The sequence below is a fragment of the Planococcus glaciei genome (assembly GCF_900099655.1).
GTDB lineage: Bacteria > Bacillota > Bacilli > Bacillales_A > Planococcaceae > Planococcus > Planococcus glaciei.
Map to the genome: position 1 here is coordinate 1 of NZ_FNDC01000003.1, position 114,598 is coordinate 114,598.

The window sequence follows — 114,598 nt, forward strand, 5'->3', positions numbered from 1 at the left end:
TATGGCTTCTGCTGACTTCTGGTTGTTCAGCTGCCCATCACTGGGCAGGTTACCAAGGGTACTTGGCGTTTCAACCAGACCTCCCCGGGTAAGAACGCAATCTTTCCCTCCACCTATCTGCTTCATTTACTGCATGCGACCTTCGGCAGAAAGGGCTTTGCCTTGTTCAGCAGACTCACCCAATCGCACATAGCCTTGTATGAAGTTCGTGTTCCTCAGACCGGAGGTTTGCCGCCCGCTTCCTTCAGATTCCACGTCGCCGTGGACACCCTTGCGCTTGGCTAACGGTTACTTCTGCCTTCACCGTTCGGGACTTGCACCCTATAGATTACGCCCATGCCGGGCACACTGCAAAAACCGCGGCAAATGCGCCGCGGTTTGTTTTTTAATTCATGAAACGTTTTACCAGGCGGCCTGCTGGCAATTTGGAAACGTATTTATTGCCTGAATGTGTAATGCCGCGGACTACGGACAATAGTTCAACATCCCCTGCCCAGTGTTCTTCAATCACTTCAATTGGGAACTTGTTCAATAACGTATTGATGATGAATACGGCCACAACCACATCATCCAGGAAGCCTCCTGGCCCTACCAGGATTTCCGGCAGAAAGTCCATTGGTGCAAAGAAATACAGAATCCCTGCTCCTACGGCCCCTTTGCTTTTCGCATCAATGCGTGAATCAAGCATCAATCGAGTCAGCAAGTGGAACAGATCCGGGGCAAACAAAACGTATTTCCCGATTTTGCTGACGAATCCGGAACGTTTGTCGAGCCAACCCTCTATTTTGCTGCGCATTTTTTTATAAAAATCCTGCTGTTCTGCTTCGCTCGGAAGCGGTTTTTTCAAATAATCATTGGCATTGGCCATTGCGAATCCCCCTATTAAGTCAGTCTTAGCGTACAAGCCGATTTAGATGAATTATACCCTCATCTATAGGTCGGCTAAACAATTCCTGCACCATTCCGTAAAAAAAGAACCGCAGATGGTTTGCGGCTCTTCCGGAATTTCTTCTGTGAATTCCCTATCATTTTAATCCCACTGCAGCAAATGCGGCTTTGACGCTTGTCACTTCCTGGCTGTCCGCTCCATACAAATCGGTGGCCGCCTGAACGCTTGCTGCCTGCAGCTGCCTGAATTTTGTCGTCGGCGTCAAATATTGGGTCAAGGTCCGGTAAAAGATCTTTCCGGTTTTCTCGATGCCGATTCCTTCCACTTTAACGTTGTAGTGGGTTCCGCCATTTGCAAGCAAGTAGGCGGCTTTATTGCAGATCGACGAATTGATGTGGACGCCGCCGAAGTCTTCTAAGCCCAAGTAGCGTTTTGTATAGTGGTCCGGCAAGTCTTTCAACGTCGGATCGGCCAGTGAGCGAAGCGCGTCGCCTTCAACTTTCGGTGTATACACTTCCTCGCCGATTTGCCAGTCCGGGGTTTTGCTGTAGGCATGCTCAATCAGCACACCGAAAATATCCGACATCGATTCGTTGATTGCTCCGGCATCGTTCCAGTAAATGAGTCCAGCTGTCGATTCTGTTACGGCATGCGTCAGTTCATGTGCAATCACATCGAGAGATCCCGATAATGGCAGAAACTTCTCACCGTCTCCATCGCCGTAAACCATCTGGCTGCCGCTCCAAAATGCATTGTTGTAAGCTTTGCCGTAATGGACCGTCGACACAATCGCTGCTCCTTGGTCATCGTAGCTATTGCGGTCATGCACCGTTTTAAAATAATCGAAAGTCAGTCCGGCATAATGGTGGGCATCCACTGCGGCCCCGTCCAAAAGGCCGTCCAATTGATGGTCCGCATCCAGCCACAGCGTTCCGGGAAGTTCGGTTCCGTTCGCTGCATCATACGTGAAAATTCCCTTGCCGCGGGTCCGGTCCAGTAAATAAGATCCTGCGTCGTTCCGTACGGTATTCACTTTTTTCCGGTCACCCAACACACCCGTTCCATCAGTTAGCGAATCGGTGCCATCCGGCGCAGCTCCGTGGATTTGGTTGTAGTAGTCCAGAACTGCACCCGTTTTTGCGTCAATAAAATAATGGTAATTCCCGGGTACCGGTGACAAAAACTCATAGCGGATATGGTAAGCAAGCACAGGAACTTCCTTATCTAAATAAATGATCAGCTCCGGTTTTTCCGAAGGAGCCATTTCCATGGCCCGCCCGTACAGCTGCTGCAAGTTTTGGAGCGCGCCGGCAGATGCTTGTGCGGGCGCCAAAGCTGCTTTGTCCTTTAAAGCAGGAACAGCCGCTAAATCCGGCACCAGTTCACCTGACACCGACTTCAGCACACCGTTTTCATCTACATGAGCGGAAATGATGGAACCGAATACCGGAATGCCGTTAAACAGCTGCTGTAGCTTCACATTGGCCAAACCCAGTTCATCCACCGATTCGCTGACGACTTGAAACTGGGTGGCTTCATCTTCAGCCAGCCCGTACAGCTCCTCTTTTTCATCCAGATAGGCATAGACAATTTCTTTCGCACTTTCAGAAGAACTCCTGGTTAAACTCCCGGCAATAAATGCTGGAGCTGTGCTGTCTGAACTGGCATAGACTTGCTCCGTACTCGCTGTACCGGTTGCAGATCGAACCGGTGAAGACAAAATCAGAAAGGCGGCCACTGCCAAGCAACATATACGGCTCCTGTTCACTGGATTCACTCCTTTTTTGTCATCTGTGCATTTCCTTTTATATACATCTTACCTCCTTTAATTTTCAGAATACATAGTCACCTTTGTCTGTTTTATTCGAATGGATTCAGGTGCAAATACCTGTATTGAAAAATAAAAAAAGGCCACTCTAAGCGAGTGGCCTTACTCATTGTATTTAATTCACACCGACTGCCGAAAAGGCTGCTTTCACACTTGCCACTTCTGCACTGCTTGCACCGTATAGATCCGTTGCCGCCTGGATAGTAGATACGCGGTAATGGCTGTAGTTCGAGCTTGGCGTTAAGTACTGTGTCAAAGTCCGGTAGAAGATTTTTTCCGTTTTGGCATTGCCGATGCCCGTCACTTGGATGCCGTAATGGGTTCCGCCATTGGCCAGCAAATAAGCCGCTTTGTTGCTGATGCCTGAGTTGATATGGACGCCGCCATTATCGCTCGTGCCGACATAGCGTTTCGAGTAATGGTCCGGATCTCCGTTCAATGTCGGATCTGCCATGGAGCGAAGCGCATCGCCAGCTACATTCGGCGTATAAATATCCTCGCCGATCAGCCAGTCCGGTTTGTTATTGGCATGGTATTCCACAAGCGTCCCGAAGATATCCGAAATCGATTCATTGATGGCGCCCGATTCATTCTGGTAAATCAGGTCGGCTGTCGTGTCTGTAACTGCGTGCGTCAATTCATGGGCAATAACATCAAGCCCGCCGGACAGTGGAATAAACGTCGAGCCATCACCGTCGCCGTACACCATTTGCGATCCATTCCAGAACGCGTTATTGTAGCTGCGGCCGTAATGGACGGTGGAAACCAGCTGAGCCCCTTGCCCGTCGTAGCTGTTGCGGTTATGGATGTTCTTATAATAATCAAACGTCTGGCCGGCATAAACATGGGCATCTACTGCCGCTCCGTCGTAGGCTGCATTATATGCGTTATCGGCATCCAGCCACAGTGTTCCCGGCACTCGTGTACGGTTGCCTGCATCATATGTAAAAATGCCGTTGCCCCGTGTCTTATCCACTAAATACGATCCATTGCTGTTAACGACCGTATTCACTGATTTTATGTCTCCAAGCACGCCTTTTCCGCTCGCGACGGAATTGGTGCCGGATGGAGCCGTAACTCCTGAAGATGGCTTCGCTTCATGAATCTGGTTATAGGAATCAAGCACTTTTCCGTTCTGGGCATCAATGAAATACTGGTAATTGCCCGGTGAAGGCGCTAAAAATTCAAACTCGACGCTATACGCATACTTTGCCGTTCCTTCATCCAGATAGACTACCAGTTCCGGTGCTTCTTCATGGTCCAGCTCCGGTGATGCGCCAAGCTCGGCTTTCAAAGCGGCCAGTGCCAAGGCAGAAGCTTCGGCTGCTTTTAATTGATGCCCTTTATTGAGTTTTACTTGTTTGGATAATTCCGGAACGAGCCCTCCGGATACGGAAGTCAGCACTCCTTCTGAATCAACATGGGCAGAGATGACGGAACCGAATACCGGTACGCCTTTATAGACTTGCTGAAGTTTCACGTTGGTGAACCCCAGATCGTCTTTCTTTTCGCTGAGTATTTTGAAGTTGGCTGCAGCCTCTTTCCCGATTTTGTAATGCCCTTCTTTTTCGGACAAATAATCGTAGACGGTGTCTTTAGCAGATTTTTTCGATGGCAGCGTCAATTTACCCACGATGAAATCAGTGGTTCCGCTTTTCTGGTTGACGTGCACTTTTTCGTTGACGGCATTAGTTGGAGAGGCATAGACGGATACAGAAGCTGCCGATAAGGCTAACGCGGCGGCCAAACTTAATGTCAGTAGTTTCTTAGATTTCAATGGGTTTCACTCCTTTAATTTGCCGTCATTGTCTGGCGGTTTATTAAAGAATAGCGGTTTGCCTTAATGGAGGATATAGGCTTCAATATCTGTTTTTTATTCCCTCAAAATATGTTATTTAACATCACGAAAAATGAATGTTCAAAATATTTTAATTTTTCATACGACTTTCGAACTGCCTTTTGGTATGTTTTTGCTCCATCTAGAAATTTTGATGATATTTTTTAAGGAGCTCTGTTTCACACCATAAAAAAAGACCTGCTCAATGATGAGCAGGCCTTGGAGATTAGATTTTAGTTACATTTGTAGCTTGAGGTCCGCGGTTGCCTTCCTCTACTTCAAATTCTACTTTTTGTCCTTCGTCAAGCGTTTTAAAGCCTTCGCCTTGGATCGCTGAGAAGTGAACGAATACGTCATCTCCGCCTTCAACTTCGATAAATCCGAAACCTTTTTCTGAGTTGAACCATTTAACTGTACCTTGTTGCATGTGTAAAAACCTCCTGGGTATAAAAAAATTTTCAATATGGAATTTTTCCATTAAAAAAATTCACATATTCAAAAAAGTACCATCACTAGCTGATCACTTTTTTGAATAGGTGAATAGCGGTTCGTGGTGTAATCTTTAGTTCTATAAGTCTATTATAGCAATTAAAACTGATAAGTCAAATAAATCTAAAAACTATTTATAGGCTTTTTGTTGTGAGTCCATAACAATCCATGATAAATTTGCAGATTTTCCTCACATTCTTCGCAAAAGGCCAAATCGCCTTCATTCCAAAATGCAATGGCTCCCTGCCCTTTGGATTTGCTGCTGGAGAATTTTTGGTGCATGCCTTTTTTTCTTTCTTCGAAATAGGCGAGAGCTTCCTGAAACTCGTCAAAGCTCTTCTGATCACGTATGTCCTTCTCCCATCCTTCTAACATCCACCACGGTTCTTCGAAGCCTTTCGTGTAAAAAACTTCATACATTCAAATCCGCTCCATTCTTTCCCTATAAGCATTCTCCCAGAACTGTCTAAATATGTCTAGTGCTTTGATTGCCTTTTTTCTGGCAGTTCGAAAGTTTGTATTGGCCTCTTATTCCTTGTAAAATAGGAAGGAGACAAGGAATCATTTGAAACTTTTAGCGGCTTATTTCGTATATATAGTAACAGCTGCACCAAAGGAGGACAGTTTCATGAAGCCTTTTGAAAAATTCATCCAACGGCAGACCGTCAGCCTGCCTCTTATGACCGTCATGTTCCCTGTATTGTATATGGGTGCAGAAATCGGGCTGATCGCTTCAGGAGCCGTGGCTGCCGGAACATATCTTGCCAGCACCTCTACTATGAAACATGTACAGTATTCGTCCGATTCGAAAAAACTCGGCATGACCCGGAGTGAATATAAAAATGTACGCAATCAAGTGAAAGAAGCCAAATTGAAAATCAAACAATTGCAGAAGAGTTCTTACCAGGTACGCTCAATCTCTTCATTTAAGCAGTTAATGAATATGGCGAAAGTCGCCAACAAGATTGTTGCCCATGTGCAGCAAAATCCCCGCAAGTTTTACTTGGCGGAATCGTTCTTTTATTCGCATCTCGAATCTGCAGTGGAATTAACCCAGAAATACGCTTTGCTTGTCGGCCAGCCGGTAAAAGACCGTGAGTTGAAAGTGGCTCTTCAAGACACACGCGAAATGCTGCATTCGATGAGCGATGTGCTGGAACGTGATTTGAAAAAAGTGTTGTCTACCGATGTCGAACAGCTTCGGATGGAGCTCGATTATGCCCGTCTGACCGTCGACCAGCACAACAACCAGAAATTGCTCGAACAATACCCTACTGACAGTGAAGGAGACGTGGAACATGACAGAAAATCGCTCGAATCAAAGTGAACTTGATGATTTGCTTGGCACCCCCTTCGGCATGGAGCCGGTTGCGCAGGAAGTCAATTTGGCCAAGCCGGGCGGACAGCCTGTAGCATTAATGGAACGATTGACAAAAGACGAACAGGAAAAGGCGCGTGAACTGGCCAAACAGATTCCTGCCGGCAATTATGAAGCTATTTTAACATATGGAGCGAATGCGCAAAACCAGTTGAGCCAGTTTTCCCATAAAATGCTGGACCACGTCCAGTCGAAAGACATCGGCCCTGTTGGAGATGTTTTAAATGATTTGATGAAAAAATTGCAGGAACTGAATCCTGAAGAACTGTCCCAAAGCAAAAAGTCGGGTCTCCGCAAATTGTTCGCGAAAGCGAAATACTCCGTTCAGGAAATGATGACCAAATACCAGAAGCTTTCCACTCAAGTGGACCGCATCAGCATCCAGTTGGACCACTCAAAACGCGGGCTATTGGAAGACGTGCAAATGCTGGAACAGCTTTATGACCAGAACAAAACTTACTTCCAGGCGCTGAACGTTTATATTGCCGCTGCCGAACTGAAGCGCGATGAGATTTTGAATGAGACGATTCCAGCTCTTCGCCGCCGTGCCGAGCAATCGAACGACCAAATGGCTTACCAGGAAGTTAACGATATGGCGCAGTTTTTGGACCGCCTGGAAAAACGGCTTTACGACTTGCAGCTGTCCCGCCAGATCACGATCCAAAGCGCACCGCAAATCCGGATGATCCAGCAGACCAACCAGACCTTGGCAGAAAAAATCCAATCGTCCATCATGACATCGATTCCGTTATGGAAAAACCAGATTGCAATCGCTTTGACGTTGAACCGCCAAATGAAAGCAGTCGAAGCACAGAAGCAAGTCACGGCTACGACAAATGAATTGCTTCTGAAAAACTCCGAAATGCTGAAAGTGAATTCCGTTGAAACGGCTAAAGAAAACGAGCGCGGCATAGTGGAAATTGAAACCTTGAAACAAACGCAGGAAAACTTATTGACGACGATCGAAGAAACGCTTCGCATCCAAGCCGAAGGACGCAAAAACCGCAAAGCGGCAGAAATTGAAATCGGCAAAATGGAAGAAGATCTGAAACAGCGCTTGCTGTCGATCCAGGACGACCGCGAAGGGCGTGCATGATGTTAACCCCGAAAGCTTCTGAGCTTTCGGGTTTTTTTATGCCTTTCGGCCGTGCGGACAGTATTTCGGCTAACCAGGACAGTATTCTCTTTTCCCGGGAGTAGCCAGCTCTCAAAATATATAAAAATATATTGGAAATCCCACCGTGCATGGCACAGTGGGCTCTTTGGAGGGGTTTCGCACCGCGGAACCCATTCGTTTTGGCAGCAACAGCCCGGAAAGCGGGCTGCTGCTGTTGCAAAATCGGCTTTTTTTGACGAAAAGAAAGTAATTACCTGTGAACAGAAAGTATTCATGTCCAAAATGAACGTATTTTAACTCTATATGAAAGCTAGCCTTTTTTGGTAATTATTCATCTCTTTAAAAGTAATTTAATGAAAAGAACCCACCGTGCATGAACGGTGGAGCTCTGTCCTATAGGAAGGGGCAAAGCTATTTTAACGTTCTACCTTCTTTACTTTCGAATGTATTTTCTCGACTCCTATGCAGACTGCATTTTTCTGATCCATTATCCCGACTGGATCACCAAATGCAGCGTCCGCTTCAACAGCCGCAGCGTCTGTTCGACAAATTGCTCGAGCGAGTCAGCACTGACGGATTTATTGCCATACATCATGCGGTAAAAAGCGGCCTGTTCATCGGTTGTCGGTTCGCTGCTCAAAAACAGATGCAGCACTTCGATGCCCTGCTTTTTCGCTTCGGAAACCGCGTTGGCCGTGTCTACGACGCCATTTTCGGCATAGTTGTAGGCAGATGGTTCTCCGTCTGAAAATACCAGCATAAAGCGGTGCTTTTCGGGCCGCTTGTTGATGCGGTCCGTCATCCAGCGAATGGCAAAGCCGTCCCGGTTGTCTTCGTGCGCTTCCATCGAAACGATATCCTCAGCATGGTCACGGCTGCCGTCTTCCAGTTTATGCATCCATTCGAAATAATTCGGTTGTGCTGCATCGCTTGCCTCGTATGCATCTTCATAAAACAGCACGATGTCATGCGGTACATTCAATCCGCGCAATACATCATGGAATAGCAGGACGGCTTGTTTCGTTTCATCGAGTTTGTCAATCATCGATGCTGAACCGTCAATCAGCAGACTAAAAACCGCATCCAGTTCTTTGGACGGTGCAGTTTTCCGGTAAAATGGCTTCGGCCGTTCTTCGATTACCAACGGCAGCAGATTTCTCGACAGTCTGCCGGCATTCAAATTGTGCCGCACATCTTGCCGGCGCTGCGTCATGCGCTTTTTCAGCTCACGCAATAACGCCCGCACGTATGGCGCCTGTTTTCTGCGCCAGTCTTCAATAACCGCCCGCTGGTCTTTTGATGCCTCGATCCTTTTTTCCGTATAGACGACTCCATCATTGGCAGCGCCGAATTTGCCGGCTGCTTTTTTCGGCTCGCTGTCCATCCGCTGGTCGGTTGCGTCATTGTCTTCCTGGTGGTCACCGCGGGAATCGCCTTTCGCCGTCTGCTGGATATCCCCGCTGCCTTCGTCTTCCCGGCCGCCTTCTGCATAGCTGGAATCGCCCCGTTCGAGTTCATATTCCATCGCCGGCGCTTCCGAAATTTCCGTCTCGCGGTGCCAGGACTGGAACCATTCCTCGATCGTTTCGATTTCTTCTTCCCGGCTTTCCTCTTCAGGCTCGATGCCTTCATGGTAGCGGTAAGGCGGCGCTTTATCTGCTGCTTCGCCAAATGTGTAATAGGTGTGCACCGTATCGCTTTCCAGCATGTATTCCAGACGCGGCAGCACCCGCTCCACTACTGCAGCAGAATCGGCGGTGGACCTTGCATCGAACAATGCCGTCCATAGAAAGAACAACGGCTCGAATGCTTCGCTGTCCGGCACTTCTTCCCCTCTTAAACGTAAAAATGCCGCATTTAAAAAAGCATCCGCCAAAAAACCTTTTTGCCGGTTCTGCCGGTATTGATCCCTGTGGTAGTCCACATAAACCGATTCTCTTGTTGTGAAAGCTTCCGCTGTGCCCGGCCGCTCTTTGCTTATTTTTTCAATCAACCGAAATTCTTCCGCACACAGCAATAACTGTTCCTTTAAATTCGGAAGCTCTGCAGCTGCGCCTTTAAAACGCAGCCAGGCCTTAATATTGAAATGGCGCCAATACCCCGCACCCAACAAATAAACATCGGATAAATAGCCATTGCGTTCAATCTTTTTCGGGCGATGGCGCCAAAAAACACTGATGGACACCGATGCTTCCGACGGCCGGAATTCAATCAATTTGCGCGTCGTCACTTTTAAATAAGGGGCATCCGCCAATGCACCTGCCAGCATCTCCATTTGGTGGAGCAATTTCGTATCGATCGTTTCATTATTAAATTGGATAAAGCGATTGACTGAAGCCATTGCCTCCACCTACTTCTTCCAAGTATTCGCCAAGTCCATGAACAAATCGCGTTCACTGTCATCTTCCAGTTTTTCAGCAATGGCATACTTGACCGCGCGCAGCGGATCCATGTGCTGCGCCAGCGCCGTTGCATCCAATAAACTGCGAATGGAAGCCGCTTCTTCTGACAATAAGCCATTTTGCACTTGCTTCATCAAATCGGCTGCCAACTCCAGCATAAAGCTTTTGAGTGCCTGGTCAGCTTCCGGGAATTCCCGGTTCCATAATTGCTTCAGCTGTTCTCCTGTTAAATACGGAATCGGATAAGCGATAAACCGGTTTTTCAACGCTTCGTTCATTGGAGCCGTTCCGATATAGCCTTCGTTGATTGCCGCAATTACACCGAAATCCGGATGTGCTTCAATCACTTCGCCAGTAAACGGATTGGTCATCATCCGCCGGTGGTCCAGTGCGCTGTGAAGAATCGGCAGCGTTTCGGGCTTGGCCATATTGATTTCATCAATGTACAGGAAATGTCCTTGCTTCATCGCGGTTACTACCGGTCCTTCAACAAATTCAATGCGGCTCTCCCCTTCCCGTTGGACGAGTGTCTTAAAGCCAAGCAGCGCTTCCGCATCGAGGTCGACGGAACAGTTGATGCTTTGCATCGGCTGTTTGAACGCCGCTGAAATGCTTTCGGCCAGCTTCGTCTTGCCGGCGCCCGTCGGACCTTTTAACAGCACAGGCTTGCGCAGCACAACAGCCGAAAGAATATCCTGCCATAAGTTTTCCTCCGGTGCGATATAGCCGCCTTCGCCGATCAATTTCTTGTAATCGCCGTGTTCACGGGCCGTTCTGTTTTGAATATCCTGCTCGATAAAATGCATGCTAACTCCTCATTTCATAGAAAAAACCGATGAGCTTCCATCGGTCTGTTTTGTTATTTGGGTTATGGATTTCTTCGGTAAATCTTATAGCTCTTTCCGCTTTTCTTACTGTCCAGCTGCAGCGTTTAGCCCCTCGAGTCGCTTCGGCTTTGAATCCATGGCTGGAAAGCGCCATGGCTTTCAAAACTTCCAGCGCTTGTCGGGGCTGGACCGGCGCTTCCGCATTTCTTGTCTAGCTGCAAGAGCCAGCTTCTCGGGTTATAAGCCGACCCAGCTAGGTGGCAAAAACACGCCACTTCGCTGGTCCGTCTTAAACCGGTCGAAGCTAAACGGCTCTTTCCGCATTTCTTACTCAAAATATGTTTTGTAGAATCCTCCGACTTTTCCGGTGTTGTCTACGACAAAAAGAAATTCTTCCGTTTCATTTTTTACTTCGTAGGTTTTGCCTTCTGTCAGTACGTTCGACACCAAAAACTTCTCAGCATCGGTATGTTTGCACGTTACTGTGCGGATTGTCTCTTTTGTCAGCCATTCGTTGTGAATCACAGTCCTCATCCTTTTCAATCTGTCTATTTATTTAGTATAAGGAATTCCACCAAGGAATTCAAATGCCGCTATTTCTTTGAAGCCCGGGAATGCAGGTATAAGCGCAGCACCACCGCACAAACCACAACTACGGATAAAACCGTCAGCGCAACTTGGAGGTGTTCCAGAATCGATTTATAAGCATAAGGGAAAGTCCTGCCTAAGTTAAAATAAATGAACATCCAGACAAACCCCGCTGTGTAGGCATAGAGCATGTACTGGCCGAACGGATAGCGGTTTGCGCCAACCACATAAGGCATTGCCCAGCGGACGCCGGGAAGAAAAAAGCTGAAAGAAATCGCCATTTTGCCGTGCCGCTCCAAAAATTCCGTTACGTTGCTGACCGCCCCTTTAAAGCGGGTCCGGTTCAGCTTGTTGATCAGCCGCTTCCCCAATACCCGGCCAATCAAATAAGCGAACGAGTTGCTTGTGATTAACCCCAAATAAGCGGAGATGAACGCATAAACCGGATGGAATGAACTGACTTCGGTCAAAACGCCGGAAAAAGAAGCCGCCACTTCGTTTGGCAAAGGCATGCCAAAAAGCAGCAGCCAGTTGAAAATGAACATGCTGACGTAGCCGTATTCCTTTACCAGTTCCATTAAAAAAGTTAAATCCATACAAAACGCCTGCCTTTTGGCTCATCTCCTTCTATCATGACAAAAAAAGGATGGCCCTGCAACGCAGGGCCATCCTCCAAAGTAGTTAACTGTATGAATTTGTGTCCAGTTTGGGACAGCTAAGCTTTTTTGTCCAGCTGCTAGAGTTTAGGCTTTCAAAGCCTTCAGCGCTTGTCGAGGCTTGCATGGCCGCCTCTGCTTTTCTTTGTCTAGCTGCGGCGGCCAGCCTCTCGAGGTCGCTTCGGTCTTGTTGTTTAAGGCAAAGAGACGCCTTAAACCTCAAGCCCTCCAGCGCTTGTCGAGGCTTGCATGGCCGCCTCCGCTTTTCTAATTGTCCAGCTGCAAGAGCCAGCTTCTCGGGTCATAAGCCAATCCAACTGTGCGGCAAAAGGCGCCGCTTCGCCAGATTGACTTATGCCTGTCGAAGTTAAACGGCTCTTTTCGCTTTTCTAATTAAGATTCAAGCAATAGGTCTTCTGGGTTTTCGATCAATTCTTTGATCATTTTCAGGAAGCCAACTGAATCGCTGCCATCGATTACGCGGTGGTCATAAGAAAGAGCCACGTACATCATTGGGCGGATTTCAATTGAATCGCCGATTGCTACCGGACGTTTTTGGATCGTGTGCATTCCAAGAATCCCTACTTGCGTTCCGTTCAAGATCGGAGTAGACATCAATGAACCGAATACACCGCCGTTAGTGATAGTGAATGATCCACCTGTCATATCAGCAATTGAAAGCTTTTTGTCGCGTGCTTTTTTCGCAAGGTCTGCGATGCTCGCTTCAATTTCAGCAAAGTTTTTCTTGTCTGTATCGCGGACGATTGGCACAACTAGTCCTTCTTCTGTAGAAACGGCAATCCCTACATCGTAGAACTGTTTCAACAATAGATCTGTGCCATCAAGTTCAGCGTTTACGTAAGGGTATTTCTTAAGTGCTGCAGTAACTGCTTTTGTGAAGAATGACATAAAGCCAAGGCGAGTTCCGTCATGATCCTGTTGGAACTTGTCTTTTTTGCGGCTTCTTAATGCCATAACATTGGTCATATCGATTTCATTGAACGTTGTCAACATCGCTGTGTTTTGGCGAACTTCCAACAAACGCTTTGCAATTGTCTGGCGGCGGCGAGACATTTTCTCGCGAACCACGCGGCCAGATTCTTCATCAGAAGAAGGTGCAGATGCTTTTGGAGCTTCCGCTTTCTGTGCAGGTGCAGACTCGGCAGCCGGTTTTGAACCATGAGCTTCTACGTCTTGTACACGTACGCGGCCCATTGGGTCTACCGGAGAGATAGCAGCAAGATCGATGCCTTTTTCACGAGCCAGTTTGCGCGCAGCCGGGCTAGCGATTGTGCGTTCTGAAGAAGTTTGTTCTTCAACTGCAGGAGCTTCCTCTTTTGCTTCCATTGTAGCTCCTGGCTGTGATGCTGTTGGAGCTTCTTCTTTCGCTTCCGGTGCAGGTGCAGCAGCTGGTGCAGCACTTTCGCCTGAAGATGCGCCGACGATTGCAATCACTTGTCCAACTTCAACAGTGTCGCCTTCTTGAGCCAAAAGCTCTTGTACAACGCCCGCTTCTTCAGAGATAACTTCAACGTTTACTTTGTCTGTTTCCAATTCAACGATGAATTCACCTTTTTCAACTGTTTCGCCTGGCTGTTTCAGCCACTGTGCGATCGTTCCTTCTGTAATCGATTCTGCTAATTCTGGTACTTTGATTTCTGCCACAAAAAATTCCTCCTTAGATTATCTCTCTTTTATCAAGCGGAAAACTGCTGCCCAAAAGCTTGAACTGCCTTTTGGGCAATAGCCGGTCCGGATCTTATTTTGTTAAAGCTGCGTCCAGGATGCGGGCTTGTTCGACTTTATGCGATTCTCCGTCTCCCTCAGCAGGGCTTGAACGTTTGACGCGGCCGTAGTAAGCCACATCTTTGTCTCCAGCGATTTCTCTTAAATAAGGCTCTGCAAATGTCCAAGAACCCATGTTTTGCGGCTCTTCCTGAACCCATGCCAATTCTTTGGCATTTGGGTAGCGGTCGACAATCGCTTGAATTTTTTCAGATGGGAAAGGATACAATTGCTCAACGCGGACGATGTGCGCCCAGTCGAAGCCTTTGCCGTCTTTCACACGCTCTGCCAAATCAATAGCCATTTTTCCGCTGGCGAAAAGAATGCGTTCCACTTTTTTCTCTTTTGTTCCCATGCCTGGCTGTTCCAGAACTGTCTGGAAGTGGCCTTGCGTCAAATCTTCCACGTCCGCTCCAACTAAAGGATGGCGCAGCAAGGATTTCGGCGACACGATAATAAGTGGACGGATTGACTCTTCTTCCAGCATTTTCGCTTGGCGGCGAAGAATGTGGAAGTAGTTGGCGGCGCTTGAAAGGTTCGCCACTGTCCAGTTGTTTTCAGCTGCCATTTGCAGATGTCTTTCAAGGCGTGCACTTGAATGCTCAGGCCCTTGTCCTTCAAAGCCATGAGGCAGAAGCATCACAAGCCCTGATTTTTGCCCCCATTTCGAGCGGCCTGCAGAGATGAACTGGTCGAACATCATTTGGGCCATGTTGGCAAAATCGCCGTACTGGGCTTCCCAGATGACTAGCGCTTTGTTATTTTCAACGTTATAGCCGTATTCAAAACCAAGCACTGCTGATTCTGTCAACGGGCTGTTGTAAACGACGAATGAGGCTTTCGCGTCAGAGATATGGTGCAGCGGAACCAGTTCTTCGCCTGTCTTCTCATCATGAAGCACAAGGTGGCGATGTGCAAATGTTCCGCGCTGTGCATCCTGTCCACTCAAACGGATCGGATTGCCATCCTGCAGGATTGCACCGAATGCCAAAGTTTCGGCGTGAGCCCAGTCGATTTTCCCTTTGCCGTTGAATGGATCTTCGCGGCGCTTCAAGATGCGCGCAAGTTTTCCAAAAGCAGAAAAGTCGCTTGGCCAAGTCAGCAAATCTTCGTTCAATTTCACGAGCACGTCTTTGTCGACGCCCGTCGGCACTTCCGGATAGCCATTTTGAACCGCTTCCGGAATCGTGATTTCGTGTTTGTCGTCCGATTTGTTTTCTTTCACTTTGTCGTATGCTGCCTGCATTTCTTTTTGTGTTTTTGCATCCAGTTCCTTCACTTGTTCTTCAGTAAGAACTTGTTCAGAAGCCAGCTGTTTGCCGTAAAGTTCACGGACAGTCGGATGCTGGTGGATGCCGTGATACATCATCGGGTTCGTGACAAGCGGCTCATCCATTTCGTTGTGTCCGTAGCGGCGGTAGCCGATCAGATCAATCAGGATGTCTTTGCCGAATTTTTCACGGTATTCGAATGCGAAACGCGCTACCGCAACGACTGCTTCCGGATCGTCTCCGTTTACGTGGATAACCGGCACTTCAAAACCTTTTGCAGGGTCAGAAGAATAATGAGTCGATCTTGAATCGTATTGTTCTGTTGTAAATCCAATCAGGTTATTGGCGATCACATGGATCGATCCGCCAGTCTGGAATCCGCGGATCCGGCTGTAGTTCAATGTTTCCGTTACAACGCCTTGGCCTGGGAAAGCAGCATCTCCGTGAACGAGGATCGCATAGGCTTTTTTCGGATCCATCGCAGCAACGCCTGCTGCATCCGTCATTTCCTGAGCCGCACGGGTTTGTCCAGCTACAACCGGGCTAACGATTTCCAAGTGGGACGGGTTATAAGCAAGTTTAATGTTGGTTCCTTTAGGCGAAGTATAAGCAGCGCCCATATGGTATTTCACATCGCCGAACCAGCCTTTTGTAATCTGGACCGAATTGTCTTCCGGAAGGAAGGTTTCATCCGGCACATGGGCGAATCCAGCGAACATCATGTCGTAAGGCTTATGCAAAATGTGTGTAAGCACATTTAAACGACCGCGATGAGCCATCCCGATCATGATTTTTTCTGTCCCTTTTGTTTCTGACAAACGCACCAGTTCGTCCATCAAAACAACCAAAGTGTCTACGCCTTCAATTGAAAAGCGCTTTTGGCCGACAAATGTACGGTGAAGGAATTTCTCAAACCCTTCCACACGGGTCAACAGATCTAAAATCTCTTTTTTCTTATCTGCATCAAGCGATGGCTTAAATTCGCCGCTTTCAATTTTTTCCTGAATCCAGTTGCGTTCCTGCAGCTGAACAATATGAGAAAATTCGAAAGCAACTTTATCGGTATATAAAGATTTCAAATAAGAAATCGCTTCTAAACCGTTCGTGATGTTTGCCGGTGCTTCAGAAAGAAGAAGTGAAACCGGTACTTCCTTCAAGTCCTGTTCGGTTAAACCATATGCCGATAATTCCAGACGGGAAGTATCTTTCGGCTGGTCTTTCAGCGGGTAGATATCAGAAGCCAAGTGTCCATGGGCACGAATAGCTTCTGCCAACTGGATAGCAGCTAGAACTTTGCCAAATTTGTTCGTCTCTACACCTGCAGCGGCAGTTTGGGCTGGAGCTGCAGCACGCGGAGTCACATCGATTGGCGGACCGTACTGTCTAAAAAGTTCTGCAAATTCCGGGTCAAGCAGTTCCGGAGATTCTTGGTAAAGGTCGTACATTTCCATAACATATCCAAGGTTTGGGCCAGTGATGGAATTCCATGGGGATTTTGCATCTGAATAATTGCTAGACATTAAAAAAACCTCCAGATATTTGCCTTTTTGGCAGTCACTTTTATTGTATGTGTATCTTCCTTATTTTATCACGCATCCCACTAGACATAAAGCAGAAGGCGCTTCCAACGTATATGGAGAACGAATTTCCATTTCAATCTTACTACTTCCAGGAAAAAATACAATGATTTTGCGTGAAATTATTCACACAGCATTTTTCAAAGCGCTTTCATTGGGTTTTAATGGATAAACGCCTGTCTTTCAGGTGGAAAAATTCCTTCAAACTGATTAAAACAGGTTTTGTCATTTCCATTCTTACGGAAGGAGTTACCTTCTTCCCCGCTTCTACTGTGCTGCGTGAAATCTTGTTCTGCTTTTTTCGGCTTTTTTTATTATGTATGCCGTTCGCTCCTAACCCTGTGCGGGTTTGGCTCGACCAACTTGTATTATACCGTCCGCTTGCTCCTTTGGGGCATGGCTTGCCTATTTCAGCGTTTATTTGCAGCATTCCAGAAAATTGCCGATTTATTCAGCGTTTTCAGGCAAGGCGGTTTTCTCTGTATAACGGGGACATAGCAATTGGCAAACCATTTAGTGATTTGCCAAGATGCTTTTGGATTGGGATTCAGTTCAAGTTTCTTCTATTTAGGAAACAAATCGGTTGGTCACAGCGGATGTCTGTTCAATGAATTTTTCGTAAAGTGCTTGCTCTTGGAGTTCCTCAGCCAATTCCAAGCCGCTTTCCGAAGACGTGCCTTCCCACTTGAACTGCTGCTTAGCCACATAGGTGGCATTGCCGGTCAAACGCAGACGGAAGCTGCTGCCGTTTTTTTCGACAGAACATTTCACCATGCCACCGGGATTGTAAACGGCCACTTCCCCGTATGGCACAAGACCTGCCAGGCAGCTGACAAGTGCAGACGCGGTCATGGCTGTACCGCAGGCGTTCGTAAATCCGACTCCGCGTTCAAAGGTTTTCACGAAAATGCCGCCTTCCACTTTTGTCGCGTAGGAGACATTGACGCCATCCGTAAAATATTCATTGGGGCCATTGAAAAATTCCGCCCACTTTTGCTGGTGTGCCGGATTGCTTTGGTACTCGTCAGGCACGATTCCGATCAGATGCGGATTTGGTACAGCTACAGCGGTGAATGGAATCTCTTCCGAAACAAATGGCAGCGGCTTTAACTTCCATTCGGTTTCGCCGCCGTACGCCATCGGCAAATCAGCCATTTGGAAAGACACCGGAGAAATCTCCACTGCATACATGGCAATGCCGTCGCCTTGCGGCTGTTCTTTCTTGACGTGCAATGAAGCTTTCATCGTTTCAATCACAGCTTCTTCCACTCCGTCACGTTCGCAAACATAGCGGGCTACGCAGCGCAGGCCATTGCCGCACATGGAAGCTTCAGAGCCGTCACGGTTGATGACACGCATTTTGGCGTCCGCCACTTGAGACGGCAGCACCACGAGCAGCCCGTCAATGCCGGGATCAAGCGCGGCAAGTTTGAGTGTCATTTCTTCATAATCTTCCCGTTCTTCGCCATCAAGCATGAAAAATGTATTCATTGAACCGTGCACTTTATAAAGTAGAAATTCCATCGTAAACACCTCTTGTACGAATTATTTATACCACATGGTTGGCCAGGTAAATCCCCGTTATTTTTTCTTGGCGTGGGCAACTACCAGTTCAGCCATGGCAGAAGCCGTTTTTGGCGCTTCCGCTTCTGTCATGCGGTCGATCAGCAACTCTTCATCTACCTGCAGTTTTTTCATCTCCGCCAAAAAGCGTTCCGGCGTCAGTTCTTCTTCTTCGACGACGTTTGCTAAACCTTGCTTTCTAAAGAGTTCTGCATTCAGGATCTGGTCTCCGCGGCTTTGCTGTTTCGACAGCGGAATCAGCAGCATCGGTTTTTTCAATGCCAAAAACTCAAAGATTGAATTGGAGCCGGCACGCGACACCACAAAATCTGTCAAATGCAGCAAATGAGGCAATTCTGTTGTGACGTATTCGAATTGGCAATAATTCGGCACGCTTTCCAAATTTCTGTCCACATTGTCTTTTCCGCATAAATGAACGATATTGAATTCTTCCAAAAGTGCCGGCAAGTTGGCGCGGATGGCATTGTTGATGACTGAAGAGCCTTGGCTGCCGCCCATGATCATTAAAACGGGACGGCCGTTGTCAAAATTGCAGAGGCTTCTGCCGATTTCAGCTGAACCTTCCATCAATTCCCCGCGGATTACCGAACCGGTGCAAGTGGATTTTTCTTTCGGCAGGTGTTTTAAGGTTTCGTTGAACACCGTAAAGATATGATTGGCAAAAGGCATGGCGATTTTGTTTGCGAGGCCCGGAGTTACATCGGATTCGTGGATGATGACCGGCACACCCAATGCTTTTCCCGCCATGGCAACCGGCACTGACACAAAGCCGCCTTTTGAAAAGATGGCAGCCGGCTTGGTCTTCCGGATGATGTTCATCGCTTGTAGAAGCCCTTTCCCGACGCGTGCCGGATCGGTGAAATTCTTCGTGGAAAAATAACGGCGCAATTTGCCGCTTGAAATGGCGTGATACCGGACATTCGGGAAAGCATCGGGAATCAATTCACTTTCAATGCCGTCTTTAGAGCCGATGTATTCCACATTGTAGCCCATTTTCTCTAACTCAGGAATCAGCGCCTGGTTCAGCGATACGTGCCCCGCTGTCCCGCCGCCTGTCAATAAAATTGTTCGTTTGTCCATTTTGCTGTCCTACTCTCTTGTCTTAAAATTGCGTATGCATCTTTCCAGGAGCGCTCCAATTACAGAAGGCTTCTATGCTATACTTATTTTTATTTAATATATTGTTGTTCGTTTACTGGAGGATGGAATCATGTTTGAAACGAAGACAAAAACGGAAAAATTCAAGATGCTGCTTCGCATTGTTTTTCCGATTTTGGTTACACAAGTTGCAATGTATTTGGTCACATTTTTTGATATTTACATGACCGCCCGTTACAATACGGAAGATTTGGCGGGCGTTTCGATCGGATCTTCTTTTTGGATGCCGGTTTATATCGGTCTTGCCGGAATCCTCATGTCCATCACCCCAATTGTAGCACAATTAATGGGTGCCGCGAGAAGAGAAGAAGTGAAAGATGCCGTGCAGCAAGGGATTTATTTGGCCATCATCCTAGCTGTCCTCATTTTCACCTTTTTCTTTTTCGGAGCAGACAGTCTTCTCGGCCTGATGGATCTGGAAGCCGCGGTCGAATCCGTAGCGGACGAATACATCTTTGCGATGAGCCTCGGCCTGGTTCCGCTGTTTATCTATAACGTGCTCCGTTATTACATCGATGCACTCGGCGCAACGCGGGTGTCCATGTTCATTTCTCTTCTTTCTGCACCGATCAACGTCTTTTTCAATTACCTGCTGATTTTCGGGAATTTCGGCTTTCCGGAACTGGGCGGCGCAGGAGCGGGTTATGCCTCTGCCATCACTTATTGGGTTGTGCTGTTTATCGCCGGCTGGATTGTCCATACACGAAAACCGTTCAAGTCTTTCGGCATTTTCAGCGGATGGGCGAAATTGTCACTCGCACGTGTAAAAGAAATCAGCCGCATCGGCGTGCCGATCGGCATTTCCATATTTGCTGAGACGAGCATTTTTTCTGCCGTCACACTCATGATGAGCACTTATGGCACCATCACCATTGCAGCACACCAAATCGCCATCAACTTCACTTCGCTCTTGTATATGCTGCCGCTCAGCATTTCCATGGGCGCCACCATTCTCGTCGGCTTTGAAGTCGGCGCCAAACGTTTCCATGATGCCCGGCAGTACAGCTGGATCAGCGTCCTTTCAGCGGTCGCCTTCAGCTTCTTGTCGGCATTCACCTTGTACTTCCTGCGCCATGACATTGCGGCTTTGTATTCATCAGATCCGGCAGTGATCAATCTGGCCGTGCAATTCCTGGTATTTGCGGCACTGTTCCAGCTTTCAGATGCCATACAGGCCCCTGTCCAAGGAGCGCTCCGCGGCTACAAGGACGTCAACATCACTTTCATCATGGCCCTAATTTCGTACTGGGTAATCGGCTTGCCATCAGGTTACCTGCTCGCAACCTTCACCGGTTTTGAAGCATTCGGCTACTGGATCGGTTTGATCGCCGGGTTGACTGCAGGCGCTGTCACCCTGTCATTCAGACTTAATAAAATACAAAAAAAGATTGCCGCTTACTGAGCGGCAATCTTTTTGTATAACGCAGATAAATTGTTTTTCTCTTCCTCAGTGAGCTCCGATTGTTCAATGCGGGTTAAGGCAAGTTCAAGTTTTTGCTGCCGCGTTTTGCGGACTCGTGGATGCGTCAGTTCGTCATTGAGTTCAATCTGGATTTTTTGTTCGAGCTCTTCTTCCGTGCCGATGGCATCCACTCCGGCCCGGTTCGGCCATAGTTTGCGGTAAGCATCGATCACGGCAGCTCAATCCCTTCCAGGTTTTCTCCGATGACGACGATCTGCGTCTGCATCTTCATGTATTCCGGAAGCCACTGGGCCATCCCGTAGGCATACTGGAATGCGTGCGGGTATTTATCTCCTTCGAGCGGCACGTAGCCTTTAATGCGGAATACCGATTCCGGCAAGGCGCGCAGCCAATCCTCGAAGTCGTCCCGTTTTACCGGGTTTTGAAACTCCAGGACTTTGGCATTTAAATTCAGTTTGGAAACCGGCGCTTCTTGAATCGTCCCGCTTTTGCTTGCGGATATTTTCTGAAGCTGGGAAAAAGGCACTTTGGACTGCACGGTTTGAATGATTTGCGCCTCGGGGTTTAGCCCTTGCACTTCAAATGTCACTTGGGCCTGTTCGGCTTCCGTTAAAAGATCCATCTTGTTCGCCAAAATCAAATCGGCATGGCGGATTTGTTCCAGATAAAGAGACCGGATCTGCGGCGACAGTTGGCTGCGGTCAAGCCAGCGTTTGCTGTCGGCCACTGTGACGATGCCTTTGAATTTTAGTTTCTCTGCAAAAAGCGGTGAGAAAATGGCATCAAGCGCTTCGACAGGATGCGCCGCGCCCGTGGTTTCAATCAAGAGGACATCAAACTCTTCTTCTGCAAGGAGCGTCTGCAGCTGGGCTTCCGATTTCTCAGAACCGGTGCAGCAAATGCAGCCGTCCAAGAGTTCTTTTAACGGAATGCCGTCTTCCACAGCATCCGAGTCAAAATTCATTTCGCCCAGTTCGTTCATGAACACGGCGGGTTTTAATCCGGCGTCTTTCGCTTGCTGAATGACATGTTTCAGAAGCGTGGTTTTGCCGCTTCCCAAAAATCCGCTAAATAGGTATACATCAATCATGGAATCCCCCTCAATTAATTAGCCGTAAGAAAAGGCCCGCAACTGCGGACCTCATGTTTTATTCTTTCGGTTCTTCTTCTGCTGATTCTTTTGCAGGTTCAGCTTTGATGCCCGCTTCTTCCATCACGATTTTTTTCGCTTCCAAAAGCTGCGGGTCTTCTTCATCGATTTTCTTGCTTAAAGCTTCCATGATGGCGAATGTGGTATCGCCCGTCACGACGCCTGTCGTTTCCAATTCGTTGTCTTCCTGGAATTGCTCGACTGCATCTGTCAGCTGTTCTTCAAAAACGCCGTCCACTTTGCCGACTTTATAGCCAAGCGCTTCAAGCATTTGTTCAGCTGTTTTCACTTGTTCGGAAATGGTGCCATCCTTCATTTCAAGCGAAGAATCCAGTACTGGCAGGGATGCATATTCCGGATACGCCACTTTCACGTCCGGGGCAATTCCTTTTTCATGGATCCAGTTGCCGTCCGGCGTCAGCCATTTCGCTGTCGTGAACTTCAAGTTCGACCCATCGGCCATATCATTGGCTGTCTGCACAGTGCCTTTGCCGAATGTATTTTCCCCGATCAATGTAACGTCCGCCGATTCTTTCATGGCGCCCGCTAAAATTTCGGATGCAGAAGCGCTGCCGCCGTCAATGAGCAAAGTGACCGGCACTTTTACTTTTGAACCTGACTCCGCCAAGTAAATTTCCGGTTCTTCGCCTTTGGCCTGCACTTCGAACATTTCTTTTCCTTCGTCAATAAACAAGTTGGAAATTTCAAGCGCTGTTGTCAATAGACCGCCCGGGTTTTGGCGGACGTCCATCACCATAGCTTTCATCCCCTGTTTTTCCATCTCGCTGATGGCGTCGGTCAATTCCTTCGCTGTATTTTCAGAGAAGCTCGTCACTTGGATATGTGCTACGCCGTCGCCAATCATTTCCGGATAAACGGTTTCGATCGGAATATCGTCCCGCACAATTTTGACTTCGAGCGGTTCCGCCAAATCGCCGCGCTGGATCGTCAATGTCACTTCTGTTCCTTTTTCGCCGCGGATGAGCATGACCGCTTCCGAAGCACTGAAGCCTTGGATGCTTTCGCCGTCAACTTTTAAAATTTTGTCTCCCGGTTTCAAGCCTGCTTTTTCAGCAGGAGAGCCTTTAATCGGCGAAACGATATTGATCAAGCCGTTGCGCTCTTGCACTTCAGCGCCGATTCCTTGGAAACTGGATGAAATGCCTTGTGAAAACTGGGCTGCTTCTTCTTCGTTCATATAATCGGAATACGGGTCTCCAAGAGATTCCACCATTCCGTTAATAGCGCCGTTGATCAAAACATTGCTGTCGACATCTTCAAAGTATTCCTGCTGCACTTGATCGTAAGCCGCATATAATTTTTCAAATTCCCGTCTTTCAGGAGAGCTGACTTCCACTGCCTTTTCGTCTCCGAAAGTTAAAGCAAATACCGTTAACCCGGCCGTACATAGTATCAAGGTGAAGACAAGCATGATAAAGGAGAATGTTTTCATCCGGATAAAATGGGCAGGCGCTTCTTCTACAGGCGGAATCTGTTCTTGATTTTCGCCTGGACGCTTATCATCCATTTCTTTCACCACTTTCTTAATTGCACTTCAAGCTGTATCGATTTTATCAAGATTTTGAAAAAATTAAAAGAAAAAGACTGTCTAGACAGTCTTTTCTCTTTTTATTCCGCTATAGCGGGCATCTGTCTACGCACAAAAAGCGCACGGACCTTCTGCCCGCTCCAGCTTAATTGGTTCAATGATTCCGAAGCAGGGCTCTATCACCCTTTTGGAGCAGCGCTTATTCCTTGATTGCCGCTTCCAGTGCAACGATGATCATGTCATTGAAAGTCGTCTGGCGCTCTTCAGCCGTTGTCACTTCACCTGTCAGCAAGTGATCGCTCACTGTCAAGATGGACAATGCCTGGCGGCCGAATTTGGCTGCCAATGTGTAAAGTGCTGCAGATTCCATTTCCAGAGCCAATACTCCGTACTGTGCCCATTTTTCGTGCTCTGCATGTTCATTGTAGAAGACGTCTTCAGTAAAGACATTCCCTACACGCAAGCTCAAGTTCTTTTCCAAACCAGCATTATACGCTTTCAGCAATAGATCGAAATCTGCAGTCGGAGCGAAATCAATGCCATTGAAAATAATTTCGTTCATTTTCGAATCCGTTGACGCACTTTGTGCAATGATCACGTCGCGGACTTTTACATCTTTATGGATCGAACCGCATGTACCGACGCGGATCAGTTTTTGAACATCGTATTCGTTCATCAATTCAGTTACATAGATAGAAATGGAAGGAACTCCCATTCCTGTTCCTTGAACTGAAATGCGTTTGCCTTTGTATGTACCCGTATAGCCGAACATGTTGCGCACTTCGTTGTAAAGTACTACATCTTCAAGGAATGTTTCGGCAATGTATTTTGCACGAAGCGGATCTCCAGGAAGTAAAATCGTATCAGCGATATCGCCTTTTTTTGCATTGATATGGACGCTCATCATAAAACCTCACTTTAATTTTAGTCGTTCTTATCATACTGTTTTTTAGCGGCAAGTGCAACGCATTGCCTTAAAGTGCTGTATATTCTTCCCACATGGCATCGAAAGTGGAAGCTTTCATGACCGGATGGGCTTTTTCTTCGATATAGCGGGAAAGATCTTCAAAATCTTCCGAGCTCTTCGGAAAAGAATGATCCAGGAACATGGCATCCGCAAACCGGGAAAAATCATCCGGACGGACTTTCCCCCGGTATTTTAAAGCAAATTGATAAAAAGAACGTTTCATTTTCTTCCTCCCTAGTTGTGCAATTAAGAATGCGCGAGCAGCCGTCCAGCGGTTCAAGCGTACTCTTTTTTCAGATGCCCGCACGGAACCTTTCGAAATAAAAAACCCGGACAGCTGTCCGGGTTTTCAGTTATTCAAACAACTGCTTGTATTCGGAGTAACCTTCTGCCTCCAGCTGGTCTTTGGGCACAAAACGCAAAGCCGCGGAGTTGATGCAATAACGCAAGCCGCCTAAAGAGGAAGGCCCATCCGGGAACAAATGCCCCAAATGCGAATCGGCAGCCGCACTGCGCACTTCCGTTCTTCTCATGCCATGGCTTGTATCAAAGCTTTCTTTAATTTCACTGCCTTCAAGCGGTTTGGCAAATGACGGCCAGCCGCAATGGGCATCGAATTTGTCTTTTGAACTGAATAACGGTTTGCCGGACACGATGTCGACATAAATGCCTTCTTCAAAATGCTGGTCGTATTCGCCCTGGAAAGGCGGCTCCGTGCCGTTTTCCTGTGTGACGTGGTATTGCATCGGCGTCAATTTTGCTTTTAGTTCTTCTTTCATGCTTGTCCACCCCAATTTTTTTCGATAAATCCTGCCCGTCCAGACCCTACGGAATAGCGGTTATAATGGGCAGGGTTTTTCTTATAATAATCCTGATGGTAATCCTCTGCCAAATAAAACGGCTTGGCTTCCAAAATTTTCGTTGCAATCGGTTTAGAGAACTTCCCTGAGTTCTCCAAGTCCTGCTTGGATTGTTCAGCAGCGGTCCGTTGCTCATCGGAATGGTAGAAAATGGCCGTTTGGTAAGACTGGCCACGGTCGAAAAACTGGCCCCCCGCATCGGTCGGATCGATTTGGCTCCAAAATACTTCCAGCAATTTTTCATATGGAAAAACGTCCGGCTGGAATGTAATCTGAACCGCTTCGTAATGGCCCGTTGTTTCGGAACATACTTGTTCATAAGTCGGGTTTTCAACGTGCCCGCCAGTGTAGCCGCTGACCACCGATTCAATGCCTTCATAAGAATCGAATGGCTTGACCATGCACCAAAAACAGCCGCCTGCAAATGTCGCTTTTTCTGTCTTCATCCCATCACTCCGTTCTTATTGCTGAATGGTAACGCGCAACCGGATATCATCTTCCTCCAAATTGAACGAAGTTGCCTGAACCGAAATGCCGCCGTCGAGCGGAATTTCTGTCAGTTTCAGCAGCACTTGCTCTTCTGCTGGCAAAACATCCATAAATTTGGGAAGATTCACCGAATCCCGTAATAATTTTAACGCAGACTCGGGTGGAATATCCAGCATGCCAACTTCCACTGATTTTTGGACCAGCAATAAATTGCCGTCTTCCTGCACAAACGGATCAAACCGGAGCAGAATCGGCAAAGGCACCGAAAAGACTTCAATTTCCGTCGACAGGCTGACATCGCCGTTCACTGCTAAGGTCAGTGGAATCGGCGAATTGGCCATTTCCTGTTGGATATACGTGTTGGCAATCCCTTCAAAATCCGCCTTTGTCACATTCAGCACAACTGAATTGCCATTCAACGCTTCGACTGAACTCGCGCTTTCCAAGGAATGGCCTTTCGCTGGAGTGGTAAGAAAAATAATAAATGCGAGAAGTGCAAGAAGGTTTAATCCCAGCAAGACAAAAAAGGCCAAGCGCCAGACTTTCATCATCATCACTTCCTATTCCTGAAAACTCAATCCGCATTCTTTCATGCGTTCAAGAATCCTGTCTGTCATTAAGTCATACCCTTTGCTGTTTGGATGGAAAAAATCCGTGTGGTACACCAAGTTGTCATTGCCGACAAACAAATCGCTCACCGGCACATAACATGCCTGCGGGTCCGCTTCTGTGATTTCCCGCATCGATTCGTTGTAGTCGGAGATGATCTGATCAAATTCCTCCACTTCATCGGTAATCAGAGAAAACGGGTTGTAGACGCCGATGGCAATAATGGGGACGGTCGGATTAATGGACCGGATGGAAGCGTAGATGTTTTCGTACCGTGTTTCGTATACTTCCAGTTCTTCAGCAAACGCTTCAATGTTCAACGAAAACAAATCCCGTTTAACAATCCGCATAATGTCATTGCCGCCAATCGTCATGACGACATAATCTGCTTCTGTCAACGGGCCGGTCAATTGCCCTTTTTGGAACATCGCAAGCAACTGATCGCTTCTGCGGCCCCTTTTTGCTGTATTCTCCACAATCGCTCCCCGAACGCCTGGCCATTCACTGATTTCGCTTGCCAGCCTGCCGACATAGCCCCCCTTGTTTTCCGTGTCGCCGACTCCTTGCGACAACGAATCCCCTAGAGCTGTAATGATCAATGCTTGAGGGACAAAGTTAGGGGGCACACGGTATTCCGTAAAGGCAACCGGGATGCGCGGTTCCGCTTCGTCATTGCCAAAGATGAAAGTTGAACTGCATCCCGCTAATACGAACAATGCCAAAACTACGATGAACAGGATGCGTTTCAAGTTTATCTCCCCTTTTGCTTTAGGAATGGGTCACTCTGTATAAAACATAAAGGCAAACGCCCCGACTCCTGTATGCGTTGAAATGACCGGTGTCGTGTAATCCATTTTGATATCTGTAAATCCTGCGGCTTCCAGCTCTTGTATCAGCGGGTTGGCCATATTAAAACCTTCTGCATGGGCAATGCCGATTCCTTTGACTTGCTTCCCCTGCGTCCGTTCTTTAAAGTCGTTCATCAAATACTGGACCACTTGCTTGTAGCTGCGGGCTTTTGCCACAGGCGTATATTCGCCGCCGTCCAATGAGGCAATCGGCTTGATTTTCAGGAAAGAACCGACCAATGCCCGTCCTTTTCCGATGCGGCCGCCCTTGACCATATTGTCAAGCGTATCCAGAATGACATAAAGTTTGGTTTTTTCGCGTATTTGATCCAAGCGCGCCACAATTTCTTCCATCGCTTTCCCTTCTCTCGCCATATCCGCCGCTTCCAGCACCTGGAAAGCGAGCGCATGTGAAATGTAGCGGGAATCGACGACCGTCACGTCTGTATCGGTAAGCTCGGCTGCTGTGCGGGCAGATTCCACAGTACCGCTCATGCCGCCCGTCATATGGATGGACAACACTTGATCGCCGTTTTGGCCTAGGCGGTCGTACAACTCTTTAAAAACACCCGGTGCCGGCTGTGAACTTTTTGGCAATTCAGGGCTGTTTTCCATCAATTCCAAAAATGCTTTCGGTTCCAAGTCCACTCGGTCAAGATATGTTTTTCCGTCAATTTGGATGTTTAACGGAACCACATGCAAATCATATTGCTTAATGGCTTCCAGATTCAATTCCGAAGTAGAATCCGTTACGATATGGATTTTCGGCATTTCTTCACTCTCCTTATTTCTTATATTCCTATAATGGGAAGCCTTGAAACGTTGCGCGGGTTGGAAAAACAGACCTACTGGAGATCTGCTTTTCTCTGCGCCATCGACTGGACTTCCGTTTCAATTGTCGTTTTGACTTTTTCAATCAATTCCTTGGCGTCCAGTTTTTCAATTTCTTCAGCCGAAAATGGCTCAAGAACCCTGATGGTGACATGCCCGGGCCGAATCTGGTTGCTGTTTTTTTCCATAATTTCCGATGTGCCGTGAATGGCAATCGGCACAATCGGCACCCCTGCATCTTTGGCAATGCGGATGAAACCGGATTTGAAATCGGTCACTCCTTCACCTTTGGAACGGGTGCCTTCGGGAAAAATCAGGATGGAATGGCCGTCTTTCAATTTCCCAACCGTGTCGGCTATCGATTTATAAGCGCTTTTTCGGTCCGTCCGGTCCAAAAACACACAATTCATGTCTTCCATATATACCGGAATGACCGGCAATTTTTTCACTTCTTTTTTGGAAATAAACCCAAACGGCTTTGGAATTTCCGAAAGCAGAACCGGGATGTCAAAATTGCCTTCGTGGTTGGCTACAAGAAGCGCCGGGCCGTCCGGCAAATAGTCAAGCCCGCTCGTTTCTACACGGCTCTTTGTCCGAGCCATGATGCCTTTCGCCCATTTTTGGGGTTCCGTATGAATAAGAGCATCATATTCCTGCTTGCTCAAATTCGCTTTTTGAGCTTGGAATTTTTTCAAATTCATTGCTGCAACCGGCAAATAGCCGAATAAAAACGAGAACGTCCGGAGAGATTTATACATGGCGGTCTTTCCGTTCAAACACCAGGTATACAAAGCGGATATCGCCCGAAACCTGCTCTTCCGATTCAGAAACAACTGTCCATTCCGGACCGTATTCCGGAAAGAATGTATCCCCGTCAAATTCCTTTTTGATAAGTGTGATGTATAGGCGGTCTGCTTGCGGGAGGATGGTCCGGAAGATTTGTTCTCCGCCGATGACCATCACTTCTTCATGCTGTTCTTCTGCGAGCCGGACCGCCTCATTCAAAGTATGGACGACGTCGATTCCGTCTGCCCGGTATTCGGGGTTGCGGGTTACCACGATATTGCGCCGCTTCGGCAGCGGACGCCCGATCGATTCGTACGTATTTCGCCCCATCACAATTCCTTTGCCGATGGTATGTTTTTTGAAATAAGCCAGATCTTCCGGGATATGCCAAGGCAACTGATTGTCTTTGCCGATTACCCGGTTTGGATCGTGTGCCACCATTAGTGAAATCATCTAAATTCCCCCTTAAACTGCAACAGGCGCTTTGATGCGCGGATGCGGGTCGTAGCCCTCAATCGTAATGTCTGCCAGCTCCAAATCAAAAATAGACGCTACGTCTTCATTGATTTTCACGGTCGGCAATTTTCTTGGTTCTCTGGACAGCTGTTCCGTCACTTGTTCAATGTGGTTTGAATACAGATGCGTATCTCCCGTTGTGAGGACAAAATCACCCACTTGAAGGCCGCATTCGCGGGCAATCAAATGCGTCAGCAAAGCGTAGGACGCTATGTTGAACGGCACACCCAAAAAGACATCGGCGCTGCGCTGGTACAACTGGCAGGACAACTTGCCGTCTGCTACATAAAACTGGAACATGATGTGGCATGGCGGAAGCGCCATATCGTCGATAAATTCCGGGTTCCAGGCCGTCACCAGGTGGCGCCGCGAATCCGGGTTCTTTTTGATTGATTCGATGACGTTTTTCAACTGGTCGATCGTGCCGCCGTCGGTTTTCGCCCAAGAGCGCCATTGCTTGCCGTAAACAGGCCCAAGGTCGCCGTATTTTTCAGCGAATCCGTCTTCGGCCAAAATCTTTTCTTGGAACAGCGCCATTTGCTCTTTATAACGTACCGCAAATTCCGGATCTTTCTGGGAGCGTCTTCCGAAATCGGCCATGTCCGGCCCCTCGTACTCGTCGCTTTCCACCCACTGGGCAAATGCCCATTCGTCCCAGATGTGATTGTTTTCTTCCAATAAAGTCTTCACGTTCGTATCGCCTTTGATAAACCAAAGCAATTCTGAGACAATCAGGCGAAACGCCGTTTTTTTGGTGGTCATCAATGGAAAGCCCTCATTTAAGTCAAAGCGCATCTGATGGCCGAACACACTCAATGTGCCTGTACCGGTCCGGTCTTCCTTTTTCGCGCCATTATGTAAAATATGCTGGCATAAATCTAAGTATTGTTTCATTTTTATTCGCCTCCATTATTATGTTTATCATAACAAAAACACACAAAAAAAACCGTTACAAATGTAACGGTTTTAAGAAGCTGACAATATTGAAATTTCCTGCTTTTACGAAAGCCATTTAGGCGGTGTGTTTTTGGACCAGTAAATATCCCCGAGGGCAATGTGCTTTTGGAAATTGTCTTCCGCCACATGGTAATGGAAATTGAAGAAAAAGCCTTCGAGCGGTTTTTTCTCGGTTCTTACATGAAAGCGGATCGCATCTTTTGATGTTTCTGTGTCGTAAATGTGAAAAATCTTCTCAGAATAATCGCCGGAAGGTTTTTCGGAGATTGCCAGCTTGCGCAACGTTTCAGTATCCATGCCGGCAAAGTGCAAATCGATCGCCCGCTGGATATTCGGCAAAATGGCCGTCTCGAATTCATCTTGGATGACCGGTCCGATTTTCGTTCCGAATTTCAGGTATGCCTGTTCTTCGGCCGCTTTATGGACGGTATCCAGGATTGACGGATGGGTATCGTAATAAAGTTCACTCGGATCGATCCAGTCAAAACTATATTGTTTGTCATTGCCAGTTGATGACTGTGAATTGCTTAGCGCTTTTTCATCTAATAAAGTTTCCCAAATCAGATGGTTGGGGGAAATTACTCCCAAGGTCAAAACGGCAACTGCAATCATCAACGACTTTTGCCACCACTTCTTCATCCCTATCACCTTCAATTTTGAACATTTTATTAACGCCTGTTGTAATTTATACGAATTTCGCTTGTAAAGGTTTCATCTTCTTGAAATTCATTGTACAATAATAGTAATCATTTAGCTCTGTTTTTTTGAAAAAGGAGGATTTTTTCATGGATGCTTCATTGCTTATCGGTATTGGACTATTATTTATGCTTGGATATTTAGCTTCATTGAGCTTCACAGACTGAAGACTTCTTCCAGTTCGCTGGAAAACAAAAAAAGGCAGCCCTTGGGCTGCCTTTTTTATTATCTCAAAATATTGGTTCAGCTTTCTCGTTTGAAAAGGAGTTGCCAGCATTTACTGCGTTCGGCAGTCAATCACCCCGTAATGGAATTTCGTATTCGGCCGCACCCTTCTGGCAAATCCGTACTTTTCAAAATCGGCCGAGCGGAAATGCGCTTTCAGGACTACGCTTTTGCGCGCTGCCCGAACCGCTTCCTTGACCCATTCGCCGGTCAGTTGGCCATTGTTTGCCGTTCCCCGCAGCGGCGTAAAATTCGAAGCTTCGGTGATTTCTTCTGTAAACATCGGATCCATATACACGACATCCACGGAACCGTCCGGCAAGCTTTTCAGCAGCTCCACTGAATTTTTTGAAGCGACCTCGATCCGTTTCATGGCCTCGTCCAAATGCGGCATCGCATCGTACCGGGCCAATCCTTGTTCAATGACGTAGGCGAGTACCGGATGGCTTTCACAGCCGATGACTTGGCCTTCGCTGCCGACCCGGTAGGCCGCAACGATGGCGTCTGATGCCAAGCCAAGCGTGCAATCGAAAAAGACATCTCCCGCTTTCAGATTCGAAACGGCAACAAGCGGATCTTCTTCAATCGGGCGTTTTGTCCGGAACGCCGCCGAATTGGGATGAAAAAAGAACGGCTCGGTTTTGCCCAATGGGTAAAATTCGAGTCGTTCTTTTGCTGCAACCAGCACATCCGCGCATTCTTCCGCATGGATTTTTTCGATCGAACGCTTTTTCCGGAGCACAAACGGGATGGAAAGATCTTCTGCCGCTTGAGCTGCCATCCGGTCGGTTTTGCCGTTCGGCCGGTATGCTGTCGTTACAATGGTCTTCACTGCGCCGATACCTGCTCCAGCACTTGAGTCAAGTGATCCCGGATATGTTCTACATCATGGTCTTCAATTTGTTCACGCGGGATAAAATAGGCGAGCTGCCCGTCTTTCAAGACCGCAATCGAAGGAGAAGAAGGCGGGATGTCTTCAAAATAACTGCGCATTTGAGCCGTCGCTTCTTTGTCCTGCCCGGCAAAAACCGTCACTAAGTGGTCCGGTTTCGCAGCAGTTGTCTCCAAAGCTTCGATTACTGCCGGACGTGCCAGTCCTGCTGCACAGCCGCAGACCGAATTGATCACCACTAAGCTGGTTCCTTGTGCTTCCACCATATGCTCGTTCACTTCTTCAGCAGTCGTTAATTCTTTAAAACCGTTCGTTGTCAGTTCTTGGCGCATCGGGACAACAATGCCTTTCATGTACTCATCATATGCGTTCATGGTTTCCCTACTTTCGTATAGTCTCTATTTCGCTGGGTGAATAGCGTTTTCTCCTTCCTATTCTAACCCAAGACCTATACGCTTTCATAGTTTTTCGCTTCTGCCGGTATATGAATGGCAGCCTATACCCGTTTTTTGCCACAGAGTAAATTCCATCATTTTTGCCTGGTCCGCATCAAGACGACTTTCCGTAGAAAAGGGCCATGGCACGTAAAAAACGCTCGTCGATTAGGCCGATGGGTTCAATTGACAATCATGACCCCTACTACTTCGTCCAACGGCAATCGTTTGATCCCGAACGGATCGTCGTAATAGACGGATTTTGTGTCGAGATCCATTCGTTTAACGGTACCAACATGGTACTGAAATTCGTGGTCTTTCCAGGATTTCATTCTGATGGTGCAGTTGCGCTCCATGGCTTCTTCAATTTCCGCTTGAATCATTTGCGAATCCCAATCACCGAGTTCCGGCTTATTTTCACTTTTATTTTCTTCGAACCATTGGCTCAATTTGTTTATATGTCTAGTCAGCTTCAGCCCCTGCATATGTTCTTGTCCATTGGCATAATCGCTTTTTTCGATTTTTCTTGTCAATACCATGGTGATTCCTCCTTCGTGAAGAGCTAAGAACGTTTGTTCTATTACTATATCATGAAGTATTAGAAAAGTACAAATATAATTGCATTTTTTTGATAGCTGATATATTGTTCATTAAAAAAAGCGAAAATATGCTAATTTTTCTCTAGTTTCAGCGACGGAAGTCCATGGCGCTGAATGGCTCTACTGAACGACGTGCCTCAAAGTTTGTGCCTGTCAGCCGTTTTGTGGAGGCTATGCATCTCTTCCCTTTTTAAATTCATTATTATTTTTAGCTTTTGCTAAGCCATTTCCCACCGCCGGCCGCCTCTTCTAAAAGGTTCCCACTTTTCCGTGTAGGTTTTATGACATTTATCCTTATTCAATGGCTAAAATGATTGGAAATAAACCATTTCGGCTTGATGCTGCCAGGCATTAAGAGTATATTTTTCACATTCAGTCACGAAGGAGGAACTTAAATGCATTTAATCCGATTAATTCCCGTTTTGTTTTTCTCACTCTCAGCCATTTCTTTATTTTCTTTTCAGGCAGGAGAGATTGTCAGTTCACTTCAAGAATTTTTCAATTTCTACAATCATAAATCTTAAACTAAAGTCCCTTCAAGGGATTTTTTATTTTCCTCCATTTACGGGGTAACTTTTTATCCTTATCAGCATGCATTTTCTGATTTTCAAGCTATTCTTCCTGTGTGACTTTCCTTCGTTATCCAGGGTTGTAAAAGCGGTACATTCACTTTGCTTTTCGACATTTGAGTGTTTTATGGCTAAACTGGCACACCTTCCTTCATTAATTGTAATCTTCAAGAGGGGATATCTTGTAAATTGCTAATTCACATACTACTATTAGTGAAACGGTGACCTGAATTAAATTTCATTTCTATAGGCATGCGTATAAAAAGATTTACTATAGAGAAGGAGTTGAAGCCCGTGGATACAGTACAGGATGTAGAAATTTATTTATTGAGCAAAAAATGCAATTTAACTGCGCGGCGCTGGGCAAAAAACAAGCGGCTCAAGCAGCGGATTTTGGAACGGCACCTGACGTGGAACGGCGATCATTTAAAAATTAATCGTATCGATATGTTAAAGCCTTTGCACTCGAATATCGATTATTACTTGGATCATCCTTCATTAATCGACGACCAGTTCAGGGATGAGGCAGGCCAAGTTTAAGTTACCTGTGCGCAGTCCTGAACTGGTCGTTCAACCATAAAAGCAGTGCAAAGCCGAAAATGGCTCTGCACTGCTTCTTTTTAATCCCCTACTCTATTGATATGGCTGATCTGCCCGGCAAACTATATTTGCGCAATGGCACAATATGCTCCTTGCGGATATTCAATTACCGCATAGCTGTTCGGGCTGATTGGAGCTTGGGGTTCATAATGGACTTTGCCGCCCAGTTTTCTGCATGCTTCGAGACTCGCTTGCAAATTTTCAACCGAGAAGTAAACGAGCCAGACCGGCGGCAACGCTGCATTTTCTCCTTCCGGATGGCAGATGCCCGCCACCGGTTCTCCGTCAGCACCCGCCATGACATAATCATCGTAACTTCCCATGCTCAACCCGGTATGCTTCCAACCGACGACTTGTTCGTAAAAATCCCTTACTTGTTCCGTTCGAGCGACTGTTAAATCGGCGGACAGAATGGTGCCTGGGATGGTTTTCCCGTCTTCCATTTTCATTCCTCGCTTTCGTCCAATTGCTTTTATTTATTGAACTAAGTGCCAAGGTTCGGGTAATTTCGGTTTGCCTTCAGTGTTGTGCACAGCGTCTGATGGGATTCAGAGCCGATGCCGTCTGGCAGCTTCACGGGTTCAGCTTCTATCACGATGTTTTCTGCCATATAGCGGCTGGCATCCAATTTTTCGTAATAATGGTGGACATTTAAGACGTAAAAAGCGCAAAGTCCGTCATCTTCCCGAAAGTTTAGTTAGTCTCCGGGAATTGGCCGGTAAAAAGAATCTTCCGAGATTGGAATTGTAAATTGCATCTCTCCGCCGCCGGGCGGTACTACATGTACAGCAATCTCCAAAGTTACGCACCTGCCTTTCCGCCGATTATCGGATTCACCGCAAGAAGTGCACCTTCTTCATATATTTCATTTACATGTCTTTCCTGTAATAATCCCCTAAAAAAAGGGAGTCCGTGGTATACTATAGCTATTGCAACACATGGATTCTATTAGACTTTTCTTAGTCACTTTCCATTTTGGGAAGGAGAATGCAAATGTCTTATGAAAGCATTAAAGACCTTTTAGAAACAGTCCGTTATTACCACACAGTCAATATTGAGCAGTCTTTCCACCGGGGGGATCAAGCTTACATCTCCGTCAAGTGCCTGAAAAATACCCGCACTTTGGAATTGACCTATATTGACAGCAAAGCAATCGTTCTCTACGAAAGTATTGAAGATGCCGCCCTTGCCATCTATGAAGCGATTAACACACCAGAAACTTCTCAAACTTCCTGATTTTCAGGAGGTTTTTTTTATGTTTCCGGGCAGTCCTTGAAACAGTTAAGCATTATCCGGAATCAGAATTGCTCGTATTTGTGATTGATGAAGTGGAGCATCTCCTCAAACAGGCTGGCATCGTACCAGACATACGGCACCACTTGGGATACGCCGTCGCTTTTGATCTGCAGATTGGTGGCGCTAAGCTGAACAATTTTCGAATCATCGACGTCTTCTTCTTTTTCTTTGATTTCCTTACCCGAAAATTCCCGTTTCACCTTATCAAAAAAATAATTGCGCTTTTTTTCACTGTCAAAATCCCAGGACTCGTATTTCCCCTGGCATAAAATTTCGATGGAATAAATTTCGTTCTCCAGTTCCAGTTCGTTTTCCATGTATATACCCCCTATTGGCTTTAACTGCTGAATTTTATGGTTTAATGCAGTTTACCTCTTTCGGGTCTTTGGAAAACCTTTTCCAACATAAAAAGCCGGCGAATTTTATTCCGCCGGCTTTTTCTTATTCCTCTTTCATGGCTTGACGGGCTTCAGTCATTTGTTTCCATACCGACCCTTTGGCATCTTCCCCCTGCTCGATCCGGGCGATGGCCATTTTAATTTGCAGTTTCACTTCAAATTCCGGATCTTCCTCTGCCGCTTTCAACGCAGGCAAGGAGGCTTCTGTTCCGGTTTCGTATAAGAACATTGCAGCCCGCCAGCGGACCAGTTTGTTTTTGTCTTTCAACGCTTCCATCATAATCGGTTCGAACTCTTCGAAACCGAGGTCACTGATCGTATCGCCCGCTGTTCTCCGGACCGCCCAGCTTTTATCCCGCATCGCTTTTTCCAGATGCGGCACAACCGCTTGATTCTTGATATCGCCCAGGAAGATAGCCGCTTGGCGGCGAATGGACATTTTTTCATCTTCCAGTGCTTTTGCCAACAGCGGCACATCATCGAGTTCGCCTTCGTTCATCTGCTCCAGCAATTGGAACCGCGTTTCCCAGTCCGGCACATCGAATTCAGCAAGCGTCACTTTTCGGCCGCGGACAATCGGTTCGGCTTCTTCCGCATGGTTGTTTTGCTCGACCATTGCGTCCAACCGTTCCTGCGGATAAGCGGCTTCGAGTTCTTCGACGACGCTTTGGCCAATTTCTTCTTTTTCCCCGTAGCGCACGCCATAATCCGCCCATTTCCGCTGGAGCAAGTAGTTTTCTTCTGTTGGATCCATTACCGCCTGCATCGCTGCCACAAACCGCGCCGGCATCGCAAAACGTTTTTCAGAAGCACTGTCGAAGACTTTCACTTGAAGCGGAATGCCTTTAAATTGCTGGACATGGACGTAGACTTCTCCGTAGTGTTCATCGATTTCAATTTCTTCTTCGTTCGTATGGCTGCTGTCTTCACCGAAAACGCGGCGCACTTCCGCCAGTATGGTTTCCCAGTCAAATTTCGCGATCCGTTCAACGGCCAGAAAATCCGCGACATGGTACACGCCTTTGACTCCGGCGATTTCCAGGATGGCCTGGATTTCTTTTGGTGCATCCTGTGCGTTGTCTTTCGTATAATTATGGCTTTTGCCAAATGGCAATTCCTGGTCGATGATGACTTTCATCGTATTCGGGCTTGGCGTTGGTTCGATCGTTGTAATTTTCACGTGTGATTCCTCCTGCCGTTAATATCGTCCATCTGACCGTTCTTTGATTAGGATTCTGCAATTTCCTGCAAGTACGTCCAACGGTCGATGAGTGTATCGTATTGCTCGGTTAGTTCATCCACTTCTTCGGTCAATTTGTTCAATTTCTCGAAATCTGCACCGGCTTTTGCCATTTCGCCTTCCCGTTCTTCAATCCGGGATTCGACTTCAGCAATATCATCCAAGATGGTTTTGTATTCTTGCTGTTCTTTAAATGTCATTTTCTTTTTTGGCTTTTCCGGTTTCGGTGTTTCTTTTATAGGTTCTGCCATTGGCTCTGCTGTAGCTTTTGCTGCAGGCACCGGCTTTTCCTTGATAAAGTCCGAATAAAGCCCTTGGTACTCAAGCACTTCTCCAGTACCGGTCGTCCATAATTTCCGGGCAATGCGATCCAGGAAAAATCGGTCGTGGGAAATGGTAATAACGACACCCGGGAAGTTTTCCAGGAAGTCCTCCAGCACGGAAAGCGTCTGGATATCCAAGTCGTTCGTAGGTTCATCGAGCAACAGGATATTCGGCTGTTCCATCAGCAATTTCAGCAAATATAAACGCTTGCGTTCACCGCCGGACAATTTGCCGATTTGTGTGCCGTGGGCATTCGAAGGAAACAGGAAACGCTCAAGCATTTGCGTGGCAGACAAGCGCACGCCTTTTGCCGCTTCGTAATCGCTTGAAATTTCCTGGATGTATTCAATCATGCGCTGCGCTTCGTTCATTTCCGGCAAATGCTGCGTGAAATGGGCGATTTTCACGGTGCTGCCATATTCCAAACGCCCTTCTGTCGGCTCATAGTCGCCGGCAATCAATTTCATCAAAGTTGACTTTCCGGCGCCATTTGGTCCGACGATGCCGATGCGGTCGCCGCCTTGCAATAGAAAATCGAAGTTCCGGAAAATGACGTTGTCGCCGAAAGCCATTCCGAGATTTTCGCCTTCAATGATTTTCTTGCCAAGGCGCTGGCTTTGCATCGACAATTCCAGCGACGTGTTGTCGTTTTCTTTCTGGACATTTTCCTGGATTTCCTCAAAGCGCTGAATGCGGGCTTTCTGTTTGGTCGAACGGGCTTTCGCACCGCGGCGGATCCATTTCAGTTCCGAACGGAAACGGTTTTCCAGCTTTTGCTGGGAAGATGCCGCCATCTCATCACGGATCGCTTTGTTCTCCAAGTAATCGCCGTAATTTCCTTTATGCGTATACATCGTCTGGTCCGCCAGTTCGAAAATATGCGTGGATACTGCGTCCAGGAAGTAGCGGTCGTGGGTTACAAACAGCATGGCGCTGTTCATGCGCAGCAAAGTTTCCTGCAGCCATTCCGTTGACAAGGCGTCCAAATGGTTGGTCGGTTCATCCAGCAGGATCAAATCTGCCGGTTCGATCAATGCTTTTGCCAACGCGACGCGTTTCTTTTGTCCACCGGACAGTTCGCCGACCGGCTGGTCGAACATATCGATGCCAAGCTTCGTCAATGCCGTTTTTGCCAAGGCGTTGATGTCCCAAGCATTTTCCTGTTCCATGCCTTCCTGGATATTCATCAGCTCTTCCTGCAGCTGCGTGGAGCTTGAATCCACCATCATGTTTTTCAAGGCCTGCTCGTACGAGCGGTTTAATGCCAGAATCGGCGAATCTCCGGAGAACACCGTTTCCAGTACTGTCAGCGATTCGTCAAATTCCGGTTCTTGTTTTAAATACGTAATTTCGTATTTTTTCGGATGGTCCATGTTGACCGAATCCGCTTCTACGTCTCCCGCTAAAATAGACATCAAAGTCGATTTTCCGGTGCCGTTGACTCCGATCAATCCCGCACGTTCTCCGGGGTACAAAGAAAATTCCACATCTTTGAAAAGGGTTTTGGCTCCTACTGTTTTTGTTAATTTGGTAACGTTTAAGTGGCTCATTTATTCCCATCCGTTTCTTTAATAAGTTGCTCTAAAAAGGATAGCATAAATTGATGGCGTTCTTCAGCAATTTGCTTTCCTGCAGGCGTGTTCATGTGTTCTTTTAACAACAGCAGCTTCTCGTAAAAATGCGTGGCGCTGCTGGTCGGCTTCGACCGGTATTCTTCTTCGGTCATTTCCGTTCTCGGTTCTTCCGACCAGTCGTACAGCTTGCGCCCTTTTGCGCCGCCGTATGCAAAGGTGCGGGCAATGCCAATGGCGCCAATCGCATCGAGGCGGTCAGCGTCCTGGACGATTGCCGCTTCAATCGAAGACGGCCGGACACCGTTCCCGCCTTTAAAAGAAACCGATTGGATGATGCCCTGGATTTGTTTTTTCTGTTCCGCGCTAAGCGGAAGGCTCTCCAGGATTTCCGTCTCCAGGTCTTCTCCTGCTTTTTTGTATTTCGGATCGGATACATCGTGCAGCAGCACGGCCAGCTCGACAATAAAGGCGTCTGCCTGCTCTTGTTCCAATAACAGCTTGGCATTGCTGCGCACTCTTTCAATATGCTGCCAGTCATGGCTTGCATCATAAGTTTCATAGATTTTTCTTACGGCTGTTTCACATTGTTGTAGGGTTTCATTCATCTAGATTTTAGCTCCTTTTCTTCCATTATACCCTTTACTGCTGGCGAAATGCCCGAAATGGCGCGAGTTATTGACGATTCATATGCGTTCGGGTATAGTATAAGCCAACCATTAAAAGGCTTTTAATGGTTCCATGACAATACTCAATAATAGGGGGAACGTGCATGCACCAGGGCAAAGTAAAATGGTTTAACACGGAAAAAGGCTATGGATTTATTGAGTACAATGATGGTGATGACGTGTTCGTCCACTTTACAGGCATTCAGGGCGACGGGTTCCGGACACTTCAAGAAGGAAAATCGGTGTCATTTGAAATTATTGACGGGAATCGTGGACCACAAGCCGCAAATGTCATTGAAATTGAAAGCTAATGGTTCTAAACTCAACCTAAAACAAGGAGACCGGGAAAAATCCCCGGTCTCCTTTTTCATTTTAGCCAGCTGATCTTAACAGATAAATTTCTCGGTCACCCCTGCTACTCTTTCTTTTTATCCTTTAGACAGAAATTCTTGGATCACCATACTCGTATCTATTCTCCTGCCTGGTTGGCATAATAGATCTGCATGCAAAAAAAAACCTGAACCGGCTTAATGTCGGCGCAGGCTTTTCTATTTGTTCATTTATGTTCAGTTCCAACTTTATTTAACTCGTTTCCAAGGAATTGCAGCTGTGATCCAATAGAGCATTCGCTGATGCAAAACCGGTGAGCAGCTGTTTTCCCCTGCTCTTTGCGGATTTGTTTGCGGACAAAACATCCTTCGCAATACGTTTCCATCATTTCATCAATTTCATTGATTATAGAAAGTTTGTTCAAACTGTCACCCCTTTAAAATGCCATTCGTTTATTTTACTCCTAATTTGTCTTTTAACGCAACAATAGTTATACTATCAAAGGACATTTTCATCCCTATAGCGGTTCGAAAACTCCCGCTTTATCAAAACTAAGGAGGAATTTTTTTGTTTAACGAGTTTTGGGGCCTTGGCTTTGCCGTGGCCAATTTTATATTGCTGCTCATCATGTACAAATGTTTCGGAAAAACCGGATTGTTTGCCTGGGTGGCCTTATCGACGGTTTTGGCCAATATCCAGGTGACAAAAACCATTGAAATCATCGGGTTGACGGCTACACTTGGAAACAGCTTGTATGCTTCCACGTTTCTGGCAACCGATATTCTCAATGAAAAATATGGCAAAAAAGATGCACAAAAGGCGGTTTGGCTTGGTTTTTCATCTTTGCTGATTATGATTATCGTCATGCAATTCGGCATGAAGTTCATCCCAGCAGAAAGCGATTTTGCCAATGAGTCGATGCAAACGATTTTCGGGTTGATTCCGCAGATTGCCATCGCCAGCATGCTCGCGTACTTGGCGAGCCAGCATCTGGACGTCTACATTTTTGCGGCTATCCGGAAAGTTTTTCCGAAAGACAGCCAATTCTGGATCCGCAACAATGGTTCTACGCTGATCAGCCAATTGCTCGACACGTTAATCTTCACCAGCATCGCGTTTTACGGATTGTATCCTCTCGACGTCTGGCTGCAGATTTTCGTCTCGACGTACGTACTGAAATTTATCGTGTCCGTTTTTTCAACTCCATTCGGCTATGTCGCGAAAGCATTAAAGCCGCTTGATGAGGAAGCAGCAACACCGGCAGACGAAAAGCAGGTGTCTTAATGCTTGAAGTATTTGTGGATGCGGCAACTGCAGGTACGCCGAAAGTCAGTGCGGTGGGCGTCTTTATCAAAGGCGAAGGCCATTTGATCAAATGGAGTGAATATGTCGGGGAAATGGACAACCACATGGCCGAATTCACGGCACTCGTAAAAGGATTGGAACTGGCACGTGATTTATCCAGCCAAATGGTGTCGATCAAATCCGATTCACAAGTGGCAGTTGAGGCTTTTGACCGGGGATTCACCAAAAACCCGAAGTTCAAGCCGCTTCTGGAAGAAGCGCTTCGCTTGTCAGAAGGCTTCGACTACTGTTTTATCAAATGGATACCGGATTCGCAAAACCGGGCTGCTGATGATTTAGCCCGCACGAAATTGCGTGCCCATAAAAATAAATAAGCTTGCCTTATTGGACTGCAGAGATTCCGGAAATGGCCGGATCCTCTGCAGTTTTTGTTTCTATTCCATTTTACAAGCTGCATAAAGACGCTGTGCAAAAAGTCTGGTAAACTGGAGACAGTTTGAATCTTGGAGGCGTATTATGAATTCAAAATTGGGAACTGTGCTTGACATCATCATCTTGTTGATCGGACCGTGGATTTTATATACCCGTGTGCTTGAAATTATCGACAATGGCGCTTCGTTGTATCCGGTCATTTCAATTATCATCATTACACTGGCTGTTGTGTTTGCCGTCTACAACTTGTACCACGTGATCTCGGCCAGACAGCAGAACAATTCAAAAAAATAGGTGAAAAGGTGATTTGTTTTGAAATCGGTGTTGTTTTATTTTATTCCGCTTGCCATGTTTGCAGCCGTCAATAATTTGGTTGACCGCTTATACTGGCCGTATTACTTGGTCCTGCTTTTGGCTTTCCTGGTCTTTCAACTGGCGCGTGTGCGCTATCCGAAAGACGCTGTGCCGCCAATTGCAAAAATCAGCCAAGCCGTCTTTTACATACTGACAGTCGCTTTCATCTTCCGCGACCAATATTTGGATCCATGGATCATCAATGTTTTGCTCGGTGTTACACTTGGCATTGTCATCGTTGAAATCATGCAATACAAAAAAAAGCCGTCGTCATGACGGCTTTTTTCTATGGAAAGTTTGCTTGGTGGGTGGAAGATCTTTAAAGCAAATCCAGCAAACGGTTTGTGAGAAGGATAAACATACTGAGAAAACCCACTTCAAGAAGCGTGTTCTTGGAAAACAGCTTCTCCCCTTCTTTCTTTTCGAAAAAGAACTTGATGGCTGAAAAAAAGAAGGCGAAACAGACTGCACTCATCACAACACTCCAATCGACCACGGCTCTCCCCCTCTCCTGAGACCGACAATTATTTTGTGAAATACCAGACCAGTGCCAAGACAATAGCCACGATGACCCACGTGATGATCCGGATAAAATTTCGTTTTTTGCGGATCTCCGCTTCTTCTTTGACGTCTTTCATTAAAGGCATGTTTTTCACTCCTTATTTTATACGTTTCATACATGCAAAAGTTTCTGTTATTACCTTTTCACTCCACAATCCATTAAGATTAAAAAAAGGGGGTTTTACCTGTGAAAAAATTGCTGTTTCCTTTTCTTTCCCTAATGGTCCTGGCAGGATGCAACGATGCTCCGGCCAATCCGAAAGAAGCGAATGTCGCCACGGAAGCCATTGCAGGAGGCCTTGAAATTCCATGGTCCATCAATAAAGTCAATGACGAATTTTATATCTCGGAACGAACCGGGACCGTCGCGCATATTGCGGCAAACGGCCCAGTGACGCATCAGCCGGTTAACTTTTCAGATCCCTTGTCTTCAGCGGCTGAAGCCGGATTTCTTGGCTTCGTCTTGGCAGCCGATTTTGCCGATTCCAAACAAGCGTATGGTTATTATGTCTATGAGCAAGACGGCCGCTCTTTCAATAAGATTGCCCGCTTCGTCCAGGCTGACGGTTCATGGAATGAAACGGACATCTTGCTTGCAGGCATTCCGACGGGCAATGTGCATCACGGCGGACGCCTCGAAATTGATGAAAACGGGGTGCTGTTCGCAACGATCGGCGATGCTTCAGAACCTGAACTCGCTCAGGACCTCGGATCGGTCAACGGCAAAATCCTGCGCTTGAACGAGTCGGATGAATTCGAAATTTATTCGCACGGCCACCGCAATCCGCAAGGCATCGCCTGGGCAGACGGCACGATGTACGCATCGGAACACGGCCAGTCGGCCAATGACGAAATCAACATCATCGAAGAAGGCAATAATTATGGCTGGCCGGTGATCGAAGGCGATGCCGCCGAAGAAGGCATGGAAACGCCTTTCTATACTCCGGGCGCCGATGACACGTGGGCACCGAGCGGAATTGCTGTAAAAGATGGCCTTCTTTATGTGGCAGCGCTGCGCGGAACCGCCATCAAAGTAATCGATCTGGAAACGGGCGAAGTTACCGATTCATTTGAAGGGTTCGGCCGGGTCCGTGATGTGTTTGTTGACGGTGAAGATGTTTATTTCATCACCAACAATACAGACGGCCGCGGGACTCCGTCTGAAAACGACGATCAGCTATACCGTTTGGGCAACGAATAGAAAAGACGCCAATGCTGGCGTCTCAGACTGTAGACAAAGTCTAGATGTAATGTATAGAAATGCATAAAACCAACCGGACCGGCCACTTCGCTTTCCGTGGGCTCAGCCTCAGCCTCCTCGTCGCTCTGCTCCTGTGGGGTCTTCAGCTTTCGCTGGTCCCACAGGAGTCTCCGTGGCCGAACCGGTTGGGGCGTCTCTCTGGGATTCGCAAGTGAATGGTCATCCGATTGAAGCTTAAACAGACTGTACAAGAAGAAAAACGACACCTCTTTACAGCTTCCAGGTTTAGGATCCAAAGTGAAAGCCGGCGAAAAACCCCTGCTCCTGTTTCTGCATCCTTGCGCTAGCTTCGTCACAAAGGCTTGCCCTCGCAGACTTCGGCCAATGCCTTTCCTGCGGGATTTCGGCGCGAGCCCGCGGAACGCGTCCGGCTGAAACGGAGAATCCGGAATTCCCTCTCAATTGGTATTTATTCAGCTTTCATGGGTAAAAATTCTTTTGTCTACAAGCTCGACGCCAATACTGGCGTCTTTTTTTATAGGAATTTCACCATAAGATCTTCATCGGTGTATTCGTCCCCTGATTTCATCGCGCGGTATTCTGTGCCGTACTTTTCAAAGCCGAAGCGTTCATACAATCTAATGGCCGATCGGTTGTGGCTCGAGACAGTCAAATACAGCTGTTCGATGCCTTCCCACTCGTTTGCATAATCGAGCAATTCCTCCATCAACCTGCTTGCAACGCCGTTTCCTCTGGCGCGCGGCGTTACATACACTGCTACGACATTTGCGCGGTGCTTCATCTTTTTCGCAGCTTCTCGAAGGAGCGTGACATTGCCGACCAACCGCCCTTCCGAAAAAGCGCCGAACGTGACCGCTAATGGGGAAGCCAAATTTTCTGCGGTCGTTTCGACCGGCTTTTGAAGTGCGTCTTTTAAGACTGAACCGAAGGCATCGGGATTATTGGTCAACGCTTCAATGCGAAGCTCGCGGTAAGCAGCAGCGTCCGCTGCCGTCAATTCACGAATATCCATTGGCGATTCTTCCTTTTCATTTGAATTCGATTTGAACTTTTCCTTTGCCGTCCGCTACATCAATTGTTGTATAGGCTCCGTTGACAAAGGTGATTTGAGGCGGAATATGGCCAAGATCGATGTCATAAGCAATCGGCACACCCAGTTCATCCGATAAATCCTCATACATTTTTTCAACTGTATAGCCGCTGATTTCCTGATTCGCCGGGCTTCTGCCGAAGACGATTCCGGAAATGTGGTTAAACCAACCTGCGTATTTCATCTGTGTCAATGACCGCTTTAAATCGGCGACATTCATCTCGCAGTTTTCCAAATACCATACGACCGGCTCATCAGGGATGTGGCGTTCCCTAAATACGTTTACGTCCCCGTACGGAGTCCCGATCAAATGGCGGATCACATCGATGCAGCCTCCGAGCAAGCGGCCGGTGAACTGCTCAGCCTCGCCTGAAACGGTCTTCCATTCCGTCGGTTCTGTCAAATTGAAAATGACAGGTGTCGGATTTTCAAAATCCCATTCTTTCTGGTATTTCTCAGAAGACACTTGTGTAATCGATTCGCCTGATTTCGTTTGAAGGACATCCAGCCATTTCGCTGTTGTGTCATCGGATTCGGGACCGCGAAGGTCGACGAGATTGCCGCCGTGCGCTGTCGCATATCCTGTATTTAACGTAACTGCCAACAGCAGCATGCTGATATCCGAATAGCCCATAATCCATTTCAAATCAACTTTTGAAAAATCGAGAAATTCCAGTATTTCCACCAGCAGTTCCCCACCCCATGGCGGCATCACCAAATCGATGGCCGGATCGCTGAGCATGTTCATCAATTCTTCTGCCCGAGCTTCTGCCGGTGCCGATTTCGCTTCTCTTTGCGTCCACGCTGTGTCCCCTACTGTCAATTTAAAGCCTCGCTCTTCTAAGCGCTCAATTGATTTCTTTAATACGCCGTGCATGTCCGGTGCAACTCCGGAAGAAGGTGCCGTTACACCAATTGTTTCAATCGTGCGGTCTGGATATCTGATCATCGTCATTCTCCTTTACTGATTGGCGTTATGTAAATGATACGAGTGCGAGGATGATTCCGCAAAGGATAACTCCACCAAGCAGAAATAAAAATGCCTGCGTGATCAAATCCCAAAACGGGTGCGGGTTTTTGTCCAGCCGTTTGTGGTTTAAGTCGAGAACTCCTGGAGAGAGCCCTGTCGACTCCGATTGAACCGGATAATTTTTCGGGTTTTTCTTGTTGCGTGCTAACATAATTCTCCTCCTTGAACTTTCCAATTAATTTTAACTCATTGGATATATTATACTAGAGAAGCTTATGTTTAACAGAAATTTTTAAAAAGGTATCTTAGCGTTTTTATAGGCTCCCGCATATTGCAGCTTAATGCGGGTATTAAAAGAGCAAAGCAGAACTTAGGAGGAGATGGACAAATGAAGGTGCTAATCGTTGGGGCAAACGGACAAATTGGACGCCATTTGGTTCAATTGCTGTCGCAATCGCAAGAGCATACACCGAAAGCCATGATTCGGCTTGAAGAGCAAATCAGTTATTTTAATTCACTGGGAGTCGAAACTGTATTGACCAGCCTGGAAGGCAGCGTCGACGAAATTGCCGACGCGATGGAAGGCTGTGATGCAGTCGTGTTCACAGCTGGAAGCGGCGGTGCGACAGGAGCGGACAAAACGCTGTTGATCGACTTGGACGGAGCAGCGAAAACGATCAAAGCGGCTGAACAAACCGGAACGGAGCGCTTTCTGATGGTCAGTGCCATTCACGCCGACCGGCGAGAAATGTGGGGCGAAGATATTGCCCCGTATTACGTCGCCAAACACCACGCCGATAATATTCTGCGTGCCAGTGGGCTCATCTATACCATTGTACGACCCGGGCTTTTGACTAATGATCCGGGAACCGGACGCATCCGGGCAACGGAAAATTTGGACTCCGGCCCCATTCCGAGGGAAGATGTGGCACAAGTGCTGCTTCATTGCCTGGACAACGAGCACGTTTTCAATAAAACCTTTGAAATTATTTCAGGGGATGACGAAATCGAAGAAGCTTTGGACCGGTTATAGAAAGATGCAGTTTTTTACCCCTTGAAATGCCGGACTCTCCTTATTAAATAAAGACAAAAAAATGCCCGGCAACTCGTATATACAGTTGCCGGGCATTTTCATATGGAAACCTCTCTCCACACTATTGTCGGTCTCTTCGTTCAGTTATATTTAGACATTTTATAGGATGACTTATTCAGTCGTTTTCTACTTTCTTATCCAAGTTGCGATCTATATATTCTTTTCCCCATTCATACATCGAATCCAGTATAGGAATTAGGGTTTTTCCTTGTTCGGTAAGAGAATATTCCACTTTAGGCGGCACCACCGGGTAAACTTCGCGGTGGACAATCAAGTGATCTTCAAGTTCACGCAGCTGATTCACCAGCATCCGTTGAGTAATCCCCGGTATAAGATTTTTCAATTCCCCAAAGCGCTTCGTTCCTTCTTTGCCTAAATGCCATAGCACTAACATCTTCCACTTTCCTCCGATGATGGAAAGTGTCAGCTCTTTTTCGCAATTAAAAACTTTCTCTCCTAAATTAGGCATCCGTTTTCTTCCTTCCCTATTCAATTTCCACCCTATATTTTTCATTACTATAGGAGGAAACAGCAAGTACTGTCATTTATGTCACTTAGTTAGTGTACTCGCAATAGTACGGGGAGTAAATTTTTCTGCATTCCATGAATGACGCTGCAAATGTATGGAATACTGCCATAAGTGCAATGAACCCCTGCTAAAAGATGGTTCTTCCTTTTCAAGCGGTTCTGAGTAGACTGCCATTATTGATCAGCCCATCGGAAGTGAATCAGGATTTTTTTGTTCTTCATCTTTTAAAACACTCGCTGGCTCTAAAACGAACTTTTCTAACACATGAAGCACCCCTTCTTCATTGTTCGAAAAGGTAGTGTAATCAGCCAGATCTTTTATTTCTTTTACGGCATTTCCCATCGCTACGCCGAGACCAGCCGCCGCAATAAGTTCGATGTCATTGTAGTTGTCGCCGATGCCGATTATTTCTGTACGTTCTATGCCAAGCATGTTCGCTAAGAATAACAAAGCATTGCCCTTGTTTGCCTCCGGATGGGTGATTTCAAGATAATGTTTTTTGGATTTTGCAATGTGTGCAGAATCTCCGATTAATGATTGCAACTCACCTTGCAGTTGGTCAAGCACGTGCGGTTCTTCGATAAAAAGCAATTTTGTCACGCCTTTTTCAGCCAGCTTGATAAGGTCCGGCTCTATCCGGTAAGGAACTTTAACTGCTTCCGCATAAGCAATTAGCTTGTCATTTTCAACGGCACTATAAAGAATATCATCCTGGTATAGCTGGAGATGCAGGTTTTTGTCACGAGAAATTTCGATTAACTTTTGTGCAATATGAGGAGGAACTGTCCGCTCGTACACCACTTGTTTTTCATTCACATCTTTAATCAATGCCCCTTGATAGGTAATGAGCGGTACATTTAGATTCAATTGCAATGCAATGAGTTTTGCAGAGGAAAACATGCGCCCCGTAGCAATCGTGACAATTGTCCCCGCTTCCGCCGCTCTTTGAATTGCCGTCACTGTATTTGGTGAAATCATTAAATCGTCTGTGAGCAGTGTTCCGTCAAGATCGATTGCGACCAATTTATACATAGCTTCTCTCCTTGAAATTCTGTCTTATCCTGTCTAACAAAATGAGTATAACAGAAAAGCATGATTCACTCCCTTTAAACAGCAACACATCGGCAGACTGTCCAATGGAATCGATTCAAATGCGTTTCTCTAAGAAACAGGTGAAAATGGGCATCAATCTGAATGCCATTGCGAATATGCATCTCCTGCCGTGTTTCAAAACCATCGCCGTTTATTAATCAAGTGCACCGTTTTCTGCGAGAATGTTCTTTAGTGGTGTTCATGCATTTGAATCCAATTAAACAAGCCTGAGTCTGCGTAAATCTCAGACTCAGGCTTGCTGGTTGTGCTATTCCAAATTCGCGTGCCTGCCGTACATGGCATCGGATTTGAGCCCTTTTTTATCCATGAAACTTAATATTAAGGCATCATAAAAGACAAGAAGCGATTGTTCAAACAATGACCCCATCGGTTGAATCGATTTACCGCTGGTGCCATCCCCTTTTGCCTGGGCGGGTATTTCAATTCGAATATCCGACAGTTTCCCTATTGTGGACTCCGGGTTTATTGTAATAGCCACTATTGTCGCGCCGATGCTTTTAGCTTTCTTCGCCATAGCTGCAAGGCTTTGGGTCTCTCCGGAACCAGAACCAACGATAAAGATGTCATCCGGCTCCAAATTCGGTGTTACCGTTTCTCCAACGACATATGCATCCAAGCCGACGTGCATCATTCGCATCACAAATGCCTTAGCCATAAAGCCGGACCGCCCCCCGCCTGCAACAAATATTTTCTTGGCACGCAGGATGCTGTCCACTGCTTTTTCGGCTTCCTCAACATTAATGAGGACGGTGGTCCGCTTCAATTCAGCCAGTATTTCGTCTGTGTAGCCCACCGTATTCATACTACGCCGTCACACTTTCTTTCATCATCTTTTGAATTTTTTCCGCTTCTGCACGCTTGTTTTCTTTGCTTGTGATTCCTCCGCCGACAATAATCAAATCCGGTTGTGCTTCGATCACTTCAGGCAATGTCTCCAGCTTGATGCCGCCAGCAATTGCGGTTTTGGCGTTTTTAACGACGCTTTTGATGGTTCGCAAATCTGCAAAAGAATCTTTTCCTTCCGCTTGCAAATCGTAGCCGGTGTGGACGCAGATATAATCCGCTCCAAGTTCATCAAGCTCTGCAGCCCGTGCTTTGATATCTTTTACAGCAATCATGTCGACCAGGATTTTCTTGCCTTGTTTTTTCGCTTCTTCAACTGCGCCTCTAATTGATGAGTCTTCTGCCTGCGCAAGAATCGTCACAATGTCTGCGCCTGCAGCAGCTGCATTTGACACTTCATAAGCAGCAGCATCCATAATTTTCACATCTGCTAGTACTTCCAAATTAGGGAAAGCCGCTTTTACTTCTGCAACAGCTTTAAGCCCTTCTTTATTGATCACAGGGGTTCCGATTTCAACGATATCGATAAACGCCTGTACCTCTTTAACCACTTCAATTGCTTCTGGAATGTTTACTAAATCTAATGCTAGTTGTAATTTCATATGTAAATCTCCTTGTTTTCGTATTTCGGTTCCCCTTCAGTGTAAGTTGTGCAATCCCTATTGTGAAGTACGCACTTTAAAATCACATACTGACAAAAAGTATACTGTCGAACAGCAAGTCCACTTAAAATATCCTCCCGTGTGCTTTTCTCTTGCTTCACGAAAAAGTTTGAATGTTCACCTAACGGGTAACTGAGTGTATGAAGACTTTTCAAACATAGGGGGCTTTAACATGGAAAACAATAATCGTGATGATTCGGTCCGAAAAGATCGGCAAGATAGCCAGCATTTCCAAGCAGAAAATTCAGCTGCAGACAGGGATATTGAAAAAGGAGATGAACTTCGGAGAAGAGGCCGTACCGGCACAAACAACGATAGTTCGAACGAGCCGTACCTAGCTGATGGGGACACCACAATCAGAAAAAAAGATCCGAACAATTCAGCCGACTGGCGGGAATCGGAAGAGCCAAATCCAAGTAGAGAAACAAGCGGCTGGCAAAAAAGCAATGATTTTGACGACACCATTCGGGAACCAGAAGGAACCTTTACAACAGGGGAACGCGGAAACGTCATAAACAGCGCTACTTGGGATCCGGAAAACCACACAAGCGAAGAAGAGGTGGAACACGTAGACGTTAATGATTACGTCCAAACCAGTTCGCCTGAAAATCAAAAACAGAACAAACTTCACGAAGAACGTTTAAATGTGGACAAAGACCGTATTCAAAAGGATAAGTAAATGCAGAAAAGCACATGATGTTGGCATACCTATCCACTGATGTGCCAACAGAGCGAGAAGAGCCGAAAGGATGAATCCGTCCTTCGGCTTTTTTTATAGGCAAAAATCAAAATAACTGAAATTACCGGTTGCATTTTTAAGCATTAGAATGTCTTTCCAATGTCTAGAAAGATGGAAAGTGCTTGAAACTCTTTGAACTCAATAAAAACAGGCCGCTAATTAAAGTTCTAATTAGCGGCCTGTTGGGTTTTAACTTCGTTTTTGATTCAAAATGACCAGTCTGGGCTTAATGGCCGGGTTCTTTTTGCTTCCCTAAAAGCCTTGTTGTGCATTATTTTTCCAATTTCACGCGCTGCAGACGCAGCGAATTTAAAACGACGGAAACCGAACTGAATGCCATGGCCGCTCCCGCTACCCAAGGCGCCAGCAAGCCGATGGCGGCAATCGGAATGCCCACTGTATTGTAGGCAAATGCCCAGAACAAGTTCTGCTTGATGTTGCGCATCGTTTTGCGGCTCATAAGGATCGCTTCGGCGATGCTGTTCAAATCGCCGCGGATCAGTGTGATGTCTGCCGCTTCCATTGCCACATCCGTTCCCGTGCCGATAGCCATGCCGATATCGGCCGTCGCAAGCGCCGGTGCATCATTGATGCCATCTCCGACCATTGCCACTTTCTTGCCTTCCAGCTGCAGTTTTTTCACTTGTTCTGCTTTTCCTTCCGGAAGCACTTCGGCAATGACCGCATCGACGCCGACTTCTTTGCCGATCGCTTGTGCAGTCCGCTCGTTGTCTCCGGTCATCATAATGACGTGGATTCCCATTTTCTGAAGGCGCGCTATAGCTGCCCGAGAAGTGTCTTTAATGGTGTCTGCGACCGCAACCAGTCCAGCATACTCCCCGTTGACAGCAGCGAGCATCGCCGTTTTGCCGTCGCTTTCCAATCTTTCCATTTCAGAGAGAACGAACGAAGTATCTATGCCGTATTGCTGCATCAATTTCCGGGTGCCCACAAGGACGCCTTGGCCAGATACGGTCGCCTGGATGCCGTAGCCCGGAACGGCTTCGAAATACTGAACATCGCCAAGTTCAATGCCTTTTGCCTGGATCCCTTGGACGATCGCTTGCGCCAACGGGTGTTCCGATTGCTTTTCGGCTGCGCCGATGAGCGATAAAAATCTTGCCTCATCTTGGCCTTCCGCCAGCAGGACATCCGTCAATTCCGGTTTCCCGTGGGTGACGGTCCCCGTTTTATCGACGACTACCGTATCGATGCTCTGCGTCTGCTCCAAATGCTCGCCGCCTTTAAACAGAACGCCCATTTCCGCTGCCCGGCCGGATCCCGCCATGATAGAAGTCGGCGTTGCCAAACCGAGCGCACATGGACAGGCAATAACGAGAACCGCTATCAGCACTTCAAGCGCCGGCGTAAAGTTGCCTGGGTCCACTAATAAGTACCAAACCAGGAAGGTAAGAACCGCTATCCCGACGACAATCGGAACGAAGATGCCGGATATTCTATCGGCCATGCGCTGGATCGGCGCTTTTGTTCCCTGCGCATCTTCCACGACTTTTATGATTTGTGCAAGCGCTGTGTCACGTCCGACTTTTGTCGCCTTCATCCGGATAAAGCCGTTGCTGTTGATGGTGGACCCGTACAAGGGGTCTCCCGCAGCTTTATCGACCGGCAGACTTTCACCCGTCAGCATCGATTCGTCAACGGCTGTCGCTCCTTCCACCACTTCTCCGTCCACCGGAATTTTTTCTCCCGGTTTCACCAAAATGGCGTCGCCGATGACGACTTCTTCCAACGGCAATTCTTGTTCCACACCGTTGCGTATGACTGTTGCTGTTTTTGCCTGAAGGCCCATCAGCTTTTTGATGGCTTCAGAAGACCGGCCTTTTGCTTTTGCTTCAAACAATTTTCCCAAGATGATCAACGTAATCAAAACGGCACTGGTTTCAAAATACAAATGTGCTGCATGCGGAGAACCGGCGTGCACGATTGCTTGGTAGACGCTGTAAAAATACGCGGCGGACGTTCCCATAACGACCAATACATCCATATTGGCACTGCCGTTCCGGAGCGCTTTATAGGCGCCCACATAAAACTGTTTCCCGATGATAAACTGAACCGGCGTTGCCAACAGCATCTGAAACCAGGGGTTCATTAAAATTTCCGGTACGTAAAGGAACGAGGTGAATGAAAAGTGGCCAAGCATTGTCCACAGAAGTGGCAGCGACAAAATAGCCGAAAAGATGAATTTCCGTTTTTGGTCCTGAATTGCTTTTTCCCGGTAATCCACATGCTCTTGTTCCTCTTGCTGCTGGTGTGCACCGTAGCCCAGTTTTTCCACTTTCGCAATAATATCGGCTGCCGTTACTTCAGAAGGGTTGAATTCGATTGTCGCTTTCTCCAGCGCCAAGTTGACGTTGGCCGTCCCCACACCTTGTAATTTATTGATTCCTTTTTCAATGCGGGTCGCACACGCCGCACACGTCATGCCCGTAATGTCAAATTCCGCTTTTTGTTTAACAACTCCGTATCCAAGCGCTTCGATTTTCTTTTCAAAATCGGCTTCGTTCAATTTGGACGGGTCGTATTGGATCGACGATTTTTCGAGGGCCAAGTTGACGTTGGCCTGCTCGACCCCTTCCATTTTGCTGATGCCTTTTTCTATGCGTGTGGCACACGCTGCACAGGTCATGCCGGTGATTTGAAAATTGGCTTCTTTAACTTCAGTAGTCATTCGGCATCCTCCTCTCATACTACCCAGGGGTATATTTTCATTAAAAGATAAGAGTGCTCAATAGCACTCTTATACGACGTCGTATCCTTGGTCTTCAATCGTTTCCTGAATTTGGTTCAATGAAGTTTTGCTGTTGTCATAAGCTACCGTGACTTCGCCTTTGCCTAAATCCACTTTTACAGACGATACGCCTTGAAGTTCTCCGACGCTCGATTCAACTGCATTCACGCAATGCGCACAGGACATGCCTTGGACTTTTAACGTTTCATTCATTATTTTTTCCTCCTAGGATTGTGTTTTATGTTCTTGCCTTAATCGTATCATAGATCTTTACTTCGTCATGGTTTTCATGACATCCATCAATTCATTGATCGCTTCTTCGCCTTTGTTTTCCTTGATCGCTTTGGAAACGCAATGATGGGTGTGATCTTCAAGCAATGCTAGAGATACTTTGTTCATTGCTGATTGAATGGCGCTTACCTGATGAAGGATGTCTACGCAGTAACGGTCGTTTTCCACCATTTGATGGACGCCTCTTACTTGCCCTTCAATCCGTTTTAAACGGTTTAAAAGCTGCTGCTTATTAGGCTGCACTGTGGTTTTTACCGTATTTTCCATTTTTCGGCCCCCTTGTAAATATACCCTATACCTGTATTATACCAAAGAAGTCAGCAGTTATCAAAATACTTGTTCCAAGTTTCCGCCCGGTTTTCGCACCTACTTCGAAGACAATTCACTTTCAGTGACCCATTTATGGTTTTTTACTGCTTGCCCGTCTGTTTTAGATGTAAAGTCCACCATATAGACAGTCGTTTGTTCGGCAGAGTCAATGACGGCTTCAGCACCTTCCATCCCAGCCATATGATTAGCTTCCAGCTCGACCTTATCTCCAGGCTTGTAAGGCTCATTTCCTGCATTCTGCAATTCCTCTTGAATCACCCATTTATGGTTTCTCACTGGCTCGCCGCCGGATGTTGGTGTGTAGGTAACAGCATAAGCAGCTGTTTCGAAAGCTCCTGCAATGGTTGCTTCTGCACCATTCATGCCATCCATATGATCTGACTTCATGATCGCCTTGCTTCCAACTTTGAATGCCGGATTTTCAGCTTTTTCCAAACCAGTTGGCAGTTCACCTGAACTTGAATGCTCCATACTTTCCATTTCTCCGTGATCCATCGCAGCATGGGGATTTTCCTCCTCAGCACCAGAACAAGCAGCCAAAACTCCCGCAAGAGCAACTACCCAAAAGATCGGCAATAATTGTTTTGCTTTCATTTTTAAGCGCTCCTTTTTGTCGATATTCATTTTATCAATAAACTCACTTCTGCTGCCAGCTGTGTTTCTTGGTTCCAACTGATGTACCGCTACCACACTCTCAATATACTATACCCCCCTAATGTATGTAAAGTGTTTTATTTCTCTTTATGAAAAACTAAATTCCGTAAATGATTTTGGGGATATTCTATAAAGAAGTGCTTTACTTGAAGTTCGCCACTCGCCTTTTTACCTCTTACATTTCTAAAAACTAAAAAATACCCCTAATGTGCTTGTACACATTACGGGTATTGTTGCCGCTGCCGATTCATTTTTGCTATTTATTTTTAAACCTGTTCCTGCGTTTTCACATTCTTTATTCCAAGTACAGCCTGAAAAATGAACGCAATCGAGCAAAGCGCGATGGCGACATAGCCGAGCTTATTGATCGGCTGAAGCAAAAGTGTACGCACTACAATCAGCAGCAGCATCACGGCCAATGAAAAATTGACGATGTACGGCTTGTCATAAAATTTCTTTAAAGCAAATGCCGTAAACAATGCCACGGCCACAATTAAAAGCGATAATACAGTCCCCATAACTTCCCCTCACCCTTTATGCCTATTTTTTCTAGTTTAGCACGCTTCCTGTTAATTCGATACCGACTTTTCACTCGGGAAGATTATCGTATGCCAGTTTTCTGATGATCCCTTCGTGTGCGGGGAACTGGGCCAGCAGTTCGTTCTGCGTAAACAATTCAAAATCGGCGAAATCGAAACCGGGTGCCACCATGCAGCCGACGAGTGAATAAGCATCTTCCCTTTCAACGGAAGAGCCAAAAATGCTGCCTTTTGCCACCAGGACTTGCGGCTTCTCGCCATTTGCCATGTCCAAGCCCAACTTCTCCACACGGTATTTTCCGGCTTCATCAATAATATGGACAGACAAGGCACTGCCGCCATGGAAATACCAAAGCTCATCCGATTTTAAGCGGTGAAAATGGGAAATATCTTCCGAGCGCAGCAAAAAATAAATGCTCGTATACAGGCGCCTTTGGGTCGAATGGCTTTCCGTAACGATCATTTCATCCGACTCGAACGTCCTTTTGTAAAAACCGCCTTCCGGATGCGGCTCCATCCCTAAATGTTCAATCCAGTAGTCAGCGTCCATCCTTAATCCCTTCCTTTCCAAGAGTGAATCCGTCAAAGAGCCTGCCGCCATATGGTTGAAGAACAGCTTCAGCTAATTGGATGACCGCATCTTTTTCTCTTGCGCTGTAGTAGTGTTCAAATGCAGCTAAAAATTGTTCCGCGAATTCTTTATCGTATCGTTTCAAGGAACGAACCAGCCATTTGGAAGTGCCGGTCCATTGCCCATTTATCCGCAGCACAAACTCCCCCAGCTGCCCGGCCAAGGCATTGGCGATAAAGAGCTCTTCTGTCCGGTTATTGGCACCGATAAAGTCATCGAGCACATCCGTCAAAAAATAGCGTTTTGCTTCGGCCTCTTTGGGCGTCCAACTGGCCGGTCCTTTAGCCAGCAGCTGGCGTGCTTCTTCTTTAATCTTTTCTGCTTCCTGGTGGCCTGTAAGAACGATGCTTTCTGCGACCATATTAGGCAAGGAGGGTTGGCCACGATCACAGTCGCTTTTAAAATACGCCTGATAAGAATCAGAATTATGGACGAAAAGCTCCACCGGCCATCCCTTTTCGATGAAAGATTCTCTATAAGATGACATAATATGATTATCTATAACTACTAAATCTAAATCTGATGTAGAGGTCGCTTCTCCTCTAACCACGCTGCCCGCAAGCAAAGCCGTTTCACATCCCGGAAACCGCTTCGCCACCAGTTCTTTTGCTGTTTCAATTGCAATTCCTTTCATTTTTTCACCTCTTTTTAATAGAACAGCAACTTCCCGTATTTTTTTGAAACTTTCATAAACCCTTTTCGTATTCATTATATAGCAGAAAAGACATCCCTAGGAGGAGTATAAATGAATAACCACGAAATCGATTTTAAATTGCACGGAGACGACCTTCAATTTGTGGAAGTGGAGCTGGATCCGAACGAAACCGTCATCGCGGAAGCGGGCGCATTGATGATGATGGAAGACGGTATTGTCATGGAAACCATATTCGGCGACGGATCAAAAGGCGGCGCCTCTGGCATCATGGGCAAGTTGATGAGTGCCGGCAAACGCGTCATTACCGGCGAAAGTTTGTTTATGACGACGTTCACCAACCAGGGCACCGGCAAACGCCATGTATCGTTTGCGTCCCCTTATCCGGGAAAAATCATCCCGATGGATTTAAGTACGCTTGGCGGCAAGATCATTTGCCAAAAAGATTCGTTCCTGGCAGCCGCTAAAGGCGTATCGATCGGCGTAGAATTCCAGCGGAAGCTTGGCACCGGCTTTTTTGGCGGTGAAGGGTTTATCATGCAGAAGCTCGAAGGCGACGGGATGGCATTCGTCCATGCCGGCGGAACACTTTACCGCAAAAATCTGCAAAAAGGCGAAGTGCTGCGCGTAGATACTGGTTGTCTTGTCGCGATGACTGCGGACGTGGATTACAACATCGAAATGGTTTCAGGCGTTAAAACCGCACTTTTTGGAGGGGAAGGATTGTTCTTCGCGACACTTCGCGGACCGGGAAGCGTTTGGATCCAGTCCTTGCCATTCAGCCGGCTTGCGAGCCGTGTCTTTGCGGCGGCTCCACAAAATCCTGCCGGCCGCAGCCAAGGCGAAGGCAGCGTTGCCGGCGGCTTGTTCGATTTGTTGGGCGGAAAATAAATCGATTGCATTTAAAAAGACTCGGAGCCACAAACGGCTCCGAGTCTTTTTTGGTTTTATCGATTGCGCATTTCTTCTACAGCCCCATTGAATTTATCAAAATCGAATTCCAGGCTATTCGGCTTGTAGAAAAACAGGATCGCTTCTTTTTCGCCTTGGGCGAGCATATGGTCCACCACCGCTTTTGGGCTGGTCATGTTGATCCCTGACCGTTCGGCATGTTCCAGTTTATCCAAGATCTCAGTTGGTACAGCTGGCATGTATTCACCCTCCTCTTTCCTTTAAACCTCAGTGATTTGTTATTTTTGGTACATAATTTCTCCGTCCACCACGGTCATTTCCACTTGAGCCTCTAAAATCTGCTCTTCCGGACCTTCAAACAAGTCGCGGTCAAAAATGGAGAAGTCCGCATCATAGCCTTCGTGGATCTGTCCGCGCTCGTGCTCTTTGCAAATGGCCGCAGCACTTCCGCTTGTGTACAGCTGGATGGCTTCATAGCGGCTTAGTTTCTCATGCGGCATATAGCCTTCGTGTGTATCAGATGCTTTTTTGCGGGCCACCGCAGCGTAGATGCCTTGAAGCGGATTCACTTCTTCGATCGGTGCATCCGATCCGCCGGCGCAGATCAAGCCGTTTTCCAACAAGCTTTTCCAGGCATATGACCAGCGGATCCGGTCTTCGCCCAGCCGTTCAACAACCCATGGAAAATCGGAAGTGGTAAAGCTCGGCTGCAAATCCAGTGCCACATCAATTTTCTGCATGCGTTCCACTAAATCTTCACGGACTACCATGGCATGGATAAAGCGGTCTCTTTTGCCTGCGGGAACCGGGTGGGCTTCAACGGCATCCAGCGCTTTTTCCAATGCCAAATCGCCAATCACATGAATCGCCACTGCTTCGCCGTGGCGGCGCGCCATTGCGACGAGCTCTTTTAGTTCATCGTCGGAATGGATCGCGACACCGCTTGTCGACGGATCGTCGTTATAAGGCTTGCTGAGCAATGCCGTTTTTCCGCCGATGGATCCATCAGCAAAAATCTTCATCGCGCCTGGGTCGATAAACGGCTCTTTGTATTCGGCTCCTTCGATCATTTTCTCGAATACGCTATGGGCACGAAGCAAATGGGCGCGGAATTTAATCTCGTCGCCGATTACGTTTTTAAATGCCTGCAACGGCCGCGAGTAATCCCCGTAATAGCCCATGTCTTCCGTATGGGCGCCAGTCAGGCCAAGCGACAGCAAATCTTCCACGGACGTTTTCAATGCGTTGGTCAAGTAGTTGATGCTTGCTTCCGGCACCTGGCTTGATACTAAATCCTGTGCGGCATCCAGTAAATACCCGGTCGGTTCACCGTCATTATCGCGGACAATGACCCCGCCGTCTGGATCCGGTGTATCTTTTGTGATGCCGGCAAGGGCCAACGCGCTTGAATTGGCCAAGACTGCATGGCGGCAGACCCGCTTCAGCATCATCGGCGATTGGCTGATTTCATCCAGTTCCGTCCGGTGGAAAATCTTGCGGTCCGGAAAATTGTTTTCATTCCATCCTTCACCGATATACCATTCCCCATCCGGCAGGTTGGCTGTAGAGCGGATCAGTTCGTTTTTCATTTCTTCCGATGAATCGATTTTTGAGAGATCCACTCGCAATAATTTTTCGCCGTGTCCGATCATGTGCATATGGCTGTCGACAAACCCCGGATAAAGCACTTTCCCCTGCAAGTCCACTTGATGGTCTGCAAGTTTGCCAAGCTCCTCGTATGTACCGATTTTCTCTATTTTACCGCCTGAAACCAAAACTGCTTCAACGGTTTCTCCTTCTGCTGCCATTGTGTAAATCGTTCCCCCGTGCCATAACGTCTTCATGCTGTCACTCCTTTTCTAAATATAATGATAAATCCATTTTTCTCCCGATACAACTACTAATGCTTATCCATTCGGTTTATTTATATCCAAGCGCCTTAATAACTATACAAGGCTCATTTATGCTATAATAAAATTACATTTTTTGAAAGCAGAGGTGAACCCTCCAAGCCGGAGGGACCAATTGGACAGTATACTCATATTGAATTTGTTTTTGGTAGTTTTGTTAATTGCTTTAACCGCTTTGTTTGTCGGATCTGAATTCTCGATCATCCGTGTGCGGACATCCCGCATCGATCAGCTGATTTCGGAAGGCAGCAAAAACGCGATAAAGACGAAGAAAATTTCAGATAACCTGGATTATTATTTATCGGCGTGCCAGCTCGGCATTACGGTAACTGCGCTCGGACTCGGTTGGCTTGGTGAACCGACGGTCGAACGCATGCTGCACCCGCTGCTGGACAGTTTTGGTGTCGGTGATCCAACTGCATCCATTCTTTCGTTCACCATCGCCTTTGTTGCCATTACGTATTTCCATGTGGTTCTGGGCGAACTGGCACCGAAAACTTTGGCTATTCAGTACGCTGAGAAAATGGCGTTGTTCCTGTCTGGCCCACTGATTCTTTTCGGCAAAATCATGAACCCGTTTATTTGGTTAATGAATGGTTCTGCCCGCCTCTTGCTCCGCATGTTCGGCATTGAACCTGCAGACCATGAACAGGCCCATTCAGAGGAAGAGCTGAAAATCATCATGACGCAAAGTTATCAAAGCGGTGAAATCAATCAAACCGAATTATCGTATATGCAGAACATCTTTTCGTTTGATGAACGCTGTGCTAAAGACATCATGATTCCCCGCACTCAAATGGAGTCCATTTCACTTGAAATGACGCATAACGATCTGATGGAAATTGTGCGCGAACACGAATATACCCGTTATCCGATTACGGAGAACGGAGACAAAGACAATATTATTGGGTTTATCAATGTAAAAGAAATGCTGACTAATTACACCTTCACGGAAGACTTGCGAGAAAGCCTTGCGGTCCATGACATTCCTTTTGTTATGGAGGCAGCGCCTATCCAAGACGTTTTACGGACCATGCAGAAAGAACGCGTCCACATGGCCATTGTCATCGATGAATACGGAGGCACTTCCGGCGTCATTACGATGGAAGACATTCTCGAAGAAATCGTCGGTGAAATCCGCGATGAATTTGATGATGACGAACGCGATGAAATCAAAGCCTTGGACACTTTCAATTATCTGCTCAATGGCCGCGTCCTCCTATCCGATCTTGAAGATCGGTTTGCCATCACTTTCGATGACAGCGAAGACGTCGATACGATTGGCGGATGGGTCCAACTGAAGAACATCGACATCCACGAAGGCGAATCAATCGACATGCCGAATCATACCGTGACAGTGAAAGAAATGGAAAATCACCAGATCATCACCGTCCTGTTGAGCCGGAAAGAAGCGATTGAAAAAACTCAAGACGATCTTGAAATTGCTGAATAAAGACGTAGAACACCCCCTACTTGGAAAAGTAGGGGGTGTTTTCATTTGCTATTCTTTTTTATCGATCAACGACTTCTCGTATTCGAATTTTTTCATCAGCATTTCACCAGAGTAGCCTTCTTCAATAAGGCGTGCCAATATATCTTTTGAGTCGTCGTCTGACGGTTCCGGCATATCGGCGGTGTCGATTTCCACTACATTGTCTTCGTTGCGGATCCAGTCGGAAAAGCTGCCCGTATACAAGCGAAGCGATTCGTGGCCCTTTTCGGCAAGTATGGCATACAATCCGGCTGCTGAAACGCCGCTGCCGCAGTAAACAACAGCTGGTTCGTTTTTGTGCAGGACTGACGAAAAATCGGCGTCTTCGATAAACTGCTTGTTTTTGACCAATTGCTCCAAATCGAAGTTGTGGGCTCCAGGAATGCGTCCCGCTACCGGATCAATCGGTTCTTCAATGCCGGCAAAGCGTTTGGGTGAACGGGCATCCACCAAAACCCCCAGCTCTTTGCCGTCAATAATATTTTTGACATCCTCCTGGTCCGCATAAATCGACTCATTAAACTTCAATTCCGGATTGCTCGGTGGATATTCAGGGAGTTCATTTGAAACGCGAATCCCTTGTTTTTTCAATGATTCAAAGCCCAGTTTGCTGATATACGCCTTTTCAAATCCGGCATATTTCAACAGCCACCACGCTCGGGCAGCAAAAGCGGTGCCGCCCTGGTCATAGACGACAACCTCGTCTTCCGGGGATAGCCCGCTCTTTTTGATCAGTTCGGCCACTTGTTCTTTTGAAGGCATGGGGTGGCGCCCTGCATTCGACGCCATATCCGAAAGGTCATTGTTTAAATCCCAGTGGATCGCGCCTTCCACATGTTCTTGCGCATATTGCTCGCGTCCCGTTTCCGGTTGATGCAAATCGAATCTCGCATCAATCCATCTGTATTTCTCTGTATCCGTTGTTTTGATAAAAACTGTCATTGCTTACACCCTTTCAGCGATCAGATTAGAAAATAGGTTTTTCCATTCCTTCAGTTTTTCTTCTTGTTGAAGCAGTGTACGCTCGGATTCAATTTGATCTACAGCCTGTCTTAAAATATGCTGGCGAAGGCCTTCTGCTTCCTGGTCGACCCAAGTGTCCGCCCATTCGCCGAGTTCCGCTTTTTCCTTGTCCAAATACTTTAAAGCATCCGGCTCCATCAAAGCCTGCAAGGCATCACGAAGTTTTTCTTTTTCGTTTTTCTCGAAAAAGCTTCGGTTGTTTTTATAATAGGATTTTACTGACGAATAATCGCTGCCCGTGAATGGCCGGTCCACTTCAACCGCTGCTGCTTCTTCCACTTCATAAGGCGTGAATGAGAAATCAGGATTCATCTCGCGCAATTTAGCGGTGTCTTCTTTAAAACGCGCCGCAATTTTTTTCTCGATAAACTGCGATAACCGGAAATTCGTCACGCGCAGTTCCTGCTGGAAATCAAATGCCGTCATATCGGCAATTTCCTGCAAAGCCGCGTCAAGCGCTTGCTGCGCCGGCTTGTTTGAAAAGACCGAAGGATTGAATGCTTCTTTAAAGAAGTCATTAAAGCGGTAAAACACCCGCTGATTCACATAATACAGCAATTCGTCGAGTTCTTGCAAAGCTTCACGGGACAAGATGGCCGCTGGCGACGTGCTGAACAAAATGCGCAGCTGCTGTTCAAGCCGCTTCAGTTCTTCCAGGCGTTCGTCTTTGCGCAGCAGGTTCCTCTCGGTCTGTGCAATGAGTGCGCGGAACCGGTCAACCGTTTTCTGTTCTTCTTCTGCAAGCGACTGGACCGCCATGCCTTTTAATTCATCTTTCAAGAAATGCTGGAACGCCGTTTCAAATTCCGGCATACCTGAGGTTTCGCGGTCGCGAAGCGCCATCAAACTTGAAACCCCGTACAGTCTTGGAAAACGGATGCCAAAGCGCAGCAATTCATCCTGCACGTATTGGACGACCGCCTCTTTTTCCTGTTCGTTGTTCGCCAAATCAATCGCGTTGACGACGAAGAACATTTTATCCATTTCGAAGGCGTCTTTCACCCGGCCCAGCTGAATCAAAAATTCCCGGTCGGCACGGGCGAACGCGTGGTTGTAATACGTGATAAACAAAATCGCATCGGCATTCCGGATGTATTCGAACGCAACATTCGTATGGCGCGCATTGATGGAATCCGCTCCCGGTGTATCGACAAGCGTCACGCCGCTGCGCGTCAATTCGCAATCGTAATAGAAATCGATTTCATCGACAAAGCAGCTTCGTTCTTCTTTTGCTACATATAACCCGAATTCTTCCCGGTCCGTCCGAACCGTTTTGCCAAGTTCATTTTTAAAATGCGGGTAGCCTTTTCGGAAAGCGTTAATGAACGATTTGTGCACTTGCTGCTCGGTTTCTTCGTTTACCGGCAGATTGGCCGATTTGTCATAAGCCTCTTCCAGCGAGCTGACGGCAGCGCCAAGCACCTGGAAGGAATTTTGGACGTCTTCTGTCATTTGCGAGACGGTTTTCAGCCGGACATCCGCTGTTTCATGCGGATGGTCTTTGCTGACAGGACGGATCCGGTTGATTGTCGCCGTTGTCGGATTCGGAGATACCGGCAGCACCGTTTCGCCCATTAACGCATTGGAAAATGACGATTTCCCGGCGCTGAATGCCCCGAATAAGGCAATCGTAAATTCCTGGTTTTCGAGTCTTGCCGCTTTCCGCTTCAAGTACTCGGCCGTTTCGGCAAACCCTTTGATCGGCCCGAGCCTGTTTGCTGTCCCTTTTGCCCGCTCCACTACGGCCTGTTCGTCAAACTCTGCATACGCCGGGACGTCAGCCAGTTCTCGCGCTTCAGACTGAACAGCTTTCTGCGGTTCGAGCATGGTCGGATCAAATTCCACCATTTCTTCTACATCAATCTGGAAGCTTTCGTTCCACTTTTGGACGCGTTCTTCTGCCGCCTGCTTTTGTTTGGGCAGCATCGCGGAAAAGGCTCTTTTCACTTTCTCGGTAAGTTTATCCATTTCCTCGAGTGTGCGGATCGCCAGCAATTTCTGGTTCAACCCTTCCGCTTTCATGTCCATTTCGGTTGCCACATCGTCAGAGAGGCCATTGAATTTTTCTTCCTGTGCATTTTTCCAGGCTTCGGTTTCCCGGATAAACCATCTTTGGACAGCCGTCGAGATGCTGTTTGCAAAGTTCAGCACAGCATCCGCTGTATTGGAAGCTCCCCGCGGCACTTGTTCTTCTACGAGTGACATTGGCACATCGAACACCATCTCATCTATGGCAAGTGATTCCGTATCGGTTAATTTGCCCGCATCTTTCAGGGAAGTCTTCATCAACTTCTTTAGATGATTGGTGATTTGAGAAGCCACCACGACGGACAAGCGGTCCTTCACTTCTGTTTTCCGTACTTCCCGTTCTTCCTGCGTTTTCTTGGCGCTGAACAAGAGCCCCACTTTAAAATTCGGCTGCACCGACTCCAGGTAATTGGTCAGTGCGTTGCGCAATTCATACGGCATGATATTCGAGTTTTCCAGCAACTGCTTCCGGTTTTTCTCGAAACTCAGTTTCCAGTCTTCGTAATCCATGACAGATAGGCGTTTCGACACCGATTCGCTTTCCTGCTTCAGTTCTTCGCGCATTGCCCATTCTTCTTCCGTTAAGACAGATGAAAAAGCCTGCAGGCGTTCCATTTTCTCATTTTCCAGGAATTGCAGATGTTCGTCTTTTAATTGCTGGAGCGCTGATTCTGCGGCGGCTCCTGCATGGCCTTGCCAGCCTTCCATAACGGAAGAAACCAGGCCTTTTACTTGTTCAAAATCGTTTCCGGGATGGCTGAAGTCTTTCAGAGACGTGAAAAAGATGCCTTTCGGGACAACGCCCCAAGCCGCAAACGAATCCTGGACCGATTGGCGGAAATCAGAAAAAGACAATTCGCTGTCCTGGTGTTTGTCGATCTGGTTGACGATCAAGTACAGCTCTGTGTATTTCTGCAGTTCTTTTGTGAAATTGAAATTCAGTTCAGACTGGACATGGTTATAGTCCATGACGTAAAACACCATATCCGCAACATGCAGCGCTGACTCTGTGGACATCCGGTGGGCATCATCCGTCGAATCGACGCCTGGCGTGTCCATCACCGTAATCCCTTCCGGCAGCACCGATTCTTTATGGCCGATGTCGATCTGTGTCACTTCACCGCTTTTGCAGAACGCTTTGACCGCTTCAAAATCGTAGTTTTCCGGAAAGTAAACCGGTTTTTGGTCTTTTAAATTCACAATGGCAAAATCGGCATCCGCTTTATGGACATTGACAATGTTTGCGCTTGTCGGAATCGGGCTCGATGGCAGCAGTGTTTCTCCGGTCAATGCATTGATCATGGAAGATTTCCCGGAAGAAAAATGGCCGGCGAACCCAATGATGAAATTGTTTTTCAAGATTTTCTTGGCGAACAGTTCCGCTTTGGCAGCCCGTTCGGTATCTTCGTTTTCCTCAAAAATTTGGTATAGCCTTGCCGTCTCGATTAAACCTTCTTTATGTTCTAATGCCGTCATGTTGCAAAACTCCTTCATCAAATACTGCTACTATCATATCATTTTTTCTGCACGAATATAAAAAAGGATTTGTCCCAAAAGCAATTTGGGGCAAATCCTTTGCAACGAAGCCAGCATAGCGCAGGAGAGACTGAAACAGGAACAATGTAACTGTCCTGTGTTTTTAAAGAAGCCAATCCCTTTTATTTCTTTCAGGAAAAACCGTGAATGGCCATGCCGCCGTCCACAAACAAAGTTTGCCCGGTGATATAGCTTGCCGCATCGGATGCCAAAAAGACGACCGGCGTTGCCACTTCTGGCAACTCGCCGACGCGCTTCATCGGCGTGACCGCCAGGATGGAATCCAGATACTCCTGGTCATTCAATAGTTTTTCTGTCAGCGGCGTTCTGAAATACCAAGGGCCGATGGCATTGACGCGGATGTTTTTCGGCCCCCACTCCATCGCCATCACTTTTGTCATCTGGATGATCGCCGCTTTGGACGCTGCATAGACGACTCCTGTTTTCAGCGCGCGTTCCCCGCCGACTGAACTGATGTTGACAATCGAACCGCCGCCGTCCATTTTCTTTGCCACTTCCTGTGAGAACATGAACACGCTATGCGCATTCGTATCCATGATTTTATGCCACTCGCTGTCTGTCGCATCCATCAGCGATGAGCGGATGTTCATGCCGGCGTTGTTGACCAGGATGTCAATCGCACCGAATTGTTCGACCGTTTTCTCCACCACGTTTTGAATTTGCTCTCTGGCAGTGATATCCGCAACAGTGTAAGACGTCCGATTGTTGCCGATTTCTTTTTGCACTTCCACTAAATCGCTTTCGGTGCGGGCAACAAGCATGACATTCGCTCCCGCTTCCGCAACTGCCAATGCGATGGCCTTGCCGATCCCTTTACCTGCTCCGGTAACAATCGCCGTTTTGCCTTCCAGACTAAAAGATTTCAACATTATGTATCCCCTCCTCCTTTTATTATAATCAAAATTGGCAGTCAATTGGTGCTGGATTTTCTGGAGTTGGGCATATTTTGGAGAAAGCAGGGCGAAAAAAGACTAGGCTTGGGCGTATGCGAATCAAAGTTGGGCATATCCGAATTAAAGTCAGGCATAAGCTGGCTATCGCGCAGCTTCCCACTTAAACCCCAGCATAAAAAAGGCGATAAAAGCACGAAGCTTTTACCGCCTTTCCAGTTTAATTCAACTGATAGATTTTTGAATACTTCTCTTCCAAATAGCCCGCCAAATGTTCAGCGTTCAGTCCTTCACCGGTTGCATCCTGCAGAATTTCGAGCGGTTTTTTCACAGCGCCGTGCTGGTGGACTTTTTCGGTCAGCCATTCACGGATCGGCGCAACGTTTCCGGCTTCCAGCAATTCATCGTAATTCGGCAAATCTTTCAGCATCGCATTTTTGAATTGCGCCGCATACATATAACCGAGTGCATAGGAAGGAAAATAGCCGAAACTTGCCCCGGCCCAGTGGACATCCTGCAGCACGCCTTCTGCGTCATTCGACGGGCGGACTCCCAAATACTCTTCGTATTTATCGTTCCAAAGCTGCGGCAGGTCTTTTACTGCAATGTCGCCGTTAAACAAGCCTTTTTCCAGTTCGTAGCGAATCATGATGTGAAGCGCATACGTCAGTTCGTCCGCTTCAATGCGGATGAGCGACGGCTTCGACTCGTTGATGGCGCGCCAGTAATCAGCAACGTCCACACCTTCAAACTGGCCTGCAGCGTACTCTTTCAGCAACCCGAAGTTGCTGCTCCAGAACTTGTCGTTGCGTCCGACAAAGTTCTCAAAGAACAGCGACTGCGATTCGTGGATCCCCATGGAAGAACCGGTCTCTACCGGCAAGCCGGACAATTTTTCACTGAGGTTCTGTTCGTATAGCGCATGTCCGCATTCGTGGATGGTGCCGAATACGGCGGTGCGGAAATCTTTTTCGTCATATTTTGTCGTCACCCGGATATCGTGCCGGTTGATAGTGGTCATGAACGGATGAACCGTTTCATCCAAGCGCCCCGCTTCGAAGTCATAGCCTAATTGCTCCAGAACTTGGAAGCTGAAATCACGCTGGGATTCTTTCGGGAAATGGCCGAACAAAAAACCGGTTTCCGGCTTGTGCTCCGAATCGGCGATTTTTTGGACAAGCGCAATGATGCGTCCACGCAGAGCGCCAAAAACTTCATCCAGGATTTCTGTCGTCATGCCGGGTTCGTATTGATCGAGCAGCGTGTTGTATGCACTGCCGTTCTTCTCGCCCCAATAGCCGATCATTTTCTTCGTCGTCGAGACCAATTTTTCCAAATAAGGCTCGAACATGGAGAAATCACTTGCAGCTTTGGCATCTTCCCAGACAGATTCTGCTTTGGACTGCAGCACAACAAATTCCCGGTATTCTTCAGGCGGAATTTTTTTGCTTAAATCGTATTCTTTGCGGGCTTCCTCGACGGAACGTCGCAGCACCACATCCATGCCATCTTTCTCTGCTTCCAGTGACGAAAGCAGCTCGCCGAATGAATCCGAAGTCGACAGCGCAAATAGTTCCGACGACAAGGTTCCGATCGTCTCAGAACGCAAATCGACGCCTTTTTTCGGCGCTCCGGTGCGGAGATCCCAATACAATAATGAAAGTGCTTCCTGGTAAGCGCGCATTTTTCCGACGTGCTCGGTGAATTGTTGTTCCAATGTCATTTAAATCCCTCCAAAACAGACTTTAAGCCCATTGTAGCATAAGTCTTTAGAAGGATTAAAAATTTTCTGCAGGAACCGGCAAAATCTGGCCCCAAAGATGCTCGATCACCAGCTCTTCTTCATTCAGCAACAAATGAATTTCACCATAATCATTGGAAGTCCGGATCAAGCGGCCAATGCCTTGCTGAATCCGCAGCTGCATGAACGGCAAGTCGATTTCTTCCAAAGGATTGGCGCTGAATTTGCGCTTCGCTTCAAAGACCGGATCTTTCGGCGGGAACGGCAAATCAACGATAATCACTTTTGTCAAAGCTTCGCCCGGCAGATCCAAGCCTTCCCATAAGTGGTACGAACACAGCACTTGGAATTTGCCTTCCTGGAATTCTTTCACGACCGTCGACAACTCGCGGTCGCCTTCAAATTCGATGGTGTATTGATGGTCCAGCGGCAGCGACCGCTTGAAATTGTCCATGTCCATTTTTGATTTAAACAACACGAGCGTCTGGTCGCCTGTCGAGAACAAATCATAGACACGGCCAAATTTGTCTTGCTGCTCAAGCGGGTGCTTGAACACTTTCATTACATCTTCGTAGTCGAACGGAGACGGAACAGAGAACGACTGGAAATCGTCAATGCCTAAGCTGTCCGCAATATAAGTAAAGTCTTTTTGGACAGATAAAGTAGCTGATGAAAAGATGACCGGCACTTTGCCGTCAAAGAATTTTTCATCCAAAATATCCGTCACAAGGCGCGGCATGATGACCAAAGTCTCGATTTCGTCTTTCACTTCCAGCCAGTTGATGGCATCGCCTTCTTCGACAAACAGTTTCATCGCAAAGGTATACAGGTCAAAGTATTCTTCTGCGAGTTTTAGATCGTATTCCGGAATGGTGTACAATTCGCCTTCAAAAACAAATTCCTCCAGCAAATCATCGATTTTTCGCACCGTTTCCCGGCCGATCAACAACAGCTCATCGGTTTTTCGGATGCCTTTACGGTCTTCATCGGAAGCGATGGTGCTTTTGCGGAGCTCGCGGAAAAATTCATTGTGCAAATCGATGACCTGCTCGATCAAGCCCAAAGTTTTCTCGCGTACACCGTCAACCATGACGCGTTCGGTCACGTGCAATAACGTCATTTCCTGCACTTCATACGTCAAGGCACGCTGAGCCGCAAATTCCAGCAAATGCCCTTCGTCCAATACGGCAAGCGAGTAGTCCGGAAGCAAAGGCGTCTGCCCTTCACGGATGCGCGTTTCTTTTGTCCAAATATGCTCCATCAAAAAGTCGTGCGAACAAATCACCAAGTCGGTTGCTTTGCGGTAATGGTTGCGGTGAATCGTCTGGCCGCACTTATTGCGAAGTTCACATGCCTGGCAGTTCTGGATCGGATGGTAGTTCACTTGCTGCCATTCTTCGTCCGTCACTTCAGGGTAGCTGGAACGTTCCCCGTATGGATAGGTATTTTGCATGGAGAAGGTTTTGTTGACGAATTCCGGAAGACTGTCTTCAATGTCGTAAAGGAAATCCGCATCAAGCCGCTTCTGAGCCCCTTCGAAACGCTGAAGGCACAGATACTGATCGCGCGATTTGGCCAAGCGGACATCCAGTTTCAAATCAAAGAGATCGTTTAAGCGGTCGATATCGCCGCCTTTTTTCACGAGCTGTTCAATCAAGGTTTCATCGGCGCAGGAAATCAAAGCCGGTTTTCCCGTGTAGCGGGCATAGGCGATTGCCGGCAGTAAATATGCCAAGGTTTTTCCGGTGCCAACGCCTGCTTCCGCAAAAAGCACCGATTTTTCTTTTAGCGCCTGTTCAATCTGGAAAGCCATGAAAATCTGTTCATCACGCAAATCAAATCCCTTTTCAGGCAGCTCGTCGTAAAAGATATCCCCAATCCAATCATTCAGCGATTCAAAAAACGTTTTATCTTTATCTAATGGAAATGGTATAGGTTGTCTCATAAGTTCTCCTCACAGAGAAACGGAAGGGCTTCGCGCCCTTCCGTTCTCGAGTCATTTATTTTTTGGCCGTTCTCCCCAGAATTGGAACAAATCTGTGCGAATGAAACCGTTGAATAATTTTCGTTTTTTCGTGGCTGGCTGGCCGTAGATCGTTTCGAATTTCTCCATGGACGACAGGATGTAGATCGACCATGTCGGGTGCTTGGAGAAAAGGCGCCCCATATCGCTGATCATTTGTTCTATGACTTCCACTTCGCCGATGCGCTCCCCGTATGGCGGGTTGCCGACAACGACCCCGTTTTCTTCATGCGTCACAAAGTCTTTCATCTGGCGCTGCTGGAATTGGATCAAATCTGCAAACCCGGCTTCCCGTGCGTTTTCTTGTGCAATTTTCACCATGCGGTGGTCGATATCCGTACCGAGGATGTTCAAAGGCTGGTCGTAATTCGCCAATTCCTCTGCTTCTGCCCGTACATCGTCCCAAATCTGCTGTTTCATCCATGGCCACTCTTCTGCATCGAAATCACGGTTATAGCCCGGTGCAATGTTCTGGCCGATCATCGCTGCTTCAATTGGAATCGTCCCGGAACCGCAGAACGGATCCACAAACGGCCGGTCCGGCGTCCAGCGGGACAGTTTCACCAAAGCGGCCGCCAAGGTTTCTTTTAACGGCGCTTCCCCTTGATCCAGGCGGTAGCCGCGTTTATGCAGGCCGGCGCCGCTTGTGTCAATCGACAATTGGACTTTGTCTTTCAAAATGGAAACTTCAATTTTAAAACGGGCACCTGATTCATCCAGGAACGAGTTCCGGTGATACGCTTTTTTCAGCCGTTCAACAATCGCTTTTTTGACAATCGACTGGCAATCCGGCACGCTGTACAATTTCGATTTGACCGATTTTCCCTGCACGGGGAAATTAGCATCGACCGGAAGGAATTTCTCCCATTCAATCGCTTTTGTGCGTTCAAACAATTCATCAAACGTATACGCATTAAACTCCCCGGCGATGATTTTCACACGGTCCGCTGTGCGCAGCCAAAGGTTGGCTTTTGCAATGTCGCGCTCGTCTCCTTCGAAAAACACTTTGCCGTTTTCTGTTTGTGTCTGGTATCCCAGTTCTTTCACTTCATCCGCTACAATTGACTCAAGGCCCATTGCGGCAGTGGCGAGCAATTTAAATTTAGTCATAACGACGCCCTTTCCTGTTGCAAGTTGTTTCGAGTTTTATATAAAAAAGTTCCTTTTAAGGCAAGTTCAGGTTTTTTCAATTATAAGTAGAAAAGCTCTCCGGAATGGAGAGCCTTTGATAGCAATTTAAAGCCAAGAGAAATTCTATAAGCCATGTTTTGTTTCCACGTACTCAAACGGCTTGCACCTCGTACTAGTGGACGGCAACCATCTATCTGCATGCTAAAAGCTTGCCTCTTCATCCGTTCAATTCCTTCAGAAAAGTGCCCCTACCATAATTTGGGTTTCTCACTCGCGGGGTTTACCTCGTTCCACCTGCATAATTTCTTATGCAGCTCCGTCACTGTGGCACCTTCAGGGTATTTCGGCCATATCCGAAGACTTAGGCGTTCTACCCGCCGTCAGCTGTTAAGCTGCCTTAGCTTATTGTTTCGCTAAGCGCGATCACTACGGCCATCGCAGGTCCGTGTGAGCATGGACTTTCCTCTCCGGCAAAGAGCCGGAGCGATTGCCAGAATTTCCAATGGCTTATCAAGTATACGTTATTTCAACAAATAATTCAACGGATTTAATTGTTATTCAATTTGTTGCCGAATACGTGGTTTTCCAAATGAGACAAACGGCGCAAAATATCGAAGTTTGTCGTGCCTGGAACCGGCGCTGCCTGTTTCCGCGGCGCATCGTCCATTTCTGCACGCAGGCGTTTGTTTTCGTTTTGCAGCTGTTCGATTTTTTTCGTGAAGATTTCATAGTCTTGAATGATTTCATCCAGGAAATGGTCGACCTCGTCCTGGTTGTAACCGCGCATTCCTGTTTTAAAGTCTCTTTCCAAGATGTCTTTAGCTGTGTATTTATTGTCCATTTTTATCGTCCTTCCATCAGGTAAAACTGAAATTAGTGAGGATTTCCCATCTCTCTAATTGTCCGCTGAACCATTCGAACTTGTTAGGCAGTCCATACTGCCCGTTAATCTGGGATAAAAAACCCTTCCTATCGCCAATTATAGCATATGGCACAATTTTCGTGTTTAGTTCTTGGCAACTTGGGCATGTTTTTTCCGCTTTTTTTCATCCAGGCGGAACAGCCGCTTTTGAATATCCAATACGAGTGAATTCCGCACCTTTGTATGTTCGCTCGCTTGCTTTGCAAAACCCGCCATCGTGATGGCTTTGTCCAAATCGCCGAGCTGGTGTTCATATAATTTGGCTGCATGGATCCAGGCCTCGACTTCCACCGAACCGCGCAAATGCGGCGCCGCCTCTTTAAACAGCCGGACCGCTTCGTCGTACTGCCCGCTCCGTTTTTTCTGGATCGCCAAAAAATAGCGTGCCATGGCGGCGGAACTTCCCCGTTCTTGCGTAACGTGTTCCAAATACGTGGCGCTTTGGTCAAACTGCTTTAAATCGGCATACCATTTTCCGATATTGGTATACGCGCCGCTGGTCTCGGAAACCAAATCTTCCCGCAGCAAGTCGGACGACAGGACATACAGCGACACAAGCGACAAGATGTCCAGCTCGTTATGGAACAAAACTTTTGCCAACCCATCGGGATAGCCGCTTTTTACGGCATCGAGGTAAATCGGCGGAATCAAATAGCCCGGTACATCGCCTTCCCGGACAAACCCCAGTTTTTCCGCTTCGATCGTACTCAGCTTCATCCGTTCCAGTTCGTTTTTCCAGATCCGTTTCGTCCCATGGAACAAGTCGATTTGCAGCGGCGCCGGCAATTTCGGCAGGACTTGGCGGTGCATCGTCCACCTGGACATCAATTGCGGCCAGTCGAAGCTTTTTCCGTTATACGAAAAGATGATCGGTTCCTCATCGCGCCATAAGCCCGTTTCGTAAAGAAAAGCAGCTTCGTGGGAAGGGTCCGGCATAATGTATTGGGTCATTTCAAAATGGCCGTCTTTCTGGACCAATAAGCCAATCAGGAAGATATACGCGCCTGTCCCGCTCAGGCCGGTCGTCTCCGTGTCGAAAAACACAATCGGAGTTCCCGGCTTCAGCTTGAACGGATGCTCAAAAGGCACTTGTTCCCAGGCCGCCAGCACCCGGTTCAACTCGCCGAGCTCGACCTTGCCGTGCTGGTGCGTTAAGGGATAACGGATTTTCTTTTCGTAGACAAAGCCGAATTTGTTTTCTTTCAGCTCGAGACCGATATTGCCCCATTCTTTTTCAAAAAGCGGCCGTGCTGCCGCTTTTGGGGCCTGCTTTTTGGCTGGCTGTTTTTTCAGCATGCCTTTCATTTGCAATAACTTGCTTTCAAACGACATCGGCCCTTCACTCCCCTCTGCGAAGCTCGTTCAACAGCTTGATGACATGGCTCTTCATGCTGACGGCGGCGTCTTGTGCACCGATGCACGACGGACAGCCATCGAGGCACGGACATTCCGAAATATGCTGCTGCGCTTTGTCGAGCAGCGGCTGCCATAAATCATAGATCCGTTCACTGATGCCGATGCCGCCGGGATATGAATCGTGGATGAAAAATGACGGCAGATCGTTATGGGTCGATTTCACTTGCGGCACGACGTGGACATCCCGCCGGTCGCATTGCACAAAAATCGGGATGAACGACTCGATGGCATACGCCGCTCCGGTCATCGTATCCGACAATTCCGAGTCGCTGAAGCCTTCGAGTTTGGTGAAACTCAGCCAAGTCGAAGAAGTATGCAGTTCTTCGGCAGGCAGTGAAATCGGTCCGGACCCGATATTGTCATGCGAATCAAATCGGATCTTCTTGAAAATCGTCGGCATCGCCAGCACTGCAATATCGCCGTACTGGACGTCTGCTTCATGCAGTTTTTTCGTTTTGTCTTCACTCATCACTTTCAGCTCGATCGCCAGGTTGGCGTCCGTAAAATAATCGACGTCCACTTCCCGGACATACGCCTTTTTCTCTTCCCAGTCCAAAATCTCGACTTGGAACTGCGTGCCTTGGTGCAGGTAAATCGCTTCTTCGTGAAGTAAAGTCAATGCGCTGAAGCGGTCCATTTCACCGATGACCCGTGTATCCGCCGGAACGGACTGGTCGATGATCACGACGTTTTCCTGCGATGCTGACCGCAGTGAAATGTCATGCGCCGGGAAACGGTCGCTCATCCAGTGCCAGCGGTCCGAGGTCCGTACGAGCACCCCTTGCTCCTGCAAATATTCCAGCAATTCCTGCACGTCAAATTCACCGTATTGATCGTCCGTCCGAAACGGCAATTCAAACGAAGCACATTTCAAATGGTCCATCAGGATGATGATGTTTTCCGGATGGATGCGCGCTTCTTCCGGCGACTGGTCGAGCAGGTATTCAGGATGGTTGATGATGTACTGGTCCAGCGCAGTCGACTGGGCCACGTACACAACCAGCGATTCATCCTGCCGTCTGCCTGCGCGTCCGGCCTGCTGCCAGGCGCTTGCGATATTCCCCGGATAGCCCGTCATGATGCAAGCCTGCAGCTGTCCGATGTCCACACCGAGTTCCAAGGCGTTGGTCGAGACGACGCATTTAATGGTTCCATCGCGCAGCCCTTTTTCAATGGCCCGCCGCTCTGTCGGCAAATAGCCGCCGCGGTAGCCTTTGATCGAGTCGTCCTGCAGTTTGGTTTTGGTGATGGCCTGCAAATACGTGACCAGCATTTCCACCCGTACACGGCTTTTTGCAAAGACGATCGTCTGGATACCTTGTTTGACTAGATGGGTCGCCAAATCACGCACTTCGAGAACGGCGCTTCTGCGCACCCCGAACGTCGGGTGGATAATCGGCGGATTGTAGAAGACGATGTGCTTCTTGCCGGCAGGCGCACCGTTCCGGTCAATCAGCACATGCTCGGTATTTGTCAGGTTTTCCGCCAGTTCTTTTGGATTGGCGATCGTTGCCGACGTACAAATAAAGACCGGATTGCTGCCGTAGAATTCACAGATGCGCTTTAAGCGGCGAATCACATGTGCCACATGTGTACCGAAAACGCCTTTATACGTATGAAGCTCGTCAATCACTATATAATGAAGGTTTTCAAAAAGCGATACCCATTTCGTGTGGTGCGGCAAGATGGCGGAATGCAGCATATCGGGATTGGTCATGACAATCTGACCGGCTTTTCTAACTTTCGTGCGGATGGACGGCGAGGTGTCGCCGTCGTATGTGTAAGACAAAATATCCTGCTCGGTTTTCTCGATCAAATCGTGCAAATCACTTTTCTGGTCCTGGGCAAGCGCTTTGGTCGGAAACAAATACAAAGCTCTTGCACCCGGGTCGTTCAGGATTTTATGGAGCACCGGCAAGTGGTAGCAGTATGATTTGCCGGAAGCAGTCGGCGTAACGGCTGTAAACGATTGGCCGCTTTCCGCCAGATCAAACGCTTCCCGCTGATGCGTATACAGCTGTTCAATGCCTTTTTTGCGCAGTGCCGCTTTTAAGCTGTCGTGCATGGCAGGCGGAAAATCGGCATAGGCTGCCGGCTTTTCTTTGATGGTATGCCAGTGTTCGATCCGCTCCATCATGTCGGGTTCGGTTTTCCACTCATTCAAGAGTTCAGGCAGTTTCTTTTTTCGGATCATGTTTCTTCGCTCTTTTCATCGATCGCCAGCATAAAGGTCTGCAGCGTATACTGCGCCGCCTGGATGGTCTGGATAAAGCGCTTTTTGCTCGTTTCTTTGTAAAAACTTTGCACAAAAAACTGGGCCATCCCTTCTGCCGCATTATCGATCTGTGGTTTGTGTACATATTTCGGCCGTTCCTGCTGAATATATAAAAGCGATTCTTTTTGCCATTCATTTATCTTTCCGTGCCAATAATCTGCGTATGGTTTTACCTCTTTATAAAAATCCGGAACCGCATCGCGCTCACGCATATCGTAGAAACGGTCCAGGCATTTTCCGCATTCATCATGTAATACGGAAGAGAGTTCTCTTACTGTCATATAGCGTCCCTCCATTGCCATAAGTTTATCATATAAGCGAAAACCGTACGAACATTACTGCACGCTTCCGGCAGCAGTAATATTCGCTGTGTTTTTCACCAAAAGCAGTTTCCCGCTTTTTTCACCAGCCAACTAAAATGAAAGGTTCCCTGTCGAACAGATATTCTTTTCATTTGGCATAAGTTTGTGAATCGGCTATCATTAGACTAGCAAATTTGAAACTTTTTAACTTATTCATCGTCTTAGTGCTTGTGATATGATAAGGTAAGCGAGGTGTATCACAAAATGGCAATTAATTATCCAAATGGCAAGAAGTTTGTTCCTCCAAAAGAAAAGCCGGTGAAAGCAAAAAAAAAGGATTTTTCTTTCAGCAACCGGGGCAAAACGCTTGAGGATGAATTGAACGAAACCAACGATTATTATCTGCAATTGGGTCTTGCAGTTATCCACAAAAAACCCGTCCCCGTCCAGATTGTTAAAGTCGAGTATCCATCCAGAAGCGCCGCCGTCATACGGGAAGCTTATTTCCGGGCTCCGTCTACTACGGATTACAATGGCGTCTGGAACGGCAGGTATGTCGATTTCGAAGCGAAAGAGACCGAAAACAAAACGTCTTTTCCTTTGAAAAACATCCATGACCACCAAATCCACCATATGTCCCAAGTGGTGAAGCATCAAGGATTGGCATTTTTAATTATCCGTTTTTCTTCGCTTGAGCGTTATTTCATTATGCGCTTTGAAGCTTTGGAAATCTTTTGGAACCGGATGATCACCGGTGGCAGGAAATCTATTTCCTTAGAGGAAATCGAAGATACCGCAGTCGAAATCATGCCCGGAGCCTTTCCGCGCATCGATTATTTGCCCGTACTGCAAAATCTGTAAAAGAAAGCATATTTAGAAAGTGAGGAACCGATTGTGAGCGAAAAACCCCTTTCACGCGAACAGCGTAGAAAAGCAATCGAACAACAGAAAAAAGCAAGCAAAAAACAAGCCCCGAAAAAACCGAAGAAAGCGTCAGGCGGCGTCAGCTGGTTCAAACGCATTTTATTGGCTGTCGTAGCGATAGGCGTATTCGTCCTGCTATGCGGAATCGGCTTATTTGCGTTTTACGCCAGCAGCGCCCCTGAACTTGATGAGGAATTGCTGCGCGACCCGATCAGCCCGACCTTTATCGCAGCTGACGGCGAAACGGAAATTCCCTATATAACGGCTGAAAACCGGACGCATGTGGACTACAAGGATATTCCAAAAGTGATGGAAGATGCTATTCTTGCTACGGAAGACAACCGTTTCTACGAGCACTCCGGAATTGACGTGATCCGCCTCGGCGGTGCCGTCATCGCAAACATCACCGGCGGGTTTGGTTCGCAGGGTGCTAGTACCATTACCCAGCAAGTGATCAAAAACTCCTTCCTATCGAATGACAAAACTTTGAAACGGAAAGCCCAGGAAGCCTATCTTGCTTTCAAGCTTGAACGTGCCTATACAAAAGAAGAAATCTTCGAGATGTATTTCAATAAAATTTTGATGTCCGGCAACACTTACGGGTTCGGAACTGCTGCTGAAACGTTTTACGGCAAGCCGGTCAGCGAACTCGAATTGCATGAAGCAGCCCTTCTTGCAGGGATGCCGCAAAGTCCGAACGGCTACAACCCGTTCAAAAATCCGGAACGTGCTGAAAAAAGACGCAATGTCGTTTTGAGCCTGATGGACCAGCACGGCAAAATTACAACAGCTGAGAAAGAACAAGCGCAAGCAGCATCCGTTACGGATTCTCTTGTTCCTGAAAACCAGCGCGCTGCCACTGTCGACAACGGCGAATACACAGCGTTCATGGAAATGGTTGAAGACGAATTGGATTCCCTTGAAGGCGATTATGCGTTGGATGATGGCTTGACCATTTACACGACGCTTGATCCTTCAGTTCAAAAAACAGTAAACGAAACCATGTCGTCTGAATTGTTCTTCGACGACAAAGTGCAGTCTGGCTTGACTGTCGTGGATACAAAAACAGGTGCGATCCGAGCAATCGGAGCCGGCCGTGATTACAGCGGAGATGTCCGCATCAATTATGCAACAGCGAAAGACCGTGCTGTCGGTTCGACGATCAAGCCTTTGATCGATTATGGCCCAGCCATCGAATACTTGGACTGGTCGACAGGCGAAACGATTGTGGATGAGCCTTATTCTTACGAAAGCGGCCAGAAAATCCGCAACGTCGACGGCGATTTCCTTGGAACGATGACCATCCGGGAAGCGCTATACCGCTCACGCAACATTCCGGCTGTAAAAACGCTCCAGGAAGTCGGAACGGAAAATGCAGCCAAGTTCACGAAAAAAATTGGCCTTGATCTCGAAAATGTCTATGAATCCACTGCCTTGAGTGCAGACAATATTTCAACAGTCGAAATGGCCGGTGCATTTGCCGCATTCGGCAATGGCGGTGTCTACACAAAACCGCATACGATTACGAAAATCGTTTTCCGCGATGGCACGACTGAACAAGTGGTGAAACCGGAATCGGTTCCGGCAATGAAAGACAGCACGGCTTACATGGTCACGGATATGCTGAGAGATGTAGTCGATCCGAACCTCCGTGGTTCAACCGGCAAGGAAGCAGCCATCAGCGGCTTGGATCTTGCAGGGAAAACCGGGACATCGAACTACACGGAAAAAGAATTGAACGACTATGGCCTGGATGCTTCGTCTGCACCGGATATCTGGTTTGCAGGATATTCACCTAAATACTCAATTTCCGTCTGGAGCGGTTATCCCACACGGAAAGTCGGCATCGACACAGCGTCAAATGAACGCCTGATTTCCCAGCGCATCTTTAAAGAGGTCATGCTCGGAATTTCAAGCAACTCCGGACAATTCGAAAAACCGGATTCTGTCGTCGAACTTCAAGTCGAAGCAGGAAGTTCCCCTCTTAAACTGGCAAGCGCTTATACGCCATACAGCTTAAGAAGAACGGAATTGTTCGTCCGTGGTTCAGAACCGAACCAAGTTTCACAAAGATATGTCAAAGAAGACCTGGATACCCCATCCGGCTTGCGAGCAAGTGTCGATGGCAATACAGCCAACTTGTCATGGAATTACGATGACACAGATGGCGTTGCCTTTAGAGTGACTGTCGAAGTCGATGGCAACCGTTCGACGCTTGATACAACCAGCAGCCAAAGCTATTCATACAGTGGGCTTGAAGCGGGCAAAACTTACACGTTCCGTGTAACGGCAGTCAGCAACAACGATGCCAGCGACCCTGCTTCCGTTAGAGTCTCCATCGCTGCTCCTGAAGAGCCGGAAGAAGAACCGGCCGAGGAACCAACTGAAGAGCCGGCTGAACCGGAAGAACCGGTTGAAGAACCGGCTGAAGAACCGGCTGAAGAAGAGCCTGCTGAAGAGCCAACCGAACCGGAGGAACCGGCTGAAGACGAAGAACAGCCTGAACAACCGGCCGATGACGAAGGCAATGGCAACGGTGAAAACGAAGGCAATGGAAACGGGAATGGCAATGATGGCAATGGCAATGGTAACGAAGGCGGCGGAAATGGTAATGGAAATGGAAATGGAAACGGCGAAGGCGGCGAAACTCCTCCTCCTGCTGATGGCGGCGAAGGCGACGCCAACCCTGCTTCTGTGCCACCCGCTGATGAAACCGAACAACCACAACCGTAAAACACAAAAAGCGCAACTGCACTCAGCAGTCGCGCTTTTTTTTCGTCTTCAGGCAAGTTGATCGAAAACATCCTGAAGTTGCTCGTATGTTCAAGAAAGTTGCTCGTATACTGGTTGTAGTTGCCCGTAAATCGAGCAGAGTTGCTCGTATCCTTAAGGCATACAAAAAAGCCGGAGGCCTGCAGCAGGCTTCCGGCTTTTACTGTTCATTTCTTTTTAATTGAATCCGTTTCGATGCAATCCCTTTTTTCATTTCGGAAAATAATTCGTCCAGCTGGCGGAATGCCGCATAATTGGTGGGACGCTGTTCAATAAACGCTAAGCGTTCCAGGCCGTTCAAAGGAATAATTTCAAAATCGCAATGCGCTAATAATTGCTTATACAATTTAATTCCGTTTAGCAATTCCTGCTGGCCTGTCCCGTCGCGGTCCCGAAATGAGGGTTCAATCGTTTCTTTCAGGCTGTCCCAGCCGTTGAAAAAAGGTTCGACCGCTTCTTTAGTTAACTTCTGTGACAATTTCACGTTTGACCAACCCTTTTTTATCCCGCTTTTTGCCTTCACGGCAACGGTCAAATAGCGGACAAATGTGGCAGCCGGGATTCTGGGCTTTGCAATGGTAGCGGCCGAAGAAAATAATTTGGTGATGAGTTTTCGACCAATTTTCTGCCGGCGTCTTTTTCATGATCGTTTCTTCCACTTGCAGCGGCGAGTCTTTCCAGCCATTCATCCCCAGGCGTTTCGCGACACGTTCTACGTGGGTATCCACAGCTAGCGCCGGTATGCCGAATGCGACCGATACAACGACATTGGCTGTTTTGCGGCCGACTCCAGGGAGCGTCATCAGCAAATCACGGTCTGCCGGTACCGTACTGCCATATTGCTCAATCAAAATCCGGCTGAGCGCCTGGATGTTTTTTGCTTTATTGCGGAACAAGCCAATCGAGCGGATGTCTTGCTGCAGTTCTTCGAGCGGCACGGAAATATAGTCTTCCGGCGTATGGTATTTTTGAAAAAGCGCCGCTGTGACTTTGTTGACCAATTTATCGGTGCACTGCGCTGAAAGCAAGGTCGCAATCAACAAATCAAACGGATTGCGGTGAACTAATTCACAATGTGCATCCGGGAACATATTATCCATTTCTTCCAAGCATAATTGCCATTCTTTTTTGGACATCATAAGGGTCACCTTCTAATTCCGGTCCTCCAGCCAATTGTAGAATTGCACTTTTTTTGTATTGCTTGCTGTCGGCTGAAGCTGGATATTTTTCTCTCTGAACGAAGTGGCATGGCGCGATACTTCAGTTGATGTTTTGATGTTTTTCTTTTTCCATTCAAACAGGATGCGGTCTACGTATCGCAGGCTGATTTTCTGTGAAATCACGGCTTCTTTTAACGCCATCCGGATGATGGCCGGCGTGTGGCCGTCTTGGTCCATCCACATGGATATCGTTTCGATTTCCATCGGCGATAAAAAGCGGCCGAATTCCTGTTCAAACAGCTGGAAAACTTCGCCTTCCAACGCTTTTTGGGAATTTTCTTTTTCTGCGTGCTGCTCTTTGTACACACAGTCCAATAAACGGTCCCAAAGCGGTTGAAGGGAAATCTTTTCGGTCAAAATTTCGTTTTCCTTTTCTTGCTCAATGGCCAGATAGCCTTGCTGCATCAATTTCTGCAGCATGGTTGTTACGCTTTTTTGCGTCGTCATCATGCGGGACCCGATTTCATCCGGTGTCGGAAACGGGTTGCCTGCCTGTTGGAACGCCTGTACATGCATAATCAGCATGGCTTCTTCATCCGTTATTTTCAACTCTTTATAAAAGCGAAAAAAGAGCTGGGAAATGTGAACATTCCCCTGCTCGATCCAGGTTTGCAATCGATTCGGCTGTTTCATATCCCAACCACCTTTCTATTGTTAATTTCTTTAGTTGTCTAAAATCCAGTGTCTAGAAGTGAAATGGTGCTTTCGCTTTTTTTCATTGTAAGGCTATCTTGCAATAAACGCCAATCGGTTAAGCGCCAAAAAGCGCTGCTTCGCCAATCAGTCAAAACCCTTATTGCTCCTGCAGCACTATGTGCTTCGTCGCAAAGATACGGACCAAACTGCTTTTGGTCCATATCTTGCCTGTCGAATCTAAACGGCCGCTTCTGCTTTTCTTGTCCAGCTGCAGCGCCTAGCCTCTCGAGGTCGCTTCAGTCTGGTCTGCGATGGCAAAGTGCGCCATCACTGCCCAGTCTTCCAGCGCTTGTCGAGGCTCGACAGGCACTTCCGCTTTTCTGTTGTCCAGCTGCAGCGGCCAGATTCTCGGGTCGTAAGCCGTTCTACCTGTGCGGCTGAAAACACGCCGCTTCGGTAGCCCGTCTTAATACGCCTGTCGAATCTAAACGGCCGCTTCCGCTTTTCTTTGTTACGGATACAAACGGTTCAATAAACGTGGGAATGGAATCGATTCTCTGACGTGTTCCGCTCCGCTGATCCAGGCAACCGTACGCTCGAGCCCAAGGCCGAATCCGGAATGGGGCACTGCTCCGTATTTGCTCAAATCCAAATACCAAGCGTAAGCACTTTCGTCAAGGCCGTGTTCCTGGATGCGCTGTTTCATCAAATCGTAATCGTGGATGCGTTCAGATCCGCCGATGATTTCCCCGTAGCCTTCCGGAGCGATCAAGTCTGCACATAATACAACGTCATCGCGTTCCGGATGCGGCTGCATATAGAACGGTTTGATGCCAATCGGATAGTTTACGATGAAGACTGGCATATCGTAGCTTTCAGCAATAGCCGTTTCATGCGGCGCTCCAAAATCGTCGCCCCATTTAATGTCGTCAAAGCCGTTGTCATTCAACCATTTGATGGCATCGTCATATGTAATGCGCGGGAATGGTGCTTTGATGTTTTCAAGTTTCGATGTATCGCGTCCAAGGCGCTCCAATTCCAGTTTGCAGTTTTTCAGGACCGACTGGACCAGATGTGCCACATATTGTTCCTGCACTTCCAAGCTTTCCGCGTGTTCGGTGAAAGCCATTTCCGGTTCGATCATCCAGAATTCGATCAAGTGGCGGCGGGTTTTTGATTTTTCTGCACGGAAAGTCGGGCCGAAAGAAAATACTTTTCCTAGAGCCATCGCTGCTGCTTCCATGTACAACTGGCCGGATTGTGATAGATATGCATCTTCGTCAAAGTATTTGGTTGCGAAAAGTTCTGAAGTGCCTTCAGGCGCAGAGCCGGTCAAAATCGGCGGATCCACTTTGACGAATCCGTTGTCGTTGTAGAATTCATATGTTGCACGGATGATTTCGTTGCGGATTTTCATGATGGCGTGCTGTTTGCGCGAACGCAGCCACAAATGGCGGTTGTCCATCAAGAATTCCGTTCCGTGTTCTTTTGGCGTGATCGGGTAATCTTTCGCTTCATGGATCACTTCAATCCCTGTGACAGCCAATTCGTAGCCAAAAGAAGAACGCGAGTCTTCTTTAACTTCACCGGTAACATAAAGCGAAGTTTCCTGCGTCAATGATTTGGCAGTGGCAAATAACTCGTCGCCGACTTCCGCTTTTACGACAACCGCCTGTACAAAGCCCGAGCCGTCACGCAATTGCAGGAAAGCGATTTTCCCGCTTGAACGCTTGTTGGAAACCCAAGCGCCTAATTTAACTGTTTGTCCATTATATTGAGCCATTTCGGCAATAGTAATCTTTTTCATCATAGCCTCCAGAAATTATAGTTCAGTCAGTCTTTCCATTTAGACGATACAAATTGATGAATCCGTTCAACCGCTTCCGTCAGCGCTTCAAGTGAAGTCGCATAAGACAAGCGGATGGTGTCATGGGCGCCAAAACCGGAACCCGGAATGACCGCCACATTCGCTTCTGTCAAAAGAGCAGCAACAAAATCATCGACCGATGCAAAGCCGCATTTTTGCGCAGCTTCGGAAACATCCGGCAGCAAGTAGAATGCGCCTTGCGGACGGATCACTTTAAACCCAGGAATCGCTTCTAGTTTCGGGAAAATTGCTTCCAGACGGCTCTCAAAAGCGGAGCGCATTTCTTCCACCGTATCCTGTGGTCCATTATACGCTTCAATTGCCGCGTACTGGGAAGTTGTGGTCGGGTTGGAAGTTGAATGGCTGGCAAGATCCGTCATCGCTTTAATCAGCTCGGCGTCTCCCGCCGCATAGCCGATGCGCCAGCCGGTCATCGAATGTGATTTCGATACGCCATTGATGATGATGGTCCGGTTTTTCGCATCCTCCGACAATTCTGCAACTGAAGTATGTGTTGTTTGTCCGTAAATCAGCTTTTCGTAGATTTCATCCGACACAATCAGTATGTCGTGCTCGCGGCAAACTTCTGCCAGCTGCGCGAGTTCTTCTTTGGAATAAATCATTCCCGTCGGATTGCTCGGGGAGTTGATAATGACGGCTTTTGTCCGGTCTGTGATGGCTTCTCTCAGCTGGTCAGCAGAAATCTTATAGGATTGGCTGGCTGTAGCTTCTATGTATACAGGAACTCCCTGCGCCAGTTTTACTTGTTCCGGATAGCTGACCCAGTAAGGAATTGGAATAATGACTTCGTCGCCTTCATTCAGCAAAACCTGGAACAATGTGTAAAGCACATGCTTTGCACCGATTCCGACCATAATCTCTTTCTGGCCATACGTCAAATTCTGGTCGCGCTGCAGCTTGTTGATGATTGCTTCTTTTAATGCCGGCAGCCCGCCGGCAGGTGTATACTTGGTTTTTCCTTCCAGCATGGACTGGTAAGCCGCTTTCAGGATATTCTCCGGTGTGTTGTAATCAGGTTCTCCTGCGCCTAGCCCGATGATGTCCACGCCTTTTGCTTTCAGTTCATTGGCTTTTGCTGTAATGGCCAATGTTGTGGACGGAGTTAATGTTTGTACGCGATTTGCTAAGTTAATCAATGCTTCCACCCTTTCACAAATTCGAGATCTGTTTCCATGTTGTGCCGTCTTCTGCTTTGATATAGACATAATTCAAATGATCATCGGCATCGATAAAAGCCACTTCCCATACCGGACCGGCGCTTTCCATACCAAGCCGGGTATGGAGAATGTCTTTGGCTTCTTTTTCCGTCAGGGCTTTTTCCCGGGCTTGCTGCGCCGTTACCGCTCCATCAAGCGGGACAGCCTTCAGCTCCCCTTTGCCCGCTGGTACGAAAACCGCTTTTAATGCACCTTTCTTATCTGTCCCGATGACGGTAACGGTCGTCTGTTTATTGGCATAAACATAGGACTGCTGGACATCCACCAGCAACTCTTCGTTTTTCGCCCGGTCGATTGCCGCTTTTTCCAGATCGGAATACGGTTTATTGCCGGTAAAAACAACAATAATCATCACCGAGACTGCAAGAAATGAAAGAAAGCCCAATATAAAGGTTACCCATTGTTTCATTTCATCACCTAAGTCTTATAGATTGTGAAGACCGCTTTTTCGGGATCTTCCTTATCCAGCGCCAAACCGAACATGAGGTTATTATGCTTTAATGTACGGTTCAAAGCATCTACCACTTTGTAGAGATCCTGGCTGTATTGAACATTGACAGTGGATAGCACTTCAATTTTAGATTCCATGGCTGCGCCCTTCCCTTCGTTTATTCGCCCGTCCGTTCGCACGGCGGGGTCTTTTCATCCGGCCGTAACTTCTTGCCGGATGCCGTCCGCTTTATCATTGCTTATTATACCAATCTTCAATATCCGTTACCATCTTTTCTAAAGACACTTTCGATACTTTCACTTTCGGCAACGCGTTTAAAAATTCAACGCCATACGATTTTGTCTCGATTCTCCGGTCCAGCACGATAAACAGCCCTTGGTCATTTTTGGAGCGGATCAATCGGCCGAAACCTTGCCGCAGCCGAAGCACGGCTTCCGGCAGTGCGTAATGGAGAAACGGATTCACGCCTTCTTTCGCAATGACTTCCGATCTTGCTTTGAAAATCGGTTCATCCGGCGAAGTGAACGGCAAACGCACGACCACGACGGCCCGCAGAGCATCCCCCGGTACATCGACGCCTTCCCAAAAGCTATTCGTCCCGAACAGCACGGATTTTTGGAACCGCTGGAACGATTTCAGAAGCCTCATTCGGCTGCCCGATGAAATGCCTTGTGCAAACAGCATGTATTCATCCAGCAGGCCGGTGTCCTGAATCAAATCGACCGTCTTTCTCAGCATGTCCTGTGAAGTGAACAGCACAAAACAGCGGCCTTCTGTGACCAGAACGGTTTGGATGACGGCATCGGCTACCGCTTCAATATAATCGCTTTGCGACACTTGCTGAATGTCCGGCATATCTTCGACAATAAAGACACGGGCTCCACGGTAAAATTCTTTCGGCGGCTCAAACTTGGTGATCGGCACGTGATTCGGTATGCCGAGCTGGCTGACGATAAAGCGTTCGTTTGACGGTACACTCATCGTACCCGACAGCCAAATCAGTGCTTTGTTTCCCCGTACCGGCGCCATCACTTTCTGGATAATGGACGTCACTTCAAACGGCTGCTTGTAAAGCGACAAGCTTGTCGGCAAGCTCCGCAAGTCCCCTTCAATCCAACTGACTTCGTCTTCCAGCGGGAAGACAAAAATCTCGCTGAACTCAACCGCCTTCACCATCAGTTCTTCTGTCCAGTAGCGCCAGTCTGCGATGACCAGTTTGTCCTGGATGGACGTTTCCGTCAGACGCTCTGCTTTTTGCAGCACCAGCTGGGAAAGATCGATCCATTCGTTTAAAAATCTCAGCATGTCCATGAAGCGCGATTTGTCATACGGCAATTCACTGAGCAAAGACGCGCATTTTTTGTGGCGGCTGCCTCTGAATTTCGCCAGGAATTCGGCCGTCAGCATCGACGCCAATTCATCAAACAGTGAAACGAATTTAATGAACAGCGATTCGAGTTTCAGCAGTTCCGGCACCGTAGAAAACCCTGTTTTTTCAGCCGTTTTATACAATTGGGCGAATAATTGCTGATCGTCAAACGTGCCCAATTGCCCAAACACGTATTTCCACTGCGTGTACACAAAGGTTTTTTCATGCTGCGATACAGCAGCCTGCACCACTTGATGCGCTTCGTCCCAAATATAGGCATCCACGTCTGCCAAAATCGACGAATTCGACAGCCGCTGGTTCAGCAAAAATGAATGGTTGGTGACGATAACATGCGCCTGTTTGGAACGCTCCAATGCGTACTCGTAAAAATCATACACTTTCTCATCCCGCGACAATCTGCGCAGATGCGAACGGCGGATTTTATCCAGCACAAACTGGCCGCCGCTTGAGGCATTCACTTCATTTAAATCGCCTGTTTCCGTAGAAGTCAGCCATATGAGCACCTGCATGATCGTGAAGGTTTCATCATAGGATTCATCTTCGCCCTGCAGCAGTTCAGCAAAGCGGGACAAATCGATATAATGGCTCAAGCCTTTTACCAAAGCAATCCGGACGGGCGCACCGATCAGCTGTTCAACAATCTTGCCTTCTTTTTGGACAAGCTGATCCTGCAGATGCGTCGTATAGGTGCTGATCAGCACTTGTTTGCCAGTTTCAATGGCATGATTGACCGCCGGCAGCAAATAAGCAATGGTCTTTCCCATCCCGGTGGATGCTTCAATTACCCGCTCTTCTCTCCCTGCCAGCGCTTTTTGGATGGATGCCATCATATCAAACTGGCTTTGGCGGCGTTCAAACTGGGGAAATGCGGTCTCCAGCCGCTCTTCCCAATCAAACATGGCCGTATAGCCTGCAGGTGATTCGCCGGCTTCCAGTTTCCGGCGTTTTAGCGGCAAGCCGTTGAAGCGGTCAAAATCATCTCCCTGGGCGCTGCGTTTTTGCTGGGTCAGCTCAAAGAACAACCGCGATAAATCCGATTTCAACTGGAATGAGCGTTTGTGCAGCTGCGTTAGCGTATCGTAAGGCAAGCTGCCCATATCCGCTTTTGCCTGAAGGAATAAATGCGCTGTCGCCAGCGCATCATCATCGGCCCGGTGTGCACTTTCAAGGGGAATGCCAAGCTCGGATGTAATGTCCTGCAGTTTATAGCTGAAGGCAGTGGGATACATCAAGCGAGCCATTTCAACCGTGTCCATCGTCAAACCGTGCCATTTCGGCAGACCGCTGCGAATCAATTCCGCCTGCAGAAACGGCAAATCAAAATTGGTGTTGTGGGCCACGAAAATCGCGCCCTGCAATTTTTCGGAAATTTCCGCTGCATGGGCTGCAAAAGGTTTGGCGTCTGCCACATCCGCATCGGCAATATTCGTCAAATCCTGGATAAACGCCGGAATTTTCCGTTCCGGGTTAATAAATTCACTGTATGTATCTATAATTTCATCATTTTGGATCGTTATAATCGCTATTTGAATAATCCGGTCACCTTTTGCAGGGGAATGGCCTGTAGTTTCAATATCGACAACGACATATTTTTGGGTGTTCATCACAAGCCTTCTTTCTCAGGTGATTCTGTCATTAGAAATTGTAACATATCCAGTCATTTTCCGTCTTACAGCCCGAACATAAATCTCTTGCATTCTCATGACAATTGCCACAAAAATTCTATATTCAACCTTTTTCTTTTATACCTTCAGAACAATCCGCAACTCCGCTTTCCCCAAACAAAAAAGCCTCCGAAAGAGGAGGCCAAGGAATTACATAATGGTTGCTTCAGGTTCGTAATGGATGATTTCACGGACGCGGTTGGTTTCGTCCATGATGGCGACCGTCGGCTTATGGTCACGGGCATTTTCATCCATGACATAGCCGTATGTCAGAATAATGACGATATCCCCTTTTTGCACCAGTCTTGCTGCTGCGCCGTTTACGCAAATTACGCCGCTGCCGCGTTCTCCGGCAATGATATAGGTTTCAAAACGTGCTCCGTTGTTGTTGTTGACTACATGCACTTTTTCGTTTGGAAGCATCCCGACCTGGTCCAGCAGATCCTGGTCGATTGTAATGCTGCCGACGTAGTTCAAATCGGCTTGCGTCACAGTCGCACGGTGGATTTTAGAGTTGAGCATCATTCGCAACATGGTTTAGTTCCCCTTTACATGAAAGATTAAGTTATCAATTAAACGTGCTTTTTCAAACTGTACGGCAATCGCCAGGATCGCTTCGCCTTCAATTTCATTGGCCAAAGCCGGATAACTGAGCAGCTCGATATAATCGATTTCGCCCGAAATGCGGCCGTCCAGATATTGCCGCACAACCGATACCGGATCTCGCCCTTCTATTGCTGCTTGTTTTCCGAGTTGCAGCGCTTGCTGCAAAAGAGGCGCTTCCCGTCGCTCTGCTTCGCTCAAATAGACGTTTCGGGAACTTTTGGCCAAGCCGTCCTCTTCCCGCACCGTTTCTCCCCGGCGTATCGAAAGCGGGAAATTATAATCTTCCACCATGGATTCGATAATCGCCAGCTGCTGGGCGTCTTTTTGGCCGAAATAAGCGCGGTCCGCTTCGGTCAGGTGAAATAATTTTGCCACCACTTTCAAGACGCCGTCAAAATGGCCCGGCCGCTTCGCTCCGCATAATACATCTGCAAGAGCTCCTGCTGAAATGGAAATTTGAGATTCCCGCGGATACATTTCTTCTGCTGACGGGGCAAATATCACGTCGGTTCCCGCCTGTTCCGCTAAACGCTGGTCGCGCTCCAAATCTCTCGGATACCGGTCAAAATCTTCATTAGGCCCAAACTGAGCCGGGTTGACGAAAATGCTCATCACCACACGGTCGTTTTCAGCTTTTGCTTTGTTGACGAGCGAAATATGGCCTTCGTGCAAAAAGCCCATTGTCGGTACAAGGCCGATCGTTTCACCGGAACCCTTGGTTTCTTTCACCCAGGCTTTTAATTCCTGGATCGTTTCAATCGTACGCAAAATTCTTTCTCTCCTCTCGGGAAGAAAACCATATAAAAAGCCTTCCGTCAAAAATAGACAGAAGGACAGAAAAGTCGAATTCGGTTTCCTCCGTCCCTGTCATGTAGTAGATCAAGGCAGACATCATCATATAAATTTTTCAAGAGCAAACAGTTACCCGGTGCAGTTCATATGCGATACTGCCCGCTAAAAACACTATAGCAGAAATTCAAAAAAAACAAAATGATTCAATTCGTCATTTCAATGTCAGCGGAATAAATGCCATGGAGCTTGCCGTCAGGCGTCCGCAATTGCAGCACGCCGTCTTCGGTAATGCCTTCTGCCATGCCTTCAAGCGTCTCTTTTGCCATACGAGCGCGCACCGGTCGGCCGATGGTTGAGGAATAGCTTTCCCACATCAGTTTGAGCATGCCGAAGCCTTCTGCAATATACAGATCGCTATACTGCTCAAGAAAATAGAGAATCGAAGACACAAGCTGTTTGCGGTCCACATCATCCCCGCTTTCCATTTTCAGCGATGTGGCGATGTCCTGCACTTCGGGATCAAAATCTTCCCTCAATTGATTGACGTTCAACCCGATGCCGATGATCAACGCCTGGATGCCGTCTGCGTCAGACTGCAATTCGGTCAAAATGCCGGTGCATTTTTTGCCGTTCAGCAAAATATCATTCGGCCATTTGATTTCCGGTTTCAGTCCTGTCACTTGTTCGATCGCGCGCACGACTGCAACAGCCGTCACCAGCGTAAACTGGGGTGCTTTTTGCGGCGGCACATCCGGCCGGAGGATGACGCTCATCCAAATGCCTTTGTTCGCTGCAGAATGCCACCTGCGCGCCATCCTTCCGCGTCCGGCCGTCTGTTCTTCAGTCAGGACCACCGTGCCGTCCGGCGCATCCTCCTGCGCCAATTGATGGGCTGCGATTTGAGTGGACGGGCATGATTCAAGAAAATGCATGTTCTGTCCCAGGCGCCCGGTTTTCAGCAAAGCCTGAATATCCGTGGGCTCTAATGTATCCGGAAGCGCCGATAAAATATAGCCTTTCTTTTTCACCGATTCAATCCGGTATCCCTGCTCTTCCAGCTCTTTTATGTGTTTCCAGACAGCGGTCCGGGAAATGCCGAATTCATCGGCCAGCTGCTGGCCGGAAATCGCTGTCCCTTGCGCTTCGATCAAGCGCTGCGCCAATTTACGCGTCACTATGATGTTCATTGATAAACCAGTCCTTTATGCTTTCTTTGTCATTTTCCAGCTTACCGTACACAATGTTTTGTTCCAAGGCTTCAATCCACTTCTTTAGCCAGGGCCCTTGTTTTTTGCCGCTCCACTCCATCAAATTGGCCCCGTTTACGGCGAGGTCCGATTTTGTCTGGATGGGGAGCGCCGCTTTCCTGCCGGCAATATCGGCTTTCTTCCCCGCAAGCATCGCTGCAATTTCCAGCTGTTCGGCAGAAAAGATGTAATAGGTCCAGTCGTCCCATTGTTCCAAGCCGGCCGCTTTCAGCGACTGTTCAATGAGTTTCCGTTCTTCATTGGAAAACTTGTAAGCCTGGATTTCCATGAAGCCCGCATTTCCCCGGTAGAGCATATACGCCCAGCCGCCGGCAGGCTGTCCAGTTGCCTCATAAAACGACCAGTCCGTTTCAAATAGCGGGCCTGCCGGCAAATGACCAGTCAATCCCGACTCTTTTAAATAGCTCATGCTGCGGGCGGTATGGCCTTGAACCATGATTTTATCGAGTTCGTTTTTCAGCCGCTCCACGGCAATGGAACGGATTCCTTCCGCTTCCTTTTGGATGGACAGCAAAGTCTCCCGGTCAATCTGAAAGTCCAGCTGGCCAGAAAAACGGACGGCCCGGAGCATGCGCAAGGCATCTTCCTGAAATCGCTCCTCCGGATTTCCGACAGCCCGAATCAAGCGTTTTTCAAGGTCGGTTCTTCCGCCAAACGGGTCGATAATCGCCTGTGTTTTATCCAGTGCCATCGCATTAATGGTGAAATCGCGCCGTTTCAAATCTTCTTCGAGCGACTGCACGAATTTCACCGTGTCCGGCCGGCGCTTATCGGAATACGCGCCTTCCGTACGGAACGTCGTGACTTCAGTCCCTTCGCCGTCCAGCATCACCAGCACGGTGCCATGGGCAATTCCGGTGTCGATGGTGCGGGAGAAAAAGCTTTTCACTTGCTGCGGAGCGGCATTTGTTGCCACATCGATATCATGGGGCGCTTTCCCAAGCAGCAAATCGCGCACTGCCCCGCCGACGATGTACGCTTCAAACCCGCCTTTTTCAAGCGTTTCCACTACTTTTAAAGCCGTCTTCATTGGCTTTTGCCTCTGTCGAGTAAGCGCTCATAGACAGCTTCGTATTGTTCCAGGATTTTAAACGAATTAAAATGCTGTTCGACCGTTTCCAGTGAACCTTTTTTCAGCGTTTCGTGTTGTTTGGCATCGGTCAAAATTCCGATGGCACGTGATGCTGCAACTTCAACATCTCCCAGTTCCACCAAATAGCCGTTTTTGCCGGATTCGATAATTTCCGGAATGCCGCCAATATTTGTGCCGATGCAAGGCACACCGCAAGCCATTGCTTCCAGCAACACAAGTCCGAACGCTTCTTTTTCACTCATCAACAATTTGATGTCACTGATATTGTACAGCTCGGAAAGGTTGTCGCGCTTTCCGAGGAACAGCACGTGCTGTTCAAGCCCTAATTCTTTCACTTGCTGAACGGTACGCCCCATTTCAGGCCCGTCGCCGACAAGCAGCAATTTGGAAGGCACGTGTTTTTGCACACGGTGGAAAGTTTCGATAATGTCCGGCACCCGCTTGACGTTCCGGAAATTGGATACGTGAATGAGCACTTTGTCTTCTTCATCAATGCCGAGATCCTGTTTCAAGCTGCCGGGATCCGCCGCTTTGTATTCGCGTTCGTCGACGAAATTGTAAATGGTTTGAATCGTTTTATCGGGATTGATCATGTCGTATGTCTGGTCGCGCAGCGAATTTGACACGGCTGTGACAACATCTGATTTTTCAATGCCGTATTTGATTGCTTCTTTTAATGAAGAATCCGACCCAAGCACCGTGATGTCCGTGCCGTGCAAAGTGGTCACGATGCCGATATCGGACCCTGCCATGTCGCGCCCCAAAATGGCACAAACGGCATGGGGAATCGCATAATGCACATGCATCAGATCGAGTTGTTCATTTTTGATCACTTCCGCTATTTTCGTTGCCAAGGCAATGTCATACGGGGCATATTGAAACACCGAATAGCTGTTGACATCCACTTGGTGGCTAAAAATGTTCGGATACAAGCGGTTCAGGCGAAAAGGCGTGCTGGATGTGATGAAATGGACTTCGTGCCCTTTTTCAGCCAGCATTTTGCCCAGTTCTGTCGCGATGATGCCCGATCCCCCCACAGTTGGATAACAAGTGATGCCTATTTTCATTTTCCGCAAAGCGGTCACCTTACTTTCTGTCTTTGCTAATTAAACGCCAGTCAATAAATCCTTCTTTTAGCCCTTTTAACAGCACTTCGGCCGTTCCCATGTTCGTTGCCAGCGGCACTCCGTATACATCACAAAGGCGGATCAAAGCCGACACATCCGGTTCATGCGGCTGGGCAGTCAACGGATCCCGGAAGAAAATGACCATATCCATTTCGTTCTGTGCAATCATTGCACCGATTTGCTGATCGCCGCCTAACGGACCCGACTGGAAGCGGATAACTTCGAGCCCGGTGCCGTCAATGACGCGCTGTCCGGTAGTCCCAGTCGCGTAAAGAGTATGTTCAGATAAAATTGGTTTATAAGCTGTCACAAACTGGATCAAATCGTCTTTTTTCCGGTCGTGCGCGATTAAAGCGATTTTCATGTCAATATCCCCTTTACCTGATAATGTGTTCAAGTCCGTAAATCAATTCTTCTGTTTCCATCACGGTGTTAATGGACAGCACGATGCCCGACATAAATGAACCCCGGTTAAATGAGTCGTGTCGGACCGTCAGCAGCTGGCCTTCGCCGCCAAGAAGAACTTGCTGGTGGGCGACAAGCCCCGGCAGCCGGACACTGTGGATCCGCATGCCATCGTAATTGGCGCCTCTAGCGCCTGGCAACGTTTCTTTTTCCCTTACATGCCCTTGTTCATGGACCGGACGATGCGCGGAAATCAAATGCGCCGTCTTCATGGCTGTGCCGGACGGTGCATCAAGTTTTTGGTCATGGTGCATTTCGATGATTTCAACATCGGGCAAGTACTTAGCTGCCTGCTCGGCAAATTTCATCATCAGCACCGCGCCGACTGCAAAGTTCGGAGCGATGATGCAACCCACTTTTGTGTCTTTCGCTAATTGCGCCAGCTCTTCAAGTTCTTCGTCCGAAAAGCCCGTTGTGCCTACGACGGGACGGATTTTTAACTCCAATGCCGTTTTCGTATGGGTATAAACCGATTCCGGAGACGTCAAGTCCACCAACACATCCGGACGGGTTTGTGCATGCAATTTATTCAGATCGGTAAAAACGGGAACCGTATAGCCCTCCGGAAACAAACCGGTTTCCGCTAATGTGGCGCCGATTTCCTTATAGTCCAAAGCGGCGACCAGTTCCATATCGGTATTCTTCATGACTGTATGTACGGCTTCCTGCCCCATCTTTCCTCTAGCTCCAGCAATTGCCACTCGAATTGTCATTCTGCCTCTTCCTTTCTGGTCCAGCGATTTTTGTCTCTCGTATTGAATTTCTCCATCACCCGGCCGTGGGCATGCGCCAAATCGATATCCAGCGAATTTGCCATACAAATCAAAACGAATAACAAATCGCCCATTTCAGCCTCGATTGTATTGTCCTCTTCGGTCGCTTTCTTTTTCTTCGGCCCGTATTCGTGCATCACTTCACGCGATAATTCCCCTAATTCTTCTGTCAGCCGAGCCATCAATTCCATCGGTGCAAAATAGCCTTCTTTGAATTGGCCAATGTAGGCATCCACTTCCTGCTGCAGCTGTTTCATTGTTTTATCTCCGTTCATATCATCACACTCCTCATTTCATCGTAAAGAAAACTGGGGATGTTGTCAAAATCAATATTTTAGCTGATAATACAGAAGTTGAGTTTCACTTTATGGATAGGGGATGAACGACCGATGAAAGATCTGCAATTGAAAAATGTGTTATTCATATTGCTGGGGGCTGCCATTTACAGTTTTGGCTTTGTCCACTTCAATATTCAGAATGAATTGGGTGAAGGCGGGTTCGCAGGCATTACGCTGATCTTATTCTTCCTATTTAATTGGGATCCCGCTTTAATGAACTTGTTATTAAACATTCCGCTGTTTTTTATCGGCTGGAAGCTGCTCGGCAGAAAAGTTTTCCTTTATACGATTATCGGGACCGTGGCAGTTTCGGTTTTCCTGAAAATTTTTCTGGTCTATGAAATTCAGATCAATTTGCACGAAGATTTGTTTTTGGCTACGCTGTTCGCCGGCGTTTTTGTCGGTATCGGACTCGGCATCATTTTCCGCTACGGCGGAACGACAGGCGGAGTGGATATCATTGCCCGCCTCGTCCAGAAATACAGCGGCTGGAGCATGGGGAAAACGATGTTCCTGTTTGACGCTTGCGTAATTGTGTTGTCCCGCCTGACATTCCTCGACAACCGTACGATGATGTATACGCTTGTCGCCGTGTTTGTCGGTGCACGGGTCATTGATTTTGTGCAGGAAGGCGCTTATTCAGGCCGAGGCGCTATGATCATCTCGAATTCCCAGGAAGAAATCGCCAGCCGCATTGCAAAAGAGATGGACCGGGGCATTACCATCCTGCGCGGCTATGGCCATTTCACGAAAGAAGAACGGGAAGTGCTGTACTGCGTCGTTGCGAAAAATGAAATCGTCCGTTTGAAGAACATCATCAACAGCGTCGACCCGCACGCGTTCGTTTCCTTGATGGAAGTCCACGACGTTATGGGCGAAGGTTTTACGCTCGATGACCAAAAGCAGCCGATTGGCTGATTCGAAATAAAAAGACCTTCCGGCAGCGCCTGCAACAACGGGCTAACTGGAAGGTCTTTTTTGCTGGCAAAAGCACGCCTAATGGCTGACAAACAAAAAAAGATTGCCCGTTGGCCACTGCTCAGTGGATTACGGGACAATCTTTTGTGGTTAAGACCGGTTCATGCTGGTGTAGATCAACAATAAGCGGCCTAGTTCAAGTACGGCAACAGCAGTTGCAGCAACATACGTCATGGCAGCTGCGCTTAATACTTTTTTCGCATCGCGTTCTTCCTCGTTGCGGATAATATTATTCGAAAGCAATTGGTCCATCGCGCGGCTCGAAGCGTTAAACTCCACCGGCAACGTGATCAGCTGGAACAGAACCCCTGCAGCCAGTAAAATAATACCAATTAACAAAGCCCCGCTCCAAGCGGAAAACAATCCGATCATGATAAAGATCCAAGACATATTGGATGAAATATTGACGACCGGCACCAGGCGATGGCGCAAGCGAAGGAACGAATAATCTTCCGCGTCCTGAATCGCGTGGCCGACTTCGTGCGCCGCTACCGCTGTACCTGCGACCGAAGCGTCGTGGTAGTTATGGCTGCTCAGCGCCACCGTTTTAGTCAACGGGTTGTAATGGTCGCTTAGCATGCCGCGGCTTTCCACTACTTTTACATCATGCAAGCCATTGTTATCTAAAATGATGCGCGCAACTTGCGCACCGGCAATACCGGACGTTGAACGGATTTTGGAATATTTGCCGTATGTCCGCTTTAATTTAAATTGAGCCCACATAGGAATAATCAGCAAAAGGATGAAATAAATCAGAAAATCCATCTGGTTAACACACCTTTCTTTTCTGCTTCTCCCTATATTTTACTAGCTTTGGTCAGCTATGGTCAACTGATACGCTGTGCGGCTTGTTCATATGGACGACCACATACGAAAACGCAATACAGGCAATTGACAGCCAGAAAGTGAAATAGCCGATTTGGGCAGTGTAAGCATCAAGGCTTCCGTAGATCGGCATTTGGCCAAACACATAGTCGATGACAACATCATGCAAGGTCCAAATGGCCGCAGCGGCAGCTGCCAACCAGCCGAAGCGGTAATGGTCGATATACAGCACTGCCTGCATCGCCATTGCAAGATGGGACACGACGAGCATCCAGCCCAGCCAGCCGATGGAACCGGTTTCTGCCAACGTTAACAAATTCATCACAACGGCCCATAGTCCGTATTTGATCAACGTGACAAACGCCAATGCTTCAAAGAGAGAACTTCTCTTGCCAATCAGCCAGAGTCCAAGGACAATCGTGAAAAATAAACTGGCTGTGGGGCTATCGGGAACGAATATTAAAAATTTCGGTTCGGTTATTTTCAATTGCCAGCCGTACCATATGTATCCGTAAATCGTTCCGCCTAAGTTTATCAGAAAAACCAGGAGCAGAAACGGCCGGAACATCAGCCAGGCGGAAATCTTCTGTACAAAAGAAACCATCGCATTCTTCCTTTCAGATAGCAAAAAAGAGCCGGTTTCCCGGCTCTTTCTAAAACTTTATTCTTCTCCGCCTAGTCCTGCGATGAATTCAGTCATGACCTTAAGGTCTTCTTCTGAACCTTCCCAAGATGGTGGCATTACTTGCTGTCCGTCTTTTTCAATACCGTTTACAGCGATGTTCGCAATTTCTTCAGCGCTAAGTCCCGTGTTCGTAAGAGCCGGTCCAACAGCACCTTCTAAATTGTCGCCGTGGCAACTGATACAAGCGGCGCCTGAGTAGATTTCATACCCCGGGTCAGCTGTGTCAATTTCCACTTCTTCAACGATCTGCCCTTGTGCTTCAGCAGCTTCCCAGTCATGGTTAGCTACCGATTCCCATGTAAGGAAAATGATTGCTGCAACTGCAAGAATCATAAAGCCTGTAGGAAGCGGACGTTTTGAAGCCCGGCGTTCTGGACCTGGATCCAAGAACGGAGCAAGAGCCAATGCGCCAAACGCAAGACCTGGAACAATGATTGCACCGATCACGTTAAACGGCCCGGATGCAAATTGATATTTAAGCAATTGATATAAGAATAAGAAATACCAGTCTGGCAGTGGAATATAGCCTGTATCTGTCGGATCTGCCTTACCTTCTAGTGGTGAAGGATGGGCGACAGTCAATAGCAAGAAACCAATCAAGAAGACTGCACCAATCATCCATTCTTTCAAAAGGAAGTTTGGCCAGAAAGCTTCTGTCTTGCCAGGATATTCGGAGTAATCTTTGGGGATGTTTGGTTTACGATGCTGCAAACCTGGTACACGTGAATCCCCAACGAATTTCATCCCTTTTCCGCGATGCATAGTGTCCCCTCCTTAATAAATCCTTGTGGCCGCTAGTCTTATAGCGGGCCGGAAATACCTTGTCTTCTGATCATGATAAAATGCGCTGCAAGCAACCCAAGCAAAGCAGCTGGTAAGAAGAATACATGAATTGCGAAGAAACGCGTCAAAGTCTGTGCACCAAGGATTGTTGAATCCCCTGCAAGCAGAATTTTGATTGATTCACCGATAACCGGTACAGAAGCGGCAATTTCAATACCAACTTTTGTCGCAAACAATGCTTTCATGTCCCATGGAAGCAAGTAACCTGTGAAACTCAATCCTAGGATTACACCAAATAGCATAACTCCGACGATCCAGTTCAATTCACGAGGTTTCTTATAAGAACCTGTAAAGAATACACGTAGTGTATGAAGGAAAATCATTACCACTACAAGTGAAGCTCCCCAGTGGTGCATCCCACGCACAATTTCTCCAAAAGCAACTTCATTTTGAAGATAATAAACCGATTCCCAAGCATTTTCAATATCGGGTACATAATACATGGTTAAGAACATACCGGATAAGATCTGGATTACTGTGATGAAGAATGTTAATCCTCCGAAACAATAAACGAATGCTGAAAAGTGGTGTGCGGGGTTTACGTGTTCCGGTACTTCATGGTCAGCAATATCACGCCAGATTGGCGTAATATCTAAACGCTCATCAACCCAATCATATAACTTGTTTAGCACTGGTGTCGTACCCCCTAACTATTAAACTATTGTGTTTGCTTGTACTGCTCCGATAGCCAAGTAGCCATCTCTTTCTTCCACTTGATACTCATCAAGCGGCCCAAGAGGCGGTGTTCCGGCAATGTTCTGACCGTTCTTTTCGTAGCGGCCAGCGTGGCACGGACAGAAGAATTGGGTCGGGTGTTCCGGGTCAGCGGCCCAGTTCACTGTGCATCCTAAGTGTTTGCAGACTGGTGAAAGAGCGACAATTTTGTCCCCTTCTTTGTAAACCCAAGCTGAACTTGTTACTTCAGATGTATACCAAGCATCTACTTGCTCATAAGCAAAGTCAACGCGTACTGGTTCTTCAGTTAAATCCGCAACTGCTTGGTCGGTCAAAATGTAATCCCCAGCGCCGTGCTCCTGGAGAATCGGGTCAACCGCGAAACGAACCATTGGCATCAGCATCCCTGCAGCCATAAATCCGCCTACTCCTGTTAAAGTGTAACCTAAAAATTGACGTCGTGATACACGATTATTACTCATCCTTTTCCCCCCTCTAACATTCAAGGTCAGTCCAATGGACATACTCAATTCAAATATAATTACTAGGACAACCTAATGATATATCAATCAAATGTTAAGGTCAATATCGCAGTGAAGCGATTATGACAGTTTGTGAACATTTCATGAATGCTGTGACCACTCTGTAATAAATAGTGGAAGCACTTGCCGCAGCTGGTCTTCCATGACCGATTGCTTGAACGATTGATCCATGCTTTCCGTTGGAATGGCCGGCAGCCAGAGCACATTCTTCACTTCTTCAAGCGACCGCCATTCGGCATCCGTCGTCAAGTAAAAGACATGCTTGAATGCCGTCGGCTCCAGCTCGGCAGCCAGTTCAGACCCCAGTCTTGCACGGTCTGCACCTTTGGCATACGAGACCGGCGGGAATAATAATATGCGGCCTTTAAATTGTTTTTCCAATAAGTTTGCCAGTGATTGCAGATAATCGGAAGAACTGGCGCTTGATTTCATGGCAGCCGGATTTAAATCCAGCTGGACCAGCGGAATGACAGCCGTGTCCACATATTCTTTCTGCTGCAAGTACTGATCAATTTCTTTCCCCAAAAAATGCATGGTATTTATTCACTCTCCGTTTTCTTTAAAGTTTTGATGGATTGAAGCAATGCAGATAGCTCGAAGAATTTCTCGCGGTCATTTGCATCGAGGGCTTCATCTATTTGTTTCAATATCGTATCTTCCTGGAAAACAGTCATGCTCTCATTCAATAGCTTTTCGGCCACCACGCGGTCTTCATCGGTAATTGTGGCATGCTTCGGCATATAAGGGTTTTCTTCAAGCACCGATAAGTACAAGGCGGAAGGCGGCATGTTCGGGAAATTCAATTGAACAAACAAGTCTTCATCCGGATTTAAACGCAAATCATGAAACGACTTTTCTGCATCTGCTGTCATCAAATTGCCTTTGTAGAAGCGGAATGGAATTTCCTTCGATTCGGTTGAGGACATGACCATGGCACGCGGGCAATAATGCGCTTCTTCAACAAAATGAGTTTTCTCAAGCAAGTCTTCATTGCTCAGCATATAGTTAAGAATCCAGATGCATTCTCTTCTTTTCATCTTGTGGGTCTGCAAAAACCAGCGGACAAACTGCTTTTTTTCTCCTACTGAAATATAAGCGGTCATGAAAATTCCTCCTTTCACTCAAACGATTGCTGCCAGTCAAACCAGTCAGGGTTTTCCGGCTCCAACACTTGAAGTTCTTTAATGATTTCGAGGGCTTTCTCTCGATTCCCTTCTTCAATCAAAAATCTTGCGTATTTTTCAAGGAAGTTCGAGTCATCGCGGAAAGCCGGATAGGCCTTTTCGAAGTAAACTGCCGCTTTTTGGAATTGTTCAGTCCGCTCGTAGGCTTCGGCAATCATGGGATAAATCCCTGCCCAGTCGTCTTCATTGGCGACAACGCTTTCCGCCAGCTCCAGCAGGTCTTCATCCATTTCTTCTGCATGGAAATAAGAAACCAGTGTATAGATTGCCTCCATGTACTCCGGGTCCAAAGCAATCGCTTGCCTTAACTGGTTGACCCCCTCTTCCGCCTTGCCAAGTTTCAATGCCAGTTTTCCGGCGAACAAATAAAGCTCTTTGTCAAACTCATCCCGCGTGATGCCTTCCAAAATGGCCGAATACGCGGCTTCGTAATCCTCAGCCATGTTCAGGCTTTGCGCACGGAGCAGGTAGGCCGAGAAATAATCCGGGTCAATGCCGATCAATTCGTTCAATCTGCGGACGGCCAACTCGTACTGGCGGGTCTGGAACGCTGCAAACGCAGCGCCGTACAATACATCCGGCTGTATCTGGTCTTTCAGCACTTCCTCGTAATAAGGCAACGCCTCTTCATACGCTGCGCCTGCACTATAGACTTCTGCCAGCCGCTCGGAAAGGTTGACTCCTTCTATGACGACTTGCTGTCCCTTTAAATCCTGATAAATTTTGGCGGATTCCAAGTAACGGCCCGAGTCGAGCAGCAGCTCCGCTTTCGCCTGATACAGCAGCGGCTCATCCGGCAGCAGCTCTATCGCTTCGTTTAAGCGGCTTTCTGCAGCTTCCAAAAGTCCTTGCAGCTGGAAAAGGTCCGCCAGTGTAACGAGCACCTGAGGGTATAATTCGTCGTCTTTCGGGATTTCCATCAAGGTGTTGAGCGCTTCGTCTTCCCGGTCCACTTCAATCAGCAGGTTGGCGCGGTCGACTTTCAGCTGGGATTCTTCGGGAAATACATACTGCAGATGCTCCAGGACTTTAATCGCTTCTTCCACATAGCCGATATCCGCCAGCCACTCGGATAAATCGTATTGCTCATCCGGATCGCCGTTCAATAAATACGGTTCCAGTAAGGCATTGACGGAATCCGGATCGCCTTGTTCCACTGCTTGTTGAATGTCTTTCATGCTTGTCATGCTATCACCTATTCTTTCAGTTTCATACTTCCATCCTACACGAAAGTGTGTTCGAATCATAACAAAAAACCCCCCATACGGGGAGTTAATTGATCAACGAATTCATCTGTTCGACAAAATTTGGAAAGGAGACGGCGATGCAGTCGGGGTCGTCGATCTGCACTTCTCCGGTTGCCGCCAAAGCCGCAACTGCGGCCATCATGCCCAACCGGTGGTCTCCGTATGTTTTCATCTCCGCGCCGGTTAATGGGGTCGGCCCGTTGATGATCATGCCGTCTTCAGTGGCCGTGATGTCCGCGCCCATTTTGGACAATTCTGCTACCACCGCAGCAATTCTGTCCGTTTCTTTTACCCGCAGCTCTTCGGCATCTTTGATGACCGTAGTGCCATGCGCTTGAGTCGCAACCAGGGCAATCAGCGGAATTTCATCAATCAATCTTGGAATCAGGTCTCCGCCGATTTCGATGCCGTTCAATTTGGAAGAACGGATGGTCAAGTCTGCTGAAGGCTCCCCTTCGACTGCTCTTTCCTTCAAGTCGAAATCCGCGCCCATTTGTTCGATGACATCGAGGATTCCCGTACGGGTCGGATTGCTTCCGACATTGGTCAAGACCACTTCACTTTGCCTGGTAATCAATGCTGCGCCGATCATGAACGCCGCAGAAGAAATATCCCCCGGCACCTGGACATGGGCTGCCGTCAGTTTTTGGCCGCCTTCAAGTTCTATGGAACCATTCCTTCTGGTAATCACGGCACCAAAATGTTCAAGCATGATTTCCGTATGGTCTCGGGTCGCTACCGGTTCAGTAATCACCGTTTTGCCTTCCGCTTTCAATGCCGCCAGCAAAATCGCAGATTTCACTTGGGCGCTTGCAACCGGCAGGGTGTAATTGATGGCCGATAGTGTTGTCCCTTGGACAGCGAGCGGCGTAAATTGCCCGTCTTGCCGCCCCCGGATATCCGCGCCCATTTCGCGCAGCGGATTGATGATGCGCTTCATCGGGCGCTTGGCGATCGATTCATCGCCTGCCATCACCGAATGGAACGAAGTGCCAGCAAGCAGTCCGAGCATGAGGCGGGTAGTAGTTCCCGAATTCCCGGTATCGAGCACTTCAGAGGGTTCCTGCCAGGACGCTTCGCCGCCGCTCGTAATCGTCACGGTCTTCCCGTCCAGTTCGATGCCGACGCCCAATTTCCGGAAACAACTGATTGTGCTCAAGCAGTCATCGCCAAGCAAGAATCCTTCCACCGTGGTGGTGCCGCTTGCCATTGAGCCGAACATAATCGCCCGGTGCGAAATGGATTTATCTCCCGGCACTTGAATTGTCCCTTTTAGCGAAGGGTTTGAATAAGATAAAGTCAAAGTCATGACATGGCCTTCCTTTCAGGAAATATACGTATCGTACGCTGTTCTTTTGCTGATGCATTCTTTAGCCCGTTCGCGGTCTTCGGGCGTCTGGAAACTGATGACCAAAATCCCGAAAACGTCTTCGCGGGTTTCCAGAATGCGCAGATTGACAATGCTGATTTGCTCTTCAGCCAAGTAGCCGGTCAATTCGGAAATGCTTCCGGGAACATCCGGGATGTCGATGTATAAATCGTAGACGCTGTACATGGCCCCGTGGCCTGCAATCGGCAGTTCATCCCGCACTGATTTGGCGCGCTGGAAATACTCCTGGATCGGTTCCGGTTCATTCCGGACCAACAAGTCCCGGAGCTGCTCCATTTCGTCCATCCAGTTGCTCAGTTGCTGGACAATCATGCCATTGTTCTGCGTGGTGATGTCCCGCCACATTTCCGGATTGGACGAGGCAATCCGCGTAATGTCCCGGAAACCGCCGGCTGCCAGCTGGCGGGCAAATGGATACTGTTCTTCTTTAGCCAATTGGTGGACGAGCGATGCCGCAATCAAATGCGGAAAATGGCTGACAATGGCCGTCATATAATCATGCTCATCCGCTTGCAACACTTCCACTTTCGCTTTTGTCACCGATAAAAGTTCTTTCAAAAAAGCGATGCTTTCTTCGCTGGTGTTCTCCATTGGCGTCAAAATATAAAAGGCATTTTCAAACAGCACTTCTTTCGCTGCTTCAACGCCGCTTTTGTGCGAACCCACCATCGGATGCCCGCCAATGAAAGTGCGGTCCAATCCTTTGGCAGCTTCCATGATCTGGTGTTTCGTGCTGCCGGTATCCGTTAAAATAGCATCTTTCTTTAAATCCCAAAATTTGCTTTGTTCCATTAGCTTGACCGTTGTGCCGACCGGAGTGGCGAAAACGATGACATCCGCTTCGGCGGCTGCCCTTTCAAGAGACGGAGGTGAGCTATGTATGATTCCCATTTTAAAAGCTTTTCTGGCAGTATGCGGGTCCGCATCATAACCTGCCACGTGGACACCTTCATGCCGCTGCAGTGCCTTTGCCAGGGACCCGCCAATCAAGCCAAGCCCGATAATCAGCACCTGTGCATTCATAGCATCTTCGCCTCAGTGTTCCGGACCAGATCCGGGCGCAGTTTTACAGCATCATTTAAATAGATATGCTGAATTTCCTTTTGGGCTAAACTGGTATTGACATGCATCATCACCCGGATGCACAGCGGCAAACTGCCGGGCACATCCATTTCGTGTGTGCACATGACCGGTACATGTGTCCAATTCTCAAGTGTCCGCACTGCTTTTGCCGGAAAAGCAGAAGCGATGTCGGTAGTCGTCGAAATAATGACAGATGCCACATCATCCGGTTCGATCCCATTTTCTTTTGCCATTTCCAAAACCAGCCGGCCTGTTTCACGCAAAATTTCATCCGGCTGATCAGCTCCAACTGTAATAGCTCCTCTAACTCCTCGGATCATTCCAACATCCCTCCTATTTTTTCACGCAATTGCCCATATGCCGTTTCCGCTGCTGCTTCATCAATCGTTTTCATATAAGGCTGTCCGGTTTTTTCCAACAGCACAAAATTCAACGATCCTTTAGAAGATTTTTTATCTTTTTTCATATAGCCGACCACATCTTCAAATGAAATTTCTTGAATTTTCTCCAACGGATACCCGTTCACTTGGCACCAGGCAAGAAAATCTTCCGTACGGGGATGCGCTGAAAGCAATAAGGCATAAGCCATTCCCAAAGCGACAGCTTCGCCGTGGGTGATTTTTCCATACCCGAGATGCGCTTCGATAGCGTGGGCCAGGGTATGGCCGAAGTTCAAATATTTTCTGACGCCGCCTTCAAATTCATCTTCTTCCACGATTGCAGCTTTTACTGCAATCCCGCGTTCCAGATGAAGCATCCAATCTTCATCGGTCAATTCGTTGAACGACTGGACCTCAAGCAATTCAGCCAACCAAGCTTCATTGGAGATAAAAGCATGCTTAATCACTTCAGCCATGCCGGAGCGCACTTCCTGCGGAGGCAATGTTTTCAGGAACTGGATATTGTAAAGCACTGCCGCCGGCTGGTAAAACGTGCCGATCATGTTTTTGCCAAGTTCATGGTTGATGGCTGTTTTGCCGCCGACTGCGCTGTCGTGCGCAAGAATCGTCGTCGGAATCTGGATATAAGGTATGCCTCTCATGAAAGTCGATGCTACAAATCCAGCCACGTCTCCGGTTGCGCCTCCGCCAAATGCCAGCAAAAGCGATTTCCGGGAACAGCCTTCCTCCAGCAAAAAGCTATGGCAGTCCATAAACGTCCGGACGGATTTCGCCTGTTCACCGGAAGGAATCAAAAACACACTGGCTTCATAAGGCCCTAAATGCGCCAGCAGCGACTCCAAATGAAGATCCGCCACTTTCTCATCGGCTAAAATGACGATGCGGTCAACAGAATCCAATAGTTCGCGGTATGTGTCCGAGAACAGATTAAAAACGTCTTTTCCGATATGGACCATGTATGGATGATCGGCTTCAACTCGAAGTGCTTTCATAGTTAGAACTCCTTCGTGTAGTTTAAGTAGTTCTGCAGATTTTCTTTTAGGCGCGGCATTTGGTCTGCGTCGAATTGTTCAAGCAAGGCATTCGCAACTTCCCACGCCACTACATGTTCGGCAACGATGGATGCCGCCGGAACTGCACAGCTGTCCGAGCGTTCGATGCTTGCCTGGAATGGTTCTTTCGATTCAATGTCCACACTTTGAAGCGGTTTATACAATGTCGGAATCGGTTTCATGACGCCCCGGACGATAATTGGCATACCTGTTGTCATACCGCCTTCAAATCCGCCCAAATTATTCGTTTTGCGCGTATAGCCTGCGCCTTCTGCCCACTGGATCTCATCGTGCACTTCGCTGCCCGGTTTTCTGGCCATTTCAAAACCAAGGCCGAACTCCACACCTTTAAATGCGTTGATGCTCATGACGGCAGCGGCAATTTTTGCATCCAGCTTGCGGTCGTAATGGACATAGCTGCCAATTCCAGCCGGCATTCCTTCGACGATCACTTCAACGGTTCCGCCGATCGAATCGCCGTTCTTCTTCGTCTCGTCGATCAAATCGGTCATTTGCTTTGTCACGGAAGGGTCTGCACAGTATACTGCATCGTTTTCCACAATCTCCCGGATTTCAGCCGCTGATTTCCCGAGATAGCTTTCCGGGTTCACTTTTATGCCGCCAATTTCTGTTACGTGGGCAACAATCTCCACACCCAGCTGCGACAGCAATTGTTTGGCGACGGCCCCAACAGCCACACGTACGGTTGTTTCCCGTGCAGAAGAGCGTTCCAGCACGTTGCGAAGGTCACGGTGGCCATATTTCATCCCGCCGTTCAAATCGGCATGCCCAGGACGCGGACGCGAAAGCTGTCGTTTCACTTCATCTGTATCTTCAACGGGCTCAATGCCCATAATATTCGTCCAGTGTTTCCAGTCATCGTTTTTCACCACTAGCGCTACCGGTGAACCAAGCGTTTTCCCATGGCGCACGCCTGATACGATTTCAACCGTATCTTTTTCAATCTGCATTCTCCGGCCGCGTCCATGTCCGCCTTGCCGCCTTTTCAGTTCTTTGTTGATCATTTCTGCAGTCAACGGCAATTGTGCCGGCAACCCCTCGATAATGGCCGTCAATTGCGGACCGTGTGATTCTCCTGCTGTTAAATAACGCATGACACTTTCTCCCTTCAACGCACTAAAGTATTTATGTATCACTATAACATATAGTATTTCATCAATTCTATCCCAAATTCAGATAAAGTGAAACTTCAATCAATTGGGAATTTTAACCTTCATCGTTCTTTCATTGATTGCTTCCCGCTTCTTCAACTGTTATTGCGCAATAAAAAAACTGCCCTTATAGATTGGGCAGTTGAACAAGGAAACAAATGATTTCTTATGTAAGACAGCTGAACTCATTCTTCGTGCCGGAAGCAAGGGAAGAGGCAGCACTTCTTTATTTCTTCAATTTACACTGGATAAAAAGACAAAATAAAAAAGCAGCTAGGCTGCTTTTTTGTCTGGATTAGTTTACCCAGTTGTTGATTGTTTTTTCGTATGATACCAATTCTTCTTCTTTGAAGAACAAGCCGATTTCGCGTTCAGCGCTTTCAGCCGAATCCGAACCGTGGATCATGTTTTTGCCGACAGTAACTGCGAAGTCGCCGCGGATTGTTCCTGGAGCTGCATCTTTAGGGTTAGTAGCGCCCATCATTTGACGTGCAGTCAAAATAACGTTTTCGCCTTCCCAAACCATTGCGAATACAGGGCCTGAAGTGATGAAGTCAACCAATTCACCGAAGAATGGGCGTTCTTTGTGCTCGCCGTAATGCTCTTCAGCCAATTCAGTTGGGATTTGCATCAATTTAGCACCCACCAAGTGGTAACCTTTTTTCTCAAAACGTGCTACGATTTCGCCGATTACGTTGCGTTGAACGCCGTCAGGTTTCACCATCAAGAAAGTTTTTTCCATTATGAACACTCCTCTATTAAAAGCTCGGGCTTTTCGCCCACCTTAAAAAATACTATCAGTTTGGTGCTATTTGTCAACCGGCATCTTAAAACTTTCTTTTGCCAATGAAGAACGCAATTTTGCGCATGGTTTTATTGGCATTGCCTTTTGGCAAATAAGCGAGTTCTTCCAGAGCTTTCTGCAAATAGCGTTCACTGATAGCTTTTGCTTCGTCAATGGCCGTACTGTCGCGGACCGTTTTGACAATGTGCAGGCGCTCAGGCTCTGTTAGTTCTTTGCCGAGATTATTTTTCAACAGACTGTATACTTCGGGATTTTTCCGGGCGCATAAAATTGGCAAGGTAATATTGCCTTGAATAAAATCACTGCCCGCCGGTTTTCCAAGTTCCTCGTCTGTTGATGTGAAATCGAGGATATCATCGATGATTTGGAAAGACATGCCGATAAAATATCCGAATCTGCGGAGATGCGCAGCGGTCTTTTCATCCGTCCCCGATACCAATGCCCCCAGTTCACAGCTGCTGGAAATCAGCAAAGCGGTCTTGCGTTTAATGCGCCGCAGGTAATCCCGCAAATTCTGATCCAATTTGTATTTGTCCTCAATTTGGATGATTTCTCCCCGGCATACTTCAATCATCGTTTTCGAAAGAATGTGGTGCAATTTTGGAGAATCGATTTCAGAAATGTATTCCAAGGCACGGGCCAGGATAAAATCGCCCGTATACATGGCCACACTGTTATTCCACTCTGCCTTCACCGTCGGCTTCCCTCTTCTGGTTTCAGAGTCATCGATAACATCATCGTGCACAAGCGACGCCATGTGAATCAACTCCAAAGGCACGGCAACTTGCTTCATCACATCGATGTTGTAATTTCCAAATTTGCCTGCAAGCAAAACAAAAACAGGTCGGATCCGTTTCCCCCCGGCCTGCAGTAAATGAAGAGAAGCATCGTTTAAAAGGAGAGATTCGGAATCCACTGCCTGTTCTAATTCTTTTTCAATCATATCCAACTCCGGTTTAAGGTCGGAATAGAGCAATTTCAGCTTCACCTTTTCCACTTAACAACCTTCTCCCGCTATTTTACTTTTTTGATCCCTAAATGCAGCGCTGCTGCGCCGCCCGTGTAAGGTTTGTATTTCACTTTTTCAAAACCGACTTTTACAAAGAGCTTCGCCAGTTGTTTCATGCCCGGGAAGTCCTTAGCCGACTCCTGCAGCCATGAGTATTCTTTATAGCTTTTCGCGAATAACTTGCCAAATACCGGCATGATAAACCGGAAGTAAAAACGGAAAAACGGCTTGAACAATAGATTATTCGGCTGGGAGGTTTCAAGGCACGCAATCATGCCGCCCGGTTTTAGCACACGGTGCATTTCCGAAAGCACTTGCTCGTAATCGGGAACGTTGCGCAGACCGAAACCGATTGTGGCAAAATCAAATGAATTGTCCGGAAACGGCAAAGACATGGCATTTCCCTGGATCATTTGAACTTGCGGCATCTGTTTGGTTTTGTCGATTCCAACATTCAGCATGTTCTGGCTGAAATCCAGGCCGACGACTTTGCCGTTTTCTCCGACTGCTTCGGCCAGTGCGATTGTCCAATCCCCAGTGCCGCAGCAGATGTCAATAGCGGCTGCCCCTTTTGGAACCTGCATTTTATCCATCGTGTCTTTGCGCCATTTATTGTGCTGCTGGAAACTGATTACTGAATTCATCTGATCGTAATTGTCCGAAATTTTTTCGAAAACTTCGTGTACGCGTTGTTCTTTCGTTTTTTGCATATCAGTCATCCTTCTCGGGTAAGCTGCTCAGCTCTATGCTGGTGCGGGGTTATTTGATGGAGCATAAAATTCTTTAAGTCATAGTTGAAATTATAGGAATTGATGGTGAGCGAAATCTGGTCATGCAAGTTATCCAGTTTCTCCAAAAGCCACCGCTCTGTATGCAGCGGATGCTGAAGAGTTTCATTCAATGAACGGATAATGCGCGTTTCGCTGCCGCCTTGCAGACATTCCAGCTCATCTTTGTAGCGGATGTAGCTGAGCATTAAAGTCGCCAAAGGCGTATAGTGATCAAAACCATAGAAATTATAGAATGTAGCCAATAATTCGGTTTCAATCTGCTGCACGGAGCGATCAAGTTCGGCGGTCGTCCGGTCTAAGCCGTCATGAAACGACGCCTTCTTTTCGCTCACTTTGATAATCGCTGTTGCCAAGCGCTGAATCATTGTTATGTTGTTTAAGTTTGCCAGCATCTGATAATAGATGCCGCTGTAAAAATCGCCTGCCAGTACAGTTAACTGCTGTTTCTTTGTTGCGGAAGCATTTTCTTTGACTTGATCATGGGCATGAAGCGCAGCATAAACAATCGAAACCGTTTTTGCTGATGCCTCTATTTCACCCGACCAATGCTTTTCGTCAAAATAAGGCAGCAACAAAAAAAACAAACGTGCCCGTTCAACTGATGGACCTTCTGTGAATTTCTCGAGAGTCCGCTGTTTGACAGCTCTTAGGACATCGATTTCCATAGAAGTGATTTTTGAATGTATTAGTTGTTCATTCATCCTGCTTGCTCCATTCATGATTTAGCCATATTACCATAGTATATCATAAGCAAAGGCCTGCCTTCATCCAATAACGCCTATTTTTTCGCTTCGCTTTCTACTATGCCATGGGCTGTTTGAATTTCTGCTTTGCCACGAATTTTCATAGCTGACGTATGTTCCGTAAACTGCGCTATCATCACTTCACCTGTATCCAACTTCTCCGTATGGTGAAATTTTGTATCGTTGCCGCGAGTTAAACCGATCACGTTGACGCCATCTTCGAGTGCGCGAATCACAATGTATTCTGTCTGTGCCATTTTCCCACCTGCTTCTTCTAAAAAATAGTTGTATTACTTCATATTGATATACGTAATAATTTCCGAACGTTTGATGTCATCGGTCTCCAAAACGCCCCGAGACACCGCTGTAATCGTTTTAGCGCCTGGTTTTTTGATGCCGCGCATGGTCATGCACATATGCTCGGCCTCCACCATAACAAAAACGCCATGGGGATTTAATGTCTCCATCAATGAATCGGCAAGCGTCGATGTGATCCGCTCCTGCAGTTGTGGGCGCTTTGCGACCGTTTCAACTGCACGGGCCAATTTGCTCAATCCGGTTACTACCCCATCCCGCGGGATATAGGCAATATGGGCTTTACCGAAAAACGGCACTAAGTGATGCTCACAAGTCGAGTAAAAAGGAATATCCTTGACCAGCACCATTTCCTCATGCCCTTCATGGAAAACCGTACTGAAGTAATCCTTCGGGTCTTCTTTTAAACCAGAAAAAATTTCGGCGTACATTTTAGCGACGCGTTTCGGCGTATCCAGCAATCCTTCTCTGCCAGGATCTTCTCCAACCGCTTCCAGAATCATAGCAACCGCTTTTTCAATCTTGTCTAAATCTACTTTTTTAGAATCTATATCTATCACATTGTTTCCTCCTGTTAAAGACGAATCTTCAGTAATCCTGTTTCAGCCATCTGGACTTCACTTCCCGGCAATGGCAAATAGCAGGTTGCTTCTTGAACGAAGGCGAAGAACACGATGAGCAAAGGCAGGTGTTTTCGGCTGCCGCAACCGATTAGGTTTTCTGCGTTTTTCTCACATGAATCGTAGCATATAAACAGACCCAACCGCAAAATTGTAGGCTTAAAAAAAGAATGGCTTTTACGTGAAAAGTCACGAAAAAGCCATTCTATGTACTGCACTGAAGATTATTTCACTGCGTCTTTAAGCGCTTTACCTGGCTTAAATGCAGGAACTTTGCTAGCAGCGATTTCGATTTCAGCACCCGTTTGCGGGTTACGGCCTTTGCGTGCTGCGCGTTCGCGTACTTCAAAGTTACCAAATCCGATTAATTGCACTTTGTCACCTTGAGTTAGAGCGTTTTGAATCGCCTCAAATGCAGCGTCAACTGCTTTCGCAGCATCTTTACGAGAAAGTTCAGCTGCTTCAGCAACAGAGTTCACTAATTCTGTCTTGTTCATGCTATTCACCTCCTCTCAAAGGGGATGCATTCCTTCAATCCTGTAAAAAGAGTATCATATCGAAAATGGCATAGCAACCACTAATAGCGCGGTTCTGCAATAAAACATGCAAATAATGGTGATATTCCCCTAAATACTTACATTTTACTGCAAAATCGCTTTAAACCGCGCCATTACTCACTCTTAAAGACAGGTTCATTTTTTTCGTCTACGGTGTAAGGAAGTGAATAGGCTGGAACAATCGGACTGTTTTCATACAGCAAAAAACGGATATCCTGTCCAGGTTCCAAGGTGCCTTCATAGTTTTGAAGAGCTTCATACAAGTCCATTGAGTAGTCAACAAATACTTCGCCTTTGCCGTTTACCACAAACGGCAAATTCTTGCCGCTATACGGACTGGTTACCGTCTGCTCTTCCTGAAAGCCCATCGCTTTGTAATTGAGCTTGTAGACATTGTCATCGATGATTTCAGCAATCGGCGCTTTTCCGCCGTTGGCACTTTTCCGGATGTTAATCGTGCGGATTGCTTCAGTAAGGCGCAAATCCACCAATTTCACAGTCGGATTTTCTTCCACGTCCATTAAGACATATTGGTAAATGCCGCCGGACTCATAGGCATTCGGCGGGATCTCCGATAAATAGGCCGGAGAAATTTTAGAAAAATCAATTGGGTATTTGATGTATTGATCGACGTCCATATCCCGGGTCTTGATTGGCAGCAATCCGCTGCTCGCTCCCCGGAACTGGTTCACTGCATTTTGCACAGAAATGATCTGATCTTCATAAGGGATCTGATTTTCCGCGCGTTCACTTTCCGGGAACATGCATCCGCTCAACAACAACACGCTGATCAGCAGCGTAATCGCTAATAATCCTTTTTTCATTTTTATCACCTCAAGCGCCGCCTGTCGGCCCGCTAAGTATTATGAAAACCATGATAAAGAATCCAAGTATCAAAAGAATATAAGCCGTTAATGCAAAAAGGAATTTCAATATGCCATTGTTTAATTTATATCTGCTTAAATAAATCAGTCCCATAGAAATCATTAAAAAAGCAATACCCGCAAAGGAGACCCACATCTTGTCCAAAGAACTCATAATTGACCGCCTTTCGTTCTATTTCACCCCGTATTATAGCATAAAGAAAGAAGAGGCCGCGGAGCTGAACCTCTTCTTTTGTGACAATTATAGTAAGTTAATTAAATCTTCCATTTCGTTTTTCTTCATGCGCCCCATCAGCCTTTCGACCGCTTCGTCTGTCGAGATATCCTCAAAGAGGACCGCGTACAGCGCAGCAGTGATCGGCATCGGCACATCGTGTTTTTGGGACAATTGATAGGCCGCTTTTGTGGTGCGGATCCCTTCAACTACCATGCCCATTTCTTCGAGCACTTCGTCAATCGACTTCCCTTTTCCAAGCATATTGCCGGCGCGCCAGTTGCGTGAATGGACACTTGTACACGTGACGATCAAGTCACCGACGCCTGAGAGCCCGGAGAACGTTAGAGGCGTTGCACCCATCTTGACGCCTAAGCGGGCGATTTCGGCAAGCCCACGCGTCATCAGAGCCGCTTTGGCGTTATCCCCGTACCCTAAACCGTCTGTAATGCCGACAGCCAAGGCGATAATGTTTTTCAAGGCACCGCCGATTTCCACTCCGATGACATCGGTATTGGTATAGACGCGGAAATAGTTATTCATGAACAGATCCTGGATGCGCTCCGCTGATTTTGTGTTTTCACAAGCAGCCGTCACGGTTGTTGGATGTTCAAGAACCACTTCTTCGGCATGGCTCGGTCCGGAAAGGACCACCACATCTTCAATCCATTGTTCCGGAATTTCTTCCCGGATCATTTCGCTGATGCGCTTCAAAGAATCTGGTTCAATTCCTTTGGAGACATGCACAAACAAGGCTTTTTTGTTCAAGTGCTCTTTTATGTTGGCACAAACTTCGCGAATCGCTTTTGTCGGCACTGCCAGTACGTATACGTCCGAATGGCCGACGGTTTGCTTCAAATCAGCTGTTGCCTTTAATGTTTCAGGCAGCTGAATATTTTTTAAATAACGGTTGTTTGTATGGTTATTGATTTCTTCAGCCTGTTCTGCCCGGTGAGTCCAGAGCAGAAGGTCATGGCCATTTTGTGCAAGCACATAGCTTAAAGCGGTTCCCCAGCTGCCTGCTCCAAAAACTGATACTTTTTCCATGTTATTGCCACCTTTCACCTTTTATGTCCGAGCACGCGTAATCAGCCGAAGCGGAGTTCCTTCAAAATCAAAGCTTTCGCGGATTCGATTTTGCAGGAATCGCTCATAACTGAAGTGCATAAGCTCCGGTTCATTGACGAACACCACAAAAGTAGGAGGCTGAATGGCCACTTGAGTTGCATAGTATACACGCAGTCTGCGGCCTTTATCGGTCGGTGCCGGGTTCATTGCCACAGCATCCTCGAGTACTTCGTTAAGAATACTGGATTGAATGCGTCTTGAGTGATTATCGTTTACACGGTTTACGATATCGAGAAT

At 47.5% G+C, this 114,598-nt stretch carries 122 protein-coding genes and 1 other RNA gene (1 of these 123 cut by a window edge); 18 read left to right on the forward strand and 105 right to left on the reverse strand.

Annotated features, from left to right (window positions below; translation table 11 throughout):
* Positions 1-385 precede the first annotated feature (385 nt).
* The 5 genes from BLQ32_RS05080 to BLQ32_RS05100 form a co-directional block, all read right to left on the reverse strand.
* Entirely contained in the window at positions 386-868 is a 483-nt protein-coding gene (locus tag BLQ32_RS05080) for a YkvA family protein (RefSeq protein ID WP_074509366.1), read from the reverse strand.
* A 157-nt stretch (positions 869-1,025) separates the two neighbouring features.
* Positions 1,026-2,657 carry a M4 family metallopeptidase gene (locus BLQ32_RS05085; RefSeq protein WP_074509367.1) on the reverse strand — a complete coding sequence of 544 codons (1,632 nt, stop codon included), beginning with the start codon at positions 2,655-2,657 and terminating at the stop codon, positions 1,026-1,028.
* A gap of 175 nt (positions 2,658-2,832) precedes the next feature.
* A complete protein-coding gene (locus tag BLQ32_RS05090) occupies positions 2,833-4,494 on the reverse strand; it encodes a M4 family metallopeptidase (protein ID WP_074509368.1) in 1,662 nt (553 codons plus the stop codon).
* A 286-nt stretch (positions 4,495-4,780) separates the two neighbouring features.
* Complete coding sequence (locus BLQ32_RS05095) at positions 4,781-4,981, reverse strand: cold-shock protein (RefSeq protein ID WP_036803234.1); 201 nt, start codon at positions 4,979-4,981, stop codon at positions 4,781-4,783.
* 185 nt (positions 4,982-5,166) lie between these two features.
* Entirely contained in the window at positions 5,167-5,463 is a 297-nt protein-coding gene (locus BLQ32_RS05100) for a DUF1033 family protein (protein ID WP_036803233.1), read from the reverse strand.
* Between the two features lie 208 nt (positions 5,464-5,671).
* On the opposite strand from BLQ32_RS05100, the gene BLQ32_RS05105 reads away from it, so the two are divergent.
* Together BLQ32_RS05105 and BLQ32_RS05110 are read left to right on the forward strand one after the other, a co-directional pair.
* Complete coding sequence (locus BLQ32_RS05105) at positions 5,672-6,370, forward strand: 5-bromo-4-chloroindolyl phosphate hydrolysis family protein (RefSeq protein WP_036803232.1); 699 nt, start codon at positions 5,672-5,674, stop codon at positions 6,368-6,370.
* Positions 6,342-7,517: a toxic anion resistance protein gene (locus BLQ32_RS05110; RefSeq protein WP_074509369.1), complete on the forward strand. Its 1,176-nt coding sequence runs from the start codon at positions 6,342-6,344 to the stop codon at positions 7,515-7,517. The genes BLQ32_RS05105 and BLQ32_RS05110 overlap by 29 nt, the downstream gene beginning before the upstream one ends.
* A 508-nt stretch (positions 7,518-8,025) precedes the next feature.
* Here the strand turns inward: BLQ32_RS05110 and BLQ32_RS05115 are convergent.
* From BLQ32_RS05115 to BLQ32_RS05150, 8 genes are all read right to left on the reverse strand, one after another.
* A complete protein-coding gene (locus BLQ32_RS05115; protein WP_074509370.1) occupies positions 8,026-9,879 on the reverse strand; it encodes a vWA domain-containing protein in 1,854 nt (617 codons plus the stop codon).
* 9 nt (positions 9,880-9,888) lie between these two features.
* Positions 9,889-10,746, reverse strand: a complete 858-nt coding sequence (locus BLQ32_RS05120) for an AAA family ATPase (protein WP_074509371.1) — start codon at positions 10,744-10,746, stop codon at positions 9,889-9,891.
* A 348-nt stretch (positions 10,747-11,094) separates the two neighbouring features.
* Positions 11,095-11,292 (reverse strand): DUF6501 family protein, encoded by a 198-nt coding sequence (locus BLQ32_RS05125; RefSeq protein WP_036803226.1) that lies wholly within the window; start codon positions 11,290-11,292, stop codon positions 11,095-11,097.
* A gap of 68 nt (positions 11,293-11,360) precedes the next feature.
* Positions 11,361-11,951: a DedA family protein gene (locus tag BLQ32_RS05130; protein WP_036803225.1), complete on the reverse strand. Its 591-nt coding sequence runs from the start codon at positions 11,949-11,951 to the stop codon at positions 11,361-11,363.
* 453 nt (positions 11,952-12,404) lie between these two features.
* Positions 12,405-13,676: a 2-oxoglutarate dehydrogenase complex dihydrolipoyllysine-residue succinyltransferase gene (gene odhB / locus BLQ32_RS05135; protein ID WP_036803224.1), complete on the reverse strand. Its 1,272-nt coding sequence runs from the start codon at positions 13,674-13,676 to the stop codon at positions 12,405-12,407.
* Positions 13,677-13,770: 94 nt separating this feature from the next.
* A complete protein-coding gene (locus BLQ32_RS05140; RefSeq protein ID WP_074509372.1) occupies positions 13,771-16,587 on the reverse strand; it encodes a 2-oxoglutarate dehydrogenase E1 component in 2,817 nt (938 codons plus the stop codon).
* A 624-nt stretch (positions 16,588-17,211) separates the two neighbouring features.
* Complete coding sequence (dapF, locus tag BLQ32_RS05145; protein WP_074509373.1) at positions 17,212-18,168, reverse strand: diaminopimelate epimerase; 957 nt, start codon at positions 18,166-18,168, stop codon at positions 17,212-17,214.
* Between the two features lie 57 nt (positions 18,169-18,225).
* Positions 18,226-19,308, reverse strand: a complete 1,083-nt coding sequence (locus BLQ32_RS05150) for an undecaprenyldiphospho-muramoylpentapeptide beta-N-acetylglucosaminyltransferase (RefSeq protein WP_074509374.1) — start codon at positions 19,306-19,308, stop codon at positions 18,226-18,228.
* A 130-nt stretch (positions 19,309-19,438) separates the two neighbouring features.
* On the opposite strand from BLQ32_RS05150, the gene BLQ32_RS05155 reads away from it, so the two are divergent.
* The gene (locus BLQ32_RS05155; protein WP_074509375.1) at positions 19,439-20,788 is read left to right on the forward strand and encodes an MATE family efflux transporter; all 1,350 of its coding nucleotides are present in this window, start codon (positions 19,439-19,441) and stop codon (positions 20,786-20,788) included.
* On the opposite strand, the gene BLQ32_RS05160 is transcribed toward BLQ32_RS05155, so the two are convergent.
* The 17 genes from BLQ32_RS05160 to BLQ32_RS05245 all read right to left on the reverse strand — a co-directional run bounded on the left by BLQ32_RS05160 (position 20,782) and on the right by BLQ32_RS05245 (position 33,157).
* Positions 20,782-21,021, reverse strand: a complete 240-nt coding sequence (locus tag BLQ32_RS05160; RefSeq protein ID WP_053165829.1) for a hypothetical protein — start codon at positions 21,019-21,021, stop codon at positions 20,782-20,784. The genes BLQ32_RS05155 and BLQ32_RS05160 overlap by 7 nt on opposite strands.
* A complete protein-coding gene (locus tag BLQ32_RS05165; RefSeq protein ID WP_053165865.1) occupies positions 21,018-21,899 on the reverse strand; it encodes a CobW family GTP-binding protein in 882 nt (293 codons plus the stop codon). The genes BLQ32_RS05160 and BLQ32_RS05165 overlap by 4 nt, the downstream gene beginning before the upstream one ends.
* A gap of 58 nt (positions 21,900-21,957) precedes the next feature.
* Positions 21,958-23,487, reverse strand: coding sequence for a lmo1851 family serine protease (locus tag BLQ32_RS05170; RefSeq protein ID WP_074509376.1), 1,530 nt, complete (start codon positions 23,485-23,487; stop codon positions 21,958-21,960).
* 220 nt (positions 23,488-23,707) lie between these two features.
* Entirely contained in the window at positions 23,708-24,412 is a 705-nt protein-coding gene (gene deoD / locus BLQ32_RS05175) for a purine-nucleoside phosphorylase (protein ID WP_036803202.1), read from the reverse strand.
* Positions 24,413-24,482: 70 nt separating this feature from the next.
* Positions 24,483-24,698, reverse strand: coding sequence for a YozE family protein (locus BLQ32_RS05180; protein WP_053165827.1), 216 nt, complete (start codon positions 24,696-24,698; stop codon positions 24,483-24,485).
* A gap of 130 nt (positions 24,699-24,828) precedes the next feature.
* A complete protein-coding gene (msrB, locus tag BLQ32_RS05185; RefSeq protein ID WP_036803198.1) occupies positions 24,829-25,254 on the reverse strand; it encodes a peptide-methionine (R)-S-oxide reductase MsrB in 426 nt (141 codons plus the stop codon).
* Entirely contained in the window at positions 25,251-25,781 is a 531-nt protein-coding gene (gene msrA / locus BLQ32_RS05190; protein WP_074509377.1) for a peptide-methionine (S)-S-oxide reductase MsrA, read from the reverse strand. Before msrA ends, msrB begins: the two co-directional genes overlap by 4 nt.
* A gap of 15 nt (positions 25,782-25,796) precedes the next feature.
* Positions 25,797-26,375 carry a YpmS family protein gene (locus BLQ32_RS05195; protein ID WP_053165825.1) on the reverse strand — a complete coding sequence of 193 codons (579 nt, stop codon included), beginning with the start codon at positions 26,373-26,375 and terminating at the stop codon, positions 25,797-25,799.
* A gap of 9 nt (positions 26,376-26,384) precedes the next feature.
* Positions 26,385-27,182: a GDSL-type esterase/lipase family protein gene (locus BLQ32_RS05200; protein WP_074509379.1), complete on the reverse strand. Its 798-nt coding sequence runs from the start codon at positions 27,180-27,182 to the stop codon at positions 26,385-26,387.
* Positions 27,183-27,212: 30 nt separating this feature from the next.
* Entirely contained in the window at positions 27,213-28,052 is an 840-nt protein-coding gene (locus BLQ32_RS05205) for a DegV family protein (protein WP_074509380.1), read from the reverse strand.
* Positions 28,053-28,126: 74 nt separating this feature from the next.
* On the reverse strand, positions 28,127-28,870 hold the full coding sequence (locus BLQ32_RS05210; RefSeq protein WP_074509381.1) for a lysophospholipid acyltransferase family protein: 744 nt from the start codon (positions 28,868-28,870) through the stop codon (positions 28,127-28,129).
* A complete protein-coding gene (locus BLQ32_RS05215; protein WP_074509382.1) occupies positions 28,863-29,351 on the reverse strand; it encodes a dihydrofolate reductase in 489 nt (162 codons plus the stop codon). The genes BLQ32_RS05210 and BLQ32_RS05215 overlap by 8 nt, the downstream gene beginning before the upstream one ends.
* 12 nt (positions 29,352-29,363) lie before the next feature.
* Positions 29,364-30,308, reverse strand: coding sequence for a thymidylate synthase (locus BLQ32_RS05220; RefSeq protein WP_074509383.1), 945 nt, complete (start codon positions 30,306-30,308; stop codon positions 29,364-29,366).
* A 105-nt stretch (positions 30,309-30,413) separates the two neighbouring features.
* A complete protein-coding gene (locus tag BLQ32_RS05225; RefSeq protein ID WP_036803182.1) occupies positions 30,414-31,010 on the reverse strand; it encodes a YpjP family protein in 597 nt (198 codons plus the stop codon).
* 334 nt (positions 31,011-31,344) lie between these two features.
* The gene (locus tag BLQ32_RS05235; protein WP_139150506.1) at positions 31,345-32,124 is read right to left on the reverse strand and encodes a class I SAM-dependent methyltransferase; all 780 of its coding nucleotides are present in this window, start codon (positions 32,122-32,124) and stop codon (positions 31,345-31,347) included.
* A complete protein-coding gene (locus BLQ32_RS05240; protein ID WP_036803180.1) occupies positions 32,121-32,558 on the reverse strand; it encodes a BrxA/BrxB family bacilliredoxin in 438 nt (145 codons plus the stop codon). Before BLQ32_RS05240 ends, BLQ32_RS05235 begins: the two co-directional genes overlap by 4 nt.
* A gap of 242 nt (positions 32,559-32,800) precedes the next feature.
* Positions 32,801-33,157, reverse strand: a complete 357-nt coding sequence (locus tag BLQ32_RS05245) for a YolD-like family protein (protein WP_074509385.1) — start codon at positions 33,155-33,157, stop codon at positions 32,801-32,803.
* Between the two features lie 923 nt (positions 33,158-34,080).
* Here BLQ32_RS05245 and BLQ32_RS05250 point away from each other — a divergent pair.
* Positions 34,081-34,326, forward strand: coding sequence for a hypothetical protein (locus tag BLQ32_RS05250; protein WP_053165819.1), 246 nt, complete (start codon positions 34,081-34,083; stop codon positions 34,324-34,326).
* Between the two features lie 122 nt (positions 34,327-34,448).
* On the opposite strand, the gene BLQ32_RS05255 is transcribed toward BLQ32_RS05250, so the two are convergent.
* Both BLQ32_RS05255 and BLQ32_RS20115 read right to left on the reverse strand, forming a co-directional pair.
* The gene (locus tag BLQ32_RS05255; RefSeq protein WP_036803176.1) at positions 34,449-34,829 is read right to left on the reverse strand and encodes a VOC family protein; all 381 of its coding nucleotides are present in this window, start codon (positions 34,827-34,829) and stop codon (positions 34,449-34,451) included.
* A 41-nt stretch (positions 34,830-34,870) separates the two neighbouring features.
* Positions 34,871-34,996 carry a hypothetical protein gene (locus BLQ32_RS20115; RefSeq protein WP_280513350.1) on the reverse strand — a complete coding sequence of 42 codons (126 nt, stop codon included), beginning with the start codon at positions 34,994-34,996 and terminating at the stop codon, positions 34,871-34,873.
* 383 nt (positions 34,997-35,379) lie between these two features.
* Here BLQ32_RS20115 and BLQ32_RS05260 point away from each other — a divergent pair, with 383 nt between their 5' ends.
* On the forward strand, positions 35,380-35,622 hold the full coding sequence (locus BLQ32_RS05260; protein ID WP_036803172.1) for a hypothetical protein: 243 nt from the start codon (positions 35,380-35,382) through the stop codon (positions 35,620-35,622).
* A gap of 62 nt (positions 35,623-35,684) precedes the next feature.
* Here the strand turns inward: BLQ32_RS05260 and BLQ32_RS05265 are convergent, their stop codons facing one another.
* The 4 genes from BLQ32_RS05265 to BLQ32_RS05280 form a co-directional block, all read right to left on the reverse strand.
* Complete coding sequence (locus BLQ32_RS05265; protein ID WP_036803168.1) at positions 35,685-35,999, reverse strand: hypothetical protein; 315 nt, start codon at positions 35,997-35,999, stop codon at positions 35,685-35,687.
* A 124-nt stretch (positions 36,000-36,123) separates the two neighbouring features.
* Positions 36,124-37,260, reverse strand: coding sequence for a conserved virulence factor C family protein (locus BLQ32_RS05270; protein WP_074509386.1), 1,137 nt, complete (start codon positions 37,258-37,260; stop codon positions 36,124-36,126).
* 47 nt (positions 37,261-37,307) lie between these two features.
* The gene (locus tag BLQ32_RS05275) at positions 37,308-39,194 is read right to left on the reverse strand and encodes an ABC-F family ATP-binding cassette domain-containing protein (protein ID WP_036803160.1); all 1,887 of its coding nucleotides are present in this window, start codon (positions 39,192-39,194) and stop codon (positions 37,308-37,310) included.
* Positions 39,191-39,823, reverse strand: coding sequence for an HD domain-containing protein (locus tag BLQ32_RS05280; RefSeq protein ID WP_053165816.1), 633 nt, complete (start codon positions 39,821-39,823; stop codon positions 39,191-39,193). The genes BLQ32_RS05275 and BLQ32_RS05280 overlap by 4 nt, the downstream gene beginning before the upstream one ends.
* 164 nt (positions 39,824-39,987) lie before the next feature.
* On the opposite strand from BLQ32_RS05280, the gene BLQ32_RS05285 reads away from it, so the two are divergent.
* A complete protein-coding gene (locus BLQ32_RS05285) occupies positions 39,988-40,194 on the forward strand; it encodes a cold shock domain-containing protein (protein WP_036803157.1) in 207 nt (68 codons plus the stop codon).
* 245 nt (positions 40,195-40,439) lie between these two features.
* Here BLQ32_RS05285 and BLQ32_RS05290 read toward each other — a convergent pair whose 3' ends face one another.
* Positions 40,440-40,637 (reverse strand): zinc-finger domain-containing protein, encoded by a 198-nt coding sequence (locus BLQ32_RS05290; protein ID WP_036803155.1) that lies wholly within the window; start codon positions 40,635-40,637, stop codon positions 40,440-40,442.
* Between the two features lie 143 nt (positions 40,638-40,780).
* Here BLQ32_RS05290 and BLQ32_RS05295 point away from each other — a divergent pair, with 143 nt between their 5' ends.
* From BLQ32_RS05295 to BLQ32_RS05310, 4 genes are all read left to right on the forward strand, one after another.
* Positions 40,781-41,497, forward strand: coding sequence for a queuosine precursor transporter (locus tag BLQ32_RS05295; RefSeq protein ID WP_074509387.1), 717 nt, complete (start codon positions 40,781-40,783; stop codon positions 41,495-41,497).
* Positions 41,497-41,892: a ribonuclease HI family protein gene (locus tag BLQ32_RS05300; protein WP_036803151.1), complete on the forward strand. Its 396-nt coding sequence runs from the start codon at positions 41,497-41,499 to the stop codon at positions 41,890-41,892. Before BLQ32_RS05295 ends, BLQ32_RS05300 begins: the two co-directional genes overlap by 1 nt.
* Before the next feature lie 142 nt (positions 41,893-42,034).
* Entirely contained in the window at positions 42,035-42,244 is a 210-nt protein-coding gene (locus BLQ32_RS05305; protein ID WP_036803148.1) for a hypothetical protein, read from the forward strand.
* A 27-nt stretch (positions 42,245-42,271) separates the two neighbouring features.
* Complete coding sequence (locus BLQ32_RS05310) at positions 42,272-42,580, forward strand: hypothetical protein (RefSeq protein ID WP_244890325.1); 309 nt, start codon at positions 42,272-42,274, stop codon at positions 42,578-42,580.
* 248 nt (positions 42,581-42,828) lie between these two features.
* On the opposite strand, the gene BLQ32_RS20120 is transcribed toward BLQ32_RS05310, so the two are convergent.
* Positions 42,829-42,951 carry a hypothetical protein gene (locus BLQ32_RS20120; protein ID WP_280513351.1) on the reverse strand — a complete coding sequence of 41 codons (123 nt, stop codon included), beginning with the start codon at positions 42,949-42,951 and terminating at the stop codon, positions 42,829-42,831.
* Positions 42,952-43,052: 101 nt separating this feature from the next.
* On the opposite strand from BLQ32_RS20120, the gene BLQ32_RS05315 reads away from it, so the two are divergent.
* Positions 43,053-44,066, forward strand: a complete 1,014-nt coding sequence (locus BLQ32_RS05315) for a PQQ-dependent sugar dehydrogenase (protein ID WP_074509389.1) — start codon at positions 43,053-43,055, stop codon at positions 44,064-44,066.
* 535 nt (positions 44,067-44,601) lie between these two features.
* On the opposite strand, the gene BLQ32_RS05320 is transcribed toward BLQ32_RS05315, so the two are convergent.
* Genes BLQ32_RS05320 through BLQ32_RS05330 form a run of 3 tightly spaced genes read right to left on the reverse strand, consistent with a single transcriptional unit; the run spans position 44,602 to position 46,358 of the window.
* Positions 44,602-45,099, reverse strand: coding sequence for a GNAT family N-acetyltransferase (locus tag BLQ32_RS05320; protein WP_074509390.1), 498 nt, complete (start codon positions 45,097-45,099; stop codon positions 44,602-44,604).
* A 16-nt stretch (positions 45,100-45,115) separates the two neighbouring features.
* Positions 45,116-46,126: a S66 family peptidase gene (locus BLQ32_RS05325; RefSeq protein ID WP_074509391.1), complete on the reverse strand. Its 1,011-nt coding sequence runs from the start codon at positions 46,124-46,126 to the stop codon at positions 45,116-45,118.
* Between the two features lie 25 nt (positions 46,127-46,151).
* Positions 46,152-46,358, reverse strand: coding sequence for a hypothetical protein (locus tag BLQ32_RS05330; protein WP_036803136.1), 207 nt, complete (start codon positions 46,356-46,358; stop codon positions 46,152-46,154).
* A 177-nt stretch (positions 46,359-46,535) separates the two neighbouring features.
* Between BLQ32_RS05330 and BLQ32_RS05335 the strand changes: the two genes are divergently transcribed.
* Complete coding sequence (locus BLQ32_RS05335) at positions 46,536-47,180, forward strand: SDR family oxidoreductase (protein ID WP_074509392.1); 645 nt, start codon at positions 46,536-46,538, stop codon at positions 47,178-47,180.
* A 175-nt stretch (positions 47,181-47,355) separates the two neighbouring features.
* Here the strand turns inward: BLQ32_RS05335 and hxlR are convergent, their stop codons facing one another.
* The 4 genes from hxlR to hxlA all read right to left on the reverse strand — a co-directional run bounded on the left by hxlR (position 47,356) and on the right by hxlA (position 50,327).
* A complete protein-coding gene (gene hxlR / locus BLQ32_RS05340; RefSeq protein WP_053165807.1) occupies positions 47,356-47,709 on the reverse strand; it encodes a transcriptional activator HxlR in 354 nt (117 codons plus the stop codon).
* 240 nt (positions 47,710-47,949) lie between these two features.
* Positions 47,950-48,801, reverse strand: coding sequence for a Cof-type HAD-IIB family hydrolase (locus BLQ32_RS05345; RefSeq protein ID WP_074509393.1), 852 nt, complete (start codon positions 48,799-48,801; stop codon positions 47,950-47,952).
* A gap of 328 nt (positions 48,802-49,129) precedes the next feature.
* Positions 49,130-49,684 (reverse strand): 6-phospho-3-hexuloisomerase, encoded by a 555-nt coding sequence (gene hxlB / locus BLQ32_RS05350; protein WP_074509394.1) that lies wholly within the window; start codon positions 49,682-49,684, stop codon positions 49,130-49,132.
* 1 nt (position 49,685) lies between these two features.
* Complete coding sequence (gene hxlA / locus BLQ32_RS05355) at positions 49,686-50,327, reverse strand: 3-hexulose-6-phosphate synthase (RefSeq protein WP_074509395.1); 642 nt, start codon at positions 50,325-50,327, stop codon at positions 49,686-49,688.
* Between the two features lie 232 nt (positions 50,328-50,559).
* On the opposite strand from hxlA, the gene BLQ32_RS05360 reads away from it, so the two are divergent.
* Positions 50,560-51,066, forward strand: a complete 507-nt coding sequence (locus BLQ32_RS05360; protein WP_074509396.1) for a hypothetical protein — start codon at positions 50,560-50,562, stop codon at positions 51,064-51,066.
* Positions 51,067-51,397: 331 nt separating this feature from the next.
* On the opposite strand, the gene BLQ32_RS05365 is transcribed toward BLQ32_RS05360, so the two are convergent.
* The 7 genes from BLQ32_RS05365 to BLQ32_RS05395 form a co-directional block, all read right to left on the reverse strand.
* Positions 51,398-53,815, reverse strand: coding sequence for a heavy metal translocating P-type ATPase (locus tag BLQ32_RS05365; RefSeq protein ID WP_074509397.1), 2,418 nt, complete (start codon positions 53,813-53,815; stop codon positions 51,398-51,400).
* A gap of 69 nt (positions 53,816-53,884) precedes the next feature.
* Entirely contained in the window at positions 53,885-54,088 is a 204-nt protein-coding gene (gene copZ / locus BLQ32_RS05370; protein ID WP_263427863.1) for a copper chaperone CopZ, read from the reverse strand.
* A 57-nt stretch (positions 54,089-54,145) separates the two neighbouring features.
* The gene (locus BLQ32_RS05375; RefSeq protein ID WP_036803112.1) at positions 54,146-54,433 is read right to left on the reverse strand and encodes a metal-sensitive transcriptional regulator; all 288 of its coding nucleotides are present in this window, start codon (positions 54,431-54,433) and stop codon (positions 54,146-54,148) included.
* Between the two features lie 99 nt (positions 54,434-54,532).
* On the reverse strand, positions 54,533-55,090 hold the full coding sequence (locus tag BLQ32_RS05380) for a YdhK family protein (RefSeq protein WP_036803110.1): 558 nt from the start codon (positions 55,088-55,090) through the stop codon (positions 54,533-54,535).
* A 326-nt stretch (positions 55,091-55,416) separates the two neighbouring features.
* Positions 55,417-55,668: a hypothetical protein gene (locus BLQ32_RS05385; RefSeq protein WP_074509398.1), complete on the reverse strand. Its 252-nt coding sequence runs from the start codon at positions 55,666-55,668 to the stop codon at positions 55,417-55,419.
* Positions 55,669-55,738: 70 nt separating this feature from the next.
* Positions 55,739-56,239, reverse strand: coding sequence for a cupin domain-containing protein (locus tag BLQ32_RS05390; protein WP_074509399.1), 501 nt, complete (start codon positions 56,237-56,239; stop codon positions 55,739-55,741).
* Positions 56,229-56,954 carry a nucleotidyltransferase domain-containing protein gene (locus tag BLQ32_RS05395; protein WP_074509400.1) on the reverse strand — a complete coding sequence of 242 codons (726 nt, stop codon included), beginning with the start codon at positions 56,952-56,954 and terminating at the stop codon, positions 56,229-56,231. The genes BLQ32_RS05390 and BLQ32_RS05395 overlap by 11 nt, the downstream gene beginning before the upstream one ends.
* 111 nt (positions 56,955-57,065) lie before the next feature.
* Here BLQ32_RS05395 and BLQ32_RS05400 point away from each other — a divergent pair, with 111 nt between their 5' ends.
* Complete coding sequence (locus tag BLQ32_RS05400; RefSeq protein ID WP_036803106.1) at positions 57,066-57,863, forward strand: TIGR00266 family protein; 798 nt, start codon at positions 57,066-57,068, stop codon at positions 57,861-57,863.
* Between the two features lie 56 nt (positions 57,864-57,919).
* On the opposite strand, the gene BLQ32_RS05405 is transcribed toward BLQ32_RS05400, so the two are convergent.
* Both BLQ32_RS05405 and BLQ32_RS05410 read right to left on the reverse strand, forming a co-directional pair.
* A complete protein-coding gene (locus BLQ32_RS05405; RefSeq protein ID WP_053165799.1) occupies positions 57,920-58,123 on the reverse strand; it encodes a hypothetical protein in 204 nt (67 codons plus the stop codon).
* Positions 58,124-58,162: 39 nt separating this feature from the next.
* Positions 58,163-59,728, reverse strand: coding sequence for an amidohydrolase (locus BLQ32_RS05410; protein WP_036803101.1), 1,566 nt, complete (start codon positions 59,726-59,728; stop codon positions 58,163-58,165).
* Between the two features lie 181 nt (positions 59,729-59,909).
* On the opposite strand from BLQ32_RS05410, the gene BLQ32_RS05415 reads away from it, so the two are divergent.
* Positions 59,910-61,247: a hemolysin family protein gene (locus tag BLQ32_RS05415; protein WP_036803099.1), complete on the forward strand. Its 1,338-nt coding sequence runs from the start codon at positions 59,910-59,912 to the stop codon at positions 61,245-61,247.
* A gap of 48 nt (positions 61,248-61,295) precedes the next feature.
* On the opposite strand, the gene BLQ32_RS05420 is transcribed toward BLQ32_RS05415, so the two are convergent.
* From BLQ32_RS05420 to BLQ32_RS05470, 11 genes are all read right to left on the reverse strand, one after another.
* Positions 61,296-62,228 carry a sulfurtransferase gene (locus BLQ32_RS05420; protein ID WP_053165797.1) on the reverse strand — a complete coding sequence of 311 codons (933 nt, stop codon included), beginning with the start codon at positions 62,226-62,228 and terminating at the stop codon, positions 61,296-61,298.
* Positions 62,229-62,231: 3 nt separating this feature from the next.
* Positions 62,232-65,813, reverse strand: coding sequence for a dynamin family protein (locus BLQ32_RS05425; RefSeq protein ID WP_074509401.1), 3,582 nt, complete (start codon positions 65,811-65,813; stop codon positions 62,232-62,234).
* 191 nt (positions 65,814-66,004) lie between these two features.
* Positions 66,005-66,763, reverse strand: coding sequence for an SDR family NAD(P)-dependent oxidoreductase (locus BLQ32_RS05430; protein WP_074509402.1), 759 nt, complete (start codon positions 66,761-66,763; stop codon positions 66,005-66,007).
* 241 nt (positions 66,764-67,004) lie between these two features.
* Positions 67,005-68,507, reverse strand: a complete 1,503-nt coding sequence (locus tag BLQ32_RS05435; RefSeq protein WP_074509403.1) for a carboxypeptidase M32 — start codon at positions 68,505-68,507, stop codon at positions 67,005-67,007.
* Positions 68,508-68,562: 55 nt separating this feature from the next.
* A complete protein-coding gene (locus tag BLQ32_RS05440) occupies positions 68,563-70,470 on the reverse strand; it encodes an ATP-dependent DNA helicase (RefSeq protein WP_074509404.1) in 1,908 nt (635 codons plus the stop codon).
* Between the two features lie 51 nt (positions 70,471-70,521).
* Positions 70,522-71,658 carry a THUMP domain-containing class I SAM-dependent RNA methyltransferase gene (locus BLQ32_RS05445; protein ID WP_036801999.1) on the reverse strand — a complete coding sequence of 379 codons (1,137 nt, stop codon included), beginning with the start codon at positions 71,656-71,658 and terminating at the stop codon, positions 70,522-70,524.
* A 142-nt stretch (positions 71,659-71,800) separates the two neighbouring features.
* Positions 71,801-72,178: RNase P RNA component class B (gene rnpB, locus BLQ32_RS05450), an RNA gene on the reverse strand.
* A 48-nt stretch (positions 72,179-72,226) separates the two neighbouring features.
* A complete protein-coding gene (gpsB, locus tag BLQ32_RS05455) occupies positions 72,227-72,520 on the reverse strand; it encodes a cell division regulator GpsB (RefSeq protein WP_036801987.1) in 294 nt (97 codons plus the stop codon).
* 165 nt (positions 72,521-72,685) lie between these two features.
* Positions 72,686-73,933, reverse strand: coding sequence for a ribonuclease H-like domain-containing protein (locus BLQ32_RS05460; RefSeq protein WP_074509405.1), 1,248 nt, complete (start codon positions 73,931-73,933; stop codon positions 72,686-72,688).
* Between the two features lie 7 nt (positions 73,934-73,940).
* A complete protein-coding gene (locus tag BLQ32_RS05465) occupies positions 73,941-76,211 on the reverse strand; it encodes a DEAD/DEAH box helicase (protein WP_074509406.1) in 2,271 nt (756 codons plus the stop codon).
* Entirely contained in the window at positions 76,208-76,573 is a 366-nt protein-coding gene (locus BLQ32_RS05470; protein ID WP_036801981.1) for a YppE family protein, read from the reverse strand. Before BLQ32_RS05470 ends, BLQ32_RS05465 begins: the two co-directional genes overlap by 4 nt.
* 285 nt (positions 76,574-76,858) lie before the next feature.
* On the opposite strand from BLQ32_RS05470, the gene recU reads away from it, so the two are divergent.
* Together recU and BLQ32_RS05480 are read left to right on the forward strand one after the other, a co-directional pair.
* Entirely contained in the window at positions 76,859-77,455 is a 597-nt protein-coding gene (recU, locus tag BLQ32_RS05475) for a Holliday junction resolvase RecU (RefSeq protein WP_036801979.1), read from the forward strand.
* Between the two features lie 33 nt (positions 77,456-77,488).
* On the forward strand, positions 77,489-80,251 hold the full coding sequence (locus BLQ32_RS05480) for a penicillin-binding protein 1A (protein ID WP_074509407.1): 2,763 nt from the start codon (positions 77,489-77,491) through the stop codon (positions 80,249-80,251).
* Between the two features lie 199 nt (positions 80,252-80,450).
* Here BLQ32_RS05480 and BLQ32_RS05485 read toward each other — a convergent pair whose 3' ends face one another.
* From BLQ32_RS05485 to BLQ32_RS05560, 16 genes are all read right to left on the reverse strand, one after another.
* Positions 80,451-80,774 carry a YpoC family protein gene (locus tag BLQ32_RS05485; protein WP_074509408.1) on the reverse strand — a complete coding sequence of 108 codons (324 nt, stop codon included), beginning with the start codon at positions 80,772-80,774 and terminating at the stop codon, positions 80,451-80,453.
* On the reverse strand, positions 80,749-81,429 hold the full coding sequence (nth, locus tag BLQ32_RS05490; protein ID WP_036801971.1) for an endonuclease III: 681 nt from the start codon (positions 81,427-81,429) through the stop codon (positions 80,749-80,751). The genes BLQ32_RS05485 and nth overlap by 26 nt, the downstream gene beginning before the upstream one ends.
* Before the next feature lie 12 nt (positions 81,430-81,441).
* A complete protein-coding gene (locus tag BLQ32_RS05495; protein ID WP_036801969.1) occupies positions 81,442-82,143 on the reverse strand; it encodes a DnaD domain-containing protein in 702 nt (233 codons plus the stop codon).
* Positions 82,144-82,657: 514 nt separating this feature from the next.
* The gene (gene asnS, locus BLQ32_RS05500) at positions 82,658-83,953 is read right to left on the reverse strand and encodes an asparagine--tRNA ligase (protein WP_036801957.1); all 1,296 of its coding nucleotides are present in this window, start codon (positions 83,951-83,953) and stop codon (positions 82,658-82,660) included.
* A gap of 26 nt (positions 83,954-83,979) precedes the next feature.
* Complete coding sequence (locus BLQ32_RS05505; RefSeq protein WP_074509409.1) at positions 83,980-85,170, reverse strand: pyridoxal phosphate-dependent aminotransferase; 1,191 nt, start codon at positions 85,168-85,170, stop codon at positions 83,980-83,982.
* Positions 85,171-85,183: 13 nt separating this feature from the next.
* A complete protein-coding gene (locus tag BLQ32_RS05510) occupies positions 85,184-85,603 on the reverse strand; it encodes a cell wall elongation regulator TseB-like domain-containing protein (protein ID WP_244890322.1) in 420 nt (139 codons plus the stop codon).
* Between the two features lie 65 nt (positions 85,604-85,668).
* On the reverse strand, positions 85,669-85,839 hold the full coding sequence (locus BLQ32_RS05515; protein WP_074509411.1) for a YpmA family protein: 171 nt from the start codon (positions 85,837-85,839) through the stop codon (positions 85,669-85,671).
* Positions 85,840-85,933: 94 nt separating this feature from the next.
* A complete protein-coding gene (dinG, locus tag BLQ32_RS05520; protein ID WP_074509412.1) occupies positions 85,934-88,696 on the reverse strand; it encodes an ATP-dependent DNA helicase DinG in 2,763 nt (920 codons plus the stop codon).
* Positions 88,697-88,906: 210 nt separating this feature from the next.
* Positions 88,907-89,290: an aspartate 1-decarboxylase gene (panD, locus tag BLQ32_RS05525; protein WP_036801949.1), complete on the reverse strand. Its 384-nt coding sequence runs from the start codon at positions 89,288-89,290 to the stop codon at positions 88,907-88,909.
* A gap of 3 nt (positions 89,291-89,293) precedes the next feature.
* Positions 89,294-90,130 (reverse strand): pantoate--beta-alanine ligase, encoded by an 837-nt coding sequence (gene panC, locus BLQ32_RS05530; RefSeq protein ID WP_074509413.1) that lies wholly within the window; start codon positions 90,128-90,130, stop codon positions 89,294-89,296.
* Positions 90,131-90,357: 227 nt separating this feature from the next.
* Positions 90,358-91,341, reverse strand: coding sequence for a biotin--[acetyl-CoA-carboxylase] ligase (locus BLQ32_RS05535; protein WP_074509414.1), 984 nt, complete (start codon positions 91,339-91,341; stop codon positions 90,358-90,360).
* Positions 91,319-92,452 (reverse strand): CCA tRNA nucleotidyltransferase, encoded by a 1,134-nt coding sequence (locus tag BLQ32_RS05540; protein ID WP_074509415.1) that lies wholly within the window; start codon positions 92,450-92,452, stop codon positions 91,319-91,321. The genes BLQ32_RS05535 and BLQ32_RS05540 overlap by 23 nt, the downstream gene beginning before the upstream one ends.
* Positions 92,449-93,591, reverse strand: coding sequence for an N-acetyl-alpha-D-glucosaminyl L-malate synthase BshA (gene bshA / locus BLQ32_RS05545; RefSeq protein WP_175557074.1), 1,143 nt, complete (start codon positions 93,589-93,591; stop codon positions 92,449-92,451). The genes BLQ32_RS05540 and bshA overlap by 4 nt, the downstream gene beginning before the upstream one ends.
* Positions 93,592-93,601: 10 nt before the next feature.
* Positions 93,602-94,006, reverse strand: a complete 405-nt coding sequence (gene mgsA / locus BLQ32_RS05550) for a methylglyoxal synthase (RefSeq protein ID WP_036801941.1) — start codon at positions 94,004-94,006, stop codon at positions 93,602-93,604.
* Between the two features lie 13 nt (positions 94,007-94,019).
* Complete coding sequence (dapB, locus tag BLQ32_RS05555; RefSeq protein WP_036801939.1) at positions 94,020-94,820, reverse strand: 4-hydroxy-tetrahydrodipicolinate reductase; 801 nt, start codon at positions 94,818-94,820, stop codon at positions 94,020-94,022.
* The gene (locus BLQ32_RS05560) at positions 94,817-95,155 is read right to left on the reverse strand and encodes a nucleotide pyrophosphohydrolase (RefSeq protein ID WP_074509416.1); all 339 of its coding nucleotides are present in this window, start codon (positions 95,153-95,155) and stop codon (positions 94,817-94,819) included. The genes dapB and BLQ32_RS05560 overlap by 4 nt, the downstream gene beginning before the upstream one ends.
* Positions 95,156-95,269: 114 nt before the next feature.
* Between BLQ32_RS05560 and BLQ32_RS05565 the strand changes: the two genes are divergently transcribed.
* Complete coding sequence (locus BLQ32_RS05565) at positions 95,270-96,136, forward strand: YitT family protein (protein WP_036801934.1); 867 nt, start codon at positions 95,270-95,272, stop codon at positions 96,134-96,136.
* 150 nt (positions 96,137-96,286) lie between these two features.
* Here the strand turns inward: BLQ32_RS05565 and BLQ32_RS05570 are convergent, their stop codons facing one another.
* From BLQ32_RS05570 to der, 24 genes are all read right to left on the reverse strand, one after another.
* Entirely contained in the window at positions 96,287-96,961 is a 675-nt protein-coding gene (locus BLQ32_RS05570) for a zinc metallopeptidase (RefSeq protein WP_036801932.1), read from the reverse strand.
* Positions 96,962-97,013: 52 nt separating this feature from the next.
* Entirely contained in the window at positions 97,014-97,625 is a 612-nt protein-coding gene (gene lhaT, locus BLQ32_RS05575) for a lipoprotein heptaprenylglyceryl N-acetyltransferase LhaT (RefSeq protein ID WP_036801929.1), read from the reverse strand.
* Positions 97,626-97,682: 57 nt separating this feature from the next.
* Positions 97,683-98,468, reverse strand: a complete 786-nt coding sequence (locus BLQ32_RS05580; RefSeq protein ID WP_036801926.1) for a menaquinol-cytochrome c reductase cytochrome b/c subunit — start codon at positions 98,466-98,468, stop codon at positions 97,683-97,685.
* A 38-nt stretch (positions 98,469-98,506) separates the two neighbouring features.
* Positions 98,507-99,181, reverse strand: coding sequence for a menaquinol-cytochrome c reductase cytochrome b subunit (gene qcrB / locus BLQ32_RS05585; protein ID WP_036801924.1), 675 nt, complete (start codon positions 99,179-99,181; stop codon positions 98,507-98,509).
* A gap of 21 nt (positions 99,182-99,202) precedes the next feature.
* Positions 99,203-99,706: a QcrA and Rieske domain-containing protein gene (locus tag BLQ32_RS05590; protein ID WP_036801921.1), complete on the reverse strand. Its 504-nt coding sequence runs from the start codon at positions 99,704-99,706 to the stop codon at positions 99,203-99,205.
* A gap of 141 nt (positions 99,707-99,847) precedes the next feature.
* The gene (locus BLQ32_RS05595; RefSeq protein ID WP_036801919.1) at positions 99,848-100,300 is read right to left on the reverse strand and encodes a DUF2487 family protein; all 453 of its coding nucleotides are present in this window, start codon (positions 100,298-100,300) and stop codon (positions 99,848-99,850) included.
* A 5-nt stretch (positions 100,301-100,305) separates the two neighbouring features.
* Positions 100,306-100,869 carry a ReoY family proteolytic degradation factor gene (locus tag BLQ32_RS05600; protein ID WP_036801918.1) on the reverse strand — a complete coding sequence of 188 codons (564 nt, stop codon included), beginning with the start codon at positions 100,867-100,869 and terminating at the stop codon, positions 100,306-100,308.
* A 14-nt stretch (positions 100,870-100,883) separates the two neighbouring features.
* Positions 100,884-102,137: a tetratricopeptide repeat protein gene (locus tag BLQ32_RS05605; RefSeq protein WP_074509417.1), complete on the reverse strand. Its 1,254-nt coding sequence runs from the start codon at positions 102,135-102,137 to the stop codon at positions 100,884-100,886.
* An 85-nt stretch (positions 102,138-102,222) separates the two neighbouring features.
* Positions 102,223-103,506, reverse strand: coding sequence for a 3-phosphoshikimate 1-carboxyvinyltransferase (gene aroA / locus BLQ32_RS05610; RefSeq protein WP_074509418.1), 1,284 nt, complete (start codon positions 103,504-103,506; stop codon positions 102,223-102,225).
* Between the two features lie 15 nt (positions 103,507-103,521).
* On the reverse strand, positions 103,522-104,610 hold the full coding sequence (locus tag BLQ32_RS05615) for a prephenate dehydrogenase (RefSeq protein WP_074509419.1): 1,089 nt from the start codon (positions 104,608-104,610) through the stop codon (positions 103,522-103,524).
* Entirely contained in the window at positions 104,607-104,990 is a 384-nt protein-coding gene (aroH, locus tag BLQ32_RS05620) for a chorismate mutase (protein WP_053165776.1), read from the reverse strand. The genes BLQ32_RS05615 and aroH overlap by 4 nt, the downstream gene beginning before the upstream one ends.
* Positions 104,987-106,063 (reverse strand): 3-dehydroquinate synthase, encoded by a 1,077-nt coding sequence (gene aroB, locus BLQ32_RS05625; RefSeq protein WP_074509420.1) that lies wholly within the window; start codon positions 106,061-106,063, stop codon positions 104,987-104,989. Before aroB ends, aroH begins: the two co-directional genes overlap by 4 nt.
* Positions 106,064-106,065: 2 nt before the next feature.
* Positions 106,066-107,238: a chorismate synthase gene (gene aroC / locus BLQ32_RS05630; RefSeq protein WP_074509421.1), complete on the reverse strand. Its 1,173-nt coding sequence runs from the start codon at positions 107,236-107,238 to the stop codon at positions 106,066-106,068.
* 352 nt (positions 107,239-107,590) lie between these two features.
* Complete coding sequence (gene ndk / locus BLQ32_RS05635; protein WP_036801903.1) at positions 107,591-108,037, reverse strand: nucleoside-diphosphate kinase; 447 nt, start codon at positions 108,035-108,037, stop codon at positions 107,591-107,593.
* An 85-nt stretch (positions 108,038-108,122) separates the two neighbouring features.
* Positions 108,123-109,088 carry a heptaprenyl diphosphate synthase component II gene (hepT, locus tag BLQ32_RS05640; RefSeq protein ID WP_175557077.1) on the reverse strand — a complete coding sequence of 322 codons (966 nt, stop codon included), beginning with the start codon at positions 109,086-109,088 and terminating at the stop codon, positions 108,123-108,125.
* Positions 109,089-109,114: 26 nt separating this feature from the next.
* A complete protein-coding gene (locus BLQ32_RS05645; RefSeq protein WP_036801899.1) occupies positions 109,115-109,819 on the reverse strand; it encodes a demethylmenaquinone methyltransferase in 705 nt (234 codons plus the stop codon).
* A 5-nt stretch (positions 109,820-109,824) separates the two neighbouring features.
* Complete coding sequence (locus BLQ32_RS05650; protein WP_036801897.1) at positions 109,825-110,601, reverse strand: heptaprenyl diphosphate synthase component 1; 777 nt, start codon at positions 110,599-110,601, stop codon at positions 109,825-109,827.
* A 77-nt stretch (positions 110,602-110,678) separates the two neighbouring features.
* Positions 110,679-110,900: a trp RNA-binding attenuation protein MtrB gene (mtrB, locus tag BLQ32_RS05655; RefSeq protein ID WP_036801894.1), complete on the reverse strand. Its 222-nt coding sequence runs from the start codon at positions 110,898-110,900 to the stop codon at positions 110,679-110,681.
* A gap of 33 nt (positions 110,901-110,933) precedes the next feature.
* Positions 110,934-111,518 (reverse strand): GTP cyclohydrolase I FolE, encoded by a 585-nt coding sequence (gene folE, locus BLQ32_RS05660; protein WP_036801892.1) that lies wholly within the window; start codon positions 111,516-111,518, stop codon positions 110,934-110,936.
* A 284-nt stretch (positions 111,519-111,802) separates the two neighbouring features.
* Positions 111,803-112,075 (reverse strand): HU family DNA-binding protein, encoded by a 273-nt coding sequence (locus BLQ32_RS05665; RefSeq protein ID WP_036801889.1) that lies wholly within the window; start codon positions 112,073-112,075, stop codon positions 111,803-111,805.
* A 173-nt stretch (positions 112,076-112,248) separates the two neighbouring features.
* Positions 112,249-112,959 (reverse strand): hypothetical protein, encoded by a 711-nt coding sequence (locus BLQ32_RS05670; RefSeq protein ID WP_053165862.1) that lies wholly within the window; start codon positions 112,957-112,959, stop codon positions 112,249-112,251.
* Positions 112,960-112,969: 10 nt separating this feature from the next.
* Positions 112,970-113,173, reverse strand: a complete 204-nt coding sequence (locus BLQ32_RS05675) for a DUF2768 domain-containing protein (protein ID WP_036801887.1) — start codon at positions 113,171-113,173, stop codon at positions 112,970-112,972.
* Positions 113,174-113,260: 87 nt separating this feature from the next.
* Entirely contained in the window at positions 113,261-114,280 is a 1,020-nt protein-coding gene (locus BLQ32_RS05680; RefSeq protein ID WP_036801884.1) for an NAD(P)H-dependent glycerol-3-phosphate dehydrogenase, read from the reverse strand.
* Positions 114,281-114,301: 21 nt separating this feature from the next.
* Positions 114,302-114,598, reverse strand: partial view of a ribosome biogenesis GTPase Der gene (gene der, locus BLQ32_RS05685; RefSeq protein WP_053165773.1) — the 3' portion only. The gene runs 1,014 nt beyond the window's last position; 297 of the gene's 1,311 nt are visible here — the last part of the coding sequence; the start codon falls outside the window, past its right edge; its stop codon occupies positions 114,302-114,304.

Coding starts and splice junctions, on each gene's coding strand:
- BLQ32_RS05445 (WP_036801999.1), bottom strand. CDS start 71,658: ATGACTAAATTTAAATTGCTCGCCACTGCCGCAATGGGCCTTGAGTCA.
- msrA (WP_074509377.1), bottom strand. CDS start 25,781: ATGAAGACAGAAAAAGCGACATTTGCAGGCGGCTGTTTTTGGTGCATG.
- BLQ32_RS05510 (WP_244890322.1), bottom strand. CDS start 85,603: ATGATTATTGTTGTTTTTACCGGCAATAAACCGTATTCCGATCTGGAA.
- asnS (WP_036801957.1), bottom strand. CDS start 83,953: ATGAAAAAGATTACTATTGCCGAAATGGCTCAATATAATGGACAAACA.
- BLQ32_RS05170 (WP_074509376.1), bottom strand. CDS start 23,487: ATGGATGATAAGCGTCCAGGCGAAAATCAAGAACAGATTCCGCCTGTA.
- BLQ32_RS05395 (WP_074509400.1), bottom strand. CDS start 56,954: ATGAAAGGAATTGCAATTGAAACAGCAAAAGAACTGGTGGCGAAGCGG.
- BLQ32_RS05105 (WP_036803232.1), top strand. CDS start 5,672: ATGAAGCCTTTTGAAAAATTCATCCAACGGCAGACCGTCAGCCTGCCT.
- dapB (WP_036801939.1), bottom strand. CDS start 94,820: ATGACAATTCGAGTGGCAATTGCTGGAGCTAGAGGAAAGATGGGGCAG.
- BLQ32_RS05260 (WP_036803172.1), top strand. CDS start 35,380: ATGTCTTATGAAAGCATTAAAGACCTTTTAGAAACAGTCCGTTATTAC.
- ndk (WP_036801903.1), bottom strand. CDS start 108,037: ATGGAAAAAACTTTCTTGATGGTGAAACCTGACGGCGTTCAACGCAAC.
- aroB (WP_074509420.1), bottom strand. CDS start 106,063: ATGAAAGCACTTCGAGTTGAAGCCGATCATCCATACATGGTCCATATC.
- aroH (WP_053165776.1), bottom strand. CDS start 104,990: ATGATCCGAGGAGTTAGAGGAGCTATTACAGTTGGAGCTGATCAGCCG.
- BLQ32_RS05225 (WP_036803182.1), bottom strand. CDS start 31,010: ATGAAGAAGTGGTGGCAAAAGTCGTTGATGATTGCAGTTGCCGTTTTG.
- BLQ32_RS05380 (WP_036803110.1), bottom strand. CDS start 55,090: ATGAAAGCAAAACAATTATTGCCGATCTTTTGGGTAGTTGCTCTTGCG.
- msrB (WP_036803198.1), bottom strand. CDS start 25,254: ATGAAAGAAGAACTAAAAGCAAAATTGACGCCGATGCAATACCACGTC.
- BLQ32_RS05465 (WP_074509406.1), bottom strand. CDS start 76,211: ATGATCCGAAAAAAGAAACTGCCTGAACTCTTGAATGAGTGGAAAACC.
- BLQ32_RS05330 (WP_036803136.1), bottom strand. CDS start 46,358: ATGTTAGCACGCAACAAGAAAAACCCGAAAAATTATCCGGTTCAATCG.
- copZ (WP_263427863.1), bottom strand. CDS start 54,088: ATGAATGAAACGTTAAAAGTCCAAGGCATGTCCTGTGCGCATTGCGTG.
- BLQ32_RS05345 (WP_074509393.1), bottom strand. CDS start 48,801: ATGTATAAATTGGTCGCAATCGATCTTGACGGAACACTGCTCACAGAC.
- recU (WP_036801979.1), top strand. CDS start 76,859: ATGGCAATTAATTATCCAAATGGCAAGAAGTTTGTTCCTCCAAAAGAA.
- BLQ32_RS05325 (WP_074509391.1), bottom strand. CDS start 46,126: ATGATCAGATATCCAGACCGCACGATTGAAACAATTGGTGTAACGGCA.
- BLQ32_RS05540 (WP_074509415.1), bottom strand. CDS start 92,452: ATGAAGACGGCTTTAAAAGTAGTGGAAACGCTTGAAAAAGGCGGGTTT.
- BLQ32_RS05680 (WP_036801884.1), bottom strand. CDS start 114,280: ATGGAAAAAGTATCAGTTTTTGGAGCAGGCAGCTGGGGAACCGCTTTA.
- lhaT (WP_036801929.1), bottom strand. CDS start 97,625: ATGGTTTCTTTTGTACAGAAGATTTCCGCCTGGCTGATGTTCCGGCCG.
- BLQ32_RS05240 (WP_036803180.1), bottom strand. CDS start 32,558: ATGAACGCATATGATGAGTACATGAAAGGCATTGTTGTCCCGATGCGC.
- BLQ32_RS05440 (WP_074509404.1), bottom strand. CDS start 70,470: ATGAGACAACCTATACCATTTCCATTAGATAAAGATAAAACGTTTTTT.
- hxlA (WP_074509395.1), bottom strand. CDS start 50,327: ATGAAATTACAACTAGCATTAGATTTAGTAAACATTCCAGAAGCAATT.
- dinG (WP_074509412.1), bottom strand. CDS start 88,696: ATGAACACCCAAAAATATGTCGTTGTCGATATTGAAACTACAGGCCAT.
- gpsB (WP_036801987.1), bottom strand. CDS start 72,520: ATGGACAATAAATACACAGCTAAAGACATCTTGGAAAGAGACTTTAAA.
- BLQ32_RS05580 (WP_036801926.1), bottom strand. CDS start 98,468: ATGCATCGCGGAAAAGGGATGAAATTCGTTGGGGATTCACGTGTACCA.
- BLQ32_RS05220 (WP_074509383.1), bottom strand. CDS start 30,308: ATGAAACAATACTTAGATTTATGCCAGCATATTTTACATAATGGCGCG.
- BLQ32_RS05115 (WP_074509370.1), bottom strand. CDS start 9,879: ATGGCTTCAGTCAATCGCTTTATCCAATTTAATAATGAAACGATCGAT.
- BLQ32_RS05590 (WP_036801921.1), bottom strand. CDS start 99,706: ATGAGTAATAATCGTGTATCACGACGTCAATTTTTAGGTTACACTTTA.
- BLQ32_RS05645 (WP_036801899.1), bottom strand. CDS start 109,819: ATGCAAAAAACGAAAGAACAACGCGTACACGAAGTTTTCGAAAAAATT.
- BLQ32_RS05180 (WP_053165827.1), bottom strand. CDS start 24,698: ATGAAACGTTCTTTTTATCAATTTGCTTTAAAATACCGGGGGAAAGTC.
- BLQ32_RS05400 (WP_036803106.1), top strand. CDS start 57,066: ATGAATAACCACGAAATCGATTTTAAATTGCACGGAGACGACCTTCAA.
- BLQ32_RS05405 (WP_053165799.1), bottom strand. CDS start 58,123: ATGCCAGCTGTACCAACTGAGATCTTGGATAAACTGGAACATGCCGAA.
- BLQ32_RS05100 (WP_036803233.1), bottom strand. CDS start 5,463: ATGTATGAAGTTTTTTACACGAAAGGCTTCGAAGAACCGTGGTGGATG.
- BLQ32_RS05110 (WP_074509369.1), top strand. CDS start 6,342: ATGACAGAAAATCGCTCGAATCAAAGTGAACTTGATGATTTGCTTGGC.
- deoD (WP_036803202.1), bottom strand. CDS start 24,412: ATGAGCGTCCATATCAATGCAAAAAAAGGCGATATCGCTGATACGATT.
- panD (WP_036801949.1), bottom strand. CDS start 89,290: ATGTTGCGAATGATGCTCAACTCTAAAATCCACCGTGCGACTGTGACG.
- dapF (WP_074509373.1), bottom strand. CDS start 18,168: ATGGAATTTCTACTTTATAAAGTGCACGGTTCAATGAATACATTTTTC.
- BLQ32_RS05165 (WP_053165865.1), bottom strand. CDS start 21,899: ATGATTGATGTATACCTATTTAGCGGATTTTTGGGAAGCGGCAAAACC.
- BLQ32_RS05390 (WP_074509399.1), bottom strand. CDS start 56,239: ATGGACGCTGACTACTGGATTGAACATTTAGGGATGGAGCCGCATCCG.
- mgsA (WP_036801941.1), bottom strand. CDS start 94,006: ATGAAAATCGCTTTAATCGCGCACGACCGGAAAAAAGACGATTTGATC.
- BLQ32_RS05435 (WP_074509403.1), bottom strand. CDS start 68,507: ATGACATTGGAACAACAATTCACCGAGCACGTCGGAAAAATGCGCGCT.
- BLQ32_RS05140 (WP_074509372.1), bottom strand. CDS start 16,587: ATGTCTAGCAATTATTCAGATGCAAAATCCCCATGGAATTCCATCACT.
- BLQ32_RS05205 (WP_074509380.1), bottom strand. CDS start 28,052: ATGCCGAAAATCCATATCGTAACGGATTCTACTTCGGAATTGAATCTG.
- BLQ32_RS05120 (WP_074509371.1), bottom strand. CDS start 10,746: ATGCATTTTATCGAGCAGGATATTCAAAACAGAACGGCCCGTGAACAC.
- BLQ32_RS05470 (WP_036801981.1), bottom strand. CDS start 76,573: ATGACAGTAAGAGAACTCTCTTCCGTATTACATGATGAATGCGGAAAA.
- BLQ32_RS05215 (WP_074509382.1), bottom strand. CDS start 29,351: ATGATTTCACTAATGGTGGCACACGATCCAAACCGGGTAATCGGCAAA.
- BLQ32_RS05595 (WP_036801919.1), bottom strand. CDS start 100,300: ATGCATTTTTTGGGGAAAGAAATTGATCAGTACTTGCAGCAGAAAGAA.
- BLQ32_RS05615 (WP_074509419.1), bottom strand. CDS start 104,610: ATGAATGCACAGGTGCTGATTATCGGGCTTGGCTTGATTGGCGGGTCC.
- BLQ32_RS05375 (WP_036803112.1), bottom strand. CDS start 54,433: ATGGAAAATACGGTAAAAACCACAGTGCAGCCTAATAAGCAGCAGCTT.
- BLQ32_RS05600 (WP_036801918.1), bottom strand. CDS start 100,869: ATGACCGCTTATATTTCAGTAGGAGAAAAAAAGCAGTTTGTCCGCTGG.
- BLQ32_RS05665 (WP_036801889.1), bottom strand. CDS start 112,075: ATGAACAAGACAGAATTAGTGAACTCTGTTGCTGAAGCAGCTGAACTT.
- BLQ32_RS05565 (WP_036801934.1), top strand. CDS start 95,270: ATGAAAGATCTGCAATTGAAAAATGTGTTATTCATATTGCTGGGGGCT.
- BLQ32_RS05650 (WP_036801897.1), bottom strand. CDS start 110,601: ATGAATGAACAACTAATACATTCAAAAATCACTTCTATGGAAATCGAT.
- BLQ32_RS05560 (WP_074509416.1), bottom strand. CDS start 95,155: ATGAACGGAGATAAAACAATGAAACAGCTGCAGCAGGAAGTGGATGCC.
- BLQ32_RS05605 (WP_074509417.1), bottom strand. CDS start 102,137: ATGACAAGCATGAAAGACATTCAACAAGCAGTGGAACAAGGCGATCCG.
- BLQ32_RS05570 (WP_036801932.1), bottom strand. CDS start 96,961: ATGGATTTTCTGATTTATTTCATCCTTTTGCTGATTATTCCTATGTGG.
- BLQ32_RS05195 (WP_053165825.1), bottom strand. CDS start 26,375: ATGATGAAAGTCTGGCGCTTGGCCTTTTTTGTCTTGCTGGGATTAAAC.
- BLQ32_RS05410 (WP_036803101.1), bottom strand. CDS start 59,728: ATGAAGACGTTATGGCACGGGGGAACGATTTACACAATGGCAGCAGAA.
- BLQ32_RS05080 (WP_074509366.1), bottom strand. CDS start 868: ATGGCCAATGCCAATGATTATTTGAAAAAACCGCTTCCGAGCGAAGCA.
- BLQ32_RS05460 (WP_074509405.1), bottom strand. CDS start 73,933: ATGTCGTTTGAAAGCAAGTTATTGCAAATGAAAGGCATGCTGAAAAAA.
- BLQ32_RS05430 (WP_074509402.1), bottom strand. CDS start 66,763: ATGTTGAAATCTTTTAGTCTGGAAGGCAAAACGGCGATTGTTACCGGA.
- BLQ32_RS05210 (WP_074509381.1), bottom strand. CDS start 28,870: ATGTATAAATCTCTCCGGACGTTCTCGTTTTTATTCGGCTATTTGCCG.
- BLQ32_RS05535 (WP_074509414.1), bottom strand. CDS start 91,341: ATGAACATCATAGTGACGCGTAAATTGGCGCAGCGCTTGATCGAAGCG.
- BLQ32_RS05335 (WP_074509392.1), top strand. CDS start 46,536: ATGAAGGTGCTAATCGTTGGGGCAAACGGACAAATTGGACGCCATTTG.
- BLQ32_RS05320 (WP_074509390.1), bottom strand. CDS start 45,099: ATGGATATTCGTGAATTGACGGCAGCGGACGCTGCTGCTTACCGCGAG.
- BLQ32_RS05495 (WP_036801969.1), bottom strand. CDS start 82,143: ATGAAACAGCCGAATCGATTGCAAACCTGGATCGAGCAGGGGAATGTT.
- BLQ32_RS05245 (WP_074509385.1), bottom strand. CDS start 33,157: ATGGTATTGACAAGAAAAATCGAAAAAAGCGATTATGCCAATGGACAA.
- BLQ32_RS05255 (WP_036803176.1), bottom strand. CDS start 34,829: ATGGAAGACGGGAAAACCATCCCAGGCACCATTCTGTCCGCCGATTTA.
- BLQ32_RS05280 (WP_053165816.1), bottom strand. CDS start 39,823: ATGAATGAAACCCTACAACAATGTGAAACAGCCGTAAGAAAAATCTAT.
- BLQ32_RS05670 (WP_053165862.1), bottom strand. CDS start 112,959: ATGAAAAAAGGATTATTAGCGATTACGCTGCTGATCAGCGTGTTGTTG.
- BLQ32_RS05420 (WP_053165797.1), bottom strand. CDS start 62,228: ATGACAGTTTTTATCAAAACAACGGATACAGAGAAATACAGATGGATT.
- BLQ32_RS05155 (WP_074509375.1), top strand. CDS start 19,439: ATGTTTGAAACGAAGACAAAAACGGAAAAATTCAAGATGCTGCTTCGC.
- BLQ32_RS05285 (WP_036803157.1), top strand. CDS start 39,988: ATGCACCAGGGCAAAGTAAAATGGTTTAACACGGAAAAAGGCTATGGA.
- BLQ32_RS05425 (WP_074509401.1), bottom strand. CDS start 65,813: ATGACGGCATTAGAACATAAAGAAGGTTTAATCGAGACGGCAAGGCTA.
- aroC (WP_074509421.1), bottom strand. CDS start 107,238: ATGCGTTATTTAACAGCAGGAGAATCACACGGTCCGCAATTGACGGCC.
- BLQ32_RS05675 (WP_036801887.1), bottom strand. CDS start 113,173: ATGAGTTCTTTGGACAAGATGTGGGTCTCCTTTGCGGGTATTGCTTTT.
- BLQ32_RS05385 (WP_074509398.1), bottom strand. CDS start 55,668: ATGGGGACTGTATTATCGCTTTTAATTGTGGCCGTGGCATTGTTTACG.
- BLQ32_RS20120 (WP_280513351.1), bottom strand. CDS start 42,951: ATGCCTTTAATGAAAGACGTCAAAGAAGAAGCGGAGATCCGCAAAAAA.
- hxlR (WP_053165807.1), bottom strand. CDS start 47,709: ATGCCTAATTTAGGAGAGAAAGTTTTTAATTGCGAAAAAGAGCTGACA.
- BLQ32_RS05130 (WP_036803225.1), bottom strand. CDS start 11,951: ATGGATTTAACTTTTTTAATGGAACTGGTAAAGGAATACGGCTACGTC.
- aroA (WP_074509418.1), bottom strand. CDS start 103,506: ATGACTTTGACTTTATCTTATTCAAACCCTTCGCTAAAAGGGACAATT.
- mtrB (WP_036801894.1), bottom strand. CDS start 110,900: ATGGCACAGACAGAATACATTGTGATTCGCGCACTCGAAGATGGCGTC.
- BLQ32_RS20115 (WP_280513350.1), bottom strand. CDS start 34,996: ATGGCAGAAAACATCGTGATAGAAGCTGAACCCGTGAAGCTGCCAGAC.
- hxlB (WP_074509394.1), bottom strand. CDS start 49,684: ATGAATACGGTGGGCTACACAGACGAAATACTGGCTGAATTGAAGCGG.
- BLQ32_RS05360 (WP_074509396.1), top strand. CDS start 50,560: ATGGAAAACAATAATCGTGATGATTCGGTCCGAAAAGATCGGCAAGAT.
- BLQ32_RS05095 (WP_036803234.1), bottom strand. CDS start 4,981: ATGCAACAAGGTACAGTTAAATGGTTCAACTCAGAAAAAGGTTTCGGA.
- BLQ32_RS05305 (WP_036803148.1), top strand. CDS start 42,035: ATGAATTCAAAATTGGGAACTGTGCTTGACATCATCATCTTGTTGATC.
- BLQ32_RS05265 (WP_036803168.1), bottom strand. CDS start 35,999: ATGGAAAACGAACTGGAACTGGAGAACGAAATTTATTCCATCGAAATT.
- BLQ32_RS05300 (WP_036803151.1), top strand. CDS start 41,497: ATGCTTGAAGTATTTGTGGATGCGGCAACTGCAGGTACGCCGAAAGTC.
- nth (WP_036801971.1), bottom strand. CDS start 81,429: ATGATGTCCAAAAAAGAATGGCAATTATGCTTGGAAGAAATGGATAAT.
- BLQ32_RS05275 (WP_036803160.1), bottom strand. CDS start 39,194: ATGAGCCACTTAAACGTTACCAAATTAACAAAAACAGTAGGAGCCAAA.
- BLQ32_RS05365 (WP_074509397.1), bottom strand. CDS start 53,815: ATGACTACTGAAGTTAAAGAAGCCAATTTTCAAATCACCGGCATGACC.
- BLQ32_RS05150 (WP_074509374.1), bottom strand. CDS start 19,308: ATGGACAAACGAACAATTTTATTGACAGGCGGCGGGACAGCGGGGCAC.
- BLQ32_RS05515 (WP_074509411.1), bottom strand. CDS start 85,839: ATGGAATCTAAAATTGAAGTGCTATCCACTGTCAATGTTCAATACAGC.